At 42.3% G+C, this 115,343-nt stretch carries 107 protein-coding genes (2 of these 107 cut by a window edge); 50 read left to right on the top strand and 57 right to left on the bottom strand.

Going from position 1 to position 115,343, the window contains the following annotated elements; translation table 11 throughout:
- The 7 genes from BDD43_RS26175 to BDD43_RS26145 form a co-directional block, all read right to left on the bottom strand.
- Positions 1-533, bottom strand: partial view of a zinc-binding alcohol dehydrogenase family protein gene (locus tag BDD43_RS26175; protein WP_121201187.1) — the 5' portion only. 490 nt of this gene lie to the left of the window's left edge; the window shows 533 of its 1,023 coding nt (coding positions 1-533); its start codon is at positions 531-533; its stop codon lies off the left edge, out of view.
- Between the two features lie 9 nt (positions 534-542).
- Complete coding sequence (locus tag BDD43_RS26170) at positions 543-878, bottom strand: L-rhamnose mutarotase (protein ID WP_121201186.1); 336 nt, start codon at positions 876-878, stop codon at positions 543-545.
- An 18-nt stretch (positions 879-896) separates the two neighbouring features.
- Positions 897-1,907 (bottom strand): aldo/keto reductase, encoded by a 1,011-nt coding sequence (locus BDD43_RS26165; protein ID WP_121201185.1) that lies wholly within the window; start codon positions 1,905-1,907, stop codon positions 897-899.
- A gap of 20 nt (positions 1,908-1,927) precedes the next feature.
- Positions 1,928-2,446, bottom strand: a complete 519-nt coding sequence (locus BDD43_RS26160; RefSeq protein WP_121202133.1) for an MFS transporter — start codon at positions 2,444-2,446, stop codon at positions 1,928-1,930.
- A 15-nt stretch (positions 2,447-2,461) separates the two neighbouring features.
- Positions 2,462-4,105, bottom strand: a complete 1,644-nt coding sequence (locus BDD43_RS26155) for an alpha-L-fucosidase (RefSeq protein WP_121201184.1) — start codon at positions 4,103-4,105, stop codon at positions 2,462-2,464.
- A gap of 139 nt (positions 4,106-4,244) precedes the next feature.
- On the bottom strand, positions 4,245-4,427 hold the full coding sequence (locus BDD43_RS26150; protein ID WP_394339641.1) for a hypothetical protein: 183 nt from the start codon (positions 4,425-4,427) through the stop codon (positions 4,245-4,247).
- Positions 4,376-4,675: a hypothetical protein gene (locus BDD43_RS26145; RefSeq protein WP_121201183.1), complete on the bottom strand. Its 300-nt coding sequence runs from the start codon at positions 4,673-4,675 to the stop codon at positions 4,376-4,378. The genes BDD43_RS26150 and BDD43_RS26145 overlap by 52 nt, the downstream gene beginning before the upstream one ends.
- Positions 4,676-4,946: 271 nt before the next feature.
- Here BDD43_RS26145 and BDD43_RS26140 point away from each other — a divergent pair, with 271 nt between their 5' ends.
- Together BDD43_RS26140 and BDD43_RS26135 are read left to right on the top strand one after the other, a co-directional pair.
- The gene (locus tag BDD43_RS26140) at positions 4,947-5,828 is read left to right on the top strand and encodes a helix-turn-helix transcriptional regulator (protein ID WP_121201182.1); all 882 of its coding nucleotides are present in this window, start codon (positions 4,947-4,949) and stop codon (positions 5,826-5,828) included.
- 489 nt (positions 5,829-6,317) lie between these two features.
- Positions 6,318-7,493: a FecR family protein gene (locus tag BDD43_RS26135; protein WP_121201181.1), complete on the top strand. Its 1,176-nt coding sequence runs from the start codon at positions 6,318-6,320 to the stop codon at positions 7,491-7,493.
- A gap of 159 nt (positions 7,494-7,652) precedes the next feature.
- On the opposite strand, the gene BDD43_RS26130 is transcribed toward BDD43_RS26135, so the two are convergent.
- On the bottom strand, positions 7,653-8,774 hold the full coding sequence (locus BDD43_RS26130; RefSeq protein WP_121195558.1) for an ISAs1 family transposase: 1,122 nt from the start codon (positions 8,772-8,774) through the stop codon (positions 7,653-7,655).
- Between the two features lie 161 nt (positions 8,775-8,935).
- Here BDD43_RS26130 and BDD43_RS26125 point away from each other — a divergent pair, with 161 nt between their 5' ends.
- From BDD43_RS26125 to BDD43_RS26090, 8 genes are all read left to right on the top strand, one after another.
- Positions 8,936-12,559 (top strand): SusC/RagA family TonB-linked outer membrane protein, encoded by a 3,624-nt coding sequence (locus tag BDD43_RS26125; protein WP_121201180.1) that lies wholly within the window; start codon positions 8,936-8,938, stop codon positions 12,557-12,559.
- 17 nt (positions 12,560-12,576) lie between these two features.
- Positions 12,577-14,127, top strand: a complete 1,551-nt coding sequence (locus tag BDD43_RS26120; protein WP_121201179.1) for a RagB/SusD family nutrient uptake outer membrane protein — start codon at positions 12,577-12,579, stop codon at positions 14,125-14,127.
- Positions 14,128-14,161: 34 nt separating this feature from the next.
- Positions 14,162-15,118, top strand: coding sequence for a putative zinc-binding metallopeptidase (locus BDD43_RS26115; RefSeq protein ID WP_121201178.1), 957 nt, complete (start codon positions 14,162-14,164; stop codon positions 15,116-15,118).
- 24 nt (positions 15,119-15,142) lie between these two features.
- Positions 15,143-16,240, top strand: coding sequence for a thioredoxin family protein (locus BDD43_RS26110; RefSeq protein ID WP_147425745.1), 1,098 nt, complete (start codon positions 15,143-15,145; stop codon positions 16,238-16,240).
- Position 16,241: 1 nt separating this feature from the next.
- On the top strand, positions 16,242-18,536 hold the full coding sequence (locus BDD43_RS26105; protein WP_121201176.1) for a S9 family peptidase: 2,295 nt from the start codon (positions 16,242-16,244) through the stop codon (positions 18,534-18,536).
- A gap of 14 nt (positions 18,537-18,550) precedes the next feature.
- Positions 18,551-19,132, top strand: coding sequence for a hypothetical protein (locus BDD43_RS26100; RefSeq protein ID WP_147425744.1), 582 nt, complete (start codon positions 18,551-18,553; stop codon positions 19,130-19,132).
- A gap of 71 nt (positions 19,133-19,203) precedes the next feature.
- A complete protein-coding gene (locus tag BDD43_RS26095) occupies positions 19,204-21,711 on the top strand; it encodes a zinc-dependent metalloprotease (protein WP_121201174.1) in 2,508 nt (835 codons plus the stop codon).
- A gap of 150 nt (positions 21,712-21,861) precedes the next feature.
- Positions 21,862-22,467 carry an RNA polymerase sigma factor gene (locus tag BDD43_RS26090; protein WP_121201173.1) on the top strand — a complete coding sequence of 202 codons (606 nt, stop codon included), beginning with the start codon at positions 21,862-21,864 and terminating at the stop codon, positions 22,465-22,467.
- Between the two features lie 266 nt (positions 22,468-22,733).
- On the opposite strand, the gene BDD43_RS26085 is transcribed toward BDD43_RS26090, so the two are convergent.
- From BDD43_RS26085 to BDD43_RS26050, 8 genes are all read right to left on the bottom strand, one after another.
- Positions 22,734-23,606: an aldose 1-epimerase family protein gene (locus BDD43_RS26085; protein WP_121201172.1), complete on the bottom strand. Its 873-nt coding sequence runs from the start codon at positions 23,604-23,606 to the stop codon at positions 22,734-22,736.
- A 96-nt stretch (positions 23,607-23,702) separates the two neighbouring features.
- Positions 23,703-24,251: a peptide-methionine (S)-S-oxide reductase MsrA gene (gene msrA, locus BDD43_RS26080; RefSeq protein ID WP_246001796.1), complete on the bottom strand. Its 549-nt coding sequence runs from the start codon at positions 24,249-24,251 to the stop codon at positions 23,703-23,705.
- Between the two features lie 78 nt (positions 24,252-24,329).
- Entirely contained in the window at positions 24,330-25,673 is a 1,344-nt protein-coding gene (locus BDD43_RS26075) for an APC family permease (protein WP_121201170.1), read from the bottom strand.
- A gap of 73 nt (positions 25,674-25,746) precedes the next feature.
- Entirely contained in the window at positions 25,747-26,040 is a 294-nt protein-coding gene (locus BDD43_RS26070; RefSeq protein ID WP_121201169.1) for a putative quinol monooxygenase, read from the bottom strand.
- 225 nt (positions 26,041-26,265) lie between these two features.
- The gene (locus tag BDD43_RS26065; protein WP_121201168.1) at positions 26,266-26,874 is read right to left on the bottom strand and encodes an RDD family protein; all 609 of its coding nucleotides are present in this window, start codon (positions 26,872-26,874) and stop codon (positions 26,266-26,268) included.
- Positions 26,875-26,947: 73 nt separating this feature from the next.
- On the bottom strand, positions 26,948-27,964 hold the full coding sequence (locus BDD43_RS26060; RefSeq protein WP_121201167.1) for a LiaI-LiaF-like domain-containing protein: 1,017 nt from the start codon (positions 27,962-27,964) through the stop codon (positions 26,948-26,950).
- A gap of 2 nt (positions 27,965-27,966) precedes the next feature.
- Positions 27,967-28,479, bottom strand: a complete 513-nt coding sequence (locus BDD43_RS26055) for a PspC domain-containing protein (RefSeq protein WP_162847170.1) — start codon at positions 28,477-28,479, stop codon at positions 27,967-27,969.
- 26 nt (positions 28,480-28,505) lie between these two features.
- The gene (locus BDD43_RS26050) at positions 28,506-29,210 is read right to left on the bottom strand and encodes an SDR family oxidoreductase (protein ID WP_121201165.1); all 705 of its coding nucleotides are present in this window, start codon (positions 29,208-29,210) and stop codon (positions 28,506-28,508) included.
- Between the two features lie 161 nt (positions 29,211-29,371).
- Here BDD43_RS26050 and BDD43_RS26045 point away from each other — a divergent pair, with 161 nt between their 5' ends.
- The 6 genes from BDD43_RS26045 (at position 29,372) to BDD43_RS26020 (ending at position 35,368) form a co-directional block, all read left to right on the top strand.
- Positions 29,372-30,106: an MlaE family ABC transporter permease gene (locus BDD43_RS26045; RefSeq protein WP_121201164.1), complete on the top strand. Its 735-nt coding sequence runs from the start codon at positions 29,372-29,374 to the stop codon at positions 30,104-30,106.
- Positions 30,103-30,855: an ABC transporter ATP-binding protein gene (locus tag BDD43_RS26040; protein ID WP_121201163.1), complete on the top strand. Its 753-nt coding sequence runs from the start codon at positions 30,103-30,105 to the stop codon at positions 30,853-30,855. The genes BDD43_RS26045 and BDD43_RS26040 overlap by 4 nt, the downstream gene beginning before the upstream one ends.
- Positions 30,856-31,024: 169 nt before the next feature.
- On the top strand, positions 31,025-31,909 hold the full coding sequence (locus BDD43_RS26035) for a class I SAM-dependent methyltransferase (RefSeq protein ID WP_121201162.1): 885 nt from the start codon (positions 31,025-31,027) through the stop codon (positions 31,907-31,909).
- A 49-nt stretch (positions 31,910-31,958) separates the two neighbouring features.
- Positions 31,959-33,542, top strand: a complete 1,584-nt coding sequence (locus BDD43_RS26030; protein WP_121201161.1) for an N-acyl-D-amino-acid deacylase family protein — start codon at positions 31,959-31,961, stop codon at positions 33,540-33,542.
- Between the two features lie 4 nt (positions 33,543-33,546).
- The gene (locus BDD43_RS26025) at positions 33,547-34,605 is read left to right on the top strand and encodes a hypothetical protein (protein ID WP_121201160.1); all 1,059 of its coding nucleotides are present in this window, start codon (positions 33,547-33,549) and stop codon (positions 34,603-34,605) included.
- Between the two features lie 325 nt (positions 34,606-34,930).
- Positions 34,931-35,368 carry a DUF4279 domain-containing protein gene (locus tag BDD43_RS26020; protein WP_121201158.1) on the top strand — a complete coding sequence of 146 codons (438 nt, stop codon included), beginning with the start codon at positions 34,931-34,933 and terminating at the stop codon, positions 35,366-35,368.
- A gap of 136 nt (positions 35,369-35,504) precedes the next feature.
- Here BDD43_RS26020 and BDD43_RS26015 read toward each other — a convergent pair whose 3' ends face one another.
- The gene (locus tag BDD43_RS26015; RefSeq protein WP_121201157.1) at positions 35,505-35,933 is read right to left on the bottom strand and encodes a putative toxin-antitoxin system toxin component, PIN family; all 429 of its coding nucleotides are present in this window, start codon (positions 35,931-35,933) and stop codon (positions 35,505-35,507) included.
- Positions 35,926-36,123: a hypothetical protein gene (locus BDD43_RS26010; protein WP_121202132.1), complete on the bottom strand. Its 198-nt coding sequence runs from the start codon at positions 36,121-36,123 to the stop codon at positions 35,926-35,928. The genes BDD43_RS26015 and BDD43_RS26010 overlap by 8 nt, the downstream gene beginning before the upstream one ends.
- A gap of 228 nt (positions 36,124-36,351) precedes the next feature.
- Between BDD43_RS26010 and epsC the strand changes: the two genes are divergently transcribed.
- The 3 genes from epsC (at position 36,352) to BDD43_RS25995 (ending at position 38,482) form a co-directional block, all read left to right on the top strand.
- Complete coding sequence (gene epsC, locus BDD43_RS26005; protein WP_121202131.1) at positions 36,352-37,167, top strand: serine O-acetyltransferase EpsC; 816 nt, start codon at positions 36,352-36,354, stop codon at positions 37,165-37,167.
- Between the two features lies 1 nt (position 37,168).
- Positions 37,169-38,041 (top strand): cysteine synthase CysM, encoded by an 873-nt coding sequence (gene cysM, locus BDD43_RS26000; RefSeq protein WP_121201155.1) that lies wholly within the window; start codon positions 37,169-37,171, stop codon positions 38,039-38,041.
- Between the two features lie 99 nt (positions 38,042-38,140).
- A complete protein-coding gene (locus BDD43_RS25995) occupies positions 38,141-38,482 on the top strand; it encodes a TfoX/Sxy family protein (protein ID WP_121201153.1) in 342 nt (113 codons plus the stop codon).
- Positions 38,483-38,523: 41 nt separating this feature from the next.
- On the opposite strand, the gene BDD43_RS25990 is transcribed toward BDD43_RS25995, so the two are convergent.
- From BDD43_RS25990 to BDD43_RS25975, 4 genes are all read right to left on the bottom strand, one after another.
- On the bottom strand, positions 38,524-38,742 hold the full coding sequence (locus BDD43_RS25990; RefSeq protein WP_121201151.1) for a heavy metal-binding domain-containing protein: 219 nt from the start codon (positions 38,740-38,742) through the stop codon (positions 38,524-38,526).
- Between the two features lie 41 nt (positions 38,743-38,783).
- Entirely contained in the window at positions 38,784-40,220 is a 1,437-nt protein-coding gene (locus BDD43_RS25985) for a PepSY-associated TM helix domain-containing protein (RefSeq protein ID WP_121201149.1), read from the bottom strand.
- A 6-nt stretch (positions 40,221-40,226) separates the two neighbouring features.
- The gene (locus BDD43_RS25980) at positions 40,227-42,527 is read right to left on the bottom strand and encodes a TonB-dependent receptor (RefSeq protein ID WP_162847169.1); all 2,301 of its coding nucleotides are present in this window, start codon (positions 42,525-42,527) and stop codon (positions 40,227-40,229) included.
- 225 nt (positions 42,528-42,752) lie between these two features.
- Positions 42,753-43,091: a hypothetical protein gene (locus BDD43_RS25975; protein ID WP_121201145.1), complete on the bottom strand. Its 339-nt coding sequence runs from the start codon at positions 43,089-43,091 to the stop codon at positions 42,753-42,755.
- A gap of 554 nt (positions 43,092-43,645) precedes the next feature.
- Between BDD43_RS25975 and BDD43_RS25970 the strand changes: the two genes are divergently transcribed.
- The 5 genes from BDD43_RS25970 to BDD43_RS25955 all read left to right on the top strand — a co-directional run bounded on the left by BDD43_RS25970 (position 43,646) and on the right by BDD43_RS25955 (position 48,731).
- On the top strand, positions 43,646-44,560 hold the full coding sequence (locus BDD43_RS25970; RefSeq protein WP_147425742.1) for a GLPGLI family protein: 915 nt from the start codon (positions 43,646-43,648) through the stop codon (positions 44,558-44,560).
- A complete protein-coding gene (locus tag BDD43_RS25965; RefSeq protein WP_121201141.1) occupies positions 44,557-47,226 on the top strand; it encodes a carboxypeptidase-like regulatory domain-containing protein in 2,670 nt (889 codons plus the stop codon). Before BDD43_RS25970 ends, BDD43_RS25965 begins: the two co-directional genes overlap by 4 nt.
- 134 nt (positions 47,227-47,360) lie before the next feature.
- Positions 47,361-48,287 carry an IS1595 family transposase gene (locus tag BDD43_RS25960; protein ID WP_121201140.1) on the top strand — a complete coding sequence of 309 codons (927 nt, stop codon included), beginning with the start codon at positions 47,361-47,363 and terminating at the stop codon, positions 48,285-48,287.
- Positions 48,284-48,406: a hypothetical protein gene (locus tag BDD43_RS30930; RefSeq protein ID WP_262707438.1), complete on the top strand. Its 123-nt coding sequence runs from the start codon at positions 48,284-48,286 to the stop codon at positions 48,404-48,406. The genes BDD43_RS25960 and BDD43_RS30930 overlap by 4 nt, the downstream gene beginning before the upstream one ends.
- Position 48,407: 1 nt before the next feature.
- Positions 48,408-48,731 (top strand): hypothetical protein, encoded by a 324-nt coding sequence (locus tag BDD43_RS25955; RefSeq protein WP_121201138.1) that lies wholly within the window; start codon positions 48,408-48,410, stop codon positions 48,729-48,731.
- Here the strand turns inward: BDD43_RS25955 and BDD43_RS25950 are convergent.
- Positions 48,726-48,920 (bottom strand): hypothetical protein, encoded by a 195-nt coding sequence (locus tag BDD43_RS25950; protein WP_121201136.1) that lies wholly within the window; start codon positions 48,918-48,920, stop codon positions 48,726-48,728. The genes BDD43_RS25955 and BDD43_RS25950 overlap by 6 nt on opposite strands.
- 24 nt (positions 48,921-48,944) lie before the next feature.
- Positions 48,945-49,493 (bottom strand): hypothetical protein, encoded by a 549-nt coding sequence (locus tag BDD43_RS25945; RefSeq protein WP_121201134.1) that lies wholly within the window; start codon positions 49,491-49,493, stop codon positions 48,945-48,947.
- Between the two features lie 570 nt (positions 49,494-50,063).
- On the opposite strand from BDD43_RS25945, the gene BDD43_RS30270 reads away from it, so the two are divergent.
- On the top strand, positions 50,064-50,231 hold the full coding sequence (locus tag BDD43_RS30270) for a hypothetical protein (protein ID WP_162847168.1): 168 nt from the start codon (positions 50,064-50,066) through the stop codon (positions 50,229-50,231).
- Positions 50,232-50,518: 287 nt separating this feature from the next.
- Here BDD43_RS30270 and BDD43_RS25935 read toward each other — a convergent pair whose 3' ends face one another.
- Positions 50,519-51,856: a TldD/PmbA family protein gene (locus BDD43_RS25935; RefSeq protein WP_121201130.1), complete on the bottom strand. Its 1,338-nt coding sequence runs from the start codon at positions 51,854-51,856 to the stop codon at positions 50,519-50,521.
- Positions 51,857-51,869: 13 nt separating this feature from the next.
- Positions 51,870-53,507, bottom strand: coding sequence for a TldD/PmbA family protein (locus BDD43_RS25930; RefSeq protein WP_121201128.1), 1,638 nt, complete (start codon positions 53,505-53,507; stop codon positions 51,870-51,872).
- A 135-nt stretch (positions 53,508-53,642) separates the two neighbouring features.
- Between BDD43_RS25930 and BDD43_RS25925 the strand changes: the two genes are divergently transcribed.
- Positions 53,643-53,933 (top strand): hypothetical protein, encoded by a 291-nt coding sequence (locus BDD43_RS25925; protein ID WP_121201126.1) that lies wholly within the window; start codon positions 53,643-53,645, stop codon positions 53,931-53,933.
- A 185-nt stretch (positions 53,934-54,118) separates the two neighbouring features.
- On the opposite strand, the gene BDD43_RS25920 is transcribed toward BDD43_RS25925, so the two are convergent.
- From BDD43_RS25920 to BDD43_RS25890, 7 genes are all read right to left on the bottom strand, one after another.
- Positions 54,119-55,450 carry a TldD/PmbA family protein gene (locus tag BDD43_RS25920; RefSeq protein WP_121201124.1) on the bottom strand — a complete coding sequence of 444 codons (1,332 nt, stop codon included), beginning with the start codon at positions 55,448-55,450 and terminating at the stop codon, positions 54,119-54,121.
- A 5-nt stretch (positions 55,451-55,455) separates the two neighbouring features.
- The gene (locus BDD43_RS25915) at positions 55,456-57,093 is read right to left on the bottom strand and encodes a TldD/PmbA family protein (RefSeq protein WP_121201122.1); all 1,638 of its coding nucleotides are present in this window, start codon (positions 57,091-57,093) and stop codon (positions 55,456-55,458) included.
- Positions 57,094-57,227: 134 nt separating this feature from the next.
- On the bottom strand, positions 57,228-59,033 hold the full coding sequence (locus tag BDD43_RS25910; protein ID WP_121201120.1) for a hypothetical protein: 1,806 nt from the start codon (positions 59,031-59,033) through the stop codon (positions 57,228-57,230).
- Entirely contained in the window at positions 59,030-61,168 is a 2,139-nt protein-coding gene (locus BDD43_RS25905) for a DUF4175 family protein (protein WP_147425741.1), read from the bottom strand. The genes BDD43_RS25910 and BDD43_RS25905 overlap by 4 nt, the downstream gene beginning before the upstream one ends.
- Positions 61,161-62,642, bottom strand: coding sequence for a BatA domain-containing protein (locus BDD43_RS25900; protein ID WP_121201116.1), 1,482 nt, complete (start codon positions 62,640-62,642; stop codon positions 61,161-61,163). The genes BDD43_RS25905 and BDD43_RS25900 overlap by 8 nt, the downstream gene beginning before the upstream one ends.
- Before the next feature lie 149 nt (positions 62,643-62,791).
- Positions 62,792-63,664, bottom strand: coding sequence for a DUF58 domain-containing protein (locus BDD43_RS25895; protein WP_121201114.1), 873 nt, complete (start codon positions 63,662-63,664; stop codon positions 62,792-62,794).
- Between the two features lie 153 nt (positions 63,665-63,817).
- Positions 63,818-64,816, bottom strand: coding sequence for an AAA family ATPase (locus BDD43_RS25890; protein ID WP_121201112.1), 999 nt, complete (start codon positions 64,814-64,816; stop codon positions 63,818-63,820).
- A gap of 179 nt (positions 64,817-64,995) precedes the next feature.
- On the opposite strand from BDD43_RS25890, the gene BDD43_RS25885 reads away from it, so the two are divergent.
- The 6 genes from BDD43_RS25885 (at position 64,996) to BDD43_RS25860 (ending at position 70,831) form a co-directional block, all read left to right on the top strand.
- Complete coding sequence (locus BDD43_RS25885) at positions 64,996-65,622, top strand: DUF4159 domain-containing protein (RefSeq protein ID WP_121201110.1); 627 nt, start codon at positions 64,996-64,998, stop codon at positions 65,620-65,622.
- A gap of 261 nt (positions 65,623-65,883) precedes the next feature.
- The gene (locus BDD43_RS25880; protein ID WP_121201108.1) at positions 65,884-66,582 is read left to right on the top strand and encodes an RDD family protein; all 699 of its coding nucleotides are present in this window, start codon (positions 65,884-65,886) and stop codon (positions 66,580-66,582) included.
- 169 nt (positions 66,583-66,751) lie between these two features.
- A complete protein-coding gene (locus tag BDD43_RS25875; protein ID WP_121201106.1) occupies positions 66,752-66,967 on the top strand; it encodes a hypothetical protein in 216 nt (71 codons plus the stop codon).
- Positions 66,967-67,425: a type II toxin-antitoxin system VapC family toxin gene (locus BDD43_RS25870; RefSeq protein ID WP_121201104.1), complete on the top strand. Its 459-nt coding sequence runs from the start codon at positions 66,967-66,969 to the stop codon at positions 67,423-67,425. The genes BDD43_RS25875 and BDD43_RS25870 overlap by 1 nt, the downstream gene beginning before the upstream one ends.
- 129 nt (positions 67,426-67,554) lie before the next feature.
- The gene (gene ispG / locus BDD43_RS25865) at positions 67,555-69,624 is read left to right on the top strand and encodes a (E)-4-hydroxy-3-methylbut-2-enyl-diphosphate synthase (protein ID WP_211339734.1); all 2,070 of its coding nucleotides are present in this window, start codon (positions 67,555-67,557) and stop codon (positions 69,622-69,624) included.
- 49 nt (positions 69,625-69,673) lie between these two features.
- Entirely contained in the window at positions 69,674-70,831 is a 1,158-nt protein-coding gene (locus BDD43_RS25860; protein WP_121201100.1) for an acyltransferase family protein, read from the top strand.
- On the opposite strand, the gene BDD43_RS25855 is transcribed toward BDD43_RS25860, so the two are convergent.
- Positions 70,815-71,147, bottom strand: a complete 333-nt coding sequence (locus BDD43_RS25855; protein WP_121202130.1) for a hypothetical protein — start codon at positions 71,145-71,147, stop codon at positions 70,815-70,817. The two genes, BDD43_RS25860 and BDD43_RS25855, sit on opposite strands and share 17 nt — an antisense overlap.
- Before the next feature lie 98 nt (positions 71,148-71,245).
- On the opposite strand from BDD43_RS25855, the gene BDD43_RS25850 reads away from it, so the two are divergent.
- A complete protein-coding gene (locus tag BDD43_RS25850; RefSeq protein ID WP_121201098.1) occupies positions 71,246-72,982 on the top strand; it encodes a thiamine pyrophosphate-dependent enzyme in 1,737 nt (578 codons plus the stop codon).
- Positions 72,983-73,132: 150 nt separating this feature from the next.
- Here BDD43_RS25850 and BDD43_RS25845 read toward each other — a convergent pair whose 3' ends face one another.
- The 3 genes from BDD43_RS25845 to BDD43_RS25835 are packed head-to-tail and all read right to left on the bottom strand — an operon-like array spanning position 73,133 to position 74,853.
- On the bottom strand, positions 73,133-73,966 hold the full coding sequence (locus BDD43_RS25845; protein WP_121201096.1) for an alpha/beta hydrolase family protein: 834 nt from the start codon (positions 73,964-73,966) through the stop codon (positions 73,133-73,135).
- On the bottom strand, positions 73,963-74,451 hold the full coding sequence (locus BDD43_RS25840) for an RDD family protein (RefSeq protein WP_121201094.1): 489 nt from the start codon (positions 74,449-74,451) through the stop codon (positions 73,963-73,965). The genes BDD43_RS25845 and BDD43_RS25840 overlap by 4 nt, the downstream gene beginning before the upstream one ends.
- 30 nt (positions 74,452-74,481) lie before the next feature.
- Positions 74,482-74,853 (bottom strand): DoxX family protein, encoded by a 372-nt coding sequence (locus BDD43_RS25835; RefSeq protein WP_121202129.1) that lies wholly within the window; start codon positions 74,851-74,853, stop codon positions 74,482-74,484.
- 183 nt (positions 74,854-75,036) lie between these two features.
- On the opposite strand from BDD43_RS25835, the gene hemA reads away from it, so the two are divergent.
- The 10 genes from hemA (at position 75,037) to hemJ (ending at position 85,528) form a co-directional block, all read left to right on the top strand.
- Positions 75,037-76,269, top strand: a complete 1,233-nt coding sequence (gene hemA / locus BDD43_RS25830; protein ID WP_121201093.1) for a glutamyl-tRNA reductase — start codon at positions 75,037-75,039, stop codon at positions 76,267-76,269.
- 188 nt (positions 76,270-76,457) lie between these two features.
- Complete coding sequence (locus tag BDD43_RS25825) at positions 76,458-77,291, top strand: hypothetical protein (RefSeq protein WP_121201091.1); 834 nt, start codon at positions 76,458-76,460, stop codon at positions 77,289-77,291.
- Positions 77,292-77,385: 94 nt separating this feature from the next.
- Positions 77,386-78,960: a hydroxymethylbilane synthase gene (hemC, locus tag BDD43_RS25820; protein WP_121201089.1), complete on the top strand. Its 1,575-nt coding sequence runs from the start codon at positions 77,386-77,388 to the stop codon at positions 78,958-78,960.
- A gap of 99 nt (positions 78,961-79,059) precedes the next feature.
- Entirely contained in the window at positions 79,060-80,031 is a 972-nt protein-coding gene (gene hemB, locus BDD43_RS25815; RefSeq protein WP_121201087.1) for a porphobilinogen synthase, read from the top strand.
- Between the two features lie 257 nt (positions 80,032-80,288).
- Positions 80,289-81,659: a glutamate-1-semialdehyde 2,1-aminomutase gene (gene hemL / locus BDD43_RS25810; RefSeq protein ID WP_121201085.1), complete on the top strand. Its 1,371-nt coding sequence runs from the start codon at positions 80,289-80,291 to the stop codon at positions 81,657-81,659.
- Between the two features lie 4 nt (positions 81,660-81,663).
- The gene (locus BDD43_RS25805) at positions 81,664-82,533 is read left to right on the top strand and encodes a sensor histidine kinase (protein WP_121201083.1); all 870 of its coding nucleotides are present in this window, start codon (positions 81,664-81,666) and stop codon (positions 82,531-82,533) included.
- 26 nt (positions 82,534-82,559) lie between these two features.
- Positions 82,560-83,264: a response regulator transcription factor gene (locus tag BDD43_RS25800; RefSeq protein WP_121201082.1), complete on the top strand. Its 705-nt coding sequence runs from the start codon at positions 82,560-82,562 to the stop codon at positions 83,262-83,264.
- A complete protein-coding gene (locus BDD43_RS25795) occupies positions 83,265-83,795 on the top strand; it encodes a tetratricopeptide repeat protein (RefSeq protein WP_121201080.1) in 531 nt (176 codons plus the stop codon).
- Between the two features lie 21 nt (positions 83,796-83,816).
- Positions 83,817-84,851: a uroporphyrinogen decarboxylase gene (gene hemE / locus BDD43_RS25790; protein ID WP_121201078.1), complete on the top strand. Its 1,035-nt coding sequence runs from the start codon at positions 83,817-83,819 to the stop codon at positions 84,849-84,851.
- Between the two features lie 143 nt (positions 84,852-84,994).
- Positions 84,995-85,528: a protoporphyrinogen oxidase HemJ gene (hemJ, locus tag BDD43_RS25785; RefSeq protein ID WP_121201076.1), complete on the top strand. Its 534-nt coding sequence runs from the start codon at positions 84,995-84,997 to the stop codon at positions 85,526-85,528.
- A gap of 2 nt (positions 85,529-85,530) precedes the next feature.
- Here the strand turns inward: hemJ and BDD43_RS25780 are convergent, their stop codons facing one another.
- Positions 85,531-86,337: a hypothetical protein gene (locus BDD43_RS25780; RefSeq protein WP_147425740.1), complete on the bottom strand. Its 807-nt coding sequence runs from the start codon at positions 86,335-86,337 to the stop codon at positions 85,531-85,533.
- Between the two features lie 170 nt (positions 86,338-86,507).
- Between BDD43_RS25780 and BDD43_RS25775 the strand changes: the two genes are divergently transcribed.
- From BDD43_RS25775 to BDD43_RS25760, 4 genes are all read left to right on the top strand, one after another.
- Positions 86,508-87,077: an RNA polymerase sigma factor gene (locus BDD43_RS25775; RefSeq protein ID WP_121202128.1), complete on the top strand. Its 570-nt coding sequence runs from the start codon at positions 86,508-86,510 to the stop codon at positions 87,075-87,077.
- Positions 87,061-87,861, top strand: a complete 801-nt coding sequence (locus BDD43_RS25770) for a hypothetical protein (protein ID WP_121201072.1) — start codon at positions 87,061-87,063, stop codon at positions 87,859-87,861. Before BDD43_RS25775 ends, BDD43_RS25770 begins: the two co-directional genes overlap by 17 nt.
- Before the next feature lie 28 nt (positions 87,862-87,889).
- Positions 87,890-88,717 carry a PorT family protein gene (locus BDD43_RS25765; protein WP_121201070.1) on the top strand — a complete coding sequence of 276 codons (828 nt, stop codon included), beginning with the start codon at positions 87,890-87,892 and terminating at the stop codon, positions 88,715-88,717.
- 70 nt (positions 88,718-88,787) lie between these two features.
- Positions 88,788-89,801, top strand: a complete 1,014-nt coding sequence (locus BDD43_RS25760) for an ABC transporter ATP-binding protein (RefSeq protein ID WP_121201068.1) — start codon at positions 88,788-88,790, stop codon at positions 89,799-89,801.
- Between the two features lie 83 nt (positions 89,802-89,884).
- Here the strand turns inward: BDD43_RS25760 and ilvA are convergent, their stop codons facing one another.
- The 14 genes from ilvA to atpD form a co-directional block, all read right to left on the bottom strand.
- Positions 89,885-91,135, bottom strand: coding sequence for a threonine ammonia-lyase IlvA (ilvA, locus tag BDD43_RS25755; RefSeq protein WP_121201066.1), 1,251 nt, complete (start codon positions 91,133-91,135; stop codon positions 89,885-89,887).
- A 1-nt stretch (position 91,136) separates the two neighbouring features.
- Complete coding sequence (locus BDD43_RS25750; protein WP_121201064.1) at positions 91,137-92,306, bottom strand: 2-isopropylmalate synthase; 1,170 nt, start codon at positions 92,304-92,306, stop codon at positions 91,137-91,139.
- Positions 92,307-92,489: 183 nt separating this feature from the next.
- Positions 92,490-93,245 (bottom strand): class I SAM-dependent methyltransferase, encoded by a 756-nt coding sequence (locus BDD43_RS25745; RefSeq protein ID WP_121201062.1) that lies wholly within the window; start codon positions 93,243-93,245, stop codon positions 92,490-92,492.
- Positions 93,246-93,336: 91 nt separating this feature from the next.
- Positions 93,337-94,425 carry a 3-isopropylmalate dehydrogenase gene (gene leuB, locus BDD43_RS25740; RefSeq protein WP_121202127.1) on the bottom strand — a complete coding sequence of 363 codons (1,089 nt, stop codon included), beginning with the start codon at positions 94,423-94,425 and terminating at the stop codon, positions 93,337-93,339.
- An 84-nt stretch (positions 94,426-94,509) separates the two neighbouring features.
- A complete protein-coding gene (gene leuD / locus BDD43_RS25735) occupies positions 94,510-95,106 on the bottom strand; it encodes a 3-isopropylmalate dehydratase small subunit (RefSeq protein WP_121201059.1) in 597 nt (198 codons plus the stop codon).
- A 116-nt stretch (positions 95,107-95,222) separates the two neighbouring features.
- Positions 95,223-95,600: a GxxExxY protein gene (locus BDD43_RS25730; protein ID WP_121201057.1), complete on the bottom strand. Its 378-nt coding sequence runs from the start codon at positions 95,598-95,600 to the stop codon at positions 95,223-95,225.
- A 142-nt stretch (positions 95,601-95,742) separates the two neighbouring features.
- The gene (gene leuC, locus BDD43_RS25725; protein WP_121201056.1) at positions 95,743-97,164 is read right to left on the bottom strand and encodes a 3-isopropylmalate dehydratase large subunit; all 1,422 of its coding nucleotides are present in this window, start codon (positions 97,162-97,164) and stop codon (positions 95,743-95,745) included.
- A gap of 105 nt (positions 97,165-97,269) precedes the next feature.
- A complete protein-coding gene (gene ilvC / locus BDD43_RS25720) occupies positions 97,270-98,328 on the bottom strand; it encodes a ketol-acid reductoisomerase (protein ID WP_121201054.1) in 1,059 nt (352 codons plus the stop codon).
- A 180-nt stretch (positions 98,329-98,508) separates the two neighbouring features.
- A complete protein-coding gene (gene ilvN, locus BDD43_RS25715; protein ID WP_121201052.1) occupies positions 98,509-99,114 on the bottom strand; it encodes an acetolactate synthase small subunit in 606 nt (201 codons plus the stop codon).
- Positions 99,115-99,159: 45 nt separating this feature from the next.
- On the bottom strand, positions 99,160-100,896 hold the full coding sequence (ilvB, locus tag BDD43_RS25710) for a biosynthetic-type acetolactate synthase large subunit (RefSeq protein WP_121201050.1): 1,737 nt from the start codon (positions 100,894-100,896) through the stop codon (positions 99,160-99,162).
- 118 nt (positions 100,897-101,014) lie between these two features.
- Positions 101,015-102,727, bottom strand: a complete 1,713-nt coding sequence (gene ilvD / locus BDD43_RS25705; protein ID WP_121201048.1) for a dihydroxy-acid dehydratase — start codon at positions 102,725-102,727, stop codon at positions 101,015-101,017.
- A gap of 85 nt (positions 102,728-102,812) precedes the next feature.
- A complete protein-coding gene (locus tag BDD43_RS30265) occupies positions 102,813-102,959 on the bottom strand; it encodes a hypothetical protein (RefSeq protein WP_162847167.1) in 147 nt (48 codons plus the stop codon).
- A gap of 333 nt (positions 102,960-103,292) precedes the next feature.
- Complete coding sequence (gene atpC, locus BDD43_RS25700; protein WP_121201047.1) at positions 103,293-103,541, bottom strand: ATP synthase F1 subunit epsilon; 249 nt, start codon at positions 103,539-103,541, stop codon at positions 103,293-103,295.
- A 111-nt stretch (positions 103,542-103,652) separates the two neighbouring features.
- Positions 103,653-105,158 carry a F0F1 ATP synthase subunit beta gene (gene atpD, locus BDD43_RS25695; protein WP_121201045.1) on the bottom strand — a complete coding sequence of 502 codons (1,506 nt, stop codon included), beginning with the start codon at positions 105,156-105,158 and terminating at the stop codon, positions 103,653-103,655.
- A gap of 339 nt (positions 105,159-105,497) precedes the next feature.
- On the opposite strand from atpD, the gene BDD43_RS25685 reads away from it, so the two are divergent.
- Both BDD43_RS25685 and BDD43_RS25680 read left to right on the top strand, forming a co-directional pair.
- A complete protein-coding gene (locus tag BDD43_RS25685; protein WP_121201041.1) occupies positions 105,498-106,718 on the top strand; it encodes an OmpP1/FadL family transporter in 1,221 nt (406 codons plus the stop codon).
- Positions 106,719-106,739: 21 nt separating this feature from the next.
- Positions 106,740-108,086, top strand: coding sequence for an SGNH/GDSL hydrolase family protein (locus tag BDD43_RS25680; protein WP_121201040.1), 1,347 nt, complete (start codon positions 106,740-106,742; stop codon positions 108,084-108,086).
- A gap of 144 nt (positions 108,087-108,230) precedes the next feature.
- Here BDD43_RS25680 and BDD43_RS25675 read toward each other — a convergent pair whose 3' ends face one another.
- The 4 genes from BDD43_RS25675 to BDD43_RS25660 are packed head-to-tail and all read right to left on the bottom strand — an operon-like array spanning position 108,231 to position 111,531.
- Positions 108,231-108,845 carry a hypothetical protein gene (locus BDD43_RS25675; protein ID WP_121201038.1) on the bottom strand — a complete coding sequence of 205 codons (615 nt, stop codon included), beginning with the start codon at positions 108,843-108,845 and terminating at the stop codon, positions 108,231-108,233.
- Between the two features lie 10 nt (positions 108,846-108,855).
- Complete coding sequence (bioA, locus tag BDD43_RS25670) at positions 108,856-110,121, bottom strand: adenosylmethionine--8-amino-7-oxononanoate transaminase (RefSeq protein ID WP_121201036.1); 1,266 nt, start codon at positions 110,119-110,121, stop codon at positions 108,856-108,858.
- Entirely contained in the window at positions 110,108-110,557 is a 450-nt protein-coding gene (locus BDD43_RS25665; protein WP_121201034.1) for an NUDIX domain-containing protein, read from the bottom strand. Before BDD43_RS25665 ends, bioA begins: the two co-directional genes overlap by 14 nt.
- Complete coding sequence (locus BDD43_RS25660; protein WP_121202126.1) at positions 110,557-111,531, bottom strand: cation diffusion facilitator family transporter; 975 nt, start codon at positions 111,529-111,531, stop codon at positions 110,557-110,559. Before BDD43_RS25660 ends, BDD43_RS25665 begins: the two co-directional genes overlap by 1 nt.
- Positions 111,532-111,716: 185 nt before the next feature.
- Between BDD43_RS25660 and BDD43_RS25655 the strand changes: the two genes are divergently transcribed.
- On the top strand, positions 111,717-112,913 hold the full coding sequence (locus BDD43_RS25655; protein ID WP_211339733.1) for a pyridoxal phosphate-dependent aminotransferase: 1,197 nt from the start codon (positions 111,717-111,719) through the stop codon (positions 112,911-112,913).
- A gap of 60 nt (positions 112,914-112,973) precedes the next feature.
- Here the strand turns inward: BDD43_RS25655 and BDD43_RS25650 are convergent, their stop codons facing one another.
- On the bottom strand, positions 112,974-115,343 hold the 3' portion of the coding sequence (locus BDD43_RS25650) for a TonB-dependent receptor (protein ID WP_121201032.1). 93 nt of this gene lie beyond the right edge of the window; the window shows 2,370 of its 2,463 coding nt (coding positions 94-2,463); the start codon falls outside the window, past its right edge; the stop codon is at positions 112,974-112,976.

The following is a 115,343-nucleotide window of genomic DNA, read 5'->3' as shown; positions in this document are numbered from 1 at the left end:
GCAAATTCCATAGTACCCAGGCCAATTGGCCCGGCACCTATTACCAATACATATTCGCCGGGTTGTACGGCCGCCCTGCGTACACCATGCGCGCCAATAGCCAATGGCTCAACTAACGCCAGTTCATCATAGCTTAAACCTTCGCCATGCACCAGTGAATAGCTGGGTACGGCCAGGTATTCAACCATACCGCCATCTATATGTACGCCGCAAACCTTAATACTGGTACAGCAATTAGGTTTGCCGCTGCGGCAGCCAATACAATGGCCACAATTAAAGTAAGGTATAAAGGTAACTGCCTCGCCTTTTTCAAAGCCTTCGGCACCATTGGGGGCAACCAACTCACCTGATAACTCGTGCCCTAAAATACGGGGATAGCTAAAAAAGGGCTGTGTGCCTTCAAAAGCATGTAAATCGGTACCACAAATCCCAATGCGTTTTATTTGGATAAGCGATTCGCCGGGCTGTACTATCGGTGCTTCTTTTTCGCCGTAAACTAAAGTGCCCGGTTCTGTACATGCTAATATTTTCATACGATTAATTTAAAGTTGAAATATTTGGTTCATTAAAACCCACTTTTCCCCATCGGCAGCCCAGGCCAGGGGTTGTTGAAATTTAGACATTAATAATTCCCATTCTGCAACTTTAGGGTTGCTGGCATCTGCTTTCGCTTTTTCCATCGGATCAAACTGATTGCCTACCTCCATAATCATAACCAGGCGGTTACCGGTTCTATAAATCTGCATATCAATGATACCTGCATCAAGTATGCTTTTTTTTATCTCGGGCCAACCATTTCCGGCTTTATGCCAGTATTCATATTCCGCTATCAGCTGGGGGTCGTTCTTTAAATCTAATGCTAAGCAATATCTTTTCATATTACACTATAATATGACTTATAAATAGGTATAGGCCGGATCGATTAAGCCTTGATTTTGAAGTGTTTTCCAAAAGCCGGGTGGAATTTCAACATTCGCCATCGCTACGTTTGCTGCAACACGATCCGGATTGGTTGTATTTAAAGCAATACTCGTAACGCCCGGCGCGTTAAGCCCAAATGTGGCACAAGCCTGAGCAGGTGTAATACGATAAGTTTGGCATATCTCGTTAAAGGCATCACGCCATTGATAAAGTCCGGCATGGCTTTCGCGACTAACCGGTTGATAATTATAATAATCTGAGCCGATTAAAAACCCACCATTGAATACCGCTGAATTAATAATGGCCACGCCTTGTTTTTTCAAAGTTTCCATAAACTGAACCAATTCTGCGGGGTGGCTGTGCACGGTAAGGCTATTGGCAATCATCACCCAATCGAGCTGAATATCCTGCGAAACCTTTTGGATCACGCGCCAGTCTTTAGAACCAATACCTATTGCTTTCACTTTTCCCTGACGCTTAAGTTCAGCCAGCGCGTTATAAGCAGCCAACACATCCTGATAAAGGTGGTTTAGTTCGTCCTGGGTTTTGCCTTTGGCTATATATTCATCCGGATCGTGTACAGAAACGAGTGCGGCTTTGTAACCGTTTAATAGTTGATTACCCTGTTCATAACATTCCAGGATACCATCATAACTAATTTTTTGTACGGCATCAAACTGAAGGTCCTTCCATACGCCGGGTTCAAAAGTTGGTTCGGGGGTGGTTAATTCGGTTCGCAGCCAGCCTAGTTTATTACTAATCAAAACATCGTCCGGCGGTGTATTAAGCGCTTTTAAGCTTTTACCGAGCGATTCCAGGGCTAACCCAGCGCCATACTTTCCGGCAGTGTCAAATACAACCGGTTTGGCCGAGCAGTTGATGCATTCCTCAACTATTGCCAACTTTTGCATATCACTTTTAGCAACATATAAATTCCCCAGTCCACTGGTGCCAAATATCACTTTTGGCAGTTTAATATTTTTCATAGTTTTTGAATGACAAGAGATTAAAGAATGGAAACAGGGATACTTTTTGCTGAAACATTTGCTGTTTTATGCCCCCTGAACCCGAAATACGTCACCATTGTGAAGCAGACAGCCGGTATAATATAGCCGTATTGAACATTACCCGTAACATCACTGATATAGCCAAACGCGCGGGGGAGAATAGCACCGCCCACAATGGACATGATAATCAAACTGCTGCCTAACGCTGTGTCACCTTTCAAACCGTGAATGCCTAAAGCAAAAATGGTGGGAAACATAATGGACATAAAAAAACAAATGGCCATCACTGTGTAAACAGTGATGGTACCATATCTTTTCATAATAAACCCGGCGGGCAATGCCATAACAAAATAGGAAATGAAGACTGCCGAATCTGCAAGGGTAGCCTCAACCGTAGTTAAGGTGAACGATTTCTTTAAATGAGGAATCAGTATGGGATCCAGGTTATGGGCAAATCCCCACAAAAAAAACAAACTGGTTATCAGGATAAAAGGGAATGCCGTTTTACTTTTTGTCATATTAATCATCTCGCTTTAAATGATAGCCCCTTCTATTTTTAGCACAAAAGCATCTTTGCCAGGTGCCTGGCCGGGCAACTCCACTTTTAGGCCGGCCTCTGTCTGCTGGAAAACGAGTTGATCATGATAACCTAACAGATTCACTTTGTTGATTTTTCCGATACCGTTAGTTGCGCCTAATTTTTTAAGCAGGGCTCCCTGATCTGCCGGCCAGCCGAGCATAATCGCGTAAAGCATTTTGCCTTTGGTAGTGTATCTAATATCTGATGAGGTAAAAGGCTTGCCTTTTCCTTCATTAAAACCCTGGGCACTTAGTGGCGCAGCCAATTCCATGGCGGGCCCTTCCCCAAAGGTTACCCAAGGGCGTGTGCTATAAATAGCTTCGCTGTTAATCTGCATCCAGGCAGCTATATTCTCTACTACTGCCCGTTCTTTTTCATCAATACTGCCGTCGCCCCTAACCGGGATATTTAATAATAAATTACCGTTTTTACTAACCACATCAGCTAAGGTGTGAATAACAGTTTTGGCGGTTTTATATCTATTGTTATCATACAGCCGGCGGTCATAGTGCCAGTCGCCAATACAGGTATCTGTTTGCCATGGAAACGATTCAATCTGGTTGCTTTGCCCGCGCTCGATATCCCATACCATGGTTTTGCGCTGTTGCTCATCCAGTATTTTGCCGTTAATTACCGCGCGCAGTTTGCGGTGTTTTTTGATGCTGCTGTTATACAAATGTGCCGCAATCTTTAAACCTACATCGCTCGCTGGCCATAACGGTAAGGCAGTATCATCAAAGTACATCAGTTCAGGCTCGTATTTGTCAATCAACTCCACCATGCGATTATAAAATTTTTCGCAGTAGGCTTTAGATGGAGGGGTTACGCCATTTCCCCAGTTCCATTGCTTATGGATCATGCCATTATCTAAACTATTTGTACTTAAAGGGTGGTTTTGTGCATATAGTTCCTGCGGGTCATAGCCGTTCCACCATTTTCCGGCACCGTCTGCTTTGATGGTCTTTCCGTCATATGGTACTCCTGCCAGTGGGCCATTTTTATCTGATCGTTGCGCTGTTTCCATCCAGCTCCAGGTATGAGCGGCATGTACGCTCACACCAAACGGCAGGCCCTGATGTTTGGCGGCTTTGGCCCAGCCACCTATTAAATCCTTCTTCGGGCCGATTTTAGTAGAATTCCAGCTTTGATATTTACTATCAAACAAATCAAAGTTATCGTGGTGGTTGGCCAGTGCCACAAAGTATTTGGCGCCTGCTTTTTTGTAAAGAGCTACTAGCTCTTCGGGATTCCAGTTTTCGGCTTTCCACTCATTAATCACATCTTTAAAGCCAAATTTAGAAGGATGCCCATATTTTTCGCAATGGTATTTATATTGATCGCTACCTTCCTGGTACATACCACGGGCATACCAATCGCCACGTTCGGGTTGGCACTGCGGGCTCCAGTGCGCCCATAATCCAAACTTGGCATCTCGGAACCAGTTTGGGACTTGGTATTGTGCCAACGAATCCCAGTTGGGTTGAAAAGGGCCGGCCACACTGTGGGACTGATCTAAAAGACCCTGCCCGGCTAAACGAGACAAGTACAACGAAGATAACCCTGTTAATGCGCCTTTTATTAATGTTCTTCTTTTCATTTATATTTTAAAAGTTACAGATGATGATAATTAAACAACTTGGGAAGGTGGCAAAAGCCAAATCACCACACTTCCCTTCGTTGCAACCAATTAAACCAAATTCTTATTTAATAACCAGGATTCTGAGTTAAGTTTTTATTCAGATCACACTATGACTGTGGTATTGCCCATAACTCATTTTTTTCCACCACAAAATTTCTTTTTTTGTAAAATAATAGCCGTCAGCATCAACCGGGAAAGCGGTATAAGTTGCAGGCGTATTGGTTAACTTCATACCGGTAAACTGCTGATTATTCTCAGTAGCCAGTTTGCCCCAGCGCAGGCAATCATAATAACGAGTGCCTTCAAATGCGAATTCAACCCGGCCATCAGATCCAGGTTAACCATAGAAGTACCGCACCAAAAATTATAGCCGGTAAAGCCAGCCCCGGTATCGTAAACCCCGTTCCGCGCCAGGGTAGCATCGTTGCATGTTTTCCAGAAGGTGGCATCTGATATGGATGATAGAGGCTGTTTATCTAACAGTTTTTTTTGACAGCCAGGCGCAATAATGATCAGGAAAGCTAGCATGAAGCCTGCCTTAACTGTTCTTGAATATGGTAATATCGTTTTCTCATACCTTAACTTATAAACTCCCAAGTTTTGTTATTTGTGGTAAATCATAAAAGCGGAACAAATTGGCTTTGGTTTGCTGAATTGGTAGACAAATGTAACTTGCGGAGCTTGTTGAAAATATTACTTAAATAGACTTTTTTTTATACAAATCAGACATTTGTGATATGCTCATCATAAATATTCACCTAATTTTCTGATGTTTGGATTTATTAATGTTAATTAGCAAATGATCAAAAGAGTTTTAAGGCATACTTTTTCCATGTTGAACGTAGATCACGTTCGGCTAGGTGAAAAGTGGAACTACCAAAATGTAATCAGCCCTTATTACCGGATCTATTATATTGATGAAGGTGCCGGAGAAATTTCCGATGTTGAAACGGTATTACAGCTGGAGCCTGGCTATCTGTATATTATACCAAGTTTTACCTTATGCAATTTGTGTTGCCTAAGCCATATGAGCCAATACTTTATACAATTTTTCGAAGAATCTCCTGACGGGATTTCTTTATTTGCGGGTAATAGGTCAGTGATGAAAGTTAAAGCTACTGAAGTTGACGTTAAAAATTTTGCCCGTTTACTGGATATCAATCCTGGTAGGGGGATTAACCGGTCAGACAATCCCAAAATATACGAAAAAGACATTTTCTATAAAGAATATCAGGAACTCAATAACCGGCAAAGCATGGCTACCTTTCTGGAGACGCAAGGGATTATATTGCAACTGATCTCACGGTTTTTCACGGGCGCGATTTTTAAACATCATGAACCTGGTCATATTCCGGTGAAGATCATGGAAGCAATCAGCTATATATCTTTAAATCTAAAGGACGAGTTATCAGTTAAAATGCTTGCGGAAAGAGCCAATCAGCATACTGATTATTTTTCCCGCTTATTCCAGCAATATACAGGAGAACGCCCAATTAATTACATACATGAGAAGCGAATAGAAAGGGCGCAATACCTAATGGTGGCTACCCAAATGACTTTCTCACAAATTGCAACGCATACAGGTTTCGAAAATGTATTTTATTTTTCTAAAATATTTAAAAAGATAACAGGGTTTTCTCCCCGGCAATATCAACTACAGTTGGATCACACAAATCGTTAATTAATCATCGTTTTAGCGTACATATAAAGAATTTTAGTCTTTCTTCTACAGCATATATGTAAACCCGCTATTGTAATCTCATTATTATGGTCTGAATTTGAATTGCTAACCTGTTTGCTAGAGTTGATGCAATTTAAAATATGGAATGTTTGCTGGGGATATTTATTTGTTGGTCGTCTATATGATACTGCATTTCACCTTCTAACAGGTAAACCGTGCCATTATTACCTATTGCCTTAGAAATTGTTGAAAAATACAAAAAGCACCCTTATTGTGTAGATGGAAACAATTTACTCCCCGTAAATAGTAACGTTTGATACAATGCATATATTTTTGTTTTACCAGGGCATTAGCAACATGTGATACTTGATACGTAAAATAAATTATTTTATTAAAGGCAGTACGTTTTTCTTTCCGCGTCGTCTTTTATGTATAGTTAAGAAATTGTAAAGTATACAACATCAAATTCTAAACTTGTAAACAAGTGTTATGAAGGAAACTACAACCAGACTACAATATTTATTAACACAATATGCCAACAACGCATGCAGCAGGGCCGAGCTGCTTGAACTACTGCAGACTATAGAGCAAGGCGGCCATGATAAGGCGCTGCAAGCTACAATGGATACTATATTGGCCGACTTAAAGCCCCATGATCCGATTCCGGCAATTGATAAGGAAAAGATATTCCGTAGCATTATCAAGCCAGCCGCTGTAGTATCTTTTTATAAACGTGTTTGGTTTAAGGCCTCAGTTGCTGCTGCCATTATTATCATGGTGATAGGCGTTCGATGGTTTCAAAACAACGAGCCAAAACAGCAAGCGGCATCCGCTGTAGGCGTGTTATTTAAAAATGATGTGGCGCCAGGTGGCAATAAAGCCACTTTAACCCTGGCTAACGGGCAATCAATTTCGCTTACGGAAGCACAAAAAGGGCAGATAGCTAAACAAGGAGCCTCAATTATTACTAAAACAACAGACGGACAAATTGTTTATAATGCTTCATCGGTTTTACAAAATAATGATAAGGGGGATATTAACCTGATTAAAACACCTAAAGGGGGCAAATGGGATGTTACTTTATCTGATGGCACTAAAGTTTGGCTAAACGCATCGTCATCAATTAAATATCCATCTGCATTTATGGGTAACGAGCGCAAGGTTGAAATAACAGGCGAAGCTTATTTTGAAGTTGCACACAATGCAGCTAAACCTTTTAGAGTAATTGCAGGGGGCCAAACGGTTGAGGTGTTGGGTACTCATTTTAATATTAATGCATATAATGATGAAGAGGCCGTAAAAACAACCCTGTTGCAAGGAAAAGTGAAGATAACAAATGGCGGCAGAATGGCTATACTGATGCCAGGGCAACAAGCCGCCACACGGTTTTCAAATAACTCTATATTGGTTAAAGAAGCAGATACTGAACTTGCTGTAGCATGGCACAATGGTTACTTTCAGTTTGAGCAATCGGATATACATAATGTAATGAAGCAGTTATCCAGATGGTATGATGTGGATGTGAAATTTGACGGAAAGGTTACCCGGGATAAATTTGGAGGAAGTATACCCCGCGATGCGCCTTTAAGCCAGGTTTTACGCACGCTTGAGCAAAGCATGGTGCATTTTAAAATTGATGGAAAAACAGTAACTGTTATGGAATAAAAACCCGGATTGTATTTCATAAATACAGAAAACGGCATAAACAGCCATCAAAAATTACTCAGAGAACAGCAAGTTGATTATGAATCTGCATAGATAAATTATGCAGCAGGGGTGTTTTTTGCCTGTTATTTCTGGAAATTAATTAGCAGGGCCGACGCATTAGGAATTTGTTTTAGCGATTAATGAAAGAAGAAATTTATGGTTCCACCCGGCCATTTTTCTTTTTGCTTTCAGGCTGGCCTTACTGGTTTTGTCGGCTTTTAGGATATTTAGGGCTATCTTTCTGACTACGGCAAGGTTTTGGGCGGTCTGTTTGTTCCGTGTGGTATTGTAATCTTCGCCAAATCCGACATCCAACTGCCAGTGCAATTGGTTCTCAATGCCCCAATGTGCGCGGATGGCTTGGTTAAAATAGGCAGCATCAGCACGGAGGCTGGAGATATAGTAGCGGTCTTGTATGGAGTGGCTGTCACCTATTATCCTTTCCGAGGTTATTTTGATGATGGTCTTTATTCCCTTCCAATTTTCCTTTTCGTCAACCCAGTTAAGTTCATGAATGACTTTGCAGTCTCTGATCTCCGCCCGCCCGTGGCCCTTATCCAGGTGCTGGCTGTAACTGTCTTCTTTAAAGTTGAACTGATTGATTACCTGTTCATAAAGTGTTTCCTGGTTCTGTTTCAAAGCAAGGATATAATCGCCCTGGCTTTCGACAATCTGTTCAGCAATCGCTTTCTGTGTACCCATTGCGTCGATGCTTACTACCGCCCCTTTGATGTTCAATAGCGATAACAATGCTGGGATCGCCGTAATCTCATTGCTCTTGTCATCCACTTTTTGTTGCCCCAGTACCAACTGGTTACGACCCGACCAGGCGCTTACCAAATGCAAGGCCCCCAACCCCTGGTGTTTGCAGGCGCTGTTACAGATGCTCTTTCCATCGATAGCGATCAACTCCTTTTCGCCAGACAGGCCCGACTCCTCAAGACCCCGGCTAAGTTCCGCTGTCCAGGCACGAAAACACTGTTCAAAAAGCGCCGAATCGATCAGCATAAAAACCCGGTTGATCGTGTCATGACTGGGTATGCCGTTTTCAAGAGGCAGCAACTGCTTTAAAAAATCTTCTTTCTCCTTCCCGAATTCTTCCATCTCGTACCAGCTTTCTGCACCACATAGAACGGCCAATACCGACAAAATGATAACTTCCAGTAAATTGTGTTTCTTATTATTACCTGTACGAGGATCAGGTATCCATCTAAAATGATTGTGAAGTGAAGTCGTCATATGCTTTTACAAAGAAAAAACGCTAACCCGACTCTAATCCTCCCGAAACCACAAAAGTTATACCTACGTTTCCAACACTTTGTTCATAACCATATCAACTTTTAACTATTCTTATGCGTCAGCCCTGAATTAATTAGTTAATTAATAACAACTATAGATATATGACTCAAAACTTTACTTTCTATGATCCCTATGTTAAACGGTACTCAACGTTTAATAAATCGCCAATAAAAAAGCTATTGCTTTGTTTATTCGTTATGTTGCTTTCGGCATTTTTAAAAGAGGCTAAGGCCCAAACAGTTTCGTTATCTGTTAAAAACACACCTTTAGAAACCGTTTTTAAATCAATTACCAAACAAACCGGCTATGTGTTTTTTTACAATTACCGCTTACTCGAAAAAAGTACCCCAGTAAGCATCGATCTTAATAAGGTTAGCTTAAAGCAAGCCCTTGATGCCTGTTTCGAAAACCAGCCCTTCTCTTATGCTATTCAAGGTAAGCAAATTACGATGGTTGCAAAAGCGGAACAAAAATTTGATACCGGTACTAAAGCCAATCAGTTAATTAAAGGTATAGTAAAAGATTCCAGCGGCGTACCATTATCCGGTATAACCGTTTCGGTGCAGGGCACCGCCCTGCATACCGCAACCGATAAGGATGGTATGTTCAATATCCTGGCGCCGGTGAAAAGCGTATTTGTTTTCACGTCGATACATTATAATACTAAAGATGTTTTGGTGGATGGTAAAAATATAGAATTGGTGGTCGTCCTGAGCCAAAAAATTGTACACCTACGTGATGTGCAGGTAATATCAACCGGTTACCAGGATCTGAGAACGTCAAATATCGCCGGGTCGATAAGCAACATTAAGGGAAGCACCCTATTCTTTGACGGAACAAACACCCTGGAGCAGGCACTGCAAGGTAAACTCCCGGGTGTTGTAGTAACCAACCAAAGCGGCCAGGTAGGTACCAGGCAAAAAGTAAGAGTTCGTGGTACTTCAACTTTACTCGGTTCTCAAGAACCAATTTGGGTAGTTGATGGAGTGATACAGGAAGATCCGCTTCCGTTTAAATCAACTGTATTAAGCGCAATTACCACTTCCGCAGGTGCGGCAACAAAAGATAATTTTGATTACATCCGGGATTATGTGGGGTCGTCAATAGGATGGCTTAACCCCAATGATATTGATGATATTACGGTATTAAAAGATGCCTCGGCAACGGCCATATATGGTGTTAGGGCTGCTAATGGTGTTATAGTAATTACTACTAAAAAAGGGCAGGTTGGCCCGCCTATTGTTAGCTACAGCATTACCTTTAATACGTCCGAAAAGGTTAACTACGACAGGTTAAACCTAATGAACTCTCAGGAGCGTGTAGGTGTATCACAAGAAATATTTAACAGGGGATTGGTTGGTTCGTCTGTTAATACAAGCATAGGCTATGCCGGTGCTTTGAGCGATTACCTGTTTGGCCGAACAAACTACAATCAATTTAACACCCAGGTAAAATATCTCGAAACTGTTAATACCGACTGGTTTAAAATACTTTTCCGTAACCCATTAAGCATTAATCAAAATGTAAATATATCCGGTGGCAACGCTAGTACCCGGTACTACGGCTCATTTGGCTATAACTCAACTAACGGAACAGCTATTGGTAACCAGTTAAGTGGTTTTACAGGCAGTTTTGGTATCACATCACAAGTAAGCAGCAAATTGAACATTTCGGCCAAGCTATCAGCATCAAATAAAGCTACTGATGGCTTTTATCAGTCCGATCCTTATACTTATGCTTCAAAATCCAGCAGGGTAATACCGGCTTATGATCAATCAGGAAACTTATTTTATTACGCTAATAGTATAGGCAGGCAATACAATGTTATTAACGAGCTTAATAATTCAGGTTCATCAAATAAACAGCAAACGTTCAATGCCAATGTTTCGGCAAAATATGATATTATCAGGGGGCTTACTTTTCAGTCGTTATATAGTTTAAACAATTCTTCAACTTCGGGTAATACCTACGCTACAGAAAAAACAACTTATATTGCAACAATTCGTAACTACGATTATGGTACAGTTAAGCCAACAGATTTTGCATACCTAAACAGCAAATTGCCATTGGGAGGTGAGTATAATGCCGATGATAACCAAAATTTATCGTGGAACTGGCGCAATAGCCTATCGTATACAAAAACAATAAATGCCAAACATGTTTTTACCGCATTAATAGGCGAAGAGCTTAATAGTTCGCATTACACAGGGCTGGCGGCAACAACATATGGTTACTTAAGAGACCGCGGATTGACTTTCGCTGTCGTTCCCTCCCAAATTTCACTCAGCCCTACTAACACAAGCTTACTAGGAGCAAATACACAGGTTGATCTGCAAACACACGTCAAAACAGACAGAACTACAAATAATGTGGGTGTGTATGGTACTTTAAATTATTCGTATGATAATCGTTACGTTGCAAATTTTAGTATCCGTAATGACCGCTCCAACAGGTTTGGGCAATTTACCGAAGAAAAATTTAATCCTGTTTTAGCAGGTGGTTTAAGGTGGAATATTGCTAACGAAAAATGGTTCGAAAAAACCGATTGGTTATCCGGCTTGAGTATGAGGGCCAGTTTAGGGTATCAACGTAATGTGGTTAGCAATGTAAGCCCGGACCTGATCCTGAAAATTCCAACTATTCCAACAACCGCGGTTACAGATAGGTTTACCGGAGATTATTTATTAACGATCAGTTCTTTACCCTATGCCGATCTCCGGTTTGAAAAAACTACCAGTATTAACCTGGGGTTTGATATGGCTTTATTTCAAAACAAAGTGCAGGCAAGCGTAGAATATTACCAAAAAACCGCTCGTGACCTGGTTACTTATCTCACAATACCGGCAGAATATGGCGTATTGAGTATGCCTATTAACGGCGGCTCGTTAACAAACAGGGGTTACGAAGTTAGTGCCAACTTTACACCGGTGCGTACCCGTGACTTTACCTGGTCGGTTAGCCTTAATACTGCAAAAAATTTCAGCGATCTGGTTAAATCCGGGATACAAAATAATGCTACCTGGCGTACAGCAGCATCCGGTTTGTTTAATAAAGAAGGATACCCTGTGACTGGTTTGTGGGCTTTTGATTTTACCGGAGTAAATCCGGCTAACGGCTATCCAACCATCAACCTGCAGGTTGCTCCCGGCAGTACCCCTGCAAGTGATCCTACATCATACATGAAATATGTAGGTAAAGCCGATCCGGATTTTACAGGAGGCATCGGCATGAATTTCAGGTACAAAAAACTCACTTTAGGTTCAAGTTTCAATATACAGGTTGGTGGCAAGAAATTTTTGGCACCAGCTTACAATTTAACCAATGGAGTACCTTCGGAGTTTGATAACCTATCTAGAACTCTTTTAAACCGCTGGACGCCTACCAATACCACCGCAACAATACCGGGTTTGCCTGATGCCACAGTTGGTAACAATTTATTATTGCCCGATGGTAAAACAAACACTAATGTTTATGAAATGTACAATTACAGCACAGCGAGAGTAGTTAGTGCTTCGGAACTACGCTGCAATAGTATAAACCTTAGTTATTCATTACCCGAACGATGGGTTACTAGCTTAAAGTGCAAAACTATTCGGGCGGGTGCAGGTGTTTCTCAGCCGTTTGCCATTGTGAGTAAAGACTTTAATGGCGTTGATACCGAAGTAGCTACCGGTGGGCAGCCGCGCGTAAGGTCGTATTCGCTCAATGTAAATGTTAGTTTTTGATCCTTAAATAAATCGACATGAAAAAATATATTATATACTTACTATTGGCTTTAGCGGTTAGCTTGTCATTTAGCTCTTGCAAAAAGTTTTTATCTGAGTCCAGCCAGGACGAGATAAAGCCAACCACTACCGATGACCTGGCTTCGCTTTTGTACAGTGATGCCTATCCATACGGAGGGATTTTTGATACTTATACCGATTTGCTAACCGATGATATTCAAAGCAACGGCGTACCGCAACTAAATGGCGCGCCAATATCTACCTATCTGCCTTTCTCTAACAACGGCACACCGATATATAGTTGGAGCCCTTATATGTTTGATAATATTTCGGGCACTGCCGGTTCAAATATATCCGATCTGTTAGGCGTAAATTCCTGGTCCATTTATTATGGTAAAATTAAGGGCTGTAACGTGGTACTTGATTATATAAATTCGGTATCGGGTACGGCCCAGGTTAAAAATGCTATAACCGGACAGGCTTTGTTTTTGAGAGCTTTTTATTACCTTAAACTGGTTACATTATACGGCCAGCCATACAGCGGCACAGGTATTGATCCTACCAAAAGCCTGGGTGTACCATTAGTTCTCTCATCAAAAGTTAGTGATGTTTACCCTGCCAGAAATACATTGGCCGAGGTTTATAAACAAATTGAAACCGATTTGTTAACAGCCGCTGATCTGCTTAAGAATAATTACACAGCTACGTCGGTATTTCGTGTAGGCCATTTAGCAGCTTATACGCTTTTGTCCAGGTTATATCTGTACATGGGTCGTGATCGGGATATGGATAACGTAATTCTGTATGCAAATAATGCCCTGGCAATTAAACCTAATGTTACACAATTATCAAGTTATTTTACTTCTGCAACATTCTTGAGTGCCGCAGGTATATATGACCAGGCTTTAAGCCAAGAGGTAATTTGGTCATATGGTACCAATCAGAATACTAATATTGCCAATTTTTACGTGGCCACCAGCAATGTTCAAACACTGGTGCCGCCATTTACAGTATCCAGTTCTTTATTGGGCATGTATAATCAAGGCACAGGTACCACCAACATGGGCGATTTGCGTTACACAACCTATTTTATTAAGTACGCATCTTTTGGCTATGTATCCAGAACAGGTAAAATAGGTTCGCAAGCCTATGGTGCTCAAGGTATTCGCGTTTCCGAACTTTATTTGAACAGGGCCGAAGCATGCATTAGGCGATATATGAAAACAACACAGGCCGGAGATTTGACACAAGCCATATCCGATCTTAACTATTTGCGCCAAAACAGGTACGATACGCGTAACACGGCATATGTACCGGTTTCGTTTACCGATGCAAGCCTGGCATTTAAATTTTTGCAGGATGAGCGCCGCCGTGAGCTATGCCTTGAAGAAAACTTTAGATGGGTTGATATTAAACGCTGGGGGCTTGCCGTTAGCCACAACTATACCGATCCTTATGGTTCGGTAACCACCTATAATTTAAGTGCGGGGAGTAATTTAATTTATGCACTGCCTATCCCTTATGATGTGGTGGCGCGTAATTATAATCTTCAGCAAAATCCAAGATAAACAACAGTTTTATTCATCATAAAAACACAAAGACATGTACAAAAATTTATGTATTTCGTTTAGCCTGTTGGCCGCCGTACTCGTTATGTTTCAGGCATGTAAAAAGGAAGCAGCAATTTTAGCTATCGATCAAAATTATGGTTATACCGTACCGCAGGGTAATCACACTTACGATAAAACCATTGTTGATTTTTACAATAAGTATGGCACATACATGCTTTATAAATTTAGCGATAAAGATACTTACTGGACCCCAACAGGGTGGAAAAATTCAACCCTAAGCACCACGCTAGCCAACTTTTGGTCAACCGGGTATCTGGCAACCCAGGCCGATACGAGCTCGGCCGATTATATTACCAGGCAGTTGGTGGTTTTAAATAAGTTGTGGTTTGGCTTTTACAGCGATAGGTTCTTAAAGCAATTTTTGCCTGTCAAAGTTATGCTTTGCAACACAGTTGACTCTGTTTACTCTAAAGCATCATTCAGTCCTACTCTTACCTACGCAAGAGTAGATACCTATGTTGGAGCCTGGTATAATTACGATAATTTATGCGTTAGTTATGGCAATTCATCGGTGGCTAACATGGTACAAAGGGATTCGATAGCGTTTGCAAAAAAAGTGAACCTTATTTTTATGCAAAGCATTATCACCCGCAATATGAGTGCCCCAACTACCGATTTTACCGCTTTAACTAATTATGGCGTAACTTATACAACAACGGCTACAGCTTATGCGGCCGGCATTATAGCGCCTTACAGTGGCGTAACATCACAATTGGATTGGGCGCAATATATGCAGGCTATGGTAACCTGTACCGAAGCTACATTGAATAGAAGTCAGGCCAATACCGTCAACTCTTATGTCGGCATCTTAAACGTTACTAAGGACACCAGCGGAAAGATAAGGCAACGCTATAACGTTGTGCGAAATTACTTTATAAACACTTATGGCGTTGATTTGCAAGCTATAGGCAATTATGCCGGCAGGTGATAAATTATTATAAAAAAAGGAATTGTGAAAAGGATTTTATTATTACTAATGATGGCCGCCGGTATTGCCAACGCGCAAAACAGCGGCATCATATTCGAAAAATCTGCTTTATCCGCCTCGTTACTGAAAGCGAAAAGCGAAAACAAACTGGTATTTGTTGATTGCTATACAGTATGGTGCGGGCCGTGTAAAGCCATGGCCAAAAATATATTTACTATTGATACGATTGGCAGCTTTTTTAACAAAAACTTTGTGAATGTACAATTGGATATGGAAAAGGGCGAGGGTAAACCCGCCACGGTTAAATATCAAATTGAGGCTTATCCATCGTTTCTGTTATTGGATGGTGATGGTAACCTGGTGTATAAGTTTGTAGGTGCCATGAACGCGGCCGAATTTATGGCAAAGATAAAGGAAGGGCAAAACCCATCAAACAGGATAGCTGTGATGAATAAAATGTACGCCGCCGGCAACCGCTCTAAAGATTTTTTAAGAGAATACATCAAGGTGAAAATTAACATGTCGGAAAAGAGGGAAGGCGTAGCAATTGCCCAAAGTTATTTCGACATGCTATCGCCTGCTGAAAAAGTATTACCCGAGAACTGGTACCTGTTTGGCGATAACAGGTATGCCATGTATTTATCTGATGTTCACAGCCGTAATTTTGAGTATTTGGCAAATCACTGGCGCGAGTTTGTTGCCTTAAATGGCAAAACTGTAGTAGATGAGCGAATGGCTAATATGTTTAGAAAAACAGCAGAATATTGTTTGCATGGCTGGTATTTTAAAACTTACGATGGAAAGGTGTATCCCTATCAGCAATCAGACTTTGATCATTACCGAAGCCAGATCAAAGCTACCGAACTGGAAAACAAGGAAGGGCTGATGGTTATGATGGATATGGCACAGGCTGCCGGAGCGCAAGACACCGTTAAACTTGCCCGCCTATTTGCCGATAAGTTTGGCGATCTGAACGCCAAAAATCAGTCTATCGTGTACGCTTACATGATGGCGTACTCCAAAAAGGGGTCGCAGCAAGCTCGCTTGGCTTATCGGGAAGCAATGGATAAAGTTGTTTTGACAGCCAAAGACGAAAGAATTATATCATTAGCCAAGCACTAAAATGTCATTAACACTTCATCAAGTATATCGTTATTGTTTTTTCACGCTATTCATCCTGCTGTTTGCAGTACCACGCCTGTTTGCTCAGAAAGCCAACTTTGCTGCAGCCGAAAAATATGATATTCCCCAACTCAAAAAAAGGGTTGGAACCGACAGGGTATTGCCCTTTTTTTTTAAGGACAGTGATCGTTTCTGGTTTATTTTTGACGACGAGGCGGGTAAAAACTATTACTATATCGATCCGGCAACACGCACTAAAAGCCTATTGGTTAACAAAGCCTTAGTTTTTAAAAAATTATCAGAACTTAGGCACGAAACCATTGATACAATGGCTTTAACCATTAGTCCGCCATTCAATATGCAGGCCGCCCAATCAACTGTCGAAATCGGTTATAAAGGTAACAAGTACGCGTATAACTTCTATAAACATCAACTTGACACGCTACCTAAACAGTTGCCCGCAACACCGGTACCAACTGTTATAGGCGTTAGGTCGCCCAACAAAAAATGGGTTTTGTATGCCCGCAGGTGTAACCTGTATCTCAAAAAGGTAGGTGATAGTACAGAAACTGCCTTATCTCATGATGCCGCGCCTTACTATTCTTTTGATATTAACGAGAGCGATAGTGTGAACCGTAAAAATACAACCGCTAATGCTGTATGGTTATCCAATTCACAAAATTTTTATGTAATACGTAAGGATAACCGTAAAGTAAACACATTATCATTGGTGTACTCAACCAACCTTCCGAGGCCGAGGCTGGAAACCTATAAATACGAGCTGCCAGGCGATCAATACGTTGCACAATACGAACTGTTTGTAGGGAATACCCAAAGTGGCAAAATGTATAAAGTTGATGCCGCAAAGTGGCCAGATCAGGAATTATCTGTTGTTAAGGCAGATACTAATACAGGCGAATTATTTTTTTTACGTAAAAAACGTACCCGAGACGAGATTGAACTATGCGCTGTAAATATGCAAACAGGGGCAGTAAGAACAATCATTAACGAAGTGAGCAAACCTTATATTAATATGGAGTTATTCAACGTTTCTGTATTAAACAAAGGTAAAGACATCCTTTGGTGGTCTGATCGTTCTGGCTGGGGGCAATACTACCATTACTCGGGCAGCGGCCAGCTTATTAACGCGGTAACCCAGGGTAGCTATACTGCAGGCAAAATTTTACGTATCGACACGGCAAAGCAAACCATATATTTTTATGGCTATGGTAAAGAACCAGCCCGTAATTTATATTATGCGCACCTATATAAGATTAATTGGGATGGCAGTAAACAAACACTTTTAACCCCGGAAGATGCCACGCACCAGGTATATTTTTCTACTACCGGAAAATACTTTATAGATAATTATTCCAGGATAAATCAAACCCCGGTGACTGTGCTACGGGATAACAATGGTAAAATAATACTTGAGGTAGAGCGTCCGCATTTAAAAAAACTGTTTGATTACGGCTGGCGAATGCCCGAACCGTTTACGGTTAAAGCCAAAGACGGCGTTACCGACCTTTACGGAATTATGTGGAAACCGTTTGATTTTGACCCTACAAAAAAGTACCCGGTTATTTCGCAGGTATATCCCGGACCTCAGATAGAAACTGTTTGGACAGATTTTACTGTTTTTGATAAATACAATAACGCACCCCTTGCTCAATTGGGTTTCATTGTGGTTTGTATGGGCCATCGGGGTGGCTCGCCTTTACGAGATAAAAAATACGCAACATACGGCTACGGTAATTTGCGCGATGCACCTTTGGAGGACGATAAATACGGATTAGAGCAACTAGCACAGCGTTTTAGTTATATTGATATAAACCGTGTAGGTATATTTGGGCATTCGGGTGGCGGCATGATGTCTACCGCGGCAATATGTACTTATCCCGATTTTTATAAAGTTGCCGTTTCTTCATCAGGTAACCATGACGATAATATTTATAACCGCGAATGGGGTGAAGTATACCAGGGTATCAAAGAAATAACCGACACCACAAAAAAAGCAGAGAGAAGGATTACGTATAGATTTAAAACTGACGTAAACCAAACACTCGCTAAAAACCTCAAAGGCCATCTTTTATTAGTCACCGGCGAAACCGACCAAAATGTTCATCCCGGCAATACCTACCGTGTGGTTGATGCGTTAATTAAGGCTAATAAAAATTTTGATATGCTGGTTTTGCCAGGCCAATCGCACCATTACGATGAAATATATCAAACCTACTTTGAGCATAGAAAATGGCAGTATTTCGCTAAGTACTTGCTTGGGGACATTACAAATTGACAATCAAGCTATTTATGAAAAAATCAATCTCTTTCTTGCTATTTCTTTCGGTGATTTTTGCTGCTTGCAGCCTTCACAAATCCGATCCGTTTATGGCAGCAGGTAAACAAACTTTTACTTCCGAGGCCTCATTTGTTACGGAAGAAAAAGATGACAATCGATGGGTCAAATTCCACAAAGCTATGCATGGTGGAGTAGTTTTTCACACAGATCAGGATAGCATAATTATGCTATCTTACTTAAAAGATGATACTTTTCCGAGCTGGGGATACAGGCGGGTAAAAAAAGATGTTGATCTAAAGTATAAAAGTATACCCCGGCATTACCTTGATTATAATATAGTGGGCGTATACAAACAGTTGATCAAACCAGTAGATAATTATTACCAGGTTTTTTACTATTCACCGGGCAGGCATTCTTTACTCGAAGTTAGTTACCATGGGCTAATTGTGAACTGCGTTTTTTTGTATGGCAACACTGCAAACGTAACCAACCCCTTCGCAAACCCTAAAAAGTATTTTAATATGCTTAAAGAAGAGTTTCCACCCGAAAAAATGGAAGTCGATTCGGCTTATTCAACCGGAGTATCCAATTAGTTTAGTCGTCACAGCATCAATACTTTCTCATCTATCCAAAACATTCTTAATTTTTAAAATAACAAGTTTAAATGAACAAGATCATTTTATTAACTTTATTTTCTCTCGGTATCTGTATTGCGGCTAGCGCACAGCAGGAAGGAAACAAACCTACAGGCTCCGCAACAGGCCAGGCTATACCGCCAAGCGCCAAAGCAGCACCCAAACCTTACAAAGATGTTATTACCGCTAAGGCTAAAACCACCGTAGGGTTGTTCACAGTACATAAAATCGACGATAAAATTTACTTCGAGATTGCAGATAGTATACTGAACAGAGATATACTGATTGTTAGCCGGCTTGCAAAAGCGGGTGCAGACACGCGTAATACCTCGGCCATGACAGGCTATGCCGGCGACGTGCTTAACCAAAGCGTGATTAGGTTTGAAAAAGGCCCGAATAATAAGCTATTCATCCGCGAACTTTCGTATAGTGAGCGTTCTAAAGACTCAACCCAGGCCATGTTCAAAGCGGTAAGCAATTCAAATATCCAGCCCATTGCCTTGGCCTTTGATGTAAAGGCTTACAAAAAAGATACAGTTACAAGGCAACAAGCTTCGGTAATTGATATGACCGACATTATCAATGGCGATAATGACCTTTTCTTTTTTGGGTCATCAAAAGGAAAGTTTGGCATTAGCGCTTACCAGGCAGATAAATCATATCTGTTAGATGTGAGTACTTACGCGATAAACACAGAGATTAAAACAGTTAAAACGTATAGTAAAAACATGGGTAATGCTATGCAAAGCGTTAATGGCGTTGCAGCACCTGTAACACAAGGCAGCCCCAAACCAGTAACTGTAGAGTTAAATACCTCTATCGTACTGCTACCTAAAATACCAATGCAGGCCAGATATGCCGATGATAGAGTGGGCTATTTTACATTTGATTATACTGATTTTGACGCTAACCCGCAGGGCATTAAGCGTCAATCTGTAATTGAACGCTGGCGTTTAGAACCCAGGGATGCAGATTTGGCCAAATATAAAAAAGGCGAATTAGTGGAGCCTAAAAAGCCAATTGTTATTTATATCGATCCGGAAACACCCGCTAAATGGGTTCCTTACCTCATACAGGGTATTAACGATTGGAATGTGGCTTTTGAAAGTGCTGGCTTTAAAAACGCCATCGTAGGAAAAATGGCTCCAACGCCGCAGGAAGATCCAACATGGAGTTTAGACGACGCAAGGCACTCCGCTTTGGTTTATAAACCCTCATCGGTAGCCAATGCAAGCGGTCCGCATATAACCGATCCGCGCAGTGGCGAAGTTATCGAAACACATATCAACTGGTATCACAATATTATGAAACTTGTACACGATTGGTATTTTGTGCAAGCCGCGGCAGTTGACCCAAAAGCACGTAAAATGCAGTTTGACGACGAACTGATGGGCTCACTGATCCGTTTTGTGTCATCGCACGAAGTTGGGCATACCCTGGGTTTATTGCATAATTATGGTTCAAGTTCAACAACACCGGTTGAAAAGCTGAGGGATAAAGCTTGGGTTGAAGCGAATGGCCACACACCATCCATTATGGATTATGCCCGTTTTAATTATGTGGCGCAGCCCGAAGATCATATCTCCGAAAAAGGGATGTTTCCGCGTATTGGCGTGTACGATAAATGGGCAATAGAATGGGGATATAAATTGATACCGGATAGTAAGAATGCCGACGAGGAAATACCGGTACTAAACCAATGGATAATAGCCAAGGCGGCCGACAAGCGTTATTGGTTTGGTAACGAAAGCAACGCTGAAGACCCGCGGATGCAGAGTGAGGATATAGGCGACAACGCTATGAAAGCAAGTGATTATGGGATTAAGAATTTGAAAAGAATAACTGCGCATTTGAAGGAGTGGACCCGGAAAGATAATGAGGGTTATGACGAATTGCAAAATATGCACGAACAAATATACAGTCAACTTGGCCGATATGTTGGCCATGTGGTTAAAAATATTGGTGGCAGGTATGAGAATATCAAAACCGTAGAGCAACCAGGCCCTGTATACACATTGGTACCTGCAGCAATACAACGAGATGCGATGGATTTTTTAAGTAGACAGGTATTTACAACTCCTTTATGGCTGGTTGATAATAAAATATTGGCCTATACCGGCAGCTCCCCGGTAGAGATTATTGGCTCGCTGCAGGAGGGGGCATTAACCAGGTTAATAAACAGCACCAGGATAAACAGGATGCTGGCAGCCGAAGCTATTGAGCCGGCTACTTATAAGGTATCGGACTTGTTTAATGACCTGAATACCATCATCTGGAGCGAGTTGGTAACACGGCAGCCCATCAGTATTTACCGCCGTAATTTACAGAGAAGCTATTTGGATAAATTATGTGCTATTGTAAAACCTGCTGTTGCAGGGGTTAAGGGTTCGGATGTGAATAGCATTGCCAAAGCCGCATTAATCAAGCTACGATTAAAAATAAAGGCGGCGCTACCATCGGTACGTGATACCATGACGCGTGACCATTTGAATGATATGCTGGGCAAAATTGAGGTGGCGTTGTCTGTTAAAGCATAACAAACCATAAATAGTTACCTCTAAAATATTTTTGAGGTAATAATTATCCTAATTTAAAGGCACATTAATTTAACATTGTTTGTAAATTAATGTGCCTTTTATTATATTGCGTCTTAATTTAGATATTGATACACTGTTAATTAGCGATTAGTGCAAAGGCTTCAACCACATGAAGAAAAGTTGTTATTCAATAAAATAGCAACGGGCGATGAAATGGCATTCAGGATTATTTATGATGCTTATTTTGATCGGCTGGCGGCCTATGCTTTTAAGATGTCTAAATCTGAAGATGCCTCGGAAGAAATTATCCAGGATGTTTTTATGAAATTATGGACTAACCGCGCGGTTTTGCTGAATGTGGAGTTGCCCCAGGCATACTTGTTTTCGATAGCGCGAAATAAAACCATAGATTATCTGCGGAAGCTGGCCAAAGAAACTACTTTGATAGCCCTGCTTGCCGAAAACATACAGTATCATACTAACAATGCCGAAAAGCGTATAGAAACACAGGACTTACGTGCCTTAATTGCAGAAGCCATAGCGCAATTATCGCCTCAAAAACAAAAGATATTTCGATTAAGCAAATATGATGATCTCAGCCATGATGAAATAGCCGAAGAACTAAACTTGTCGAAAAGCACAATTAAAAACCACCTCTCCGAAACCATGCAGTACTTGAGGCGGAATTTGAAAATAGTACCGAACTCAGAAATATTAGTGATACTTATTTTAATTGATTTTATAAAAAAGCAGTAAATCAAACGGTATTCCGTGGGCCTGGTTTTTGCCCGGTAGCTTGCTGGACGTAGTGGGTGCCATATCGGCATATCTCAATAAAGCGAGTTGTTAATTATAACATTAAGCCGGTAAAGACTTATGTCATTACTGTCGCTGGTTTCCTTTTCCGAAAAAAACTTATCAAATATCTTGTGCTTGTTTTTATCCTCAATTCCGGTATAATCTGCTTTTATATATTTTTCTATTCAACAAAAAAGGTGCCTTTCGGCACCCGTTATTTATAATTAGTAGCTTGTTATAATAAAAAATTCGGCTTCAAAAACATGGCCATGGTCTACATGCTGAATGGCCTCCTTTTGCTTAATATCGGTTATAATTCCTTCCGTGTCCGAGTATCCTAGCCAGGGCTCAATACATAAAAAATCGGCTCCGTATTTTGCCCAAATACCCATATGTTTAAAGTGCGGATATTGTACCGTTAAAAATTTATCGTGCTTATCGCTCCTGATTGCGATCTCTCTCGATTTGATGTTTTTAAAAACCAAGGCATCATTGGCAAACAATTCTTTGGTTAATCTTAACTTTTTACCGTCTAAATTAACCGCCTCGGTATCGCCCGAAAGGTTTCCGTCTGGTGAAATGGTATGCGTTAACAGTTCTTCTTCCTGCTCAAATTCAAGGTAATAATCCTCGTATTTTTCTCCCGCATAAAACGGTACATTAAAGGCCGGATGCCCGCCTACCGAAAAATAAATGGTATGCTCATCCTGGTTAACAACCTTATAGCATACGCGCAAGGCATTATCAATAAGGGTATAAATTATTTGCAGTTCAAATTTGTAGGGATAAATTGCCAATGTTTTTTCGCTATATGGTAACGAAAATTTGGCGTGTTTATCGCTGGCTTCAACCAGTTGAAAGGTAGATGTGCGGGTAAAGCCATGCCTTGTAGCAGGGTAGGCAACACCGTCAACATGGAGTTCATTATTCATGGTGCCGCCAACAAGCGGAAACAAATTGGGTGCATGCCACGGCCATATGGCTTCATCTGCCTGCCACAAATGCTCGGTGTTATCGGTTTTGTTGTAAACAGATGTCAGTTCGGCCCCTTGCGGCCTGATAGATACTTTCAAATATTTGTTCTCAATTGTAGTCATGCCATAACGTTTTATTGGGTAAATATACAATTCTGATTAAAGTAAAAAAGCTTCTTTTTTATTCTGTGCTTTTTTACTTTTAAAGTTTTTGTTACTTCAAAAATATTCGGGTTTCATTTTCTCGCCAAATTCTTTGGCAAACTTGTACATTTTGGGTTGGATAACAAACATACAATAGGGCTTCATTTTATTGGCCAGATAGTAATTTTGGTGATGGGTTTCGGCCACGTAAAACTCGCCTGCGGGGCTAACCTGGGTTGTAATGGGTTTATCAAAAACCTGCTCGGCTGTTAGTTTTTTTATCATGGCTTCGGCATGTTGTTTTTGCTCATCGGTATTGTAAAATATAACCGACCGGTATTGCGTGCCCGCATCACTGCCCTGGCGGTTTAATGTAGTAGGGTTATGGGTTTTAAAAAACATCAGCAACAGCTCGGTATATCCAATAACATCGGCATCATACTCCAGTTTTATCATCTCGGCATAACCGGTATCGCCGTTGCAAACCTCCATATAAGTGGGGCTGGGTTTACAGCCACCCATATAGCCCGATTGCACCTTTAGCACGCCTTTTATACTTTGAAATATAGCTTCGGTACACCAAAAGCATCCGTTACCAAATGTGGCTTTTTGAATATTCATCATCTATGAAACAAAGCTAAACTGTTTTTGATTGATTAGTGTTTTTGCCGATGGTAAAAGCACAATAACCTAACAGGCGGTTTAAACATCATACCTCGCTGCTTTTTTTAATTCGGGCTTCCGCCAGATCAGGTATTGCCATATTACTTCTGCCGATACCATAATGCCCAATGCAATGAGCAAGGGTATTAAAGTACCTTCAGATTCGGTTATGGCTCCCGCCACGGCCAGGCCGAAAACGCCAATGGGGAACAAAAACATGAGGCATAAACCCAATACATTAAGCGGTATTTTAAACGGACGCGCCTGATTGGGTGCTTTAATGCGAAGTGCGATGAGGCTGATAAACTCCAGCAACAGGCCCGCGCCGTAAAGGGTAACATCCATAATAAGTAACTCTTTAAACGAAAGCACAATCATCAAACTCACTACAACCGAGCATACAATGATGGATATATAGGGCGAATTAAACCTGGGGTGCAAAGCTTCGAGTTTTTTAGGCATCAGGCCATCATCTGCCATAACTTTGGGTATGCGCGAAACCGATAGCAGCACCGCCGAATACAAACCCAGCATACAGGCCATGCCGCCAAAAGCCAGCGCGCTGCCCAGCCATTTGCCGCCAATATACAAACCCAGCGCCGGGAAACCATTGTTACTAACGGTATTTAAACTAATGCCCGATTGTACTGCCGTTAATATAGAGAAAAAGTAAATGCCAATAATGGCAATAAATGCTAAACCGGTTGATATTAAATAACTTTTTATTGGGTTTTTAACTTCGCCGGCATAGGTGGTTGCATTATCCCAGCCCAAAAAATTCCACATTACAGTATACAGGCCCATACCTATCGACGAAATGCCCAGCCCCTTTAACGATGGCGAAGGTATAACATAAGGCCCGCTATGGTGCATAAAGCCCATAACACAAAGGCATACAAATGGGGTGAAAACAAGGGCGCTTAACAACACAGCTATACGGCCAACAGGCACAATACCCAATATATTAAGCAACGCCGATAACCAGATGATAACCAAACAAACCGGTATTTTATATACCGCTACCTGCGGAAAAAAATAGGCTGCATAGGTGATAAACAAAACCGGGTATATAGCTAAATCAACAAAGGTGTAGAGCCAGGTAAGCCAGCCCTCGTAAAGGGCCATGCGTAAACCAAGGCCGCGTTTAACCCATTGGTAATAACCGCCGGTAACAGGCATCATGCTGTTTAGTTCCAGCACGGTAAGTATGGTTGGTATGTCCCACAATATTGGGGTGGCAAGCAACAGCAACAGGGCCCCGTTTTTACCGGCATAACCCAACAGTGGCTCTAACCCGTAAGGCCCGCCCGATACCGTGAAAAAAATAACCGCCGCAAGCGGTATCAGCCGTAGTTTTTTTGATATTGGCGCAGCATGTGGCATTTGCCTAAATTAATTTATTTTTAATAAATAGGTGGGCTTAATGCGCTATTGCGATAAAAAATGGGAGCCTGGTTTATTTGTAAGCCGGTATATCAATATTTTGGATAAGCGGCGGTTTGGTTAGCAACTCGTTTGCACGGGCAATTAAAGCCTGAGCAACAGGGCCGCTAAGGTGAGCCTGCCTGCCTTGCTCACTATTAAAGGTATCAAATATGCCAAAGGTGTTGCTGTTTATTTTAAACGCATACCAGGTAACGGTATCCGGTTCGTTTTGGGCCAGGGGCAGTGCGCTTTTTAAAAAAAACTCAAGTGCAGCCTCTTTATCCGGTTTGGCTTCAAGGGTAATTAACAATCCTAATTTTATCATGCTGGTGGCGGCTTATACTGTAAAGGTTACAAACCAAACCCACTATTGTTTGCTTTTATAGGTATAGCAATTGATGAAGGGCTTTACAAATTTTGGCCTCGGGCTGTATGTTTAGTAGCAAATACTTACCCGGAAAAAAGGCTATTTTGGGATTTAAAGTGAGTTCAATGCCGGGGTTTAACGTTTTGTTTGAGGTTGCCCATGGCGTAAAATGTGGTTCTTATTTTAAATCAGCCTTTCGCGGGTAACTAAAGTACCGGCAATCATGTCATGCAGGCATTGTTGTTTTTTGTTAAAAAAGCAAATGAGGTAACCTACAAAAAAAGTAAGTACCGAAAATATTTTGGCCAAATTGCGGCCCGCGGCCTTTGCCATGTTAATGGGCGAACCATCCATATTACAAACCTGGATCTTCAATATTTTTTTGCCAAAAGTAGCTTGCCTGGCCGAACCTTCCATCGCGATGCTGTAAGCTAAATGAGCCGGGATAATAATAATTGCCAGTATAAATAGCAGTATAGTGCGTACAGTAGCATCGCTTGTAGCAAGTAAACCAATAAGCGTTACAATGGAAAGCGACCCTATTACAATTAACCAATCAATTATTGCGGCAAGGGCCCGCTGATCGAACGCGCCAAAATACTGCGGTGCCACCGCCTGAAACTGAAAACCGAATATGGTGCGTAGCTGCGCAATTTCGTGAGCCTCTTTATAATCGTCCATTTCGGCAGTTTTTACAAAATCGGCGGCTTTAATTTGCATGGCCTTCAGCTCGTTAATACTATACGGGCCCTCGGGTTTGCCATTAACTACCAGCAGATACATTTCGTCCATATATGGTCAAAAATAAATAAAGGGAACAATGTTATTGCCCCCTTTGTATTTTATATTAAATGTTGTGGTGGTTTTAGTATTGCTCCACCTTAAAATCGGATATGCCACCGCTTATTTTGAGGTACATTTTATTGGTAGCCTTGCTAAAGTTTGGTGTTTCGTACTCGTCATCGCCCACGCTTTCAAAACCTTTGAATGATTTGGATGATACTCCGGTTTCGGATGTGATATGGCAAGCCGCATTGCGAGGTACGCTTATAACTACCTTAGAGATACCTGTTGATACATCAACCGTTGTTTCGGCAAGGGGCTGGCCCATTTTAACATTAAATGATGCCGCACCACCTTCTAATTTTACCTTTTGCACCTTAAACGCGCTCAGGTCGAAATTAATTTTGGCGGCTCCGGCTTCTACATTAATAGTCCATTCGGGGTTAGTGTTTAGTTTAAGATAAGCCTTGTCCGATTTATCGTTTCCAAAATTTAAAACAAAGCCATGTCGATGGTTATTATCGCCATTCATATCAAAATCAAGCGTTTGTGCATCGTCCTCGTCGGTACTTGTTAAGCTGTAATGGTTGCCGCTTTCTTTGGTATCGGCCTCAAACAAATTGGTAGTCATATCTTTAAGTACATAGCTGGTTGCACCGCCGCTTATATTAAGTGTAGCCTGTTTTGTGCTTGGCTTATAGGCAGCCTGGTAGTGGTTGCTGCTCTTAAAGTTTTTGCTAACGCTGCCCGTATCGGTCGAATCGCTGTCGTCGTCATTATCGCTATCGCTTTCATTGTCATTAAAATCAAAGTGCTTAAAAGCATATTTCCAGTTGTGGCGGTTGTAATGATGCGGATGGCCTATACCGTTAAATATTAAAAAGGCCATGCCAGCTACCAGTACTGCTATTTTTATAGCAGTTGCCGTGCCCGAGTGGTTGTAGGCAAAAACCAGGTTAACGCCGGCAATTACCAGTAAAATTGGCCATAGGCGAAAAAGCGAGAACCAATCAAAATCGATATAGTTAAAGTTATCTAACAAAAACAGGGTTCCAATGATAACCAGTACTGTGCCTGGTATTAATTTATCGTTACGCATGGTTATATAATTGAAGAATTATCGGTAGTAGTAGTGCTTGTGTTTTTGGTAAGAGTGTTATCATCCCAGCCGGATGTTGTGCTATCGGGCTTTTTTTGCCAGAAACCAAACATCAAAATGAGGCCCACAACAATGAGTGCTATTGGCCAAAAGGTGTTAAAATCAATATCCGGGATAACATCTAACTGGTCGAGCGTTAAATAAACCCCAAACATAATCAGTACCACACCGCCAATTATGCTGCCCTTTGTAACCTGGCGGCTAACCGGTGTAAAGGGTTTTACCTCTATGGGCTGGGCCCTTGCAAAAAACTCGTCGGCAGGCGACATAATTGGCGATGACGGCACCACCACCCATAAAATTACGTAACCTAAAAAGCCGCCGCCACCCAGTACCATGGCCAATACAAAAATTACGCGTACTAATGCTACATCTACATTAAAATACGCTGCTAAACCGGCGCAAACACCTCCAATTGTTTTATGTTGCTCGTCGCGGTATAATCTGTTTCTCATCGTTAAAATTTTTAATTTGTTAATAATTAAACCTGGCCCCATACAGGTTTGATTATGATCTCATCAACATTAGCACCCTTACTCATTGTCCAGGCGCTTATTATTGCCGAAGCAATATCATCAGGCGATACAAATTTATCTGCAGATAAAGTGTTATCCTTCCATGAATCTGTTAACGTCGATCCCGGCAGTATAGCTGTTACTTTTACGCCGTAATCCTGCATTTCGAGCCTCATTACCTTAGTTAGACCCAGCAATGCAAATTTAGTTACAGAATACATTCCGGCTTCTACAACAGGGTTAATGGCCGCTATTGAGCATATATTAAAAATGTGCCCCTTGCCGGATGCCATCATGGTTTTACCAAAATAGCGGTATAACTCGTAGGCAGGCATCAGGTTGGTATTAATTAATTTTCCGAAGGTATCTTCCTCATCATCCAATATGCTCGATGGTTCGTACATACCCACATTGTTTACTATGGCGCTTATAAAACCCAGTTCCTGTTCGGCTAAACCGGCAAAGGCTGTTACGTTTTCTTTAACACTAAAATCGGTTTTGCTGGTTAGTACTCTTATGCCGGGGTTTATTTTTAGCAGTTCGTCGTGCAAAAGCAACAAATCTTCGCTATTGCGCGAACAAACTGCTATGTTTAAACCTTGTTTAGCAAAGGCTTTTGCAATGGAACGGCCAATACCCTTGGTTGCGCCGGTAATAATAACGTTTTCCATATAATGGTTTTTTTTAATAAAGGCAGGGCCTTATTTGCTCTGCGGTTTAAAATTAAGTATTAAAAGCAACGTACACCACAATTTTTTGACAGGCTTATTATACTCAAACAGCAAATGATTAAACTAAAAAAATGTACTTTTACCATTATTAAATTTAAAGGATGCTACTAAACAGCTTAGGGAAATATATATTGTTAATGCGGCTAAGCTTTAAGCGGCCCGAAAAGTTTAGCGTTTACTGGAACGAAGTAATGCACGAAATGGTATCGGTAGGTATTGGCTCGTTAGGCATTATAGCTATAATATCCATATTTATTGGTGCGGCGGTAACCATTCAAACCGCTTTCCAGCTTATTAACCCCATTATACCAAAAAGCGTAGTAGGCAGTATTGCCCGCGATAGTACAATATTGGAGTTTAGCCCAACAATTTCGGCCCTGGTACTGGCCGGGCGCGTAGGCTCAAGCATGGCATCGCAAATAGGCACCATGCGCGTAACCGAACAAATTGATGCTTTGGAAATAATGGGCGTAAATTCGCCGGGCTTTTTAATATCGCCCAAAATTATAGCCGGCGTTACCATGATACCTTTATTGGTTATTGTATCGGTTTTATTAGGTTTTACCGGTGGTTACATTGCCTGCTCACTATCAAGCGAAGTTTCAACTTCCGATTTTATAACCGGCCTTAGCGATGGTTTTAACTCTATCATTGTAACCGTTTGTTTAACTAAGGCCGCAGTATTTGGTTTTATTATCACCTCTATTTGTAGCTTTCAAGGGTTTTACACATCGGGCGGTGCTTTAGAAGTTGGGCAGGCCGCTACACGCGGTGTGGTTTACAGTTGCGTAATGATTTTATTTTTTGACCTTGTTATTTCACGCATATTTTTATGATCGATATACAAAACGTACATAAAACATTTGGCGATAATAAGGTACTTAAAGGTATTACGGCTCAGTTAAAACCTGGGCAAAATAACTTGATTATTGGCGGCTCAGGCTCGGGTAAAACAACCTTACTTAAATGTATTGTTGGTTTGCACGAACCAACAGAAGGAAAAGTATTTTACGACGGCGAGAATTTTACCGACATGCATTTTGTTGAACGCGTACCTATACGTAAACAAATTGGGATGCTTTTTCAAAGTTCGGCCTTGTTCGACTCCATGACGGTGCAAGATAATATTATATTCCCGCTCAATTTGTTCACTACCATGCCCAAAGCCGAAAAAATAGACCGGGCTAATTTTTGCCTGGAAAAGGTTAACCTTGCCGGGAAAAATAACCTATATCCTTCGGAGCTTTCGGGCGGGATGAAGAAACGCGTAGGCATAGCACGCGCCATATCCATGCAGCCCAAATACTTGTTTGTTGACGAGCCTAACTCGGGCCTGGACCCTAAAACCTCTATTTTAATTGACGAACTGATTGCCGAAATTACCCAGGAATACCAAACCACAACCGTTGTGGTTACCCACGATATGAACTCGGTAATGGGTATTGGCGATCACATCATATTTTTAAACGACGGCCAGAAATGGTGGGAGGGAAGCAACAAAGAAATTGCCCATACCGATAATAAAGAACTCAACAGCTTTGTATTTGCCAGCAGGTTTATGCAGGCAGCGCGCGAGAAATTGTAAACGGGGTGCTAAGTCGGTAGTCGGCAGTCAGAGGCCGAAGATAGTCTTTAGTCCGAGGTCGACAGACAGAAGTCCGATGCATTTGCTTCAGGCTCCCGAATTCGGGCTTCAGACTTCCCATCTACAACTTCAGATATATCTCTATATTTGCAGCCGCAAATAATACCAAATGATCCAACTGCTTACGCCCACCCACTGGAAAGATTACGAACTGATTGACTGCGGCAGCTTTGAAAAGCTGGAGCGTTTTGGCAATCTCATCTTAATTCGCCCGGAACCGCAGGCTGTTTGGAACAAGGGTTTGAGCGAAGCAGAATGGACAAAGCAACACCACATCCGTTTTAAAGGCCGCTCGGCAACATCAGGCGAGTGGGTTAAAAAGAATACAAATTTGCCCGACAGATGGAATATTGAATACCAAAACGGCGATGTTAAAATTAACCTGCGCATGGCCTTAACATCGTTTAAGCACGTGGGCATGTTTCCGGAGCAAGCCGTAAACTGGGATTATATATCAAAGCATGTAAAGTTATTTAAAACCGAGCAGCCGCGGGTGTTAAACCTCTTTGCTTATACAGGCGGTGCATCGCTTATCGCGAAAGCGGCTGGTGCCGATACTACACACGTTGATTCGATAAAGCAGGTAGTAACCTGGGGTAACGAAAATATGGAACTTTCGGGCCTGAAAGATATACGTTGGGTTGTTGAAGATGCCCTTAAATTTGTAAAGCGCGAAGTTAAACGCGGCAAAACCTACAACGGCATTATTTTAGATCCCCCCGCCTACGGCCACGGCCCCAACGGCGAAAAATGGAAACTGGAAGATAGCCTGAACGAAATGATGCACGACGTAGTTAAACTGCTTGACCCCGAAGAGCATTTTTTAATACTCAATACCTATTCGCTTGGCTTTTCGTCAGTAATCGTACAAAACCTCATACTAAGCGCGTTCCCAAAAGTACAAAACCTCGAAATTGGCGAATTGTACCTGCAAGCCACCGCAGGCAGTAAATTGCCACTTGGTGTTTTCGGAAAGTTTTTTAATCATAAATAGTAGTAATTAAACTTGTATTTAAATTAAGCTTAGTTTAATTTTAGCCGCAATGCCAGCACGTAAATTTTGGATACTTTTGCTATGCCTTGCGCCCATTGCGGCCACGGCCCAACAGCATTTCGATATCATACTTAAACATGGTAAAATAATTGACGGCAGCGGCAACCCGTGGTTTTATGGCGATGTTGGCATCGTTAAAAACAAAATAGTTAGCGTTGGCGATCTTTCTAAAGATAAAGCTACCCAAACCATTGATGCCACAGGCTTAATTATAGCTCCCGGTTTTATTGATGTGCATACGCATATTGAGGGTGACGAAAAAAAAACGCCTACTGCCGATAGCTTTATTTACGATGGTGTAACATCGGTTATTACGGGTAACTGCGGCTCGTCAAACACGGATATTAAAGCTTACTTTACCGATCTCGAAAAAAATCCGCTTTCTATAAACGTAGGCACGCTTATCGGCCATAACGATGTACGTAAAACCGTTTTGGGCGAAGAGATGAAGGCTCCAAGTGCGGCACAGTTGCTACAAATGCAGCGTGTGGTTGAGCAAGCCATGCGCGATGGTGCGATGGGCTTTTCAACAGGGCTCATTTATGCGCCGGGTATGTATTCAAAAACCGGCGAAGTGGTGGCGCTTGCCAAAGCGGCAGCGAAGTATAAGGGGATTTATACCTCGCACATGCGCAACGAAAGCGACAAAATATTTGAGGCCATTAACGAAGCCATCAGCATTGGCCGGGAAGCCAATATGCCGGTAGAAATATCGCACTTTAAAGTAGGCCGCCCCAACTGGAACAAAAGCGACCAAATGATTGCTATGGTTGAACAGGCCCGTAAAGAGGGTTTGGACGTTACCGTAGATCAATACCCGTACACCGCAAGCAGCACCACCCTAAATGTTTTAATACCCGATTGGGTTTTGGATGGAGGCCACAAAGCTGCCGTAAAACGAATAAACGACCCGGCGATTCACTCCAAAATTGTTGCCGAAATGGTGCAGGACATGACCCGCCGCGACCGTACCAGTTTTGATTATGCCGTAGTTGCACATTGCGATAATGACAGCACCCTAAACGGCAAGAATATAGAACAGATTAACGCGTTAAAAGGCCGCCCCAATACCATTCCCGACCAGATAGAAACCATACTGGATATTACCCGCATAGGCGGAGCATCAATGGTTTTTCATGGGATGAATGAAGACGATGTGGTTAACATTATGAAATACCCGCTTACCATGGTAGCGTCCGATTCGGGCATAAGGCTTTTTGGCTTCGGCGTGCCACACCCGCGTGGTTATGGTACCAATGCACGCGTGCTGGGCTACTACGTAAGAGAAAAGAATGTGCTCAGGCTTGAAGATGCCATCCGGAAAATGACATCGCTGCCTGCGCAAAAATTCCGGTTAACCGGTCGCGGCCTGTTGCAACCGGGCATGTTTGCCGATGTGGTTGTTTTTGATGCCGATAAGGTAATTGATAATTCTACCTATGAGCGCCCTCATGCTTTTTCAAGCGGTTTTAAGTACGTTTTGGTAAACGGCAAATTAACTGTTGATAATTTTAAACACAATGGTACCCGTAATGGTGCTATATTGCACGGCCCAGGCTACATATCTAACTAATAACATGAAATTGAAAACATTTTTATCTGTGCTCGCCCTATCAACCGCTACGGTGGTTTTAACCAACTGCGGTGGCGAAAGCAAAACAGCGGCAGCATCAGCAACTTCCAAAAAAGCAACAACTACAACATCGGCCCAGGCCGCCCCGGCTGCCGATACTGGCAAGGTGGTTTACCCGCCGTTGGATAAGGCACTGTACGATTCGGTAATGAAACGCAGTGCCCATGGCGATACCACCGGTAAATGGCCTGTTAAAAATACACCCTACCCTGTAGCTGGCGCAATATTACCCTTTAAACGCGTAGTTGCATTTTACGGTAACCTATATGCCAAAAAGATGGGTATTTTAGGCGAAATACCACCTAAAGAAATGCTTGCCAAACTACAGGCCGAATGCAAACACTGGGAAAAGGCCGACCCTAAAACGCCGGTTCAACCCGCTTTGCATTACATAGCCGTGGTTGCACAGGGCGATGCCGGTAAAGACGGTAAATACCGCTACCGCATGCCGTTTAAGCAAATAGACAGCGTTTTGGTTTTGGCTAAAAAAATAAACGCCATTGTGTTTTTAGATGTGCAGGTTGCCCTAAGTAACATACATGCCGAACTACCTTTGTTTGAAAAATACCTGGCTATGCCCCAAGTTAATTTTGGTATGGACCCGGAGTTTTCCATGAAAGACGGTAGCAAGCCCGGCAAAAAAATTGGTACTTATGATGCCGAGGATATTAATTATGTATCGGCCTACTTAACCGGCCTTGTTAAAAAATATAACCTGCCGCCAAAAATTTTAGTGGTACACCGTTTTACTAAAAAAATGGTAACCAATTACAAAAGCATAAAACTACACCCCGAAGTACAACTGGTAATGGATATGGACGGATGGGGAGAGCCCGACTTAAAGTTAGGTACCTGGCGCTATTTTGTGTACGGCGAACCGGTGCAGTTTACAGGCTTTAAATTATTCTACAAAAACGACATCAAAAAAGCTCCGCACCACATGATGACCCCGGAAGAAGTTTTAAAATTAAAACCTAACCCTAATTATATACAGTATCAGTAACAGCCCCACATAAAGCCTCCCCAAAAGGGTGGACTTTAAAATATAGAAGCCTCATGAAAATGGGGCTTTTATTTTGAACAAGTATTTAGTTAAGCCGCCCGTTCAGGCGTCCACGCCTGAACATAAGCAGTTTGCAGCGTCCACGCTGCCGGCCGCAAATAATATCCTTGCACCCCGTGAGCGCAGACGCTCAAAACTTTGTGTGTTCAGGCGTAGACGCCTGAACGAGCGGAGGTAACAGCCCCACATAAAGCCTCCCCAAAAGGGTGGACTTTAAAATATAGAAGCCTCGTGAAAACGGGGCTTTTTTTGGTAGCTTTAAATTATGGCAAAAAACAAGGTTGTTTTAGATTTAAGAATATCTGGTTTTGAAGATATAAAACATGACGAGTTAACACAACTTATTGGTTTTCAACCCATAATGGTATTTGTTATTGGCGATAAAAGAAATCCAAGAAATCCCAATTCGCCGCTCATAAAACGCAATAGTTGGTTAATGGGGTCTGGCTTAGATGAATATGCATCCTTTGATGATCAGATGAATGCCATGTTAACTATTATAGAATCTAAACTTGATATTTTTCGCGACCTATCTAAAAAATATTATTGCGAGTTTAGCTGTGCAATATTTACGTATGCTGATAATGGAGAAAGCACACCCTGGATTCATTTGGATTCGCGGTATAATAAATTAATTAAGGAAGTAGATATTGAATTTGATTTGGATTTATACGCTTGGCCTGATACTGATGAAGATGAATAAATCCGCCCGTTGGGGCTATGACGTTGACGCCTGAACGAGCGTAAGGCTTTTTATTAGCTTTATTGATATTTAGATATGATATGTAAGAGGAAATTTAAGGAAATACCGATGCCATAGCCCCGTTTGCATGCTTAGGCTATGAAATCAAAATCGCCTTGTATTCTCGTTCAAATTCTTCATAACGCAAAATTGAAATATGAGGAAATTGATTGTTTTTAATCTGATGTAAATGACGATCATTACTAATAATAAAATCTGCTTGGCTGGCTACATAGCAATCCACAAACTTATTATCGTCCTTGTCATTTTCTACTAATTGCCACAAAAAGGACGGATTTTTTAAGATAACGTTCGGAAGAAGCAATAAAAAATCAAGCGAAGCATCGGTTTGCTCAATCCCGTAACGAATGCTTATTTGTTCCTGGTATTCTGTTAGAATTTCGTTAGAAACAACCAAATCAAATCTGTTGTTTAATAAAGCACGGTGTATCCAGTTATATTTGGAACTCAGTGCAAGCGAGACAAGAAAAATGTTAGTGTCGAGAAGGAGACGTAATTTACTCATTCACCCAGCTATCCAAGTCAGCTTCGGTAATACCCTTCTGCTCAATCGCTTTTTGGATGTTACTTTGAAGCTTATCCGAAAAATACTCAGCCATCATTTTTTTTATAGCCAATAAATCTTCCTCTTTTGGTTGAAAGGAGTACATGTTTAATAACTCCAATTGCAGGGCATTTAGTTTTTGAGGTTGCATAACAATTATCCTTTTCCCAAAAATACAAAATATTAATAGTAATACCCAAACCAGGTAAATATCCAATGATGCTTGGGCAATTACATAGTCAAATTCTGGTTATTCTTAAAATACAAAAAATTCCGGTTCAATCATATTATCCCCTTTTTACAAACAAACAACATTCTTTTTTATAAACTTGTGGTATAATTCTATGTTCTCTATATGGAACGTAGGGAAACAAGTATAATGGATCAGGAATTTTACCAGCATATATTTAACAAACAGCGCGATATTGAGGCTGTACCCAGCAACCAGCAAATGGCCGATTGGGCATTGCAGGTTATCAGCTTGTTATACCCCGAGCATTCAAGGCAGGCTTATACATCGGTACAGCAGTTAAAGGCCGAATTTGATAAGCTGGAAGACGAACTTTGCGAAATACTGGATGCCACACAGGCTTGCCGCGATTGCAATAACGACCAGGTTGCCCAGGATTTTTTTAAACTCATTCCCGAATTATACCGTTTACTCAATACCGATATTCAGGCTATTTTTCGTGGCGACCCGGCGGCCCGCAGCGAGTTTGAAGTGGTGCGCGCCTATCCCGGTTTTTATGCCATTTGCTATTACAGGCTGGCCCATGCGCTTTATAAGTTAAACGTGCCCTTATTGCCCCGCATCCTTACAGAACATGCACATTCGGCTACCGGTATTGATATTCACCCCGCGGCTATCATTGGTGAGTATTTTCATATCGATCATGGTACCGGTATCGTTATCGGCGAAAGCTGCGTAATTGGTAAAAATGTAAAGCTTTATCAGGGTGTTACTTTGGGCGCGTTAAGCGTTAGCAAAAGCATGGCTTTTACCAAGCGGCACCCCACGGTTGAAGACGGCGTTGTAATTTACTCCGGGGCTACCATTTTGGGCGGCGAAACAGTAATAGGCGCTAACAGCGTAATAGGCGGCAACGTATGGCTCACCAAAAGCGTCCCGGCCGATTCGCGGGTGTACCACAAGCCCGATATACAGGTATTAAAAAAGGAAGAAAAAATTAAATAACATGGCAGGCATTATAGATTTGGTAGGCAACACGCCACTGGTTGAGATAGTTAAGCTAAACCCCAACCCTAATGTAAAAATATACGCCAAACTGGAGGGCCACAACCCCGGCGGCAGCGTTAAAGACCGTGCCGCCCTCAACATGATACGCAGCGGTATTGAGCGCGGCGATATTAAACCCGGCATGAAGCTGATAGAAGCTACCAGCGGCAATACCGGCATAGCTTTAGCCATGATAGCCCGCTTGTTTGATTTGGAAATTGAACTGGTAATGCCCGATAACTCCACCCGCGAGCGTACCTTAACTATGGAGGCCTTTGGCGCAAAAGTTACCCTGCTTGAGGGTATTGAGCGTTGCCGCGATTATGCTGAAGAAAAAAGTGCCGGTGGCGAGTTTTTTTTACTCAACCAGTTTGCCAACCCCGATAATTACATGGCCCATGTAAAAACCACCGGCCCAGAAATTTGGCGTGACACCGATGGGCAAATAACCCATTTTGTAAGTGCTATGGGTACCACAGGCACTATTATGGGCTGCTCAAGGTATTTAAAAGAGCAAAATAATGATGTGCAAATTGTGGGCTGCCAACCCATCGAAGGTTCATCAATCCCCGGTATACGCCGTTGGCCGGAGGCTTATCTGCCAAAAATATTTGATGCCACACGTGTTGATAGGGTAATGGATATATCCGAAGAGGAAGCTACCCAAATGGCGCGCAAATTAGCTAAGGTTGAAGGTGTTTTTGCCGGTATGAGCAGCGGTGGCGCATGTTCCGCCGCTATAAAACTTGCCGCCGAACTTGAACAAGGCGTTATTGTATTTATAGCCTGCGACCGCGGCGATAGGTATTTAAGCAGTACTTTGTTTGGATAATATCCGCTTGAGGGGTATTTATTGTGATTCGCTTTGTTTTTTTACCGCTAATTTAAAATTGATGTAACTAAGTTTTCTAAAAAAGTTTAAGAAACCAAAATGGCTTATAACGAAACCCTTGCCAACCGCGTGCGCGAAATTATTGCCGATGCGGGAGAAGAAAACGTTGAGGAGAAAACGATGTTTGGCGGTTTATGCTTTATGGTAAACAATAAAATATGCGTAGCCGTAAAAAAAGACAGTATGCTGGTTAGGCTAAACCCCAACCTATATGAACAAGCTCTGGAAAAGGAAGGCGTAACACCAATGGCCCGCCAGGGCACCGGGATGAAAGGTTACATTTTTGTAAGCGACGAATTTTTGCAAACACAACCCGATTTGCAATATTGGGTTAAACTGGCTTTACAGTTTAACCCAATAGCAAAGGCAAGCAAAAAATAAACCTTTAATGGGCCTTTCAGCCAATTAAAAAAAACTCCGCATTATTTGCTATCATCTTTTTCTACCAGTTCCATGCCGCATTTGGGGCAGGTGCCGGGTTTGGTTGTAATTACCTGCGGGTGCATGGTGCAGGTGTACCTAATTCCTTTTGTTTTTTTAGCTGTACTACTATCGGCAACTGCGGTACTTGTTGTGGCCTGTTTATTGTTGCAGGCTGTAACGCTCAACAATAAGCAAATGATCGCGATTAAATTTTTCATAATATTCTGCCTTTAATTAGAAGCGTCTTTAAACACTTAACCTATTTGTTTTTTATAAACGACGCAAAACCAAACAACGATACCACCAGTACACCCAAAGCGGCTAACATGCTCACAACATCCCTTATGTTTTTCCCGGCCCACGACATGCCAAAATATTTGTGCAGGAAGATGAACGATAGGCCTTCGGCTCTATCAATACCCGCTACCTTGGCGGCAAGTTTGGCGGTTGTGGTTTCAATGTACCAATTTTCGCCATTGGGGTAATGCACCTTTTGCACCGGGAGCCGCTTGTTAATAAAGCCATACTCGTTATCAAATTGTTTTACAGGCGTTACAATAATGTTGCCCTTTGCAATTGAGGTTTTATTGCTGCCGTTATTATAAAAACTGCTTAAACTTGCCGCAAACGTTTTATCGCCGTTGGTAAGTTGGGCGCCTGTTGCGGTGTTTATATACAATACTTCTTTTTTATGGTTAAGCACCTGGTAATAAACGCTATCGTTAAATTTAGCTATCGATACCTTTTTAATAGTACTATCGGGCACAGGTAAGTTAAGGTTTGATAAGGCAAGCTGCCGGCGCCCAATAAGTTGCTCAAACTGTGCGTGCCTGGGCTGTAAGTTATAAAGCTTTACATACAGGTGGAAGGCCCCGCTCACAGTAAAAGTCAACATCACGAACGACACCCATAAGCCCAGTTGCCGGTGGTAGCGGTGCAAAAAGCGTTTTTGCGCGGTGCCGTTTGCTTTACGTTGTTGCTGTATCTGTTTAAACTTCTTCCAAAATAGTGCGTAAACCGTTATGCCGCTCATCAGCGAAAGCAACATGATGGCTACCACTACCATCAATACAATAATGCGGAAGCTTTCGCCGCCCAGGGCAGCTAAAAAGCGCCAGGTGTGAAACTCATCAAACAACCAAAGCATCCATTTGCGGGTATTGTTATTAAAAGTACCCAAGCGGCTTTGGCTGGTTTCTACATACACATCCATGCCATCAGGCCGCTCGAAAGATATTTTCCATACGGGCAGCAAATGGTTAATGGGTTGGTATTGCCCGTCGAAACCGGTTTGCACTTCTACATTCTTTATTGCCGAAACAGAATCCTGGGTAAAATAACGCGCCAGGTAAATGGCATAGCGTTTATCCCCGTAAGGGGATAATTTACCATCGGCAGCCGAATAATACTGATAAGTGCTATCCCGGTTTAATATTTGGTAAAAGGTGCCGTTATTAAAATGTACGAGGCCAAAGTTACGCAACTCAGTAAGGTGGTTTTGGTCCATTACCTGCTGAATAGATAACGCAGGCTTCATTTGCTGCTGGGTGAGCGGCCTAAAAACCTCGTTTGGTATAAAGGGCCTAAACCAGTTTGACATAAAGGGGTGCGACAGGCCACTCAACGTCCAAAAAATAACCGGAACAAGGGCCGTTAAACCCAATATGCGGTGCCATTTATAAAAGCTGCTTTTCATTTGATTTTAATATTTTGAGAACGAATAACTAATGCCCAGGGTGTAAATGCGTGGTGGCGCGGCGTTATAAGTATCGCCATACTGGCTATGCGTTACCGTAGTTGCATAAAGCTGGTTGGTGGCGTTAAGTATGTTTAACCAAATGCCTGCACCTTTAATAATGCTATTAAAATTGTACCCAAAGCGCAGGTTGTAAATGTTGTAACCCGAATAGGTTTTGGTGTTTGCGGCATCGGTATAATATTGGTTAATGTGTTGCCACTCGGCAGATGCGCGTAAGCCGGGGATAAAGAGCGGTTTGTATGTCAGTTCGGAGTTGGCAATAAAGGCGGGTGCATTGTTCATCCGGTTGCCGTTGTATACTTTAACCACGCCGTTGCTTACTTCGCTGTATTGCAAATAAGTGTGTTTGGCATTGGTGCCGCTAAAGCGAAAACTGAGCGATTTAACCGGCGCATAAGTTAAAGCATACTCAATACCCTGGTGCCGCGTTTGGCCGGCATTTTGGTTTTGGGTAGTATTATCGGGCAGTAATTGCGATATGATCTCGTTATGGCCCTCCATATCATACAGGCTCAATTCAAAATATAATTTCTTGTCCCATGCCGAAAGCCAGCCGCCAGCTTCGTAATTGTTAAAGGTAGCTTGCTTTAGCGGGGGTAATTGCCGCGAGCTATATAAATCGCCAGTTTCGGGTGGCTGGAAACCTACGCTGTAATTGGCGTAAAAACAGGTGTTGGTGGCTAAATTATAGGTTAAACCCAGTTTAGGTGCCACAATATTAAAATTGTTGGTTTCCTGCTGTTTGTATTTGGTATTGCTGGCAGGCAGGCCGTTGGTAAAGTTGTAATGCACGTGGTCGTACCGCAGGCCGGCAACAATGCGCAACGGCTCAATGGGGTGTATTTCAAACTGGGTATAAGCGGCGGTATTGAACAAACCTATTTTATAATCGTCAATATAAGTGCCTGTGTTGGTAAAGCCGGTGTAGTAATTGTTTGCTACATCTTTTTGTATGTTAAGGTATTGCGCGTAGTACGAACTCGGGCTATCGTCCAGATAGGCGCCCACTATTAACCGCGAGTGTAAAAAGTTAAAATCGGCCCGGTGCTGGGTTAGTAAGCCGTAGCTTTGAAATTTTTGATCGTTAACCTGCCCGTTTGAGCTTTGGTAAACGCCCGCTACGCGCACATCGCTAATAAAATAGCTGGGTAATTGCGCAGTTGAGTTATCACGAAAAAAGAGGGTGAAAAAAGTATTATTTTTCTCGTTCCAGTTATGTTCTAAACGCGAACTTGCCCTAAACGCGTTAACCTTGCGGTACGTAAAACGCTGGTTTGCGCCATAGCTGCGGTTATAAAAATGAGCACTATCTAAACTTCCGGGTGTTTGGGTATTTAAATAATTGTAGGTTGCGGCGGTGGTAAGCTTGGTACGGGCGTTAAACTGATAAGTGGTTTTTAGGTTGGCCGAATACTTGTCAAAGTCCGAATAATCTTGCCAGCTATCTTTTTGATGGGTAACGTAGCCGCCGGCATATAAGCCAAAATTGCCGCTTGTAAAACCGCCGTCGGCATCAATGCGGCGGTAATGGTAGCTATCGCCCTGCACGGCAATATTGCCGCTATAGCCCGATGGCGGGCTTTGTGTAATAAAATTTATGGCCCCGCCAATGGAGTTACTGCCGTATAACGATGATGCCGGGCCCTTAACAACCTCAATATCTTTTACGCCCTGCATATTAATTTCGTAAAGCGAGTTATGATTAAATATGCCGGTTGGCCTTATAGGCAAGCCATCTTCCATATACAAGTACAGGGCGTTGTAGGTAATGGGTTGCCTTATGGCCATGGTATGCTGCTCGTTACCCAAATCAACCATGTAAACACCGCTTACCTTGTTTAGTAACTGGTAAAGGGCGGTAGCTTTGGTGTCTTTTATCTGGGTAGCATTAATTTGACTAATGGCAATAGGTGCGCTTTTGCGCGATTGCCCCTCGCGGCTGGCCGTTACCACAACCGGTTGCAAATCAACTGTAGATGTTTCCAGCGTAACATTGAGCGGTTTACCCAACGTTATGGTAACCAGCTTGGCCGTATAGCCTATCATGCTAAAATTAATAACTCCGCTTGCTGAAGCAGGTAGGCTAAATTTGCCTTTGCTATTGGTTTGGCTTTGGTTATCGGCCCCGATAATTATAACACCGGCAATAGCCTCGTGGGTAACCGCATCGGTTACGGTGCCGGTAATTTGACTGTATGTTTTTACTGAAAACAGCAAAAGTATGGATAGTATAAAATATTTCATTGTAATATTAACAGCATTAATTGGTTTGTTTATTTCCGTTATAGGGATGGATCGCATCGTCTGCGATGTGCGGGTTAAAGAATAATTTAACGTTACGCCATTTAGAACGTGGTATGATGGAGCATTCTTTTGCGCCAAAACGTAAATTACGTATGCTTTGCAAACAGCAAACTCCGCTCATCACCTAAACGGCACGAGGAACATTAAATTAATAACCCAATAAAACTACGCTCTTGGTGGCTGAAAAATTACGCCGGGTTGCGCAGGTTGTGCGCTGTTGATATAAGGTGTTGCAATAACCTGCAACAATGTACTGTGGAATTTAATAGTTGATGTGCCTGCAAAAAACACCTCCTGGAACAAGCTTTTTTGAGTTTGACGCTCGTCGGCCCGCTCTTTATCATCGGCTTGCTTTATCTTTTTCATGAGGTAGCACTTGCCGTTACAATGCAGCCAGGGCTTATCGCGGTTTTCGCAAAGGGCACTTGCAATGTATTTTTGATTGGCCGTATAACCCGCAAACACAAACAATTGCGTAAAATTTGCCGATAGTATGGCAAACATTAAGAAAAGTATAAAGCCGCGACGGATTAGCATTGTTTTGCAAATGTATAATTTTTGGATCAGAATTTACAGGATTAAAGAATTTACAGAATTTAATGTCTGAACCAGGATTGTCTGAACCAGAATTTATGGAATTTAAGAATTAACAGAATTTAATGTTGTAAATCTCCACCTAGCATTATCTGGCCAGTTGTTTTTAGCATCTTATCGCGCCCTCCTGATAAAGTATATTCTGTTAATTCTTAAATTCTATAAATTCTGGTTCAGACAATTCTGTAAATTCTTTAATCCTGTAAATCCTGATTACTCTACAGGCTCAATAACAATCTGCTTTATACGGGGATATTCGTGTTTAATGTTTTTGGTTACACGTTCAATGGTACTGGTTATTTGGTGAGTAGTGAGGTTTTTTATTTAATGACGATATTGTTAAAAATTGTTAAATAACTAAATAGTTAGTTTTAAAACTAACTATTTAGTTATATTTGATTTGTAAATTAATTAACTCTCAAAAAAGGGGAGATGAAGAAACTAAAATTAAACTCAATATTGACATGAAATCACAATTACTCACACTGTTAGGCTTGTTACTGTTTACCGCAGCAAGTGCGCAAAAGCCCGATTCGGCATTGGCCATGGTTCACTATAAATATACCTGGCTGCGCGATACCACCGCAAAAGATAAACCTTATACCGAAAACATGGTATTGGTACTTGGCAAAAATGCCAGCGTTTATAAAAGTTACGACCGCAAAATGCAGATGGCTCAAATGAGGCAGCAAATTAAAGAGCAAATGAGTGCAGGTGGTAATATACAGGTTTCAAGCCGCTCGGAAAGCAGCAACAAAGAATTTTTTATATTCCCCAACGAAAATAAATTGTTGCGGAAAGATAGAATTATAACCACCTATTTAGTTGAAGAGCCCTTCCCGGTTATTAACTGGAAAATAAGCAGCGACACCATGACGGTTGGTAACCTAAGCTGCCAAAAAGCTACCGGCCATTTTGCAGGCAGAGATTACACAGCCTGGTTTTGTGCCGACCTGCCATACCGCAGCGGCCCCTGGAAATTAACCGGTTTACCCGGCTTAATTGTTGAAGCTTATGATACCAAAAAGGAAGTTGTTTTTAAGTTTGATGGCATTGAAAAGGTAACACCCGTTGCCAAAACTGCCAATGATATGCCGCCTGCAACTGGTGGCATGCGTATAGTAACCATAGGGATGGACGAAGGTTCCGAAGACCCTAATTTAATAGCCTTGCCAACCAGTGCTGTAAAAGTAACCGAAAAAGAACTGGCCAATTTAAAAGAAGCCATGCGGAAAGACCCCAGCGCGTTTGTACAATCGGCAATGGCGGGTTCGGGTATGAATACAAGGCCCGGCTCGGGAGTTAACATGAAAGTTAATATACAGCCCGGCGCGCAGCCCACTGTAAATAACCCGGTTGAATTACCTGAAAAAAAATGATTGCGCTTGTGAAAAACCTTTTGCTGGGCATCATTTTATTAGTGTCCACGCAAACTGCCTTTGCCCAAAACATAGGCGGCACCATAACCGATAGTTTGGGCAAGGCGGTACCCTTTGCCAGTGTTACGCTTAAAAACAACAATGTAATTTTAGCCTATACCGTAACTAACAATAAAGGCGAATACTCCATTGCTATACCTGCCAATGCACCCAAAACAGGTTTATTGGTAGAGGTTAGCTGCGTTGGTTATAAAAAGCAAAACCTGGTTTTAACCGATGCCAGCGTGCCTTGTAACTTTAAGCTATCGGCAAGCAGTAAACAGCTTAACGAGGTGATGATAAAAAACAGCCGTCCGCATTTAAAGGTAAGCGGCGATACATTGAGTTATAGAGCTTCGGATTTTAGCAGCCCGCAGGATAGGGTAATTGGCGATGTAATTAAAAAGCTTCCCGGCGTAACCGTAGCCGCCGATGGTAAAATAAGCTATAACAACAAACCCATATCAAACCTGTACATAGGCGGCGATAATTTGCTCGACGATAAATACAACATTGCCACCGGTGCCATCCCCAATAAAGTGGTAGACCTGGTGCAGATATTAGAAAACCACCAGCCCATTAAAGCCCTTAAAGGTAAAGTTGTGAGCGACGATGTAGCCATGAACCTAACCTTTAAACCCGATGCAAAAATTAAAGTAGTTGGGCAGGAAACCGTTGGCGCAGGTTTGCCAGGCAAGTACGATGAAAACCTGAACGCCATGATGTTTAAGGACAAATATAAAGCCATAAACTACCTAAAAGGCAACAATACAGGGTACGATGTGCAGAACGATTTGGTATCACACAACATGGCTTCGTATCTTTCACGTTTGGATAATGATAAGCCTAACACCGTACTATCTTTAGGTACTGCCGGCGACCCGGATTTACCTCGTAACCGTTATTTGTTCGATCAATCGGGCATTATCAACCTTAATAACCTGGTTAACTTGAAAAAGGATGTGCAGTTAAAGGCCAATGTATCATACCTGCATGATACCCAAACACAAAATTATACCAAAAGCACACAAATATATCAACCCAACGATACCGTAAAATATACCGAAACCCAGCAAAACAAACGCCGGCCCGATTGGATACACACCCAGTTTACCCTCAACATAAACCGGGATAAATACTACCTGAACAATACCCTGGTTACCGATTATAGCCATAACACCAACTACTCTGGCCTTACCACAAACGGTGTATTTGCCAACCAGGTTTTTAAGGATAACACGCTCGATTTTTCGAACGAGTTTAACCTCATCAACACTACAAAAAGCAACAAAATATACGAGTGGTACTCCTACATCAATCGCATTACCGAACCCGAAACACGCACCATTGAGCCAGGTTTAACATCATCAAAACTGAACAACAATGTGCCGTATGCCAGTTTGCTGCAAACCACCAATATACCAACATGGTTTACCAATAACTATCTTTCGTTTAAAATACCGGGTAATTATTTAACGCAAAGCTACAAGGCAGGCTTTAGCCAGCAGGCGCAGCAATTGCAATCAAGCTTAAATGCGGTGCAGTATAACAATACGGTAACACCTGCACTTAAAAACTCAACCAATAATTTAGATTGGAACCGCACGCGCATTTACGCCGATGCCCAGTATGATGTGCCCGGCAATAAACTCAAATTAACGGTAGACTTGCCTTTAAACCTGCAATTGCTAAACTATAACGATGCGCAATATAACCTTGATAAAACGCTGAACAGGTTATATTTTAATCCGAAAGTATCGGGCAAGTACCAAACCGGGGTTGAAAACTATGTAAGCTTTGGCTATGGCTTTAAAAACGATGTGGGTAATATACAGGATGTTTATTATGGCAACATCCTTAAAAATTACCGAAGCCTGTACAGCAACAATGCCGATTTAACCGAACGCCAAACGCAAACCGCATTATTAGGTTTTAATTACCGCAAGGCTATAACACTCTTCTTTTTTGGGGCAAATGCCATGTACACCCATTCGGTAGCTAATAACATCAGTTCAAGCATAATTACCGATACCTTGCAGCAGCGCATTGTACTGCCTTTTGAAAACGGTTTTGATTCGTGGCAATTAAGTACAAGCATTAGTAAATACAATTTTGCATTGCGCACTACATTTAGCACAGGCATCAACTGGCAGTCCAGCCGGTCAAACCAAATACAGAATGGTATTATTTTGCCTTACAACACCATAGCAACAACGCTAAATGCGGGTATCGAATCGAAAATTAGCGAGAAAGTAAATTTAAGTTATAAGGCTTATTACACCCAAACCACCAGCGAGTCGAAGGTATTATCGTCAAAGGCGGTAATCAAACAACTGCAACAACAGGGAGCTATTAACTATATACCCAGCAGTAATTTATTTTTAAGCCTTTCCGGCGATCATTATTTTACGCACCAGGATGCAGCTAACGATCTGAAATATATTTTTGCCGATGCTTCCGCACGATACAAGTTCAACAAAATTAAAACCGACCTTGAACTAAGCGCCGTTAACCTGTTTGATACCCGCACTTACAGCGCCCTGTACCTATCGGCCAATACATTCACGGCAAATACCTACACCATTCCGGGCCGGTTTTTCCTGTTAAAGGCGATGTTTAATATTTGATAGGGGCGGATGTCTGATAAAAATTGTCATTTCGACTAAAGGAGAAATCTGCTATGCGGGACACAATCACTTGCGTAGCCGTGCGCAAAGGATTTCGGCATTTATTTAGAATGTTCACCCGTTAATTCTTCTCTATGCAACTGATTAAATTCAAAACTATATTTGATTTGATCAGTGCTTTTCCCACTGAAAAATCATGTCATCATTATCTTGCATCAACCAGGTGGAATACCGGCGAAATAATATGCCCGCATCCTGAATGTGGTTTTAATGAGTGCTACGTATTTAAAGATGGTATCCGCTATAAATGTAAGGGTTGTAAAAAACAATTCAATGCAAAAACCAAAACTTTTATGCAGGATAGTAATTTACCAACCATCAAGTGGATCATGGCCATGTATCTTATGGTTCACAAAAAAGGCATATCATCTGTGCAGTTAGGCCTTGACCTTGGCGTAACCCAGCCCACAGCATGGTTTATATTACAACGTGTTCGCGGATCGTTTGAAACAGCACCAAAAGAAAGCTTTGCCGGAACTGTTGAAATCGATGAAACGTTCGTAGGAGGCAAAAACAAAAACCGCCACTACCGCAGGCGCATGCAATATAAAGAACTTACTGGCCGCACATTTCCGGATAAAACTACCGTATTTGGTATGTATGAAAGAGAGACAGGTAGGGTTCGCGCCATGGTGATCAGTCGTCAGGAGTTTAAGAATATGGCGAAGGTTATTACTTATAACGTACAGCCGGGCTCTACCTTAATGACCGATGATTGGTCCGGGTATAAGCGACTTAATAAAATGTACACCAGGCATTCTATCGATCATGGTAAATGGATATATGCCGATGGCGAGGTAACTACGAACCGCGTAGAGAACTTTTGGTCGCACCTAAAGCGCGGCCTTCATGGTACCTATATTTCAGTAAGCGCCAAACATCTAAATAAATATGTCAAGGAATTTGAATTCCGACATAATCACCGACATTTGCCAGTTCAGGAGCAAATCGAATGCATTATAGCTAATATGGTGTCTCCACTTAAATTAAAGTCAGCATGAGCAAAAAAGAAAAACCAAAAGGCAAAGGAACACCACCGCCTAAATCACCTGGGGTAGATAAGGAAACCGATGATTTCGTTTCCGCGGCACTTAAGAATGTACCTAAACCAAAAAAGTAAAATGGATAATAACTTTGGCACTTATATAGAAACTGAACTTACTCCTGTCGAAATAAAGGCACGTGAAATTTGGTCAGATCAAGATAGCGATGATGAATTAACACTTGAAGAGTTAAATAAGACTATTCGGGCAATACCAACAGAAAGGATAGATGTTGAAATTTTTCAAAGCGAAAAAGGTTATACAGATGATACAACAATGATGTTTGATAATAGACTATTAACTATTAATATTCGTTTTAAAGGAACCAAAATTGGAAAAGGCATTATCATGAAAAGATCAAGATTTATCGAATTGATATTGTCAACAATGAAAGATTCATGATCTAAATGCCTCTATTCTTATTTTTGAAAATTCCGTCAAAGTATCATACCATTCTTTCGGTAAAATATAAGTAGTATATTTTTTACCAGTACCTGTCCTATTAATCTCTTTCTGAAATTCATTGTGCCCCAATTCGTCAATTAGGTCCATAAATCCACTTTCTTTGCTAAGCATTATTCTTATATTCATTTTGTCAAAGTTTTAATTTCAGTTTTACAGTATAATTATTTTCAAAGTAACAGTTGATAGTCCATCATTAAAGAACTGAACCTGGTTATAGTTGATAGTTGCGTATTCCATAATTGGTTTATCAGGAGCAGCTTTTTTTTGTAATTCTTTTAATACCCATTGTTGGCCGGCTTGCCCGCACATCATTTTTGAAATGTTACCAAAATTCGATATTATTCCTTTTTTAAGGTTGTCTTTATAGCCATGGTTCCATATCCATGTTAATTCACCAATGCTATTGTTTGAACCGGCAACCTGTATCCGGTTGTGCCCATCATCTTTAGCCTCGTAAAATATACTATCTGATGGCATGCTTTTAAAGTTACCTATGGATGGATCAAAGCCTTTAATTTTTGTCTGTAGCGAATCAAGCGCAGTAAAGAACCTTTCGGATTGAATGGCGCTATGGGTTCGTGGTTTAACTATAGGGTTCTCTACTGAACTAAACTTTGAGAAAATAAATATTGCTGCAAATATAAAAACGGTTATTAAGCCCGCTATTCCGCTGCATGAACCCTTGTCTTGAAGTTTCATTTGTGTGAGAATTTTGAACGTAAAAAAGACGTGACTATTAATTATCTCTGTTGTTCAGGGCTTCTCACGGCCGCACATGCAAAGATATAGCCACGCCTTTTATGGGCGTACTTGTATCGTTTTGCATGCTGTTATTTGTGAGAATTTAGAACAACAAACCGATGGGTACAATATGTACTCGCTTACTGGCGCAAGCTATAGTTGTTCGATTATGTTTCTTTTTTCATGGCTGTCAAAGTTTAAGTATCATATACATGATTGCAGCCTACAATGTCCTATTTTGAGCGGCTTATGATTTCATGAATATTTGCTATAAAACTAATCAACAAATTCCAGAATAAAAAATATGGCGTGTCATGAAAATGTGACCGCTCAGGATTAGGACACCCATTGAAACACAAAAATCATAAACACGCCAATATATTAACTAATCAAAGTTAAACTTAATTACACGAACTCTTTTTTTTATTATTTGAACGGTTATTCGCATGGTGAATCAAAAAGCAAATAGCCAGCACAACGGCCAACTATTTTTTTACATTTGTAGTGCTAACTTAAAATGTAAATATCATGAAAACTACAAAACCACAAGACTGGAATAAAGAAGTTAAAAAAGAAGCAAAAAAAATTATAGATGAAAATCTAAAAGAACTTAATAAACCTACAGACACTTCGAAGAATAATGATTCACCCTCTCTACGGAATCAACTTCCGGGTCGAAAGGTACCGAAACGGTAAGTTCAAAATCGTTGAATTTTTCTAAAAGTTGAGTTATGGAATCAACCAATTTATCATCGTAGGTGTCAATATCATTCAGCGATGTTTCCAATAAATTTACTTTTACAGCAACATCGTTAACCAATGATTGAAGTTCACCTATATTGCTAACTATTTTTAATTTTGCCATTGTTATATTGGGTTAAGATTATGTATAAATGCCAAGGATTTCTCCTTTAGTCGAAATGACATTTTAAAGGATTTGGACATTCAATCACTCAATCATCTAATCACTCAATCATTGATTCCTACACCGCGTCCGACAGAGAAGTAAACGTAAAATCCCTTATTTTAAGCGGCGGTATTAACCCGTTGGCTCCGGTTTCGCCGCTTACGGTGCGTTGCGGTTTGCCCAGTGCTTCAACGTTGTTGAGCATAATAACCGGGCTCTCGTTAAAGCGGAAGTTTTTTATAGGATATTTTATTTGTCCGTTCTCAATATAAAAAGTACCGTCGCGGGTAAGGCCCGTATAAAGCAGCGTTTGCGGATCAACCGAGCGGATATACCAAAGGCGTGTAACCAGTATACCTTTTTCGGTGCCCTTTATCAGGTCTTCCAGCGAGGTATCTGTGCCTTCCATAATAAATGCATCCGGGCCCGGTGTTGCTTTTGCATTTTGCTTTTGCGCCCAGTAGCGCGAGTAATACAGGTTTTTAATTACACCTTTTTCTATCCAGTTTACCTTTTCCTGTGGGCGTCCGTCGCCGTTCCAGCAATTGGTGGGTAGTTCCGGGTTTGATGGGTCGGAGTAAATGTTTACCCTTTCGTCAAGCATTTTTTCGCCTAATTTGGTTTTGCCGCCTTCTTTACTTAAAAAGCTGCGGCCCTCATCGGCCTGGCGGGCATCCAATCCAAAAACTAAGTTTTCCAACAAAACCATTGCTGCCGCAGGCTCTAAAATAACGGTGTACTTGCCCGGCTCAAGGGCTTTAGCATCAATTGATCGTGTTGCTTTTTCGGCAGCTATTTTAGTTGCGGCAAGCGTATCAAGCTTGCTTACATCGTTAAAATCCCTGGTAATATAGCCCGAACCCTTACTATCTGCCGAACGCAGCGTTACCGAAAAATTAACATCGGTACCGGTATTGTAGGCAAACAGGCCTTTAGAGTTCATGATGGCACTGTAGTACGTGCTGTTTTGTAAAAAGCCAGCGGCGGTAAGCTTGTTTTGTTTAGCAACAGTTAAGCTTTTATCAACAGCATCCGCCCGTAACGATGGGGTAATGGCTGCCGTTTCGGGCACGTAAGTTTTTGATTGTGTGCTGTAAGTTTGCGGGCCCAAAAAAGGCAAAAACTCCGGGTTATCGGGTGCAAGGTGGGCCAGTTCTTCGGCCCGGCGCACTACTTTTTCAAGCGATGCATCATCAAACTCGTTAATGGTGGCTATACCTAATTTTTTGCCGAAGGCTGATGATACCGCCAAACTGGTTTGACTGATGAAGCCACTGGTTGATACCGAGTTACGCGCATAACGCACATTGCCCGAATCGGACCCATTGAGCGTAACCTCGCATTCGTCGGCTTTAGAATAGCTTAACACTTTTTTCATCAATGCCTGAGCCTCTTCTTTGGTTAAAATAGTCATATAGGTTTTATGATCAGATTTTTCTTGCTGTATTAATTACATTAACCCCGTTAAAACGGGTGGTTGATGAGCCGTGCGAAACCGCGCTAACCTGGCCGGGCTGCCCCTTGCCATCAAAAAACGACCCGCCCAGACGGTAGTCGCTTTGGTCGCAAATGGAATGGCACGAGTTCCAAAACTCCTGCGTGTTTGATTGGTAGGCAACATCCTTTATCATCCCGGCTATTTTACCTTCCTTAATTTCGTAAAATAACTGGCCCGCAAACTGGAAGTTATACCGTTGCTGATCGATAGAGAACGAACCATCGCCTAAAATGTATATGCCTTTTTCAACATTCTTAATCATTTCCATAGGCTTCAATGGTGCTTTTCCAGGCTGTAACGATACATTAGGCATGCGCTGAAACTGTACATCGCTCCAGTTATCGGCATAGCAGCAACCCTGCGATTCGTTTAAACCGATGATATGCGCCTGATCTCGGATGGTTTGATAGTTAACCAAAATACCATCTTTTATCAAATCCCACTGTTTGGTTTTAACACCCTCGTCGTCGTAACCCACGGCTCCTAACGATCCCGGTTGCAGCTTATCGGCAACAATGTTCACGTTTTTATTGCCGAAATTAAATTTCTTCGATTCCCATTTATCCAACGTTAAAAAGCTTGTACCGGCAAAATTGGCCTCATAACCTAAAACGCGGTCTAATTCGGTAGGGTGCCCAACGGATTCGTGTATGGTGAGCCATAAATGCGATGGATCAAGCACCAAATCGTACTTACCTGCTTCTACCGATTTTGCAGTTAGCTTTTCGGTTACTTGTTTGGCGCCCAGTTTGGCATCTTCCAGCATATCGTAGCGGTCTTTATAAAGTACGCTGGGGCCGCCCGTAATTTTATCGCTTTCGCGCGGATTAATGTATTCGTACCCCATTCCGCGCGGTGCGCTTAACGAGTTCCGGGTTTCAAACTTTCCGGTTTTGGGGTCTATTTTAGTAATGGTAAACAACGGCCAAATGCGGTGTACATCCTGGTCAATGTACGATCCATCCGTAGAGGCAAAATATTTTTGCTCGTTAACAAAAAACAATATCGAATCAACATAATTGGCCCCGCCTTTCATAGCAGCATCATTAACAGATAGCAGCAGGTCAACTTTCTCTTTTATAGGTACCTCAAATGCATTTTTTTCGATAGGCGCTTTCCAGCTTACCTCGCCATAACCTTTTTGCGGCGCCAGTTGTACCGGTTCTGATTGTAAGCGGGCGTTCTCCTTGGCAATGGCAACGGCTGTGGCGGCTGCTTTGGCAATGCTATCTTTGTCCATTTTATCAATGGCGGCAAAGCCCCAGCAACCGTTGGCTATAACGCGTATGCCCATGCCGTAACTTTCGGTATTTACCACATTCTCCACCTTGTCTTCGCGGGTAACTACAAACTGGTTAAGGTAGCGGCCAATGCGCACATCGGTATACGTTGCACCTTTGGCGCGCGCTGCGTTGAGGGCAACATCGGTAAGTATTTTTTTTGCCGCAGGGTCAATATACTCCAGGGCAGCTTCGGGGGCTATGGGTGTACCAAAAACGGGTACGCCCCGCATCATGGTAGCACCAACACCTATCCCCGTAAGGTAAAGGAAATTTCTTCTTTTCAAGGCGTTGAGTTTAGTTTTCTAAATATAATCATTTGCCATATTGTAAACCCATCATTCTTAAATATTTTGTAAATAATAAGTATTTGCCAGCCAAAACAATTTATGGGGCGGTATGTATTATAAAAAAAGTGTAAAATGTTATCAACCAGCGCAACTTTTAATTTAAATGCCAGTGGTGTAAGCCGTAACCTGGTGGTTACACCTTTGTTTTTGCAAAACCATAACCAACCCTGGCAGCCCAACGAAATTTATGAGATACAACAAACTTTTAATTTCCCAGCCAACGAGTTGAATAAAGTTATCGAACCCCTGAACTTAGGCAAAATTATAGTTGACGAACAGATGAACTGGCACTACGAAGGCGAGCACCAATTATCGGAAGAAGAAGTAGAACAGATAGCGAAGTTTGTGCTCTCGCAGATTTGAGAGGTAGAAACAAAAAAAATGTCATTTTGAACGATAGTGAGAAATATTTTTAAAGTGACTATGGCGTTATGCATTAACTTAACATGCACAACCAGAATATTTCTCTCTATCGTTCAAAATGACGTGGTTTGGATATGATTAGACAAATTCAATCACTCAATCCATCAATCATTCAATAATTGATCTTACACCGCGTCAGACAAAGATGAGAATGTAAAATCCCTGATCTTCATTGGCGGTATCATATAACTTTGGTACGATTCTACACTGATGCTGCGCTCCGCTTTACCCAAAGCTTCGAGGTTGTTAAGCATAATAATAGGGCTCTCGTTAAACCGGAAGTTTTTAACCGGGTATTTAATTTCGCCGTTCTCGATATAAAAAGTACCATCGCGGGTGAGGCCGGTTAGCAACAATACTTTCGGGTCAACCATGCGGATGTACCATAAGCGCGAAACGAGAATGCCTTTTTCGGTGCTCTTTATCATCTCTTCCAAAGTACTGTCGCCACCCATCATAATAATGTTACCGGGGCCGGGTTGCGGAGCAACGCCTTTCTTTTTTGCCCAAAATTTGGAGTAACTTAAAGTGTTTACCTTGCCTTTGTCAATCCAAACAACTTTTTCGCGGGGCAAACCATCGCGGCCCCAGGTTGATGAGGGCAGGTCGGGATTAAATGGATCTGAGTAAATGGTTACCTTTTCGTCCATTAATTGTTCGCCAAGGCGGGTGCCGCCGCCTTTTTTGCTCAAAAAGCTACGGCCTTCTTCGGCACTGCGGGCATCAAACCTAAACATGTTTTCCATCATGTAGGTTGCGGCAACGGGCTCAAGTATCACGGTATATTTACCCGGTTCGAGTGCTTTTGCCCCTAACGATTTATTGGCCTTCATGGTAGCAATACGCGTTGCCGATTCGGTATCCAGTTTGCTCACATCGGTAAAACCGCGCGCAGCATAGCCCGATGCCGTGCCGGCTTCGTTACGTGTAGTTACCGAAAATATAACATCGCTGCTTTTGTTGTAGGCAAAAAAACCTTTCGAGTTCATTACAGCGTTAAAGCTGGTGCTGTTTTCAATAAAGCCTGCTGCGCTTAAACCTGCCTTTTTGGTTACATCTAAACTTTTACTAACCAGTTCGGCACGGGTATCGGGCGTCATGGCGGCAGTTTTGGCATTGTATGTTATCGATTCTTTAAAAGTAGCCGGGCCGGGTATTTCTTCGCGTTCGGGGTTTTCGGGGGCAAGCTGCGCCAACTCTTCCGACCGGCGTACCACCCGCTCCAAAGCGGCATCGTCAAACTCATCAATATTGGCGCTGGCACTTTTTTTACCGTAGGCCGATGTTACCGAGAGGCCCGTAGTACTAATATCGCCCGCGGTTGAAACCGCGTTTAATGCATAACGGATGTTGCCGCCTTCGCTGCCGTATAAACTTACTTCACATTCTTCGGCTTTTGAATAACCAAGCACTTTTTTTAATAAAACCTGTGCTTCTTCTTTACTTAATATAGGCATCTTATTTATCCGATTTTTCGTTTGGTATTAATAACATTTACTCCCTTAAACAACGTTGTTGACGCACCGTGCGATACCGCGCTTGATTGTGAGGGCTGCCCCTTACCATCGTTAAACGAACCACCCATGCGGTAATCGCGCTCATCGCAAACGGCGGCGCACGAGTTCCAAAACTCCTGGGTATTGGCCTGGTAAGCAACATCATTTAACATGCCTACAATTTTACCTTCCTTAATTTCGTAAAACATTTGCCCCCCAAACTGGAAGTTATAACGTTGCTGATCGATAGAGAACGAACCATCGCCGATGATGTAAACTCCCTTCTCCACATTTTTAATCATATCATCAACACTCAGCGGCGTTTTACCGGGTTGTAACGATACGTTTGGCATACGCTGAAACTGTACATCGCTCCAGCTTTGTGCATAGCAGCAACCCTGAGATTCTTTTAAACCGATGATATGAGCCTGATCTCGGATGGCCTGGTAGTTTACCAAAATACCATCTTTAATAATATCCCATTTGCCGCATTTCACACCTTCGTCGTCATAACCTACGGCACCTAACGAGCCGTATTGTAATTTATCGCCAACAATGTTAACATGCTCGCTACCAAATTTAAAGGTTTTTGAACGCCATTTGTCTAAGGTTAAAAAGCTTGTTCCTGCGTAATTGGCTTCGTAGCCCAGCACACGGTCCAACTCGGTAGGGTGGCCTACAGATTCGTGAATGGTTAGCCACAGGTGCGATGGATCAAGCACCAAATCGTACTTGCCTGGCTCAACAGATTTTGACGTTACCTTTTCGGTAGCCACGCGGCTCATTTGTTTTACGTCTTCCAGTAAATCGTAACGGTTTTTATAGCGGGTTACAATACCCGGCACCTTTTCGGCTTCGGAGGCATTGAGGTATTCGTAACCTAAGCCTTTTGGCGAACTTGACCCGCGGATAGATTCGAAACTACCCAATTCTTGGTTTACTTTGCTTATGGTAAAGGTTGGGTAAATACGATGCACATCCTGGTCTATGTACGAACCATCGGTTGATGCAAAATATTTTTGCTCGTTAACGGCAAACAGTATAGAGTTTACAAAGCTTGCACCCGCACCCATGGCAATGCCGTTGGCGTTTAGCAGCAAATCAACCTTTTCCTTTATCGGGACTTCAAACGCATTTTTTTCGATAGGGGTTTTCCAGCTTACTTCGCCGTAACCTTTTTGCGGGGCAAGCTCAACAGGTTTACCACCTATTTTAGCATTTGCTTTGGCTACGGCAACGGCTTTGGCGGCTGTTTTGGCCATACCTTCTTTAGTCATATCGTTAGTGGCGGCAAAACCCCAGCAGCCGTTGGCCAGTACGCGGATACCAACCCCGTACGATTCGCCACTGCCTACATTAAGCACCCGGTTTTCGCGGGTAATAATGGCTTGGTTTAAATAACGGCCAATACGCACATCGGCATAGCTTGCGCCTTTGGCACGTGCTGCGTTGAGGGCGGCATCGGCTAATTCTTTTTTTATCCTCACGTCCACACTCTCCAGCGCAGCCGATTGATCGATAGGGTTACCGAGTGATGGTAAGCCGGGCAACATTAGGGCCCCGGCACCCAGGCCGGATAAATAAATAAAATCTCTTCTTTTCAAGTTTTTTCCTCCTGTTAAGGTTGTTGTTTAGAAAGCGTAATTTAACAATTTTAATATTCTTTTTAAGTCTAAAACACACAAAATAATTTGCCTAACACCATCAAAATGATATATTTTGTTTGGTGGGCCTATAATTAAACTTTGCGCTCAACCCATAAAAACGTGCAGCAAAACAACAGCAATAAATAAAAATAAATTTTAGGTATTGGCACCTTAATGCTGCTTTGCAACGCAGCCGCATTACTGCTTTGTATAGAGTGTTGCATGGCATATTTTTGGGTAGCGGTACTGTTTTCGGCAGCGTGTAAACTTAGCCATTGGGTAGGGATAAAGGCATACCACCAATATACGGTAACTCCGTTTTGCAATACCTGTTGCCAGCCGTAGTTAGCGGGCCAATAACTTGCACTCCAGCTAAAGGGCAGTACAGGGTTTTGAGCAAAGGCTACCGGGCTATTGTTTACTTTTATTTGTATTGGTAAGGTTTGTGGCCCTTCGGCAGTTATTGTTGTAGCCCCATTTACAACAGGTAAGGCTGGCACAATATGCCATTTTTGGGTTGACGTGCTTTTACGCGCCGCCTTATCAATAAGTAAGTTCCATAGCAAAGTATAGTCGGTTTGGTTGCCCGATAATACCCAGTTAAAAGTATTGCTGAGGGTTGAAAAAACAATTTTGCTGCTACCGTAAATAGTGCTGCTTACTATAATGTGGTTTTGGCCGTCGGTAACCAAAGGTTGGGTGTTGGGTTGCGGCTTAATAAAAATAGCATCCAATGTTAGCCTGGCCGATGCCGTATTTGGGCCACCGATGTTAAGCGATACTGCCTTTTGGTTTTTATCTGATAACCTATCAAGCGGGAAAGCACCGCTTAAAAACGAATTGCCTTTGCCGCTGCTATCGGCCCTCACTATTACGCCCAAACCCTTTTGGGCCATTTGCTGCTCAAGCGCACTGCTTTCGGCACTGCTTAATAGTTTGAAGGATGACAGATCGCCAATTACCAAATCAAACTTTTGCAACAACGCCTGTGTGATGCCATCAACAGGGGTTTGGGCCATGTTTAAATATTCGCGACTAAACTTTTGTTTGCTGATGGCTGTGCGCACCGTAACACCATAACCATTTTGCGATAACCAGTTTTTTAAAAACCTATTCTCAAAATTTGGTGCTTCGTTCAGCATCAATATTTTGAGTGCCTGGTTAGCTTCCACTTCAAAAGGGATGGTTTCGCGTGCTATGGTATCTCGTCCGCTTACGGCGAGCAGGGTATAAACGGCCCTGTTTAAGTTTTTAGGAGTTGTTTGGAGTTGGAAAGTTACAGCCCCGCGTTCGCCTGAGTTGTTGTTTGGTGATAGATTAACAGAATCTAAAGTGGTATTAAGTCCTTTTAAAATAAGAGTGGTTTTAGATGGCGCACCGTTAAATTTCCCCTGCAAGGTTAAACGTTCGCCAATTTTTAATTTGTGGTTCCAGTTTATACTTCTAAAGCCAGGTGGATCAACCGATGGGTGAAAACGTATAGGATAATTACCCAACTGCCTTAACTCATCACTATTAAGGCCATAACCCCAAATATGCAGGTTGTTAATATTCAACTTGCCTTGTGGTATATCGGCTAAATCGGCAATTAAATTGATCTTAAGTTTGGGGTAGTTTTTTTGAAGGCTAATATCGGTGGTATATAAAGCACTGTTAGAATATCCTTTAAGGCTATCAGCGTTGAAACCCGGTGTTAGCAAAACAGCATTGTTAATGCCGGATATAGTTTTGCTGCTGTAGCTTACCGGCAGTGCTATACAGGCCAGTGCAGCAAGGGCAAGCAAAGTTGCTATTGTACGTAAAGTAAGGCGCAAACGGTTTGGGCGTTTATACTCTTTCCACACCATAAATATGGCAAGCAGCAGGCAAATTAATATCACTATTACTGCCCAGTTCATTTATTTAAATGTTTTAGGTTTTTAAAATAGCTTTGGCCCAGCCCCATATCGGCATTGCTTTGATTGGCTTGCGGTAATTTGGAAGCCGGTGGTAAGGCTTTTTGCAAAGCCGCTTCAACCTTTAAAATATCGCTTTGGTTAACCTTTGTAGCAGCCGCATTTAAAATATTATACATTGCCTTAACCGCGGGCAAATAAACATTGGGCTGCGCCGTTGCGCGACTGCTTAATTGCTGCCCGGCCATTTGTAATATGTGGACATAGGCAGGGTTAACGGTGCGGGTTTGCTTCATGTTATCTAATACCGAAGCTGCCTTTTTCATATCATCAAACACATCGGTATTTGCTTTAATATCCTGATGCAAGAGCGGCTGACTTATTTTAGATAAATCGCCACTTAGCCGTTTTTCAACGAGTTTTAATGGCGGCGGGTTAAAGGCCGTTTTGGCCACGTAAGCTCTCGATTTTTGTTGCAAATCTTTCAGCAACCGCAATGCCTTGTACTCAAAAGGTAGCGCAACTTGTGGTTTAAATGTGCGCAGGTTTAACTCTACTGTCCACATTTCGTTCAGGGTGTTTTTCAGTTGGGCCTTGGTATCTTTTTCCAAAAAGCTGGCATCTTCGGCATTATCGTGCTTATCGGTATAGGCATCGAGTATCTTTTGTGCATTGCTGAAGTTTTCCGGACTGCTCAACCCCTTGTCCTGGTGGCCGCCGCCCTCGCTCGATTCTTCTTCCTCACCCAAAAACTTACCGTAGCGCAGGCGCAATAACTTTTGGTCGATACCCAGATCATTGCTGCGATTTTTAAACTGCTCGGCACTAATGCTATCACGGTCTTTTAGCAATTTTTCGGTGTCCATAATAATTTGTCGCTCGCTGCGGAAATATTCCGGAACCAAACTAACGCCCATCGTCATGCCGTTCATGCTCAACAGTTGGGCCGTATCTTGTATCGAAACAATGTAAATATCAGTTCGGGTTTGCTGCAAGTGGTTATCCTGCGCCTGCACATAAAAATAAAACTCGTCGCCGGGTTCCATGTTAAGGCTATGCAAGTCTATCACCTTTTGCAACTCATAGCTTTTTTGTTGCGAAGTAAAAGATGTTGAGAAGCTGATTTTTTGTTCCTTAAACTTCACCGCCTCGCCGCTACCCTTGGCAATGGTGGCGTAAATAAAGGCGTCGCTAATGCCATAATCGTCGCTGAGAGTAACACTTAGGGGTACTTTGGTTGATTCGCCTGCATCAATATAAGTGTACTGTTTTGGGGTTTTGATGCGAATAACGGGCGGCATATCCTTTGTAATCTCAATTTTATAATAATCAGATAGTTTGCCGCCTATATTAACCTGGTAAAAGCCGGGCGTACTTAATTGCTTTTGGGCCGTCCACAAAGTTTTTTCGGCATTAGCCGGATGCAGCTTTACAACGTCCTTTTCGTTAAATAGTAACTCAACGTTATTGATGGCGGTATTGGTTGCTATGTGCCAGGTTACGGTTGCATCTTCTTCGGCATCAAGGTTAAACTTATCCTGCCCGCGCGTAGCTTTGCCCGTGTAAGCCGGTGGCGCAATGATAACCTTAACCGATTGTATCTGCGGAAGCAATTTTTCGGGAACAGTATTTTTTACCGTTTGCCGGGACGGACCAAACCCGTGAGACAATGATGCCAACGAATGGTAATTTATTTTACTTGTAAAAAAACATAACAAAATAGCCGCAAACAGCCATATAACCGATAGTCTAAGCCTGCGCGTAAACTGCGCGGGCAGGGCAAGGCCGCTCAATATTAAATTTACTTTACTGCGCTGCAAGCCCTCCAATAAATTAAGCGAACCGGCGGGTTTAATAACCAGTTCACAGCTTTCTTCCAGTTGTGGGTAAACCGTGTTTAGATATCGCGACACATCGGTGTCGGTAATTTTCCAGGGTTTTTGGGTGAGTAACAGGGCAGCGGCAAATACAATAAAAAGCGGTGCTATAAACCAAAGCGGTTGCGAAAACACATGGTGCAGCAAATAACCAACAGGTAAAGCTGTTGATGCGGCTATAACAATAGCGGCCAATAGTTGGTAGCTTATCCATTGGCGTTTAAAGCTTTGTATTTTATGCTGCCCGTTTTGCTCAACCATAATTTTCGGTGCTTTTGGTACGGTGGGCAAGCATGCGCTCTATCAAAAATAGCAATACAAGGGCGAGCCAGAGCACTTTGGACAGATCGGTTTTCCTGATTGCGTGGCTCCCGGCCACAATTGTGTTGTCTGCGGTTAAAGTAGGCAGCAATTGTGTATCGTCAACTTTGCGCTTATCGCGGATGCTATCGGTTTTATAATCGGTCAATAAATTCAGCATCAGTTTTGGGAAGGCATCGCTCCAAACCAAATCGCCCCATGAGGGGTTAAAACGACTGTAGAAATGATATAGCTGTTGCTTTGGTCCGGTTTCTAAACTTAAAACGCAATTGCCAAAACCATCTTTCCAAACCGTTTCGCCATTGCTTTCAGTAACGATGTGTTTAGTTAAACCGATTTTATTATTGTCTATATCCAGCCATGTATTTGTGTTTTGTACTTTACCCGGCTCATAAACAAATATCCGACTAACATTCCTGGCTATCATTGACGGAATACGCTGCTCCCTCAACCAAAACACCCAATCTGCCAAACCGGGTATGCGGGCTTCGGTATTACTAACCTGTATGTTTATCTTTCGGCTGGTAAATTGTTTTACTGCATCAAGCGCGGCTTTTAAATACTGCGCATCGCTGCCCTTATCGCCATAAATAGCTATTTGCAAGGTAGCCGTGTCAATGTTAACGGCTTTGTTAACGGTATCGTTTTTGTAGCTAACAGATGCCTGCCCGCTATTGATATTGATTTGATAAACCGAACCGCGCTGCTCGGTTGCCTGTACTACGGTGCTGCTAAATGTTGTTCCGTTTGGCTGGCTGTTGCCTTCGGTTATTTTAATGCCGTTGTTGGTTATAGCGGCATTCTGTATCCATTTAACGGTCGAATCGGCAGGGGTATAGGTTTGTATTCGCAGGTTTAAATTCAACTGTGGTTTTGCGCCCGCTACACTATTTAATGAGTTAACGGTAAACAAGTATAACGGTAAACCGGAAGGCGTTTGCACACTCAATTGCTTTAACATTGCCCAGTTATTAACCGGGTTTAACGCAGCGCTATCCGCCTGGGTTTTAAAATTTGCGGTATCGGCAATTGCGAAGCCATTATTAAAATAATGCAATTGGTAACCGGCATTGGTGAGCGAATCAATCCGGAATTTAAACGCTGTATAAACCTGGTGTATGTTTTCGCGTGGTATTAAAACCCAGCCTTTTAATTTTCCTGACTTAATATTTTGCGTCCAAAAAGGTTGGGCAAGCAATATAGCCAGTAACAACAACAGCAAACAACGCAACAATAACAACAAAACATCCATTAAATTCAAACTGCGCGAGCTTTTGCGCGACGCTGCCTGGATGAGCGAAATGCTGCCAACTTTGAGTACTTTGCCCGGCCTTATATTCCATAAATGTATAATTACCGGTATGCTTAACGCGGTAATTGCAAACAGCCATATGGGATTAAAGAGTTGGAACATATTTTAAGCCCCCTAACCCCTAAAGGGGGAACAAGAGGTTGTTTTTTTATCAGTTATTTATTGTGTCGTTTTTATTTATTTACTCCAAGTTCCGTCTTTCCGTCATCTGTCTTCCGCCATCAGTCCTCAGCCATCCGTCATCTTTCAACTCAAAACCGCTTATTACGTTGTACTAAAAATTGGCGCAAGGCTTCATCAAGAGGTTGTGCGGTGCTTAACATTTTGTATACCATATGCTTGCCCAATAACTGCATCCTTATGCCGGCAATATGGTTTTCCAGCTTTTGCTGATAATCTTTTTTAGTTTGCGTGTTAATTACTACGGTTTCGCCGGTTTCTAAATCTTCTAACTGCGAATAATCTTTAAAGTCGAAATCCAGTTCATTCTGTCCCATCAAATGGAATACTATAATCTCGTGCTTTAGTGCCGCCAGTCCGTCAAGCAGTTTATTAATCTCGTCGGCACTTTGGTACATATCCGTTATAAAAATCAGCAACTCCCTTTTTGCCGAACCTGTAAATAGCTCCCTGTAATGCGATGGTTGGGTAAAGGCACCTGCGGGTTCAATTTTTTGTAACTGGTAATAAATGCGGTTTAAATGTTGCGCGTCTGGCCGCGATGCAAGGGCGGTTAACTCGCCGCCCTGCAATATATACAGGCCAACTGCATCGCCTTGCTGGTTACCCAGGTACGCCAGCGAAGCCGCTAAAAAGCGCGCATAATCAATTTTTTTAAGTTCGCCATCGCGGTGGTTCATTGATGCGCTGGCATCAATCACCAACTTGATTGCAATACTGGTTTCCACTTCCGACTCGCGGATGTAATACCTGTCGCTCCGGGCAAACATCCGCCAATCCAGCCAGCGCAAATCGTCTCCCGGTTGGTAGCTTCGGTACTGGCTAAACTCCAATCCTGGCCCTTTAATGGTGCTTTTGTTAAACCCGTTCATAAAGCCATCAACTACGGTTTTTGCCAGCAAAGGCAAATTTTTTATGGTGGCGAGTACTTTGGGATCAAGCATAGATTGATTTCGGAATTCGGATGTTCGATTTCGGATTTGTTTAATTTAATTTGTCATTGCGAGGAACGAAGCAACCGCACGGAGGCCTATTGGCCCTGCATTGCTGCTTTGCTTATCTGCGGTTGCTTAATCTTCCATCTTACCTGATACATCTTACATTTTTATATTTGGCTTGGGTATCGCCTTTATCAGTTCTTCAGTTACCTTGTCGGATGTTATGTTCTCGGCTTCGGCCCTAAAATTGATCAGTATTCTGTGGCGAAGTACCGGGTAAGCCATCGCATTCAAATCTTCCATTAAAACGGCGTAGCGGCCTTTTAGCAGCGCGCGTGCTTTGGCGGTTAGTATAAGTGCCTGCCCCGCGCGCGGGCCTGCTCCCCAGCGCACCCACTCTTTTACAAAGGGTACGGTTGTAGTATCGGGCCGTGTGGCGCGTATAAATTTACTTACATAATGCACCAAATCTTCGCTTATGCTAACCTGCCTTACCAGGGCCTGGGCCTGTTGTATTTCGGCGGCATTTAATACGGCGTCTACAGTTACCGTTCGCAATCCGGTGGTGCGGTTTAGTACCTCAAACTCTTCCTGCTCGGTTGGGTAGCCAATTTTTATCAGCAATAAAAACCTGTCTAACTGCGCTTCGGGCAAAGGGTAGGTGCCGGCCTGCTCAATGGGGTTTTGCGTGGCGAGTATAAAAAAGGGCTTATCAAGCGGGTAGGTTTGGCCGCCGTAGGTAACTTCAAACTCCTGCATGGCTTCTAACAGCGCGGCCTGGGTTTTGGGCGGGGTACGGTTAATTTCGTCGGCCAGTACAATGTTGGCAAACAGGGGGCCTTTGTTAAACTTAAAAAAACGTTTGCCGGTGGTGTGGTCCTCTTCCAGTATCTCGGTGCCTACAATATCGGTAGGCATTAAGTCGGGCGTAAATTGTATACGGCGGAAGGAGAGGTGCAGTGCCTGCGACATGGTTTTTACAATAAGCGTTTTGGCCAGGCCGGGTACGCCCTCAAGTAAACAGTGCCCGCCTGCTAAAAAGGCAACCAGTAACTCGTCTAATATAGCATCCTGGCCCACAATTACCTTTTGTATTTGTTGCTTTAATTGTGGCAACTTAGCCAGCAGGGCCTTTATTTTATCTTCAGTAAGTTCCAAACGGGGTTATTATTTAAATTCTGCAATGTTTTAAAAATCAAAACACAATATATCCCTCTTTAATTGAACCGCCAATATTATTTCGAATTTTTAAGAAAAGTATCCAAATAATTACAAAATGAATAGGCCCAAGTGTTTTGTGCTTAAAATTTTGTACTAATTTTAGAGTTTAATAATCAATGGCATTCAGTTCTAAATTTACTTTTACGCGTTTAAGTTATCACTCCGGCGATTGGGACACCGATCAGCGTATGCCTGTTAATATTTTAAACTCGCTGCTGGAGTACACCACCATACCGCTTGACCCGAAAGAGAAAGTGATACAGTTAAGCGGTAACGATATTTTTGCCTCGCCGTTTTGCTACATCAGCGGGCATAAGCTGGTGCAGTTTGATGCCGCCGAACGCGCCAACTTTAAAAAATATGTACAAAACGGCGGCTTTGTTTTTGCCGACGACTGCAACCACGATATTGACGGCTTGTTTGCCAAATCGTTCGAGGCGCAAATGGCAGCTTTATTTGGGCCCGGCGCACTGAAAAAGATACCCAATAACCATGAGCTTTACCGCTCCTTCTTTACATTTGAGAAAGGCCCGCCCACAACATCCTTCGAGCTAAATGGCTGGGGCGACGACCTGGTACACGACTACCTTAAAGCCATCATTATTAACGGCCGCATAGCGGTACTATACAGCAATAAAGACTACGGCTGCGAATGGGATTACGATTTTAGGAACAAACGCTTTTTAGCCGAAGATAACACCAAATTTGGTGTAAACATTGTGCTTTACGCCATGGGAAGCTAAGTTTTAATGTGCAGATGAGTAAATGTGCGGATGAGTTTGATGTGCAGATGAGTAAATGTGCGGATGTGCAGATGAGTTTTATGTGCGGATGTGCAGATAAGTTTAATGTGCAGATGAGTAAATGTGCACATAAGTAAATTTGCAAATTGAAAAATTGATAAATCATTTGCACATCTGCACATTTACTCATCTGCACATTTCACACATTAGCCGCTATTCAATTAAAACTATTACTTTTGCTCACTGCTTAGCAGGTACATAATGGATAACGAATACTACATTTTAGATAAGGGCGGGCGCATAGGCCCATTTACCCCACGCGAGTTAATGGCGAGGCCACTTGAGCCCGGCGACTTGCTTTTACAACCATCGCAAACGCAGGGTGTGCCTGCTTACAGTCTGCCCGAGTTTGATAGCTACTTTAAAAGCGAAGGTATTTATTATCCTACCCAACAAAACACAAACAGTTACATGCTGCGCTTGCCGGCTGCTATTATTGATTTTTTTGTGTTGGCCATTCCGTTATGGATATTGGCTTGTATATTGTTTCCGCAGTATATTTTGAGTTTGCAGCCCGATATTACTTCAACCAAAATATCGTACCAGCAGTTGATGCAAAAATCGGCCGAGAATATGTTGAAGCACCAAACCGAGTTTTTTATTATTGAGGTAGCATTTTTTTTAGTCACCATTTTATATAACACCTTATGTGAAGCCAGCCATTTACGCGCATCGGTAGGTAAATACCTTTTGGGGTTGGCCGTTGTTGACGAACTGGGTTATAGCCTAACTTTTTTACATGCACTTAAACGCAACCTGGGTAAATTTATTTACGAAGTAGCCAGCTTTTTCATTAGTATTTTAGCCTATACAGCCTATTCGCGAATGATTTGGAGCGACCGCCACCAGGCCTTTCACGATATGTTTTCGGGCTGTTACATCGTAAAAAAGAATCAGTAAACTATTTTTTCTGCTTTACCAGTTTGTATTTGAGCTTGCCTGCAACTGCTTCTGTAGAATCGGCATTGGCTTCTTCAACGCATCGGATTAATAAGGTCAAGTGGCGTTAATTCTGATGTTTTTTTGCGCCTGAAATATGCTTATATTTGACTATAGAAAGGAGGCGAATATGAAAACGAATCTATCAGATAAAAACGGAATCAGAACTCACAAAAGCGTTTCTCCCGAAGAAATTATTGCTGCCGGAGGAACCACAGCATTTGGTATTAAATCGGGCAAGAACAACGAAACGCTTAAGAAAGCCCTAAAAAAATCGCCCAAGCCGGAACCTTTTACAGAAGAAGAATGGGGAAGTTTAATGGAGCAAATGGCCAATGATAAGTGATGAATTTATTACTGGATACTAATATTCTCCTTTTTATTTCACGAACCAGGGATACCGATAGTTTTGTAGATTTTATTAATCCTCACAATGCAACATTATATATCTCAGTAGCATCCGAAGCCGAAATTAAATCATTGGCGTTAAAAAATAACTGGGGTGTTAAAAGGGCGGATATTTTACATGATTTTTTAGACGGTATCAATATTGTAGAGATAGGCCAGTCCTACGTTGATATTTATGCAGAAATAGACGCCTATTCACAACGATTAAATCCAAATTTTAAACAATATCAGTTTGACACCCCGAGAAATATGGGTAAAAACGATTTATGGATCGCTTCGCTGGCCGCTTTGTTAGGTTTAGAACTCATAACAACTGATAATGATTTTGACCACCTGCACAACATATTCTTTCCCGTAAGGAAAATATTACCCGAAAACTTTAGGCAATTTTTTTAGCAGGGAAGTTATATTCTTAAAGTATTGCATTTGTTCCCCCTTCAGGGTGTTAGGGGGCTAATTGTAATAACTACATAAACTTTTGTTCCCCCTTTAGGGGGTTAGGGGGCTAATGGTTATATTTGCAATATGGATGCTTCAGCTATAAAAGCCCTTCAGGGCCGTTACTGTAACTCGCTTACCAATTATTCGCGTTTTGTAACCCGCGAGGTTTTTATTGGCGATGTGCCTATGGGGGGAAATAACCCCATCCGCATCCAAAGCATGACTACCACCAACACCATGGATACCATGGGCACGGTTGAGCAAACCATCCGTATGGTTAATGCCGGTTGTGAGTATGTGCGCATTACGGCACCCAGTATTAAAGAGGCCCAAAACCTGGCCGATATAAAAAAAGAATTATTAAACCGGGGCTGCAAAGTACCCCTGGTTGCCGATATTCATTTTACCCCCAACGCTGCCGAGGTTGCGGCACGCATTGTTGAAAAGGTGCGCGTTAACCCCGGCAATTATGCCGATAAAAAGAAATTTGACCAGTTAGAATATACCCCATCCGAATATCAGGCCGAGCTCGACCGTATTTACACCAAATTTGCGCCCCTGGTAAAGGTTTGTAAAGAGTACGGTACTGCTATGCGCATTGGTACTAATCATGGTTCGCTGTCCGACAGGATTATGAGCCAATACGGCGATACACCGCGCGGCATGGTAGAATCGGCAATGGAATTTATGCGCATGTGCGAGAATATGAATTACTATAACCTCGTTATCAGCATGAAATCGAGCAACCCGCAGGTAATGGTGCAAGCCTACCGTATGCTGGTTGAAACTATGGTTGCCGAAGGCATGAACTATCCGCTGCACCTGGGCGTTACCGAAGCAGGTGATGGCGAAGATGGCCGCATCAAATCTGCCGTAGGCATAGGCACCCTGCTGGAAGATGGCCTGGGCGACACAGTACGTGTATCACTAACCGAAGAACCCGAATATGAAGCTCCCGTGGCTATAGCGCTGGTAAACAGGTATGTGGTGAGAGAGGCGAAAGGTGAAATTTTAGAGGTGAAAGGTGAAAGGTTAAAGGTTAAAGGTAATGAAATCGAAAACCTTTCCCCTTTAACCTTTCCCCTTTCCCCTTTAAATCACAACCCTTATCAATACCAAAAACGCGAAACCTACGAGGCCAATACTTTTATAGGCGGCCATATGGTGCCGCGCGTGGTGATTGATCTTTCGGCAAAAAACCTCAAAGACCCGGCTGTGCTGAACGATGCAGGGTATTTATACAACCCTCTGTTGGATAAGTACAACATGGCCGAGCAATCTGTGGATTTTGTTTACCTGGCCGATGCCTTGCCATCGTTTAGTTTTCCAGGTAACTTAAAACAGCTTTATAATTATAAAACCTGGCAAACGCTGGCTAACAAAGCCAATTGCCACCCGCTTTATACCTTGGCCGGATATATAGCCGCCGATACACGCGACCATGCCCTTAATCTGGTAACTATCGATCCGGAAGATATGGATTCAGATGATTTTGGTTCCATTCCCTTAGATAAAACATTGGTTTTTGTTTTAGAAACCAACGCCCTTAATGCTATGCAACATCAGCGCAGCTTGTTTTTTAAGCTGCAACAAATAGGTCTGGATGTACCCGTTATCATCAAAAGAACATACCCCGAAACCGAATTTGATTTAAGCAAGTTTGGTGATATTACCAGTGCGCAGGAGCCTATATCAAAACTACAGCTTTATGCCGGTACAGATTTAGGCGGCTTACTGGTTGATGGCTTTGGCGATGGCATTTGGATAGATGCTCCTGCCATCCCCACCAAAACTATTACGTCAACAGCTTTTGGTATATTACAGGCTACACGGTCGCGCATCTCAAAAACCGAATATATATCGTGCCCAAGCTGTGGCCGTACCTTGTTTGATTTGCAAGAAACCACCCAGATGATACGCAGCCGAACCAGCCATTTAAAAGGTTTGAAAATTGGTATTATGGGTTGTATAGTAAACGGCCCCGGCGAAATGGCCGACGCCGATTACGGTTATGTAGGTGCCGGCCCCGATAAAATTACCCTTTACCGCGGTAAAGAGGTGGTGCAAAAAAATGTAAGTGCCCGCAACGCCTTAGACCAATTAATTGATATTATTAAAAACGATGGTAACTGGATAGAGCCCGCGTTACAATAAACATTAAAGTGCCCCACGTTTAACAACCCATACAACCCAATAATTGATAATGGAAGCAGCAATACCTGGCCCGCCAAGCCAACCCAGGTATAAACAGTTAGATAGCTTACGGGGCCTGGCGGCCTTGTTTGTTTTTATCGGTCATTTTTGGGGCATTCAGTTCAGCATGTTTATTTTTAATGCGGTAAAGGCAACACCTTTGGGTGTGTTATATAATGGCACATCGGCGGTCATGTTTTTTTTTGTGTTGAGTGGTTTTGTAATAAGCTTACCCTTTGTTAATGCACAAAAAACCCTGTTTTTAACCGCCTTTTATGTAAAACGAATTTTCCGCATTTACCCCGCCTTTATTTTTGCCATTTTGGTTTCGCTGCTGTTAAAACAGTTTTTTTTTGTACCCCACGGCATGATTGCTTTTTCGGAATGGATAAAAAGCTTTTGGACGTGGAACTGGGATGCCGACAGCATAGCGCAAACTTTAAAAACGCTGCTATTGATTGGGCCCGATTTTGACAGTAAATTGATAGACCCTCCGGTATGGTCATTAGTGATAGAGATGAAGATGTCTGTCATACTGCCCTTTTTCATCATTATCACTTCGCGCAACAGCGCAATTTTAAACGTGGGCCTGCTGGTTATCATCACCTGGCTAACCTATCAGTACGATTCGTGGGTGTTTAGCGTATTTTATATGGGCGTAGTAATGGCTAAATATAAAGATTACCTCCTATCAAAAATTAGCACCTGGCCCGTAATTGGCGTAATTGCCTCCCTTTTGCTTGCTGTACTATTGTATAACAACAACCTCGAATTATTACCGCTCGATAGGCATTTAATATCTCACCCCATATCGGTTTTAAGCAATTACCTCATAGCCGTTGGCAGTTGTATTATAGTAATAATAGTGATAGCCAAACAAAAATTAACCCGGTTTTTTGAGCATCGGGCATTAACTTTTCTGGGCGATATATCGTATAGTTTTTACCTCGTACATATGCCGGTGCTTATTGCTGTAAGCTCCATATTTTCAAACCGGTTTACGTACAGCCTGGGTTATATTTTCGTTATAACGCTTGCACTCTCGGTAACGCTGGCGCACCTGATGTTTGTTTTTATTGAGAAGCCCTTTCAAAAAATGGGGGCAAAATTAGTAGCCAGATACCCGCTTTTAAATGCCGTAAATATTGGCGCTAATTTAAAGGAGTAAAGGTGGCAAACACATCGGCAGCTTCCGCTAAGGTATTTAGCGGTACGTAATCGCAAACTTCGGCAAAGGCGGTCCAAATTTCATGCACGCCGGGGTTACTGTGCGCCTGTTGTATGGCATCGGCACTTAACCACTCAAAAACTTCAATAATGGTACCGTCGGCTGTTTCAACTATAATAGGTTGGCGCTGGGTAACCAGGCCCAGTTTATCCAGGTTAGGCACATGGTTGGTAACCAGTGTTTTTAATTCCTGGCTTTTACCGGGCTTGGGTTTATAAGCCACTATAACCAGGTTGGCGGGTTGCTGGTTCGTCATAAGTTTATCGTTTAAAAACATAAAACTACTTATTTTAAAAATGAATTAAAACCTGTTTGTTAATCTGCCGTTAATGATAGGAGATAAAAGATTGTATCATGTCGAAAAATGTAGCCGATCAGTTGGTTGAAATGTTGGTAGATGCCGGTGTTAAAAGAATTTATGCCGTTACCGGCGATAGTTTAAACCAGGTTAATGATGCCGTTAGGCGAAACGGCAAAATTCAATGGATACATGTTAGGCACGAAGAAGCCGGTGCCTACGCAGCCGGTGCCGAGGCCCAGCTTGAAGGAATTGCCTGTTGCGCAGGCAGCAGTGGCCCGGGCCATGTGCATTTGATAAATGGTTTGTACGATGCCCACCGCTCGGGCGCGCCGGTAATTGCCATAGCATCAACCGTGCCCAGCTTTGAGTTTGGTACCGATTATTTCCAGGAAACCAACACCATTAAATTGTTTGACGATTGTAGCTATTACAACCAGATTGCCACCACGCCAAAGCAGTTTCCGCGCATGTTGCAAACTGCCATACAACATGCTTTACATAAAAAAGGTGTTGCAGTGCTGGGCCTTCCCGGCGATTTAACCATGCAAACTGCCGAAGAAAGCCCCACCGGAACCAAGATTTTTAAAAACGAAGCCACCATAAGGCCAACCGATGCCGACCTGCAAAGCCTGGCCGATTTGCTGAATCAACATCAAAAAATAACCATTTTCTGCGGGATAGGTGCCAAAGATGCTCACGACGAAGTGGTTGAACTTGCCGGAAAACTGAAAGCAACTGTTGGCTATACTTTCCGCGCAAAAATGCATATCCAGTATGATAACCCTTACGAAGTTGGCATGACGGGCCTTTTGGGCCTGCCTGCCGCTTACCACAGCATGCACGAATCGGACTTGCTGTTGTTGCTCGGTACCGATTTTCCGTATACGCCGTTTATGCCCGTTGATTGCAAAATTGTACAGGTAGATTTAAAGCCCGAACGCATTGGCCGCCGCGCCAAAGTTGACGTTGGCCTTTGCGGCGACGTTAAAGATACTTTGACTGCTTTGCACTCGCTGTTACACCGTAAAGAGGATGCCAGTTTTTTAAAGGCGCAGCTAAAAGTATATGCCTATGTAAAAGAAAAAATGCAAACCTATATTAAGGATGCTGGCCGCAAAGGTGCCATCCATCCCGAATATCTGGCTTCGGTAATTGATAAGCAAGCTAATAACGATGCCATTTTTACCGTTGATACGGGCATGAGTTGTGTATGGGGGGCGCGGTATATTAACGCAACAGGCAAGCGCGTTATGCTGGGTTCGTTTAATCATGGGTCAATGGCCAACGCTATGCCGCAGGCCTTAGGCGCATCGCTCACCTATCCGGATAGGCAGGTAATTGCCCTTTGCGGCGATGGTGGAATATCTATGCTGCTTGGCGATATGGCAACTATTGCACAGTATAACCTGCCCATTAAAATTGTGGTGTTTAACAACCGCTCGTTAGGTATGGTAAAGCTTGAAATGGAGGTAGCCGGCCTGCCCGATTGGCAAACCGAGATGGTAAACCCCGATTTTGCCGCCGTAGCCAAAGCCATGAACATAAAAGGTGTAACCGTGAACGACCCCGATGATGTAAAACAAGCTATACAAGAAGCCTTTGCCTTTAACGGCCCGGTGCTCATTAACGTGATGACCGACCCTAATGCCCTTGCCATGCCACCCAAAATAGAGTTTGAACAGGTAAAAGGCATGGCCCTATCCATGACCAAGCTTGTATTAAACGGCCGTATGGAAGAGGTTTTAGATACCGTAAAGGCTAATTACAAACACTTGAAGGATGTGTTTTGATTATTGAAAAACTTGTCATTGCGAAGAATGAAGCAACCGCACGTAAGCATTTTCGCCCACTTTGCTTACGTGCGATTGCCCCGCTATCACTCGTACTAACAACAGTTGAGGGAGTTAAATCACATTCTGGTAATTATATAATTCCAAAAATTACGGTTCAGAAAAAAACGCCACGCTCATCTCGCAAAACTCCAAAAGCGGTTTAGGTAAAGTATCTTCGGTATAAGGGTGCGAGGCTCCAAAAACATGGTCGCCACCTTTCATTATTATCAGTTTGGCGTTTGGTTGCGCGGTGTGTAAATCTTGGGCGTGTTTAAGTGGTACGCTGGTATCTTTATCGCCATGAAAAATGAGCCAGGGTTGCGTTACCTTAGCCGCTTGTTTAATAATATCAAGGCGGCCCGGGTGTTGTTCCAAATCGTTTAGTATACCTACATGTAAAGGCATTTGCTGGTTGGTGCGCGCATTATTAACATACATTACACCTTGTAATTTCCATTGTGCCTCCGCGTTTTTAGCCCAAAGGTTGTAAAATACCGATATAGATGCAAAAGTTACCAACCTGGCAATCCGGCCATCCTCGGCAGCCTTTATAATACTAATGCCGCCGCCCATGCTGTGGCCAATTAAAAAAACCTCGTTGGCGGCAGGTATGGCTGTGCCGTTACAGGCAAAATCTATAACGGCCTTTAAATCGTCCAGTTCTATCGAGAAGGTATTATCTCCAAAAGCAATCAGGTCAACAAAATCAACAGGTTGGTCAGGCGTGGTTCCGTTGTGCGAAAAATTGAACTTCAAGTATCTAAAACCATGCGTTGCAAAATAATTGGCAACCATATTATGCGTTCCCCAATCTTTAAACCCCTTAAAACCATGGGCAAATATTACCAAGGGAGCTTTGGGGTTAGCATCGTTAAAGGTAAGGTCCATCAGCATGTTGCGGCCTTTGGCACCGGGTATGGTATAGGTTTCTTTTTTTATCATAAGGTATTAACTAATTTATCGGCGATTATAGCATCTCTTTTTACAACTATAGTATCAGCAAAAAGGTCGCCTATTCTTTGGTGTTTATCTGTTTTTAAAATGCAAATAATAGCTGGTAAACCCCATATAAAAATATCTAATGGATCGCAAAGTCTACGTTTAAAGGCATCGGCAAAGCTAATTTTGCTACCGGTTACTTTGGTTACTTTCAATTTAAAAACATCATGTCCGGGTGTAGCTCCATATATGGCTTCAAGGCCAACAAAATAAACCAGCCAAAATAAAAACAAGGGGAGGGCGGGTAAGCCTGTAACGGTCGAGGTGCCTGGGCCTGTTTCTTTACCAACCAAAGTAATATAAAAGCAAAAAAGAGTTATATATATCCCATAGTCAATAAGAGTAGCAAATATTCTTAACTTTAAATAAGGTTTAGTGGCTACAAAGTCGTGATCCATGTCCATGTAAATGATAAGCAAGTTAACCATTCTTATTTATCTAGCATCTTTCCTCAGTTATTATTTACCAACCCACCATGCCCAGGCTATAAGTACCGCCTGCAAGGGTAGCCTTATTAAGGCAATGGCCCTGGTAACGGTAAGACCGCCCATTTTCATGGGTGCATTTTGCAGCATGTAAATGTGTACGGGCATAAAAGCTATCAGCATTAAAATAATACCCCAGGCGGCCAGTTGCCGTGTAGCGGGGAATATGAGCATTAGGGCAAAGGTTATTTCAAAAACGCCGGCAAGCATGTTGAGCAGTTGCGGGTAGGGCAAATAGGGTGGTATAATTTTGATATATCCATCGGGACTGCGGAAGTGGTTTGCGCCCGCAAAAATGTAGGCAATTATCATAATTACAAGGCATGTTGTTTTAATTGTCTGCATAGTATAATATTTTGTTTTGGCCTGTTGGCTTTGGATATATTTACGTTTATTTATGCCCCAATAGTGCAAACAAACTGCGTTTAGGCTTAGTTTATAACCATTCTAAATTGAAGTTGTTTGACAAAGTGTTGACATTGCATCGTTGTGGGGATATTACTTTTGTGGGGTCTTATTTAAACTGTTTTGAAGTATCTAAAAATTATAGCTTTTACGCACAAGCAGATCGAACTGAAAGAACTGGGTAAACTGGTTATTTGTCAGGAAAATCTCACTCCAAAACTTCAACAGCTCAAAGCTGAATTTCAAATTCCGGAGCTTTTTTACCTGGCTACCTGCAACCGTGTTGAGTTTGTAATGGCAACATCGCATGCCGTTGATAAAGACTTTACCGAAAAATTTATTGAAGCCCTGCAAATTGGTATTTGCGACGGGTATATGAAAGCTTTTTTAAGCGGCGTATCTATCTATCAGGATCAGGAAGCGCTTAATCATTTACTCCGAATGTCGTGCTCGCTCGAAAGCCTCATCGTTGGCGAAAAAGAAATACTGGCCCAGGTGCGCAAAGCATACGAAAGCTGTAAAGAAGCAGGCCTTACCGGCGATTACCTGCGAATGGTGATGAGCCGCGTGGTAAAAACAGCTAAAGAGGTTTACACCGATACGCTGATAGCACGCAAACCAATTTCGGTAGTATCATTAGCCTATCGCAAATTAAAAGACCTTAAACTTTGTACCAATGCCAGGGTATTAATTATTGGAGCCGGCGAAACTAACCGCAATATTTCAAAATACCTTCAAAAACATAAATTTTCAAACTTCTCGGTATTTAACCGCACCTTATCAAAAGCGCAGGCATTGGCTGCCGATTTAGGTGGCGAAGCCTTTGATTTACACGAATTGAAAAACTTTAATCAGGGTTTTGATGTAATTATTACCTGTACATCGGCCGTGAGCCCTATTATAACACCCGAAATTTACAGTACACTGCTTAACGGCGAAACCAACAAAAAAACAATTGTTGATTTAGCCATCCCTAACGATACCGCTCCCGAGGTATTGGAGCAGTTTCCGGTAAACTTTATCGAGGTACACTCGCTTAACGAGGTTGCTAAAAATAACCTGCAAGAGCGCTACCAGGAACTGGTACACGCCGAACGCATTATTGAAAACAACATAGGCGAGTTTTTGCCCCTGTTAAAGCAACGCCAGATAGAGTTAGCCATGCGCCAGGTTCCCGAAAAAATTAAGGAAATAAGGCACAGAGCATTAAACTCCGTTTTTGCCGACGAGGTAGAAACCCTGGATGTACAAAGCCGCGAGGTACTAGAAAAAATTATGGACTACATGGAAAAAAAATACATTAGCGTACCTATGGTAATGGCTAAAGAAATTTTTGTGAACAATACCCATAATTAACAACCAGGTTTAGTTAATAGTACTAAGTATTTAGTCAAAAGTTAGATTATTCTCTTTTTGACTTAGAACTTAAGACTTGGGGCTAAAGACTCCGTTATTACACGATTAACATTACACCAGGTTTAGTTTATTTTAAAAATTTCCGAACATTTTTTCTGCGCTATATTAGTAGTATAAAAACCGCTGATATGTACGAAACCGTTACTGTTGACGAAGCTTTAAAAAGGGGGCATCGCATTGTTAATTTGCCTGTTACTTTTATTATGGTAGGTGTAATGTGCCTAACAGCTTACATGTTTGTTCAATTTCAACCACCCGCATATTTTATATTTATAGGGATAGTAGCCAGTTTTATTTTGGCTTGGTTGTATTGGAGTGTAATGATAACGCGCTGGCGTATATGGGCATTTGAAAATGTAAGCAACGTAAACGAACTAAAAAAACGTGCGGTAAAAGAGAAATTGATTTGGAAAGATGGTAGTTTTTTTGAAAAGACAGAAATACGTACCGCCGCCGACAAAAGAAAGCTAAATAGCTTGCAATATAAATTAGCCCAACCGGATGTTTTTATTGAAGATTATTCAGTTGCCGACGAAACAGAAATTCACTATTCAAAAAAGAAAACACTTGGCGAAATTATATTAGGTATTGCAATGGTATGCGGCAGTACTTACTTTTTTATTGAACCAGACACTCATTTTTTAGGGGCAGCAATAATTGTAATAGGTTTATTTATCACCTATTTTGGCATCAAAAAACATAAAAATAATACACCTCGAATTGTATTGAGCAACAAAGGAATTAGAACATTCGAAATCCCTTTTTACGAATGGGGTGAAATATATAATGAAGACGTAATAGCGGTACAAACCGGTAAAACAAGGCACCATTATTTTGTTTACGATAACCCATCAGGGGCGAAACGGCTTGATATTGGCGATCTCGACATTGATAGGCGCAAGCTCGAAAGCTTATTAAGAATATATAGAGGGCGCAGTAATAAAAATATTCCTCAGTACTAATTTATTGTTTAGTCAAACTATCTTCACATTAAAACAAAAATTGCGCTTAACTCTATTTAAAAGTTAAATTTGCGTTGCAAAAAAAAAATAAAAATTGGATCGGAAACTCATTATTGGTACGCGTGGAAGTGACCTGGCTTTATGGCAGGCAAATTTTGTTAAGGATAGGCTGGCTGAAAAAAATATTGAAGCGGAGCTTAAAATTATTAAAACCATGGGCGACCGTATACTGAATTTAAGTTTTGATAAGCTTGAAGGTAAAGGTTTTTTTACCAAAGAACTTGAAGAAGAATTATTGGAAGGCTCTATAGATATGGCTGTGCATTCGCACAAAGATTTGCCTACCGAAAACCCTCCGGGGCTTATCATAGCGGCAGTTTCTGAAAGGGAAGACCCTGCCGAACTTTTGCTGATATTGAAGGATTGTGTTGATGTTCATCAAAAACTATCGGTTAAATATGGTGGCATTGTTGGTACTTCGTCTAATCGCCGCAAGGCGCAACTGCTGGCCATAAGGCCCGATTTGGAAATTGAAGATTTACGGGGCAACGTGCCAACACGCATTGGCAAATTGCGTAACGAAAGTTACGATGCCATAATGATAGCCAAAGCCGGCGTTGTACGGCTGGGCCTTGATTTGAGCGACCTGCATGTTGAAGAACTTGCCCCAACCGAACTGATACCCGCACCCGCACAGGGCGTTTTAGCCATACAAATACGCGAGCAGGATACCGAACTTTTTGAGGCTCTGCAAGTATTACACCATGCAGATGTTGCCCAAGAACTTGCCGTTGAGCGTAAGTTGCTCCAGTTATTTGGCGGGGGCTGCCACCTGCCTTTGGGCTGTTATTGCCGCAAGAACGATGGTGTTTACCAGGTATTTACCTCTAAGGCCGACGAAGGCGAGGCCTTTCCGGATAGGTTATATTTAGAGAGTGATACCACCGAGGGTTTGGCCGAAAAAATTGTGCCTTATTTTGATAAAAACCGCCAGTTTGTTAAATCGGTTTTTATTTCGCGCGACCTGTCCGACCAAAGTTATTTCCGGAAGGCTGTCGAAAAATTGGGGATAGCAGTTGAGGCGCGCTCGTTAATACGCACCGTGCCCGTTATTACCAAGCTCGACCCCTATATTTTAAAAAATGTTGACTGGATATTTTTTACCAGCAAAAACGCGGTTGAATACTTTTTTGAGTTAAAACCCCAGTTCTCTAAAAACGTAAAATTTGGGGTTATGGGTAGCGGATCTGAAAATACGTTACGCCGCTTAGGTGTTTTAGCCGATTATACCGGCGAAGGCATTGACAGTGCCGATGTAGCAACCGAATTTGCTAAACTGGCAAACGGTACTACCGTGCTTTTCCCTGGTGCCGAAAGCCCTATGCGCAGCATACACCAGGCTTTATCTGCCGATACCAAAATTATCGACCTGCCCGTTTACGAAACCGTAGCACTCGATAATATTAAAAAAACCTATGCCGATATAGTTGTTTTCACCAGTCCATCAAATGTTGATGCTTATTTTGTAGATAATTTGATGGAACCAAATCAAAAAGTGATTGCCATTGGTAAATCAACAGGCAAAAAGTTCGACGAAATGGGTATACCATACAAGCTGCCGTTTTCGCCCGATGAAGTGGGTTTAGCCGAAGCTGTATTTGGGATGTAGGCCCCACCCAACCCTCCCCGGTAGGGAGGGCTATTGAAAAATAAAAATAAGTGATAAATAAAAAGTCTCCCCTACCGGGGGAGATTTAGAGGGGGCTTTATGCTACAACGACCAAGAAGAAACAGGAAAAGTGAGGTAATACGCCAAATGGTTCAGGAAACGCATATTAGCGCAGCTAATTTGATATTTCCGCTCTTTATTATTGATGGCGCTAACAAAAAAACGGAAGTTGCATCAATGCCGGGCATCTACCGTTATTCTATCGATAATTTGTTGCGCGAGGTTGAGGCCTGCGCCAAATTGGGTTTAATGTCTTTTGATCTGTTTCCAAACATCGAAGAGGCATTAAAAGATAAATATGCAACCGAAAGCCATCGCGAGCAAAGCTTATACCTGCGCGCCATACGCGAAGTGAAAAAGAATTTCCCCGAAGTATGCGTTGTAACCGATGTTGCAATGGACCCATACAGTAGCGACGGGCACGATGGCCTTGTTGAAAACGGCGAGATATTAAACGATGAAACGCTCGAAATATTAGGCAAAATGGCCCTTGCCCATGCGCAGGCAGGCGCAGATATTGTTGCCCCGTCGGACATGATGGATGGCCGGGTAGCTTACATCCGTAACGTACTCGACGATCATAAGTTCAGCAACGTATCCATTATGTCGTACTCGGCCAAGTATGCCAGTGCATTTTATGGCCCGTTTAGGGATGCTTTAGAGTCGGCACCTAAATTTGGCGATAAAAAAACCTATCAAATGAATCCCGCCAATCAGCGCGAAGCATTAATAGAAGCCAATTTAGACGAAGCCGAGGGTGCCGATTTTTTAATGGTAAAGCCCGCATTGGCTTACCTTGATGTAATTAAATTACTTAAAGATAATACCGAACTGCCCGTTGCAGCGTATAATGTAAGTGGCGAGTATGCCATGGTAAAGGCCGCAGCCCAAAATGGTTGGCTCAATGAGCAGCGTACCACGGTTGAGGTATTAACCAGTATACGCCGCGCAGGTGCAACAGCAATTTTAACCTATCACGCCAAAGAGGTTTTGGTTAACGGGTGGATTTAAAAGAGGTAAAAGCTTAAAGGCGAAAGCTGAAAGGTTTTTTGAAACGGTTGACAATAATACGATTATAAAACAGGTAAAAGCTTAAAGGCGAAAGCTGAAAGGTTTTTTGAAACGGTTGACAATAATACGATTATAAAAGAGGTAAAAGCTTAAAGGCGAAAGCTGAAAGGTTTTTTGAAACGGTTGATAGTAAACGATTATAAATATTACAAGAGGCGCCTTTTAGCTTTTAGCTTTCAGCCTTTATCCTAAAAAGCATGTTCGATTCATTTAAAAAGATATTTTCGGGAAATGAGGGTGATGTACCGGTAACCACAACAGGCAAGCCGGATATCAGCAGGGAAAAATCTGCCGAATTATTTGAGAAAGCAAAAACGTATTTCCCAGGCGGTGTTAATTCGCCGGTAAGGGCATTTAAATCGGTTTACGGTACGCCGCTGTTTATTCAAAAGGGCGATGGCTGCCATATTTGGGATGCCGATGGTAACCAGTTTATTGATTTTTGCTGTTCGTGGGGGCCACTTATTTTGGGCCATAACAATGCCCGCGTGCGCGAAAAGGTAACCGAGGTAATGCAAAACGGCATGTCGTTCGGTGCGCCAACCGCCTTAGAAAACGATTTGGCCGAACTGATATTAAAAAACAACAAGTACCTCGAAAAAATACGTTTCGTAAGCTCGGGTACCGAAGCCGTTATGTCGGCAATACGCTTGGCACGCGGTTATACCAAGCGCGATAAAATATTAAAATTTGAAGGTTGCTATCACGGCCATGTTGATGCATTGCTGGTAAAGGCCGGTTCGGGCCTGGTAACTTTTGGCGAAACCTCATCGGCAGGCGTGCCAAAATCTTTTGCCGATGAAACCATTGTTGTGGCTTTAAACGACAGGGAAGCCATAAAAAAAGCATTTGACGAATTTAAGGATCAGATAGCTGCCGTAATTATTGAGCCCATCCCGGCCAATAACGGTTTGCTTTTGCAGGAAAAAGAGTACCTGCAATTTTTGCGCGAAATTTGCACCCAAAACCAAACCCTGTTAATTTTCGACGAAGTAATATCAGGTTTCCGTGTTGGTTTTGAGGGAGCCGCAGGCTTTTACCAAATTAAGCCTGATATGGTTACCTACGGCAAAATTATTGGCGGTGGTTTACCGGTAGGCGCCTACGGGGCATCAAAAGAGGTAATGAGCAATATATCGCCCGAGGGGCCAGTTTATCAGGCAGGTACGTTATCGGGCAACCCGGTTGCTATGGCTGCAGGTATAGCGCAATTAACAGAATTATTGAGGCTGGGTTTTTACCGGGATTTGAACGGAAAAACACAGGAGTTTACCGAGTCTATCCAGCGGTTTGCCACCGCGCGCAGTTATAAATTTAAAGTGTTTAGCGTAGGCTCCATATTTTGGTTTGCCTTTACCGATAAAGAAAGCATCCGTAGTGCCGAAGAAATTGAGGCATCCAGCATGGAAAAATTTAAATTAATGCACCGCGAATTGTTAAACCGTGGTATTTATTTGGGGCCATCGGGCTACGAGGTAGGCTTTATTTCGGCGGCACACAGCAAAGTTGAATTAGAGAAAGCAAAAAGGGCTATATTTGAAAGTTTAGATTTGGTATTCAAAAAGTAAGCTGATGAAAAAGCCATTTGTAATATTTTATTTTTTAATAATTTATGCCTGTGCCGAGCTGTTTTGGTGGGCCGTATTACTTGTGCGCGCACGCCCCGGCAAACTGGCCATGATATGTGGCGAGCTATCGGTTTTCCTTTTTATTTTACTGGTAGGTGCATATCACCTGCACAAAACCATTAACAAGGAGCGGCAGTTACATTTGCGCCAAAAAAACTTTTTGTTATCGGTTACGCACGAGCTAAAATCGCCTCTGGCATCAATAAAGTTGTTTTTGCAAACCATGCAAATGCGCGATTTGAATAAACAACAACGCATTAATTTTATTGAAAAATGCCTGCAGGATATTGAGCGCCTTGACGATTTGGTTGAAAACATGCTGCTGGCAACCAAAATTGATAGCGAAACTTATACCTTCCCTAAAGAAAAATTTAACCTTTCGTTACTGGTTGACGGCGTAGTTAACCGCCTGCAAATTAACAAGTGCGATTGTAACGAGCAAATTATTAATGCCGAAATTGAACCACAGGTTGAAATAACGGGCGATAAATTTACGCTTACATCGGTAGTAAATAACCTGATAGAAAATGCCGTAAAATACTCGGCACCGTGCGAAGTGGTAAACGTAAAACTGTTTCGTAAAAACAACGAGGTGCATTTAACCGTTGCCGATAACGGGATTGGTATAGCCGATTCGGAAAAGCTACATATATTTGATAAGTTTTACCGTGTAGGTAACGAGGATACCCGCAATACCAAGGGTACTGGTTTAGGCTTATTTATTGTAAAACAAGTGTTGGATAAACACGAAGCAAGTATAAACATCCGCGATAACCGACCTAAGGGAAGTGTGTTTGAAGTCGTTTTCGGGTAAAAAGTAAACCATATAAATAAAACACAATGCCGAATAAAAAAAGAATTTTACTGGCAGAAGACGAAGAGCATTTACTCGAAGCCATTAAGCTAAACCTCGAACTGGAAGGTTACAAGGTATCAACCGCCAACAATGGCAAAAAGGCACTCCAAAAATTTAAAGAAGAGCGCTTTAACCTGGTTATACTGGATGTAATGATGCCCGAGATTGATGGTTTTGTAGTGGCCGAAACTATCCGTTTAGAAAACTCGGAAGTGCCCATCATGTTTCTTACCGCTAAAAATACAACCGAAGACAAAGTTGCCGGCCTTAAAAAAGGTGCCGACGATTATTTAACCAAGCCATTTAACCTGGAAGAGTTAATACTGCGTGTAAACAACCTGATTAAACGTAGCCTTAAAGGCGATGACCTTAAAGAGTTTAACAGCTATAAAATTGGCAGTAAAACCATTCATTTTAACTCCTTTGAGTTGGTAAACGCCGATGGTTCTATCACTCCTTTAACCAAAAAGGAAACCATGCTGTTAAAGCTGCTTATAGAGCGCCGCAATGATGCCGTATCGCGCGAGCAGATATTAGAAACCGTTTGGAACTATGATGTTTACCCATCAACCCGTACCATTGATAATTTTATACTAACGTTTCGCAAGTATTTTGAGCCCGATCCTAAAAATCCGGTTTATTTCCACTCTATCCGCGGCGTAGGTTACAAATTTACCGATCAGCATTAAATGTTTACCAACCAGGCACGGCTACTAGTTACAGGCTTGTTTACCCTAGCCCTGGCTTTTTTTATTTACAAGTATAATTACCAACTGGCCGCAATATCGGGCATGTTTGTTTTTATACTGGTGTGGGGGTATTTTAGGGAAGGGCCAATAATTTTGGCGGCAAAGCATTATCATAATAATGATTACGAACGCGCCGAAGAGTTGTTGATGCAAATTTACAAACCGGAGTGGTTGAGCAGTAAACGGCGCGGTTTTTATGAGTTTATGCTGGGCGGTATATGCCTCAAAAAAAACAATTTTGATGCCGCCGAAAAGCATTACGAACTGGCAGCGCAGTTTCCGCTACGATCAGCTAACGACCACGTGGCCGCACTTGCCCATGTAGCCAATATTGGCCTGCGCCAAAAAAATTACGAAAAGGCCGAAACCTATTTAAAATTGGCAACCCGGCAGGAAGATAAAATTAGTGCCAAAATGAAAGATGTAATTGCCCGCCTTGAAAAAGAATTAAAAAACCAAAAGGCAAGTTAAACGGCCTTTTTTTTATGATATATGAAGGATTCGTTATTTATTAAAGCCGCATTTTGTGAAACAACCGAACGGCCACCCGTGTGGATGATGCGCCAGGCCGGCCGTTTTATGAAAGAGTACTGGGATATTAAAAACAAGTATTCGTTTTTAGAAATGTGCAAAACGCCAGAGCTTGCCGCCGATGTAACCATGTTACCCGTTAATTTGCTGGATATTGATGCCGCCATACTGTTTTCGGATATATTGGTAACTGGCGAGGCAATGGGTGGCGATTTAAGTTTTACGGCCAATGTTGGTCCGCGGTTTGCAAACCCCGTTCGCACCCAAAAAGATATTGATAACCTACAGGTTAACGTTGGCGATAAGCTACAATATGTTGCCGATGCCATTAAGGTTATACAACAACGCTTAAATAATAAAATACCATTAATAGGCTTTGCCGGGGCACCCTTTACGGTAATGAGCTATTTGGTTGAGGGTGGTTCGTCTAAAGATTTTAAGCTCACCAAACTTATGTTGCATAACGAGCCCGCAATGGCTCACCAATTGCTATCAAAAATAGCGCAGGTAACAGCCGATTACTTAAACCTGCAAATTGCAGCCGGCGTAAATGCCGTACAAATATTTGATAGCTGGGCGCAAGCCCTGGCGTGGGACGATTATAAAGAGTTTTCGCACCGTTACATTGTCGAGATCATCAGCAAACTAAACCGTAAGGATATTCCGGTAATATCGTTTTGTAAGGGTAGCTCGGTATTTGCTCCGCTAATGGCCGAAGCCAAACCCGATGTAATATCAATTGACTGGAATGTTGATTTGCTTGATATTAAAAAACGTTTACCGCAAGGCACAGCCGTACAAGGCAACCTCGACCCGCATATTTTGTATGCCGATAAAGCTGTGATAAAAGATCGCATTTATAAACTATTTGAGCGTATGCGTGGCGAACCCGGCTTTATATTCAACCTGGGCCATGGCATTATGCCCGATATTCCGTTTGATAACGTGAAGTATGCGGTGCAAATTATTAAGGAGTATAGCCCCCTAACCACCTGAAGGGGGAACGAATGAGGGAGAGGACATCGGCTCTGCTTTAGGGACTGGGGCGCAAACATAGGACATTAAATTCCCCCTTTAGGGGGCTATGGGGTAAACATAGGACATTAAAATTCCCCTTTTAGGGGGCTAGGGGGTTACGTATGTACTTATACATAAAAGCGATACACATCATATTTGTTGTATGTTGGATGGCGGGGCTGTTTTATATGGTTCGGCTGTTTATTTATCATACCGAGGCGCAGCAAAAGTCGGATATTGAGCGTGATATACTATCGGCTCAATTCCACATCATGGAGCGTAAGCTCATGAATATTATTACCACGCCCGCCATGTTTATCACCCTTGCGGCAGGCATCACCATGATGGTTTTAGATCCTGCTTTAATGGATGCACCCTGGTTAAAAATTAAATTGTGTTTTGTAGTGGGCCTCGTTGCCTATCATTTTATCTGCATCGAAAAAATGAAGCAGATGAAACGCGGCGTATTCACTTGGTCGTCCATTCAACTCCGGCTATGGAACGAGGTGGCAACGTTATTCCTTTTCGCTATTGTGTTTTTAGCTGTATTAAAAGATGGTGTTGGCTGGATATTTGGTGTGTTGGGATTGATCGTTTTCGCGATGATCCTGATGTCTGCGGTGAAGATTTATAAGTATTACAGGGTGAGGAAGTAACCTTAACTGGGTATAAAATCATCTCTATCAGCCAGAATTTTTAATCCCATCATATTATATACCTTTTTTAAAATTAAATTTGGCGGTATTTTTTCGCCCGATAAAAAAAGGTCTACCTCTTTTCTATTGCCAAATGCATAAATTAGGTCGTTTGGTTTAAGCTGAAAATCCTGCATTCTTAATTTAAGCGCCGTTAACATGTTAAACATAGGGAATTTAAATATCGCACTTTCATAACCTTTGATTAACGAAAGCAGTGTAGTTAATTCTTCGAACTCATTAGTACCTGGTTGCGCATTAAATATTGTAATAGCTCTATCTAAATTTTTTTCATATTCCTCTTTAGTTTGGTAAGGAAGGTCATTATTTATATGATCGGGAAATATAAATTCTTCGTGTTCTCCTTTTGGTACAATGGTTTTAGAAAAAGCAGGACTTTTTTCTGAAATATTTGGCGGTTTAACTGAGACAATAATAGTTTCAGAGGTAGTTATAAATTCTGTATCAGGATATTCAGCTATTAGTTTTTTCGTTTCGTTTTCGTAATAGACGATTTCTTCCTTCCTGGTACCAAAAAATATAATGTAAGCCGTTTTATGCCAAATGTTCACTTTGTATTTTATCACATAGTTACTTGCGCCCAATTGTCCGCTTATCATTATAGTGCCGTCAGGCGTGTCAGCATCCAGATGCCTTGGCCTGTCCCGGTACTTAGATTCCTTAAGCCACATCACAAAATAGGCGTATGCATCGGAGTTATCCTTAATGTAATCGGCTATTTTGCCTTTGGTAATTAACTCAATGGTCATATATATAGCTAAGTTATATATTTTATCCGTTAACACTACCGCGTAATATTTATTTCCCGCCGTACAAATACCCTTTAAACATGGTGTTTTCGCGTGGTATAAATAATTTGTAAAAAAATGTTAAAATCCATGCAACCATTTGCGCGGTTATTTCATCTTACCTTTAAATGATGTTTTTGGAACATAAATATACTATACACGAATTAATAGAGGGCTGCCGCAAGGGCCATCGAAAAATGCAGGAAATGCTTTATAAGCAGCTTGCATCAAAAATGCTTGCGGTTTGTATGCGCTACGCAACTGATAGGATGGAGGCCGAGGATATGTTGCAGAATGGGTTTGTAAAGGTTTTTAAAAAACTGGACGACTTTAGGGACGAGGGTTCGTTTGAAGGATGGGTTCGCCGGATAATGGTACACAGTTCGATAGAATACTACCGCAAGCATCATAAAATGATGCAGGTGGTGGATATAGAAACCCCCGGCGCCGAGCAGTCTGTTGACCCTGTAGCGGCATCAAACTTAGGCGTGCAAGATTTGCTGGCCATTATACAACAATTGCCGCCGGGATATAAAATGGTGTTTAACATGTATGCCATTGAAGGTTACTCGCATAAAGAAATAGGCGAAATAATGAATATAACAGAGGGTGCCTCAAAGTCGCAGCTATCGAGGGCCAGAACAATATTAAAAGAACAAATAGCAAAAATGGAGGGAAAGCGGTATGAAAGTGTCGGATAAGGATTTTGACCAGTTATTTAGCTCAAAACTGGCCAATATGGAAATGGAGCCATCGGCACATGTTTGGAACAACATAGCCGATGAGTTAGACGGTAAAAAGAAAGATAAAGGCGGCATAGGGTTTATGCAGATAGCTGCCGCTGTAGTTATTATTATGGGTATCAGCTTGTTTTTTATCAGGCCCAAAAATGATAAAATACAACTTGGTGCTTCGGTAGAAAGTGTTAAACCTAAAGAAAACCAAAGCAGCCCTGCAATTGAAGCAGTGCAACCACAAATTACCGGTACCCAAACATACGATGTAGCCGAAGTAGTTAAGCCAAAAATAAAACAGCAAGTGGCAAGGGCCAGCGTTGGCCAAACAGAAGAGCAACCGGTTTATAATGCAGGTGATACCGCAAAAAGCGCAACAACAGCCTACATTGCAGCTGTAAACGAAAAGCCACCTGTTAGCAATAGTGGCCAAAACATACAAACGCCCAATGTTGTAAAAGGTAATTTTACCCCGGCTAGTAGCGTTGAGCCTGTTAAAACCAATACCCCCGCTACAACTACACCGGTTTTGGCAGCTTTAAATAACCCGGTAAATAACACTGCCCCAAAAGCTGACGGAACGATTAAAAAACATAGAATACACAGCCTGGGCGATTTGTTAAATGTTGTGATAGCCAAAGTTGATAAGCGCCAGGATAAACTGGTAGAGTTTACCAACAACAGCGACGATGATAGCTTTAACGTAACCGGGGTAAACATAGGTGTGATAAGAGCCAAAAGAGAAAACTAATTCAATCTAAAACTTTAAATAATATAATATGAAACGTTTAATAATTACCGCAATATTTTGCGGAATAATGGGAAGCTTATGCGCCCAACAAATAAAAGCCGATTCTGTTATCAGAGATACAACCAGGGCAAAAAAACACTTCAGAGTGCGTATAGGATCGGGAAGCGATACAAGCGGAGTAAACAATCGCTTTAATAAATTAAGTAAAAAAATTGCCGACAGAAAATCAAAACCCGGCTTTACTTTTGGCTTAACCTTTACCAATTTTCACCTTGGTTTTGCAACCTTGCTTGATAATGGCAGCTTTACCTTATCGCAAAAAAACGATTTTTTAGATTACCGCCAAATTAAAACAAGCAATGTTGGTTTTGATGTAATTAAATTTGGTTATCGTTTTAACGATCGTTTTAAAGTTACTTTAGACGGTGGTTTTGATTGGACGCTCATCCGTTTAAAGAAAAACATTAGCATTGTGCCCGATGCGCCAACCCTAACTTACCGTGCGGATGATATTGCTTATAGCAAAAACCGCCTCTCGTCAAATTACTTTGTAATGCCTTTAACGTTTGACATACGAAGCAAAGAGTACGAAAACGGTAAAAGGTTCCACTTTATGTTTGGCCCCGAAGCCGGTTTCCTGATTGATGGTATGCAAAAACAAATTAGCGACGAACATGGCAAAACCAAAAACTTTAACGATTTCCATTTCACCCGCTTTGAGTACAGTGGCTTCATTAGGTTGCTTTACGGATCGGACGGTATATATGTTAAGTATAACTTTAACGATATGTTTGAAAACAGTCCCGATCAAAAAGGATTAAAAACCTTATCTGTGGGTTTGGTGCTGGGCTTCTAAACCCGTCTATATATAAACGAGTATCCCCGGCATAGTCCGGGGTTTTTTGTTTTGTTGTATATTTGCCTGCATGGATAAAGGGAGCTTTTTGCAAGCAATATCAGTTACAAAAAATTATTCGGAAGACCGCTCGTCGGGTGTAAACAACGTAATACTTTCTTTTAAACCCGGTAAAATAACGGCCATTGTTGGCGAAAGCGGTAGTGGCAAAAGTACCTTGCTTAAATTGCTGTACGGCTTGCTTGACCCTGACGAAGGGCAGGTGCTTTTTAAAGGCGAACAGATACTTGGCCCCGTTGAAAAGCTGATACCCGGCCACGACAAAATGAAGATGGTAACCCAGCATACCGACGACCTGAATTTGTTTGCCACGGCCTGGGAAAACGTATCGGCCCTGCTATCAAACATTAATTTGGAGTATAAGCGCAGCGCCACCGAAACCGCCCTTAAACAATTACGCATTTTTGAATTGAAAGACCAGCGCGTTGCACACATGAGCGGTGGCGAAAAGCAACGCGTTGCTATTGCCCGCGCTTTAATTAGCAAGCCCGAAATATTGTTTTTAGATGAACCTTTTAACCAGGTTGATGCATCGTTTAGGGAGGGATTGCAGCAAACCATAAGGCAGATAGTGAAAGATACCGGCCTAACGGTTATCATGGTATCGCATGACCCGGCCGAGGTATTATCAATGGCCGACGAACTTATTGTTTTAAAGGATGGCGAAACGGTTGAACATGGCACCCCGGCGCAAATGTACGCCCGGCCCAAAATGCTGTATACTGCGCAACTGTTATCGCACTGTTCGGTGCTAAACAAAGATGAAGCACTGGTATGCGGCATAACTGCAACCCGCCGCAACGTAGCCATTACTCCCGAAAACGTAGAGATAGATGTAACAAACCTTGGGAAAAGAAAATGGAAAGTTACGCAGGTTTTATTTAAAGGCTTTTACGAAGAGATATTGATTGAGAAAGATGGTACCCGTTTACGCGCCCTCAATATACAACGCGGCAAATACCGAGAAGGCAGCATGATTGATATTAAAATTTTAAAATATTTTGAATACGGCCAGTGGGAGTAAAAACTATGCGCCGGTAGGGGGGCGTGCAATAAAATATTCTCCCTACCGCCGCGACAGCAATAGGGAGACGGAGTTTAAAAAGTTTACACCAAATACTCAAACAGGGTTTGATCTCTGTTAAGCTCTTTAACCTCAAAACGGAACTCCTGCATCCTATCCATCAGCGCGCCATAGTCGTCGGCAGATTTTAGTTCGATGCCAATTAAAGCGGGGCCGCTTTCGCGGTTAGTTTTTTTGATGAATTCAAAACGGGTAATATCATCATGAGGGCCCAAAACATTGTTTACAAACAATTTTAAAGCACCCGGTCTTTGCGGAAAACGGATGATGAAATAGTGTTTTAAACCTTCGTACAGCAGCGAGCGCTCCTTTATCTCCTGCATACGTTCAATATCGTTGTTGCCGCCGCTTATAATGCAAACAACTTTTTTGCCTTTTATTTGGTCTTTAACCAAATCCAATGAGGCTACAGCAAGGGCACCTGCGGGCTCAACTACTATGGCATCTTCGTTATAAAGCTTTAGTATGGTTGTGCAAACTTTTCCTTCGGGTACCAGCAGCATTTGGTTTAACACTTCCTGGCAAAGCTTGTAGGTTAATGTGCCTACGCGTTTTACGGCTGCCCCATCAACAAAACGGTTTATTTGTGGCAGTGTAACAGGCTCATGCGCTTCCAGAGCCTTAAACATTGATGGCGCGCCCTCCGGCTCAACGCCAATTAATAAAACTCCGGGTTTTTCATCCTTTAAATAGCTGCCGGTTCCGGCAGCAAGGCCACCACCGCCAACGGGCATAATTACGGCCTCAACACCGGGTAAATCCTGTAGTATTTCAACACCAACAGTGCCCTGGCCTTCAATAACGCTGTAGTTATCAAAAGGCGGTATAAAAGTCATGTTGTTGGCTTTGGTATAAGCTAAGGCTTCGGCAAGGCAATCATCAAAAGTATCGCCCACCAAAACTATTTTTACCTTGCCTGCACCAAACATTTCGGTTTGTTTAACCTTTTGGTTAGGCGTAATTTCGGGCATAAAAATTACACCCAAAGTACCCAAATTACTGCACGAAAAAGCAACTCCCTGGGCATGGTTACCAGCACTGGCGCAAACAACGCCACGGTTTAACTGGTCCTGGTTTAATTGCGATATCATGTTATAAGCACCCCGCAATTTGTATGATCGTACAATTTGCAAATCTTCGCGCTTTAAATAAACCTCGCATCCGTATTTTTCCGACAGGCCACTATTAAATTCCAGCGGGGTACGTTTCACTATCCGTTTTAAACGCTCATAAGCAGCGTTAAAATCCAGTGTTATTTGTGTGGGTGCTTCCATATTAATCTTGCTTAACTAAACGGTGGGCAACCAGTTTTAACAAGTCCTCATCGGTAATATCAAGTTTGCTATCGGCAAGGGTTAAAAATGTTTTATAGGTTTGGTCAAGCTCGCCTTTATCTAAATGGTGGCCCAAACGGCTCAAATGGAATTTTAAGGCGTGCCTGCCGCTGCGTGCAGTTAAAATAATGCTGGCATTAGGGAAACCCACATCATCTGGCGAAATAATCTCGTAGTTTTCGCGGTGCTTTAAAAAACCATCCTGGTGAATGCCCGAGCTATGTGCAAAGGCATTGCTGCCTACAATGGCCTTGTTGGGTTGCACAGGCATCCGCATCATGGTGCTTACCATATTGCTTAACTCGTAAAAATGTTTGGTGTTAATGGTGCTGTTTAAGCCCAGGCTGTGGTGTGTTTTTAATATCATCACCACTTCTTCCATTGATGTATTGCCTGCGCGTTCGCCAATACCATTTATGGTACATTCAATTTGGCGTGCGCCATTTTGCACACCGGCTATTGAGTTTGCGGTAGCCAAACCCAAATCGTTATGGCAATGTACAGATATAATGGCCTTATCAATATTTTTTACGTTTTCTTTAAGGTATTTGATCTTCGATCCGTACTGATCGGGCAGGCAATAGCCATTGGTATCGGGTATGTTAACCACCGTGGCACCTGCCGCAATAACCGATTCTACCATCAAAGCTAAATATTCCACATCGGCACGGCCCGCATCTTCGGCGTAAAACTCAATATCTTCAACAAATTTTTTGGCGTACTTTACAGCATCAACGGCGCGCTCTAAAATTTCTTCGCGGGTACTGTTAAATTTGTATTTGATGTGCATATCCGATGCGCCAATGCCCGTATGTATACGTGGCGTTTTGGCATATTTTAAAGCTTCAACGGCAACATCAATATCGCCTTTGTTGGCACGTGTTAGGGCGCAAATGGTTGGGTTTTTTACCGCCTTTGAAATTTCAACCACACTCAAAAAGTCGCCCGGACTGGATACCGGGAACCCTGCTTCAATAATGTCTACACCTAGCGATTCCAGTTCCTTAGCAATTTCAACTTTTTCAGGGGTTGTTAATTGGCAACCGGGCACTTGCTCGCCATCGCGCAACGTCGTGTCGAAAATATAGATATGGTTCGGATCGTGTAACATCGTTTTTTTTTGATTTGGGATGTATGGTTTAAAACTTTCGTTCGTAGCCCTGCATCGGTTATTGTTTAATTTTATTTTTATTGTGTTTGAAATTTCTGGACCAGAATTACACGAATTAAAGAATTAACAGAATTTTGAAAATCAAATGAGTCAATTCTTTAATTCGTGTAATTCCGGTTCAGATTACTCTTTCACCGCTATAAATCTCAGTCTTTTATAATCGGCATACCATTGCCCATCTTCGTTATAAGCGGGCCGCAGTATTTCGGTTATCTCTTTCAGCAATATTTGCACTTCATCTGCGGGTACGCCTTCAAAAAATTGCGAGCCAAACATGGTTATCCACTTTGCAACGCCCAGGTCGCCATCCTGCAAAGGTGTCTTCCTGTCAAAGTGAACAGCGAAGGTTACCCTGAAACCGTGGTTTTCCAGTTCGTGCGTAAATTCGCCTAAGCCGGGGAAGCGCCATACCTGCACCTTGGTTTGCTCGTGGTAACCGTGTTTTGCTAAAACCTGCTTGGTAGCAGCTATAAGCAAACCAACGTTACCTTTGCCGCCCATTTCGGCAACAAAACGGCCACGGGGTTTAAGGCTATCGTAAACAGATTTCATCATGCCGTCATGATCTTTCACCCAATGCAGTGCTGCGTTGCTAAATACGGCGTCAAATTTTTGGTCGAAGCTAAAATTACCTGCATCGGCAACAGCAAACTCAACATCGGGGTAAGTAGCTTTAGCTTTCGCGATCATATCCGGAGATAAATCGGTACCAACAACATCGGCCCCCAGGTTTTTAATTTGCTGTGCCAGATAACCTGTACCGCAACCCAGATCAAGAATGCGCTCACCAGCTTTTACATCCAGTAGTTCCAATACATTTTCTCCAAATTGGAATACAAATGCATGTTTGTCGTCGTATAATTCAGCGTTCCATTTCATATATTTGAGTATTTAGTATCATGTATCAAGTAGTTAGTATCTTGCAAGCTTTCAGATTTCCGTCTTGATACATGATACTAACTACTTGATACTAATTCAACACGGTTTCTTTTAAATATTGTAAAACCTTTTGGCCCATTTGTTTGGTGCCTAATATTTTTGCAGGGTCGGTATGCGCGTCGGCAATGTCGCCGGTGCGGTAGCCTGCTTTTAATGTTTTGTCTATAGCATCGGTAATGCGTTTTGCTTCTTCGGTTAAGCCAAAGCTTATCTCGAGCATTAACGCTACCGATAGGATGGAGGCCAGCGGGTTAGCCTTGTTTTGGCCGGCAATATCATGCGCCGAACCATGTATAGGTTCAAAAAAGCCCGTTCCATCACCAATTGAGGCCGAGGCCAACATTCCCATCGAACCGGCTATTTGCGATGCCTCGTCGGTTAAAATATCACCAAAAAGGTTGGCAGTTAATACCACATCAAACTTTTTAGGGTTTTTAACCAGTTGCATGGCGGCATTATCAATAAACATGTGTTCGGTTTCAACTTCCGGGTAACGTTTGGCTACCTCTTGTACCACCTCGCGCCAAAGGCGTGAAGTTTCTAACACGTTAGCCTTATCTACCGAGCATAGGCGCTTGCTGCGTAGCATGGCGGCTTCGTAAGCTTTAACGGCAATGCGTTCAACCTCGTAACGGTGGTATATCATCAAATCCGACCCGGTATTTCCATCTTCCGACCGTTTTTTCTCGCCAAAGTAAACATCGCCCGTTAACTCGCGGAAAAATAAAATATCCGTTCCCTTCAGTATCTCAGGCTTTAAGCTCGATGCGTCCAGCAGTTCATCAAACAACATAATAGGGCGTAAATTTGCGTAAAGCCCCAGTTCCTTGCGTATTTTTAGCAAACCCTGCTCGGGCCTAACCTTTGCCGATGGGTCGTTATCATACTTAATGTGGCCTATAGCGCCAAACAGTATGGCATCGCTGGCTTTAGCTTTGGCCAAAGTATCATCGGGCAGCGGGCTGCCGGTTACCTCGATAGCCGCGTGGCCCATTAATGCACCATCAAACGTAAATTCGTGTCCGTATTCTTCGGCAATATTTTCCAGTACGGCCTTACCCCAGGTTGTAACCTCCGGCCCAATGCCGTCGCCCGGTATAACTAATATGTGTTTTTTTATTCCCATACCCCCAAGCCCCCTAAAGGGGGATTTTTTAAAGTTTATAATATTTTATATATCAAGCCTGCCCTATTTGTTCCCCCTTCAGGGGGCTAGGGGGCTTTCGTATTCCTCTATCAGCGCCTTTTTACTCAAAATATAATCAATATCATCATAGCCGTTTATTAAACAGGCTTTTTTGTACGGGTTAATTTCAAATGTTTCCTGCTCGCCGGTTTTGCTTATTTTGATGATTTGTTTTTCCAGATCAACCTCAATTTCGGTAGTATGGTCTTGTTCAATAGCCGTAAAAATGGTTTTTAAAAAAGCATCGCTCACCTGTATGGGCAGCAAGCCATTGTTTAAAGCATTGCCTTTAAAAATATCGGCAAAAAAGCTGCTTACTACCACATCAAAACCGTAATCGGCCAGTGCCCAGGCTGCATGTTCCCTGCTGCTTCCGCAACCAAAGTTTTTACCTGCCACCAATATTTTACCCGAATAAAGCGGGTTGTTTAAAATGAAATCGGTTTTAGGATTATCATTTTCATCAAAACGCCAATCGCGAAAAAGGTTATTACCAAAGCCCTCACGCGTAGTAGCCTTTAAAAAACGCGCCGGAATAATCTGGTCGGTATCAATATTCTCGATATGCACCGGAACCACGGTAGATTGTAAGTGTTTAAATATTTTAGTCGCCATTGTGTGATCAGAATTTACAATCGTCTGAACCGGAATTGCACGAATTAAAGAATTAGCCGAATTAACTCTTTTGATTTTCAAAATTCTATTAATTCTTTAATTCGCGTAATTCCGGCTCAGAGTCTATACTTTTTATTTATCAATCTTTTAAATTGAAGGCTTCGGCCTCCAAAGTTTATTAATAAGCCAACTTGCATGTTATAGGCTTCCAAATAATTAATGGCCTGTGCTAAATGCACATCTTGCAATTCTATTATTGCTTTTAGTTCTACCATTATTTCACCTTCTACAAAAAAATCAACCCGCCTTGCGCCTATTTGCTGTTCTCTGTAAAAAATGGGCATCTCCATTTCCCTGCTAAATTGCAAACACTCAATGCCCATTTCAATTTCTAAAGCCCGCTGGTATATAACCTCCTGAAACCCGTTACCTAACGTACTATGCACCCGCATTGAGCAACCTATTATTTTGCCTGTGCAATCGTTAAACTCCATTTATTTGAATTATTTGATTGAACGGGAATTCGAACCAGAATTTGTCTGAACCAGAATTTTTGGAATTAAAGAATTTACTGAATTCAAATTGATAACAGACACACATAAATTATGTTAATTTCTTAATTCGTGTAATTCTGGTTCAGACAAATTCTGCAAATTCTGATTCCAGCATAGTCCGCACATCCGTTATTACCCCGGTTACCGCGGTAGCAGCAGCCGTTAGCGGGCTTGCTAAAAACGTGCGCGAGTTTGGCCCTTGCCGGCCTTCAAAGTTTCTGTTTGATGTTGAAACGCAATATTTGCCAGCCGGAATTTTATCTTCATTCATACCCAGGCAGGCGCTGCAGCCTGGTTCGCGTAAAGCAAAGCCAGCTTCAATAAATACCTTGTCCAAACCTTCGCGGATGGCTTGTTCCTGCACCTGTTTTGATCCGGGTACTATCCAGGCGGTTATGTTATCGGCCTTGTGTTTGCCTTTTACAAACTGGGCAACCTCGCGCAAGTCCTCAATGCGGGCGTTGGTGCAGCTACCAATAAAAACATAATCAACAGCTTTGCCCAAAATTGGAGCGTTATCATCAATACCCATGTAAGCCAAGGCTTTTTTGTAGGATGATTGCTCTTCGGCCTCAATGCTTTCGGTAGCAGGGGTGCTTTGTGTAATGCCAATTCCCATTCCCGGGTTTGTGCCGTAGGTAATCATCGGTTCAATGTCGGCGGCGTTAAAGGTTAAAACCTTATCAAATTGGGCGTCGGCATCGGTATATAAAGTTTTGTAATAAGCTAAGGCCTTATCCCAATCTTTACCTTTGGGTGCAAATTCGCGGCCTTTAACATATTCAAAAGTAGTTTCATCGGGAGCAATTAATCCGCCGCGCGCACCCATTTCTATGCTCATGTTACAGATGGTCATGCGGCCCTCCATACTTAACGAGCGGATGGTATCGCCTGCGTATTCAACAAAATAACCCGTACCGCCAGCGGCAGATATTTGGGCTATAATGTACAGTATAATATCTTTAGCAGTAACGCCCTTGTTTAATTGGCCGTTTACTTCAATTTTCATTCGTTTTGGGCGTTGCTGTAACAAGCATTGTGTAGCCATTACCTGCTCAACCTGGCTGGTGCCTATACCAAACGCAATGGCGCCAAATGCACCGTGTGTTGAGGTGTGGCTATCGCCGCAAACATAAGTACCGCCTGGGCGCGTTATGCCTAACTCGGGGCCAATAATATGCACAATTCCCTGGAAAGGATGGCCAAGCCCGTAAAGCTCAACACCAAACTCTGCACAGTTTTTGGTAAGCATATCAACCTGATAGCGTGAAAGTTCTTCTTTTATGGGTAAATGCTGATCTATAGTGGGAACATTATGATCGGCGGTGGCAACGGTTTGTTTTGGGCGGAAAACCGGCAGGCCTCTATCGCGCAAACCATCAAAAGCCTGCGGACTGGTTACTTCGTGTATAAAATGTGTGTCGATATACAGCACATCAGGAAACCCCTCGTTACTGCTGACGACGTGTGCATCCCAAATTTTATCAAATAATGTTTTTCCCATTTGTATTAGTATCAAGTAGTTAGTATCAAGTATCAAGTAGTTGGTATTTTGTAGTTAGATACTTGTCTTGCTACTTGATACCCGCTACTTGATACTATCTTAAAATTATGCTTCTACCGGTTGGTTTTCGGGGCGTAAGCTGCGTACAGTTTTGCCGGCTTGCCAAAGTTCGCTATCGCGTAGTTCTGCTAATTCAGCATCAAGTTTTACGCGGTAATCTGGCTGGCTGTTCAAGTCAATAGAGCGTTGAGATTCTTTGCCTGTAGCAACACTTTCGTATAATTCTTCAAATACCGGTTTAGTAGCATCACGGAATTTTTTCCACCAATCTAACGCACCACGTTGTGCTGTAGTTGAGCAATTGGCGTACATCCAATCCATACCGTTTTCGGCAACTAATGGCATTAACGATTGTGTTAACTCTTCAACAGTTTCGTTAAATGCTTCAGACGGCGTGTGGCCTTTAGAACGCAATACATCGTACTGAGCAGCGAAAATACCCTGGATACAACCCATTAAAGTACCACGCTCGCCGGTTAAATCGCTATAAACTTCTTTTTTGAAGTTAGTTTCGAACAGGTAACCGCTACCAACTGCAATACCTAAAGCGATAACGCGATCAGACGCTTTACCAGTTGCATCCTGGAAGATGGCGTAGCTTGAATTTAAGCCACGGCCTTGTAAAAACATACGGCGCAACGAAGTACCCGATCCTTTTGGAGCAACCAAAAATACGTCAACATCAGCAGGAGGGATGATGCCGGTTTGCTCTTTAAAAGTGATACCAAAACCATGCGAAAAATATAATGCTTTACCAGGAGTTAAGTGTTTTTTAACTGTTGGCCAAAGTGCTATTTGAGCAGCATCGCTTAATAAGTAGCAAATAATGGTTCCTTTTTCTAATGCTTCTTCAATTTCAAAAAGTGTTTCGCCGGGTACAAAACCATCACGAACTGCTTTGTCCCATGATTTTGAATCTTTACGCTGACCAACAATTACGTTGATGCCATTGTCTTTTTGGTTAAGTGCCTGTCCGGGGCCTTGTACACCGTAACCGATAACTGCTACAGTTTCGTTTTTTAATACTTCCTGAGCTTTAGCTAACGGAAACTCTTCGCGGGTTACTACATTCTCATCAGTTCCGCCGAAATTTAATACTGCCATGATTTTTGTTGTTTAGATTTCACCGGTGGGTTTATGATTACACCGGTTTACTATTTGTTTGTTTTGTTTATTGTTAATTATGATTACACAAATTTTTTTGATGATTACACCAATGGGTTTTGATTCCATTGATGTTTTTTTCTTGCCTCCTGAGTCTTAATTCTCTACTCTGGTTCAACTCTACATCGTAAATACTTTCTCGCCTTTATTCAAATATTCGTTTTCGTAAACGTCTTCGCCCGGTTCCAAACGCTCAAACTCGCGCAGCTTACTGTTAAAGCCTTCGCTATCTTTAATAATAGCCACACGGGCGCTGCGCACAAATTCTATCAGGCCAAAAGGTTGAAGAATTTTTATTAATTGATCGGTTTCTTCGCGGTGGCCGGTTGTTTCAAACACGGTGTAGTCTTTGCGGATAACTACCGCGCGGGCACCGTTTTCGCGTAATAAACGCTCAACGCTAACCTTTTCGGCAATAATGTCGGTTGATACCTTGTATAGTGCCAGTTCTTGCCAAATCACATCGGCATTGGTATGGTAATACACTTTTAATACTTCAACCTGTTTTTCAATTTGGCGGCAAAGCTTGCGCACCACATCTTCCGATTCGGTTATCACGATGTTAAAACGATGGATACTCTCAATTTCTGATGGAGAAGTATTTAAACTATCGATATTTATTTTACGACGGGTGAAAATGATGGCTATACGGTTAAGTAAGCCTATCTGGTTTTCGGTGTAAACCGTTATGTTATATTCCTGTTTGTCTGTTAATTGCTCGCTCATGGCTGTTGCTGTGTTGTCTTGGTTCCTGATTCTAACTTCTTGATTCTACTTCAAACGTATTTCACTCACACTGCAACCTTGCGGCACCATCGGGAATACGTTGTTTTCTTTAGTAACCATCACCTCTAAAAGGAAAGAGCCTTTGTTGTTCAGCATTTCGGTTAATGCAGGTATCAATTGTTCGCGCTCGTCAATACGTTTACCGGCAATGCGGTAGGCTGCTGCAACGGCCACAAAATCGGGGCTTTGTATATCAACAAACGAGTACCTGCGTTCGTTAAATAACTCTTGCCATTGCCTAACCATACCTAAAAAGCGGTTATTTAAAATGATGATCTTCACGTCAACACCGCTTTGCATAATGGTGCCCAGTTCTTGTATCGTCATTTGCACGCCGCCATCGCCAATAATGGCAACAACTGTTTTGTCCTGTGCGCCAAACTTGGCACCAATAGCAGCAGGCAGGGCAAAACCCATTGTGCCTAAACCACCGCTGGTAATATTGCTGCGGGTATTGTTCAACTTGGCATAACGGCAGGCCACCATTTGGTGCTGGCCAACATCGGTAACAATAATGGCTTCGCCTTTTGTTATTTCGTTAAGTTGGTTTATCACTTCACCCATAGTCATCTCACCGCTTTCGGGGTTTAATTCCTTATGTATTACGGCTTCAACTTCTTTGCGGGTATAATCGTTAAATAAAGCCAACCATTCGGTATGTTGTTTGGCTTCAACCAATTTGGTTAAAAGGGGCAGGGTTTCTTTACAATCGCCCCAAACCGGAACGGTTGATTTTACATTTTTATCAATCTCGGCCGGGTCAATATCCAGGTGGATAACTTGTGCCTGCCGGGCATATTTATCTAAACGGCCGGTTACCCGGTCGTCAAAACGCATACCTATGGCAATTAATACATCGCACTCGTTAGTTAAAACGTTAGGGCCGTAATTGCCGTGCATACCCAACATGCCTACATTTAAAGGATGATCTGTTGGTATAGCACCTGCGCCTAAAATAGTCCATGCTGCCGGGATGCCGCTTTTTTCTACAAAGGTTTTAAACTCTTGCTCGGCACTGCCCAACAAAACACCTTGCCCAAAAAGGATGAAAGGTTTTTTAGCATTGTTAATTAATGCCGCAGCTTGCTCAATGTAGGTATGCCTTACAATTGGTTTTGGGCGATAGCTGCGGATATGGTTACATTTAACATACCCTTCAAAATCAAACTTTTGTATTTGGGCGTTTTTGGTAATGTCAATCAAAACCGGGCCCGGGCGTCCGCTTTTCGCGATGTAAAATGCTTTGGCAATTACTTCCGGAATTTCGTTGGCATCGGTTACCTGGTAGTTCCATTTGGTAACCGGGGTGGTAATGTTAATCACATCAGTTTCCTGGAAGGCATCGGTACCTAAAAGGTGGGCAAATACCTGCCCGGTGATGCATACTAAAGGCGTGCTGTCTATTTGCGCATCGGCCAAGCCTGTAATTAAATTGGTTGCGCCCGGCCCGCTGGTTGCAAAAACCACCCCAACCTTGCCAGATGAACGCGCATAACCCTGGCCGGCGTGTATACCGCCTTGCTCATGCCTAACCAGTATATGGTTAAGGCGGTCGTTATAATCGTACAAGGCATCATAAATAGGCATTATGGCACCACCCGGGTAGCCAAAAATAGTTTCGGTACCTTCGGCTATCAGTGCTTCCAATAAAGCTACCGAACCAGAAACGTTAACGGTTTCTTTTTTCTGCGGTTCAATTACTAATTCCTGTGTAAGTTCCATGTGGGCCCCCTCTAAATCTCCCCCGGCAGGGAAGACTTTTTGATTTAATATTGTTTAATTTTTGTTTTTTCTCAATTTCTCTGTTAATGCCTCGCCTATTCGTTCCCCCTTCAGGGGGTTAGGGGGCTTCGTCGGTAACACAACCTTCGGCGGCTGTGCTTACAGATTTTGCGTATTTGTATAACAATCCTTTGGTGACTCGGAGCTTTGGCTGAACCCAGGCCGCACGGCGTGCAGCAATTTCCTCGTCGCTTACCAATAAATTAATGCTGTTTGTAGTGGCATCAATAATAATTTTATCATCATCGTTAACCAGGCCCAACAAACCACCATCAAAACACTCGGGTGTGATGTGGCCTACCACAAAACCGTGTGTACCGCCCGAGAAACGGCCATCGGTAATTAAAGCTACCGAACTACCTAAACCCGCACCAAATATTGCCGACGTTGGTTTAAGCATTTCGGGCATGCCCGGTGCGCCTTTAGGGCCAACGTTTTTAATAACCACCACATCGCCGGCCTTAACTTTACCGCTTTGGATACCGGCTATCAGTTCAAATTCGCCATCAAATACGCGGGCTGGGCCTTCAAAGTGCGTGCCTTCTTTACCGCTTATTTTAGCAACACTGCCACCTTCGGCTAAGTTTCCGTACAATATTTGTAAGTGGCCGGTAGCTTTTACAGGAGCTTCAACAGGCCAAATAACTTTTTGAGTATTAAAATCAAATTCCGGAACTGATTCCAGGTTTTCGGCAATTGTTTTACCGGTAACGGTTAAGCAAGAACCATCTAGCCAGCCTTGTTTTAACAAGTATTTCATTACCGCCGGTACGCCACCTACTTTGTGCAGGTCTTCCATCATGTATTTACCACTTGGCTTCATATCTGCCAAAACCGGGATACGGTTACTTACCGACTGGAAATCGTCCTGGGTTAATTTAACATCAACACTTTTAGCCATCGCAATTAAGTGCAATACCGCATTGGTTGAGCCGCCCAAAACCATAATGGTAACAATGGCGTTTTCAAAGGCTTCGCGCGTCATAATGTCGCTCGGTTTAATATCCTTTTCCAATAATATTTTTATCGCTGCTCCGGCTGCAAGGCATTCGGCTTTTTTATCATCGCTTAAAGCGGGATTAGATGATGAGTAGGGCAAGCTCATGCCCAAAGCCTCAATAGCGGCGGCCATAGTATTGGCAGTATAAATACCACCGCAGGCACCGGCGCTTGGGCAAGCATTTTTTATAATTTCTTTAAAATCAAAGTCGCTTAACTGGCCGGCAATTTTTTTACCAAGTGCCTCAAATGCCGAAACTATATTGAGGTCTTCGCCCTGGTAATGGCCCGGTTTAATGGTGCCACCGTAAACCATAATTGAGGGGCGGTTTAACCTGCCCATTGCCATAATAGTGCCGGGCATGTTTTTATCGCAACCGGGCAGGGCAATAAGGCCGTCGTAATACTGTGCGCCGCAAACTGCCTCTATCGAATCGGCAATTACATCGCGGCTCACTAACGAGTAGCGCATACCTTCGGTACCGTTGCTCATGCCATCGCTTACGCCAATGGTGTTAAATATCAGGCCCACCATATCAACATCCCAAACGCCTTTTTTTACAATTGCAGCTAAATCGTTAAGGTGCATGTTGCAGGTGTTACCATCGTAACCCATGCTTGCAATACCTACCTGGGCCTTTTTTAAATCGTCTTCGGTTAAGCCAATGCCGTAAAGCATGGCCTGGGCGGCAGGCTGGGTAGGGTCTTGCGTTAGTATTTTGCTGTACTTGTTCAATTCTGTATCCTGAGTGTTATCTGCTGTCAAACTCATATATTATAGATGTATAAAATTTTTTGTTACAAAAAAAAGCCTTCTCTATTTTGGTGGGGAAGGCGTTTAGTTTATATTTTGTTTATTATTGGTTAAAACGCTTATCCCCTGTAGTTACTGCCAGTAGCACCAGCAAAATTTGAATACCCAGAATACCGGGCAGCACGCTGTTTACCACACTCAAAATATAAGTGCTTAAAATGCTGGTTTGTTGTATGGGTTTTTGGTGCATTAGTTGGTTGTAATTCTATATCTGTAAGTTAAATACTTACTTGTATTGCTGCAATAGGGAACGCAATATTTTTGAAATTAGTATATAATTTTGTTTTTGGTTTAATTTACGTATTTTATTCTGTAAAAACCGCTATATGAAAATTATAGATGGTATACTGTATACCAAAGTTAGTTTCGGTATACAGTATACCGAAAGTGTAATTGGTATAAAAACATAAAATTCTGCCTAAAATGGCTTGTGTGCTTGCAAAAATTGAAAATTTTGGGCCATAAAAAAGCCTCGCAACAGCCAGGTATTGTGAGGCTTTTTTAAAAGTATGTATGTGGTTTGTTACCTGTGGGTAATACCTTCGGCTAATACCATTACTTTGTTGTTCAGTACTTCAACAACGCCGCCTTTTATCAGGTAAATTTCTTCTTTACCGCCTGAGCGTACAATTAGCTTACCGTCGTCCAGAGTCGAGATGATAGGAGCGTGGTTATTCAATATTTCGAATGAGCCCATTGTGCCCGGTACGGTTACCGACTTAACTTCGCCTTCAAACACTTTTTTATCGGGAGTAAGTATTTCTAAATTCATTTGTTTTCGATGTGCAAATGTGCAGATGTGCAAATATGCAGATGAATTATTTATTTGTTAATTATATAAATGAGGGAATTTGCACATCTGCACATTCCCTCATTTGCATATTTAATTATTTGCTTCCGCTAATAATTTTTTACCTTTTTCAATAGCGTCTTCAATGGTACCTACAAGGTTAAATGCAGCTTCGGGGTACTCATCAACTTCGCCGTCCATTATCATGTTAAAGCCCTTAATGGTGTCTTTAATATCAACCAATACACCTTTTAAGCCTGTAAACTGCTCGGCCACGTGGAATGGTTGTGATAAGAAACGTTGTACACGGCGTGCACGGGTTACGGTTAATTTATCCTCTTCAGATAATTCGTCCATACCTAAAATGGCAATAATATCTTGCAGCTCTTTGTAGCGTTGTAAAATTTCTTTAACACGTTGAGCGGTATTGTAATGCTCGTCGCCTAAAATGGCAGCACTCAGGATGCGTGAAGTTGAATCCAGAGGGTCAACCGCAGGGTAAATACCTAACTCGGCAATTTTACGCGATAACGAAGTAGTGGCATCTAAGTGGGCAAATGTTGTTGCCGGTGCAGGGTCGGTTAAATCATCAGCGGGTACGTAAACCGCTTGTACCGATGTAATTGAACCGCGTTTGGTTGATGTGATACGCTCTTGCATCAAACCCATTTCGGTAGCCAGTGTTGGCTGGTAACCTACCGCCGACGGCATACGGCCTAATAACGCCGATACTTCGGCACCTGCCTGTGTAAACCTGAAGATGTTATCCACAAAGAAAAGGATATCTTTTCCTTGTCCTTCGCCGTCACCATCACGATAGTATTCGGCAACGGTTAAGCCCGATAAGGCAACACGTGCACGTGCACCAGGAGGCTCGTTCATTTGGCCGAAAACCAAAGTAGCTTTCGATTCTTTTAATTTTTCTTTATCAACAACTGTTAAATCCCAGCCGCCTTCTTCCATCGAGTGTTTGAAAGCATCGCCGTAGTTAATTACGTTCGATTCGATAAACTCGCGCAACAAGTCGTTTCCTTCGCGGGTACGCTCACCAACACCTGCAAATACCGATAAACCGGCATATGCCTTAGCAATGTTGTTTACCAGTTCCATAATTAATACGGTTTTACCTACACCGGCACCACCAAACAACCCAATTTTACCACCTTTTGCATAGGGCTCAATTAAGTCTATCACCTTAATACCTGTAAATAATACTTCGGTTTCGGTTGATAACTGGTCAAAACGCGGAGGTTTAGCGTGGATAGGGGCACCTGCTGTGTTATCTAACTTGTCAATACCATCAATAGCCTCGCCTACAACATTTAACAAACGACCTTTAATTTGATCGCCAACAGGCATTCTGATAGGCGATTTGGTATCTACTACGGGCATTCCGCGCAGTAATCCGTCTGTCGAATCCATCGCGATAGCCCGCACGCGGTCTTCGCCTAAATGTTGTTGAACCTCAAGAACAATTTTTTGTCCGTTGTCTTTTGTGATCTCTAATGCATCAAAAATACGTGGAAGTTCAGCATCGTCAGCAAAGCTTACGTCAACTACCGGACCAATGATTTGCGATATTTTTCCAATGTTTGGCATACTATTTTTTGGGTAATTCTTTTTTTATATTAATAATTCTTTGATAAACAAAGGCTATTTACGGGTTGCAAAAATACATTTTAATAACGATAATAAAAACCACGATTTAATATTTTATGCACATAATCTGATTTTTAACTTGTGGATAACTGTGTTTAGAGATTTTAAAAAAAAGCGGCCTTTTATTGCTTTTAATACAATGAATAATGGGTTTCGGCATTCTGAAATATAATAATGATTTTTTTTACTATGCTAACATAGCAAAAATGCTTTTAATGGTTATGTTTGCATAATAAAACCAATTTTCACCCTTGCAAAAGGGGATATAAACTAAAAATTATGAGAAGAATATTACTAATCGGGCTTACGCTATTGCCATTTCTAGGTATGGCGCAAGGTTTCCAGGTTAATTTGCTGGGTGAAAAGCAAATTGGCATGGGGCACACAGGGGCAGCGTTGCTGCAGGATGGTGCTTCTGTAGTCTTTAATCCGGGTGCAGTTGCCATGTTACCCCAAAATTATATACAAGGAGGTTTTAGTCCGCTGTTATTCCAATCAACTTTTTTAGCTGATGGTTCTTCGCAGCAGGTACACAACGCCAATAAAATAGCCACGCCATTTTCGGGTTACGCAGTTTGGGGCCCAAAACAGGCACCATGGAAACTAGGTATTGGTGTTTACACACCCTTTGGCGGTTTAACCGATTGGGGTAATACCTGGCAGGGCCGTTACGCATTAGAGAGCCTTAACTTAAATGCTATTTATATACAACCAACCCTTAGCGTTAAATTAGCCAGCTATTTAAGTATTGGAGCAGGTTTTGTTTACGATATTGGCAATGTTGATTTAACCAAAGCTATACCATTGGCTAGCGCCGGCGCAGCCGACGGGCAAGCCCGCCTAAAAGGCAGCGGCCACGGCTACGGCTGGAATGTGGGTGTATATGCCAAAACCGAGATAGGGATGACAGTTGGTTTAACCTACCGCTCGCAGGTTGATACCAAAATTACCGCCGGTAATACCACATTTACCGTTCCGGCAAGTTTAGCTTCCAGTTTCCCTAACGGCACTTTTGCTGCATCAATACCGTTACCATCAACCATGACATTGGGCCTGGGTTTTTATCCAACACCTAAATGGACTTTAGCCGTTGATATTAACTATGTTGATTGGAAACCATACACATCGTTAGATTTTACTTACAGCACAACCACATCGGCTTTACAAAACACCCGTTCGCCGCGCGATTACCGCGATGGTTTTGCCTTTAGAGGCGGTGCCGAGTACAAGGCAACTACCAAAACTGCTTTACGCTTTGGCGGAGGCTACGGCATAAGCCCCGTACAAGATGGTTATGTAACCCCCGAAGCACCCGATGCTAACCGTTACTATGTAACAGCTGGTTTAGGTTTAAAGGTTACAACAGGTTTAGACCTCGACATGTCTTTTGAGTACGAGCACGTAAACAGCCGCAACCAAACCAACATCGAATCACAATTGGCCGGTACCTTCCGTACCAATGTATTTATTCCGGGCCTTGGGCTTGTTTATCACTGGTAGTCTAAATTAATTAAAACAGATATGAAGAATTTTAAAAATTACATATATATACTGGCAGCAACAGCATTTTTTGCCGCTTGCAAGCCATCAATAGATACGCCTAACTTTAACCACGGAACTGCCGATTTTACACGCTATATTTCGGTAGGTAATTCCTTAACTTCGGGCTATGCTGATGGCGGTTTATATTTGGCTGGCCAGCAAAACTCATTTCCGAGCATGATAGCCACACAAATGCAGGCTGTTGGCGGTGGCAGCTTTAGCCAGCCGTTGTTTAGCGCAGCGCAGTCTAACGGATCGGGTTATATTAAATTAACCGGTTTTGATGCAAACGGAAGCCCGATTACCGCAGCTGTAACAACTAATCTGGCTTATCGCGACCCCACTTTTTTTACCAAGTACACCGGTAATCTTGAAAACTACGGTGTGCCCGGCATTAAATTATTGCACATAACGTTACCTTACTACGGTAATTTAAACCCTTACTTTGAGCGTTTACTACCCGGTGTTGCCCCTGCAAATACAAATACATCGTACTTGAGCTTTATTACAACTAAACCTTTTACATTTTTTACTAACTGGTTGGGTAATAACGATGCACTGGGTTACGCAACCGGTGGTGGCGGTGGTTATACCGGCGCCGATGCGTTAACAGATAAGGCTACATTTGCGTCACTTTATAACCTGCTCATTAACTCGTTAACCGCAACCGGTGCAAAAGGAGCCTGCGCAACTATACCCGATGTAACAACCATACCATACTTTACTACAGTAACCCCGGGCCTGCTTTTAGCAGGTGCACAAGCTGCTGCGCAAAAAGCTGGTGTAACACCATTACCTGCAGCAATTTATATTACTGCATCTACCAACGCGGCCGCAACTACTTACGGTGTACGTGCCGCAACAGCTAGCGATTTGGTAACCTTAACCTTCCCGACAGCTTTATTAGGTAAACCTACCACCGACCCTGTTAGTGGTGCCGTAACCAACCCATACCCTTATGGCTTGCATCCCAATAATCCTATCGACTCAAAATATATCCTCGACCCGAACGAAGTTGCTTTGGTTAAAGATTACGTGAGTTCGTATAACGCAACCATTAAATCGGTAGCGGCTGCAAAGGGTTTGGCTGTTTTTGATGCCTTTACCTTTTTAACAAACCTTAAAAATAACGGTTTAACGGTTAACGGTGTTAACTTAACATCGGGCTATATTAGCGGTGGAGTGTTCTCGTTAGATGGAGTGCATTTAACCCCTCGTGGTTATGCAATTGTAGCTAACGAATTTATTAAAGCAATTAATAGCCAGTATTCTGCAAATGTTCCGCAGGTAAATGTGGCTAATTATAATGGAGTAGTATTTCCATAAAACAGCGTTTGATTTGATAGTTTGATAGAGTCGCCTTGTTATTAAACAAGGCGGCTTTTTTTATGGAGTTGATACAAATAAAGAGGAGTGTTGCCCTTTAACTGCTCAAAAAGTATTAGAAAAAAAATCAGACAAGTAATTACATTAATCTGCAACCACACCAATTTCTTTCTCCAAGCCCGCCAACCAATTGTTAAACAAAATGGTTTCAATAACAACGGCTTTATCAGCGTGAAGCTGCCAATCGGGCGAGAAGTTTTTGAGCTGATTTATCATCTCTTCCAAATGCCCTTCTTCTTCCAGTATAATCGATTTTACATTTACCTTGCTTCCTGCTGCGTCCAGCGCATCCTGGTAAACGGGGTAAAGCTCGTCGGCACGTACTTCAATGGCGTAGGTTACCAGCAAATAGGCGGCAAAGCGCAAGTTGCTTCCGCTCAGGTTTAGTTCTTTTTTTAAATAACGGCAAACTTCAACATCAAGCTGATTGAGGTAGTATTTGCTTTGAGCCGGGGCCAACAAAAACTGCCGTGCATAAGTTGGGCAAACACCCTCGCCCACTTTTTCTATTTGCTTTTTAAGGTAAAAAGCGTGGCGATGCTCTTCGGCAGCGTGCTTTAAAATAATATAGGTTACGTTAACGGTATCTTCGCTGGCCGATATTTTGCGGGCCCCGGTGTTTTCCATCAGCGAAAGCGTATTGAGCCAACGGGCGTGCAAATGGCCATCTGCCACTATCTTGTCTAATAAATTTTTCATTATCAATGGTTTAAAAAACAGCTAAAGCGGCTTCAATTTGGCTGTAAATATAGTCCAGTTGGTTGTTGCTAATGCAATACGGAGGTAAAATGTACAATACATTGCCAAGCGGCCGCAAAATAATACCAAGCGACAAAAAGTGCTGGTAAAGCTTGTCGCGAAGGTTACTAAAGTAGGAAGTCTGGTCGCCCGTTTCCCATTCAATAGCTATAATGGTACCCGTTTGCCTGCACTCTTTTACCTTTGGGTGATGGCTTATTTTTAAACCGAAAGCGCTGTGCCGCTCTTCTATCCGTTTAATATTGGCCATAGTTTCGGGCAATAAAAATAAATCCATGCTGGCTAATGCTGCGGCGCATGCTACCGGGTTAGCCGTAAACGAGTGCCCATGAAACAGTGTTTTTAGTTTATCGGCAGATAAAAAGGCATCGTATATGGCCTGTGTGCAGGTGGTTAAACCGAGGGCCATGGTGCCGCCCGTTAAGCCCTTAGAGAAACACATGATATCGGGCTGCTGTTGCAAATGGTCGCAAGCAAAACGTTTGCCTGTACGGCCAAAGCCGGTAAGCACTTCGTCGGCAATGGTGAGTACGTTTTCGGCGCGGCAATGCTCCATCAGTTGATCCAGGTATTGGGCCTCATACATCAGCATCCCACCCGAACCTTGCAACAGCGGCTCAAAAATAAAACAAGCTAAATTAGGTTTGAGGTTTGAGATGTGGGATTTGAGATGGTCAATATTCCCGGCATTTGGCAAATCAATAAACTCAACCTCAAACAATAACTGTTCAAAAACATTGGTAAAGGCACTGCGCGCGCTTACCGCCATAGCGCCAAAAGTATCGCCATGGTAGGCGTTTTTAAAGGCCAGTATTTTGGTGCGTGGTGCCCCCTGGTTGTGCCAGTATTGCAGGCACATTTTTATGGCTACCTCAACAGCCGTGGAGCCATTGTCTGAGTAAAATACTTTGCTTTGGTTGGCGGGCAAAATGGCAAGCAGCCTTTCGGCAAGTTCAACAGCGCCCTGGTGCGTAAAGCCTGCAAATATTACGTGCTCCAATTTGGTTAACTGCTCGGCAACCTTGGCGGCAATATAAGGGTGCGAGTGCCCGTGTATGTTTACCCACCATGACGATACTGCATCAATATAAGTATTGCCATCTTCGTCAAACAACAATACGCCTTCGCCTTTTACAATAGGTATTGGCGGGGCGGCGGTTTGCATTTGGGTATAGGGGTGCCATATTACTTTTAAATCGCGTTCAACTAAATTCATATCCTTTATTTAAAAGTTCAACAACGTGCTTATCTATCGGGAAGGTAACATCGGTGGGTGTAATGTGCTCCAGGCTGGCCCATCTAAAAGCCTGTAAAACTTCGCCTTCGGTATCAAAATCAAAGGGCTTGGTTTTAATGGGCAAATTTACGGGGGCAATGTTTTTTACAAGGTAGTAAACACTTATCAGTTGTGCTTCGCCAAATAGAGATTTTACAAAGTAATCGGTAGTGTAAAAATGCTTAATAACTTCAATTGGCATGTTGCACTCTTCCATAAACTCTCGCTTTAGGCCATCAATAAGCCCCTCGCCATATTCTAAGCCGCCACCCGGAAATTTGGAGAAAAGCATACCGTACTCCTTTTCATCGCTAATGAGTATTTGGTGCTCATCATTAACAAGCAAACCATAAACACGTACATTAAACAAAGCCATTATTCAAAGTGTTTTTTGTTACGGGTAACGTTATCCATCGTCCACTCAATATCCTTTGTTTTCGCTTCCGAGCGGATGGGGCAATTGGGCATACTGCAATAGTGGCAACAGGCGGGCACGCAGGGGTCCGAGTGGATAAATAACTCGGTTTTGATGCTCACATGGTCGTTTATGAGCACATCAACTAAGTGTACTTCCTGGTGTACACGGTTTAAATCAAAATAGTTAGGGAGCGTTATGTGGCAATCAATATGCAATTCGTTGCCATATTTTTGTGCGCGCAGGTTATGCACATCAATCCATTCTTCTTTGCGTTTATCGTTTAAAACGGAAATTACGTGGTCAACAATTTTAAAATCGGCCTCATCCATTAAGCCGCCAATAGCTTTACGGGTAAGTTTATAGCCGGTGAAAATAATGAAGCCGCCCACCAAAATTGATAAAATATTATCGAGCGCGGTTATTTTGGTGAAAAATATAAGAGCCAGGCCAACAACCAAACCGGCACTGGTAACCATATCGGTAATTAAGTGCCTGCCATCGGCGTCTAAGGTTATGGAGTTAAGTATTTTGCCTTTTTTTATCAGGTACCAACCTAATAACCCGTTAATAAGGCCCGTAACGCCAATAATGCTTGCGCCCAATAAAATATTGTGTATTTCGTTAGGATGAAAAATGCCGTAACCGGCTTTAGTAATAATGGCTATGCCTGCTATGGTAATTAAAACCCCTTCCACAAAAACCGAAAAAAACTCAACCTTGCCATGCCCGTATGGGTGGTTACTATCTTTAGGTCGCTCGGCAAGGTAAATGCTAAAAAACGCAAAGCCACTGGCCAGCACGTTAACTATGCTTTCGGCGGCATCGGTTAAAATAAAATTGGACTGTGTTAAAAAATAAGCGGTAAACTTTGCTGCCATGAGCAGTATACCGGTTATTAGCGAAATCAGAATAATCTTTCGTTGTTGGTGCAAGTTGTTTTGTTTTATGGCAAACTTATATAAAATTACGGCTATAAATTTCACCGAAACCCGATATGGCAATTTGCCGTGTAATTATAAGGGTGCAAAAATGGGTTTTTTTAGGGAAAATTAACAATAAATTGAGTAACCAGCAGCAAACTAATTTTCTATATTTGCTAGCAACAACAACAAAATCAATGACGAACGTATTAAGCGACAGGATAAAAAACTTATCCGAATCGGCAACAATTAAGATGGCAAAGCTGGGCCGTGAGCTTTCAGCTAAAGGGGTTGATGTAATCAGCCTGAGTTTTGGTGAACCGGATTTTCATACCCCGGAGTATATTAAGGAAGCTGCAAAGCAGGCTATGGATAAGAATTTTACTTATTATACACCCGTGGCCGGTTACCCTGATTTGCGCGCAGCTATTTCAAAAAAGTTAAAAACCGAGAATGGGTTAGATTACGATGCCAGCCAGATAGTTGTATCAACAGGTGCAAAACAAGCCATTGCCAACGCATTGCTTTGTTTGGTTAATCCCGGCGAAGAGGTTATTATACCTACACCTTACTGGGTATCATACAGCGAAGTTGTTAAACTAACCGAAGGCAAAAGCGTTTTTATAGACAGCACAGTTGAGCAAAACTTTAAAATAACACCTGCGCAATTAGAGGCGGCCATTACGCCAAAAACCAAGTTGTTTATGTTTTCATCGCCTTGTAACCCTACAGGCAGTGTTTACAGCAAACAAGAATTAGCCGGCCTGGTTGAAGTATTTGAGCGTTACCCGCAGATATACATTTTATCCGACGAGATATACGAGCACATCAACTTTGTTGAGGCGCACGAATCTATCGCGCAGTTTGATTCGATTAAAGAACGTGTGGTTATCATCAACGGCTTCTCAAAATCATACGCCATGACCGGGTGGAGAATTGGCTACTCGGCATCAAGTAAAGAAACCGCTGCCGCTTTTGATAAGCTACAGGGCCAAATTACTTCGGGCACCTGCTCTATCACTCAAAAAGCAGGTGTTGCCGCTTATGAGGGTGGTTTAGCCAGCGTTTTAGAAATGCGCGAAGCTTTCCGCAAACGCCGCGGTATTGTTTACGATTTACTATCAAAAATACCAGGCGTGCAAACTAACCTGCCCGATGGTGCTTTTTACTTTTTCCCTAACGTAACTTCGTTTTTTGGTAAAAGCTACAACGGTAAAGTTATTAACGATGCCGACGAGTTGAGCATATTTTTATTGGAAGAAGCACATGTGGCCACCGTAGGCGGCGATTCATTCGGCGATCCAAAATCTATCCGCATATCCTATGCCGCATCCGAAGAAAAATTAATTGAGGCCATAAAACGTATTGCCGCAGCTTTGGCCAAGTTGAGCTAAAAGGTTTTATTGATATTTTTAATTGAGCAGGATATATACCCACGGGTGTGTATCCTGTTTTTAGTTTGCGCCGGCCATGCGGCCTTGTTCTTCGGCGGCTTCGTTGCTTTTTTTGCGCGCTGCCGTAACCGTTTTTTTGCCTAAAGCATAGGTAAAGCTAAGCGTAATAGCTCTAAATTTATCAATTTGGGTGCCACTTAAATTTAAATTTTGGTAATGCGAGGTATATATATTTTTATCCCAATTAAATATGCCATCAACCTGCAAATGTACCGAGCCTTGTTTTTTTAACACACTTTTAGTGATGCCCCCGTATACATAATATTCGGCTTTGTACTGGTAAATGCCGTATGTGGTAGGGGCTTCGTAATAGCCATTAAAATCTAACTGTGTGCCAAAAGGCAATTTAAAATGCTGAAATATTTTAAACGTAACATCGGGGCTGCTGCTATTTAAATCGCCCAATACAGATGTACCTGTGTATTGCTGATACAGCATGTTAACATCAAAATCAACATGATACCATTTGGTAAAGTTAACAGGGGCTAAAAAATGAATACCGTAATTGTAACGGTTACCTAAATTTATTTTTTTTAAAATACTTACCTGCGTAGTATTACCCTGCATATATACCACCTGCGAAAAGCCGCTAATAGCCTCAAAACTTAATGCCGTTATAATTTCATTTTTATAAACATGCTTAAGCTCAACCAGGTTAGAGTAGTATGGCTTTAAATATTGGTTGCCTATTTGGTAGTTGTATTGGTCGCTGTAAAGCAGCAGGGGGTTAAGTTCCTCGTATTTTGGGCGGTATATGCGGCGGCCATAGCCCAATTGCAATTCGTTATTGCTGTTAATAGTATGGTTTAATTTTAAGTTAGGGAAAAAACCGTAATAATTATTATGGTAATCTTCGCCCGTATTTGAGGTTATACCTTCGGCTAAGGTTTGCTCCAGCCTTGCGCCAAACTCAATATTGGTGCGCTTATTAAACACATGGTTATAGTCAACATACGCAGCATTAACGCTTTCGGTGTAATTAAATGTACCTGTAAAACCAGCGTAAGGTGTATAAACGTTATTAACTAAAGTGCCAAAGGCCGATGTGTTATTCATTTTTGTTTTACCTGCCTTAAACCCTGTGGTAAAATTATTGGCACTATTAACATCCAAATGATAGTTGCCGCTAAAAACCAATACATCATAGTTTAAAGGCGAAGTGTTTTGCAGCAGTAAAGTACGATAAGGCGTAGTGCTGCTACTTAAAAAATAGTCACTTTTAAAATATTCGTCAAACGCCCGGTTATAGTTAATGTAATTGCCGTTTAAGGTTAATTGCGAACTTTTACTAATGCTGGCACTGTAATTTAAATTATAGCCCAGGGTTGTTTGCCGCTTTTTTAGTGATGATGTGGTTGATATGGTAGAATCGATAACGCCATGATCAGAAACCGTGGATTGGATGTTTTTAGGGCCATTTTGGCTGGTAATAACCTCGCTTATTAAAAAGCCTATGGTTTGTTTGGGGCTGATGGTATAATCGGCTCCTATCCTAAAATTATTGGTGGTGCGCCGCTGGTTAATAAAAAGGTTGGTGCCAATTTGGTCGGTTTTATCGTAATAGGTGTCTGTCCTATCAGTTACTATCAATTTGTAAGCTGGTGTATTGCTGTAAAAACCGGCGCCGAAAATATTTAACCGCTTGCTGCGATAATTAAAATTGATACCCGCCATGTTTTGAGCCGCCGAGTATTGCCCACCCGAGAACTGCGCCTGTCCTAATCCGCCGGTTAGCTGGGCGTTTATGCCCATGGTTTTATCGCGCAGCATTTTTATATTAATTACACCGCCGGTGCCCGCGGCATCGTAGCTAGAGTTTGGGTTGCTTATCAGTTCAACTTTATCAATCATGGCACCTGGGGTGCCTCGCAAAAGGTCGGCAAGTGCGCTTCCGGATAGGTAAGTAGGCTTATTATCAATGGTAACCAGCACGTCCGACCGGCCGTTTAACGATACGTTATCGCCATTATCAACCTTTACACCCGGCAATTTATTTAAAACCTCCAACGCGTTGCTGCCGGTAAAAAAGTAGCTGTTACTAATGTTGAGTGTAGTTTTATCGGTACGGGTATCAGCAAAACCCTTATTGGCGGTTATTACCACCTCGCCTAACTTAGTGCTGCCTTTTGGCAGGCGTATTATGCCTAAATCAACAATAAGGCTGCCGTCGAAAATAATAGGAACCGAAATGATTTTTTTGAACCCTACCCCGGTAACGCTAACTATATATTTACCGGGATCAACATTTTGAAAATTAAACTGCCCATTTTTATCAGTTACCAAAAATTTAACCACAGATGAGTCGACAAGGGCTAATAAGTATACCGAGGCTGATGCTATTGCATGGTTTTCGGTATCGTTTATATGTCC

The sequence above is a fragment of the Mucilaginibacter gracilis genome, assembly GCF_003633615.1.
GTDB lineage: Bacteria > Bacteroidota > Bacteroidia > Sphingobacteriales > Sphingobacteriaceae > Mucilaginibacter > Mucilaginibacter gracilis.
This window is presented reverse-complemented; position numbering and strand designations above follow the sequence as displayed.

What these genes read in the sequence shown, in the direction of transcription:
- BDD43_RS25880 (WP_121201108.1), top strand. Translation starts at nt 65,884, where the DNA reads ATGGATAACGAATACTACATTTTAGATAAGGGCGGGCGCATAGGCCCA.
- BDD43_RS26120 (WP_121201179.1), top strand. Translation starts at nt 12,577, where the DNA reads ATGAAAAAATATATTATATACTTACTATTGGCTTTAGCGGTTAGCTTG.
- BDD43_RS25985 (WP_121201149.1), bottom strand. Translation starts at nt 40,220, where the DNA reads ATGAAAAGCAGCTTTTATAAATGGCACCGCATATTGGGTTTAACGGCC.
- BDD43_RS25875 (WP_121201106.1), top strand. Translation starts at nt 66,752, where the DNA reads ATGAAAACGAATCTATCAGATAAAAACGGAATCAGAACTCACAAAAGC.
- BDD43_RS25885 (WP_121201110.1), top strand. Translation starts at nt 64,996, where the DNA reads ATGGCATTCAGTTCTAAATTTACTTTTACGCGTTTAAGTTATCACTCC.
- BDD43_RS25800 (WP_121201082.1), top strand. Translation starts at nt 82,560, where the DNA reads ATGCCGAATAAAAAAAGAATTTTACTGGCAGAAGACGAAGAGCATTTA.
- BDD43_RS30265 (WP_162847167.1), bottom strand. Translation starts at nt 102,959, where the DNA reads ATGCACCAAAAACCCATACAACAAACCAGCATTTTAAGCACTTATATT.
- BDD43_RS30930 (WP_262707438.1), top strand. Translation starts at nt 48,284, where the DNA reads ATGAGCAAAAAAGAAAAACCAAAAGGCAAAGGAACACCACCGCCTAAA.
- BDD43_RS25855 (WP_121202130.1), bottom strand. Translation starts at nt 71,147, where the DNA reads ATGACGAACCAGCAACCCGCCAACCTGGTTATAGTGGCTTATAAACCC.
- BDD43_RS25850 (WP_121201098.1), top strand. Translation starts at nt 71,246, where the DNA reads ATGTCGAAAAATGTAGCCGATCAGTTGGTTGAAATGTTGGTAGATGCC.
- BDD43_RS25975 (WP_121201145.1), bottom strand. Translation starts at nt 43,091, where the DNA reads ATGTTTGCCATACTATCGGCAAATTTTACGCAATTGTTTGTGTTTGCG.
- BDD43_RS26100 (WP_147425744.1), top strand. Translation starts at nt 18,551, where the DNA reads ATGAAAAAATCAATCTCTTTCTTGCTATTTCTTTCGGTGATTTTTGCT.
- BDD43_RS25955 (WP_121201138.1), top strand. Translation starts at nt 48,408, where the DNA reads ATGGATAATAACTTTGGCACTTATATAGAAACTGAACTTACTCCTGTC.
- BDD43_RS25895 (WP_121201114.1), bottom strand. Translation starts at nt 63,664, where the DNA reads ATGCTTGATCCCAAAGTACTCGCCACCATAAAAAATTTGCCTTTGCTG.
- hemE (WP_121201078.1), top strand. Translation starts at nt 83,817, where the DNA reads ATGAAGGATTCGTTATTTATTAAAGCCGCATTTTGTGAAACAACCGAA.
- BDD43_RS25680 (WP_121201040.1), top strand. Translation starts at nt 106,740, where the DNA reads ATGAAGAATTTTAAAAATTACATATATATACTGGCAGCAACAGCATTT.
- BDD43_RS26055 (WP_162847170.1), bottom strand. Translation starts at nt 28,479, where the DNA reads ATGAGAAACAGATTATACCGCGACGAGCAACATAAAACAATTGGAGGT.
- ispG (WP_211339734.1), top strand. Translation starts at nt 67,555, where the DNA reads ATGGATGCTTCAGCTATAAAAGCCCTTCAGGGCCGTTACTGTAACTCG.
- ilvA (WP_121201066.1), bottom strand. Translation starts at nt 91,135, where the DNA reads ATGGAAGCACCCACACAAATAACACTGGATTTTAACGCTGCTTATGAG.
- BDD43_RS25990 (WP_121201151.1), bottom strand. Translation starts at nt 38,742, where the DNA reads ATGAAAAATTTAATCGCGATCATTTGCTTATTGTTGAGCGTTACAGCC.
- BDD43_RS25995 (WP_121201153.1), top strand. Translation starts at nt 38,141, where the DNA reads ATGGCTTATAACGAAACCCTTGCCAACCGCGTGCGCGAAATTATTGCC.
- BDD43_RS26095 (WP_121201174.1), top strand. Translation starts at nt 19,204, where the DNA reads ATGAACAAGATCATTTTATTAACTTTATTTTCTCTCGGTATCTGTATT.
- BDD43_RS25780 (WP_147425740.1), bottom strand. Translation starts at nt 86,337, where the DNA reads ATGACCATTGAGTTAATTACCAAAGGCAAAATAGCCGATTACATTAAG.
- BDD43_RS26165 (WP_121201185.1), bottom strand. Translation starts at nt 1,907, where the DNA reads ATGAAAAATATTAAACTGCCAAAAGTGATATTTGGCACCAGTGGACTG.
- BDD43_RS25775 (WP_121202128.1), top strand. Translation starts at nt 86,508, where the DNA reads ATGTTTTTGGAACATAAATATACTATACACGAATTAATAGAGGGCTGC.
- BDD43_RS25750 (WP_121201064.1), bottom strand. Translation starts at nt 92,306, where the DNA reads ATGTTACACGATCCGAACCATATCTATATTTTCGACACGACGTTGCGC.
- BDD43_RS25905 (WP_147425741.1), bottom strand. Translation starts at nt 61,168, where the DNA reads ATGGTTGAGCAAAACGGGCAGCATAAAATACAAAGCTTTAAACGCCAA.
- BDD43_RS25745 (WP_121201062.1), bottom strand. Translation starts at nt 93,245, where the DNA reads ATGAAATGGAACGCTGAATTATACGACGACAAACATGCATTTGTATTC.
- BDD43_RS26170 (WP_121201186.1), bottom strand. Translation starts at nt 878, where the DNA reads ATGAAAAGATATTGCTTAGCATTAGATTTAAAGAACGACCCCCAGCTG.
- BDD43_RS25970 (WP_147425742.1), top strand. Translation starts at nt 43,646, where the DNA reads ATGAAATCACAATTACTCACACTGTTAGGCTTGTTACTGTTTACCGCA.
- hemL (WP_121201085.1), top strand. Translation starts at nt 80,289, where the DNA reads ATGTTCGATTCATTTAAAAAGATATTTTCGGGAAATGAGGGTGATGTA.
- ilvD (WP_121201048.1), bottom strand. Translation starts at nt 102,727, where the DNA reads ATGAGTTTGACAGCAGATAACACTCAGGATACAGAATTGAACAAGTAC.
- BDD43_RS26135 (WP_121201181.1), top strand. Translation starts at nt 6,318, where the DNA reads ATGAAGGAAACTACAACCAGACTACAATATTTATTAACACAATATGCC.
- leuD (WP_121201059.1), bottom strand. Translation starts at nt 95,106, where the DNA reads ATGGCGACTAAAATATTTAAACACTTACAATCTACCGTGGTTCCGGTG.
- BDD43_RS26105 (WP_121201176.1), top strand. Translation starts at nt 16,242, where the DNA reads ATGTCATTAACACTTCATCAAGTATATCGTTATTGTTTTTTCACGCTA.
- BDD43_RS25835 (WP_121202129.1), bottom strand. Translation starts at nt 74,853, where the DNA reads ATGCAGACAATTAAAACAACATGCCTTGTAATTATGATAATTGCCTAC.
- BDD43_RS25795 (WP_121201080.1), top strand. Translation starts at nt 83,265, where the DNA reads ATGTTTACCAACCAGGCACGGCTACTAGTTACAGGCTTGTTTACCCTA.
- BDD43_RS25960 (WP_121201140.1), top strand. Translation starts at nt 47,361, where the DNA reads ATGCAACTGATTAAATTCAAAACTATATTTGATTTGATCAGTGCTTTT.
- BDD43_RS26130 (WP_121195558.1), bottom strand. Translation starts at nt 8,774, where the DNA reads ATGACGACTTCACTTCACAATCATTTTAGATGGATACCTGATCCTCGT.
- BDD43_RS26020 (WP_121201158.1), top strand. Translation starts at nt 34,931, where the DNA reads ATGGCAAAAAACAAGGTTGTTTTAGATTTAAGAATATCTGGTTTTGAA.
- BDD43_RS26045 (WP_121201164.1), top strand. Translation starts at nt 29,372, where the DNA reads ATGCTACTAAACAGCTTAGGGAAATATATATTGTTAATGCGGCTAAGC.
- BDD43_RS25730 (WP_121201057.1), bottom strand. Translation starts at nt 95,600, where the DNA reads ATGGAGTTTAACGATTGCACAGGCAAAATAATAGGTTGCTCAATGCGG.
- BDD43_RS26060 (WP_121201167.1), bottom strand. Translation starts at nt 27,964, where the DNA reads ATGCGTAACGATAAATTAATACCAGGCACAGTACTGGTTATCATTGGA.
- BDD43_RS25870 (WP_121201104.1), top strand. Translation starts at nt 66,967, where the DNA reads ATGAATTTATTACTGGATACTAATATTCTCCTTTTTATTTCACGAACC.
- ilvN (WP_121201052.1), bottom strand. Translation starts at nt 99,114, where the DNA reads ATGAGCGAGCAATTAACAGACAAACAGGAATATAACATAACGGTTTAC.
- BDD43_RS25860 (WP_121201100.1), top strand. Translation starts at nt 69,674, where the DNA reads ATGGAAGCAGCAATACCTGGCCCGCCAAGCCAACCCAGGTATAAACAG.
- BDD43_RS26065 (WP_121201168.1), bottom strand. Translation starts at nt 26,874, where the DNA reads ATGGACGAAATGTATCTGCTGGTAGTTAATGGCAAACCCGAGGGCCCG.
- atpD (WP_121201045.1), bottom strand. Translation starts at nt 105,158, where the DNA reads ATGCCAAACATTGGAAAAATATCGCAAATCATTGGTCCGGTAGTTGAC.
- BDD43_RS25825 (WP_121201091.1), top strand. Translation starts at nt 76,458, where the DNA reads ATGTACGAAACCGTTACTGTTGACGAAGCTTTAAAAAGGGGGCATCGC.
- BDD43_RS25945 (WP_121201134.1), bottom strand. Translation starts at nt 49,493, where the DNA reads ATGAAACTTCAAGACAAGGGTTCATGCAGCGGAATAGCGGGCTTAATA.
- BDD43_RS25685 (WP_121201041.1), top strand. Translation starts at nt 105,498, where the DNA reads ATGAGAAGAATATTACTAATCGGGCTTACGCTATTGCCATTTCTAGGT.
- atpC (WP_121201047.1), bottom strand. Translation starts at nt 103,541, where the DNA reads ATGAATTTAGAAATACTTACTCCCGATAAAAAAGTGTTTGAAGGCGAA.
- BDD43_RS26085 (WP_121201172.1), bottom strand. Translation starts at nt 23,606, where the DNA reads ATGACTACAATTGAGAACAAATATTTGAAAGTATCTATCAGGCCGCAA.
- ilvB (WP_121201050.1), bottom strand. Translation starts at nt 100,896, where the DNA reads ATGGAACTTACACAGGAATTAGTAATTGAACCGCAGAAAAAAGAAACC.
- BDD43_RS26030 (WP_121201161.1), top strand. Translation starts at nt 31,959, where the DNA reads ATGCCAGCACGTAAATTTTGGATACTTTTGCTATGCCTTGCGCCCATT.
- BDD43_RS26140 (WP_121201182.1), top strand. Translation starts at nt 4,947, where the DNA reads ATGATCAAAAGAGTTTTAAGGCATACTTTTTCCATGTTGAACGTAGAT.
- BDD43_RS26010 (WP_121202132.1), bottom strand. Translation starts at nt 36,123, where the DNA reads ATGCAACCTCAAAAACTAAATGCCCTGCAATTGGAGTTATTAAACATG.
- hemB (WP_121201087.1), top strand. Translation starts at nt 79,060, where the DNA reads ATGCTACAACGACCAAGAAGAAACAGGAAAAGTGAGGTAATACGCCAA.
- BDD43_RS25965 (WP_121201141.1), top strand. Translation starts at nt 44,557, where the DNA reads ATGATTGCGCTTGTGAAAAACCTTTTGCTGGGCATCATTTTATTAGTG.
- BDD43_RS25910 (WP_121201120.1), bottom strand. Translation starts at nt 59,033, where the DNA reads ATGAACTGGGCAGTAATAGTGATATTAATTTGCCTGCTGCTTGCCATA.
- BDD43_RS26025 (WP_121201160.1), top strand. Translation starts at nt 33,547, where the DNA reads ATGAAATTGAAAACATTTTTATCTGTGCTCGCCCTATCAACCGCTACG.
- BDD43_RS26160 (WP_121202133.1), bottom strand. Translation starts at nt 2,446, where the DNA reads ATGACAAAAAGTAAAACGGCATTCCCTTTTATCCTGATAACCAGTTTG.
- BDD43_RS25765 (WP_121201070.1), top strand. Translation starts at nt 87,890, where the DNA reads ATGAAACGTTTAATAATTACCGCAATATTTTGCGGAATAATGGGAAGC.
- BDD43_RS25845 (WP_121201096.1), bottom strand. Translation starts at nt 73,966, where the DNA reads ATGATAAAAAAAGAAACCTATACCATACCCGGTGCCAAAGGCCGCAAC.
- BDD43_RS25675 (WP_121201038.1), bottom strand. Translation starts at nt 108,845, where the DNA reads ATGAAAAATTTATTAGACAAGATAGTGGCAGATGGCCATTTGCACGCC.
- BDD43_RS26015 (WP_121201157.1), bottom strand. Translation starts at nt 35,933, where the DNA reads ATGAGTAAATTACGTCTCCTTCTCGACACTAACATTTTTCTTGTCTCG.
- leuC (WP_121201056.1), bottom strand. Translation starts at nt 97,164, where the DNA reads ATGGGAAAAACATTATTTGATAAAATTTGGGATGCACACGTCGTCAGC.
- BDD43_RS25760 (WP_121201068.1), top strand. Translation starts at nt 88,788, where the DNA reads ATGGATAAAGGGAGCTTTTTGCAAGCAATATCAGTTACAAAAAATTAT.
- BDD43_RS25980 (WP_162847169.1), bottom strand. Translation starts at nt 42,527, where the DNA reads ATGAAATATTTTATACTATCCATACTTTTGCTGTTTTCAGTAAAAACA.
- msrA (WP_246001796.1), bottom strand. Translation starts at nt 24,251, where the DNA reads ATGATGAATATTCAAAAAGCCACATTTGGTAACGGATGCTTTTGGTGT.
- hemJ (WP_121201076.1), top strand. Translation starts at nt 84,995, where the DNA reads ATGTACTTATACATAAAAGCGATACACATCATATTTGTTGTATGTTGG.
- BDD43_RS26155 (WP_121201184.1), bottom strand. Translation starts at nt 4,105, where the DNA reads ATGAAAAGAAGAACATTAATAAAAGGCGCATTAACAGGGTTATCTTCG.
- ilvC (WP_121201054.1), bottom strand. Translation starts at nt 98,328, where the DNA reads ATGGCAGTATTAAATTTCGGCGGAACTGATGAGAATGTAGTAACCCGC.
- BDD43_RS26070 (WP_121201169.1), bottom strand. Translation starts at nt 26,040, where the DNA reads ATGATAAAATTAGGATTGTTAATTACCCTTGAAGCCAAACCGGATAAA.
- BDD43_RS26050 (WP_121201165.1), bottom strand. Translation starts at nt 29,210, where the DNA reads ATGGAAAACGTTATTATTACCGGCGCAACCAAGGGTATTGGCCGTTCC.
- BDD43_RS26125 (WP_121201180.1), top strand. Translation starts at nt 8,936, where the DNA reads ATGACTCAAAACTTTACTTTCTATGATCCCTATGTTAAACGGTACTCA.
- BDD43_RS26115 (WP_121201178.1), top strand. Translation starts at nt 14,162, where the DNA reads ATGTACAAAAATTTATGTATTTCGTTTAGCCTGTTGGCCGCCGTACTC.
- BDD43_RS25665 (WP_121201034.1), bottom strand. Translation starts at nt 110,557, where the DNA reads ATGGCTTTGTTTAATGTACGTGTTTATGGTTTGCTTGTTAATGATGAG.
- BDD43_RS25770 (WP_121201072.1), top strand. Translation starts at nt 87,061, where the DNA reads ATGAAAGTGTCGGATAAGGATTTTGACCAGTTATTTAGCTCAAAACTG.
- BDD43_RS25920 (WP_121201124.1), bottom strand. Translation starts at nt 55,450, where the DNA reads ATGCCTATATTAAGTAAAGAAGAAGCACAGGTTTTATTAAAAAAAGTG.
- BDD43_RS26035 (WP_121201162.1), top strand. Translation starts at nt 31,025, where the DNA reads ATGATCCAACTGCTTACGCCCACCCACTGGAAAGATTACGAACTGATT.
- BDD43_RS25655 (WP_211339733.1), top strand. Translation starts at nt 111,717, where the DNA reads ATGACGAACGTATTAAGCGACAGGATAAAAAACTTATCCGAATCGGCA.
- BDD43_RS25935 (WP_121201130.1), bottom strand. Translation starts at nt 51,856, where the DNA reads ATGACTATTTTAACCAAAGAAGAGGCTCAGGCATTGATGAAAAAAGTG.
- BDD43_RS25840 (WP_121201094.1), bottom strand. Translation starts at nt 74,451, where the DNA reads ATGGTTAACTTGCTTATCATTTACATGGACATGGATCACGACTTTGTA.
- BDD43_RS25950 (WP_121201136.1), bottom strand. Translation starts at nt 48,920, where the DNA reads ATGAATATAAGAATAATGCTTAGCAAAGAAAGTGGATTTATGGACCTA.
- BDD43_RS26075 (WP_121201170.1), bottom strand. Translation starts at nt 25,673, where the DNA reads ATGCCACATGCTGCGCCAATATCAAAAAAACTACGGCTGATACCGCTT.
- cysM (WP_121201155.1), top strand. Translation starts at nt 37,169, where the DNA reads ATGGCAGGCATTATAGATTTGGTAGGCAACACGCCACTGGTTGAGATA.
- BDD43_RS25900 (WP_121201116.1), bottom strand. Translation starts at nt 62,642, where the DNA reads ATGTTCCAACTCTTTAATCCCATATGGCTGTTTGCAATTACCGCGTTA.
- BDD43_RS30270 (WP_162847168.1), top strand. Translation starts at nt 50,064, where the DNA reads ATGAAAACTACAAAACCACAAGACTGGAATAAAGAAGTTAAAAAAGAA.
- BDD43_RS25805 (WP_121201083.1), top strand. Translation starts at nt 81,664, where the DNA reads ATGAAAAAGCCATTTGTAATATTTTATTTTTTAATAATTTATGCCTGT.
- BDD43_RS26145 (WP_121201183.1), bottom strand. Translation starts at nt 4,675, where the DNA reads ATGCTAGCTTTCCTGATCATTATTGCGCCTGGCTGTCAAAAAAAACTG.
- bioA (WP_121201036.1), bottom strand. Translation starts at nt 110,121, where the DNA reads ATGAATTTAGTTGAACGCGATTTAAAAGTAATATGGCACCCCTATACC.
- epsC (WP_121202131.1), top strand. Translation starts at nt 36,352, where the DNA reads ATGGATCAGGAATTTTACCAGCATATATTTAACAAACAGCGCGATATT.
- BDD43_RS26040 (WP_121201163.1), top strand. Translation starts at nt 30,103, where the DNA reads ATGATCGATATACAAAACGTACATAAAACATTTGGCGATAATAAGGTA.
- BDD43_RS25925 (WP_121201126.1), top strand. Translation starts at nt 53,643, where the DNA reads ATGTTATCAACCAGCGCAACTTTTAATTTAAATGCCAGTGGTGTAAGC.